Raw genomic sequence first — 113,040 nt, 5'->3', positions numbered from 1 at the left:
GACGAGGAATCGCTGGTGGTGGTTCAATGAAATACCCCCGAATTTTGCACTATCCCGGAAGCAAATGGAGCATGGCGGACTGGATTATCGAACACATGCCGGAACATGATGTCTACCTGGAACCGTTCTTCGGCAGCGGAGCTGTTCTGTTCAACAAACCACGGTCACCTCTTGAAACAGTAAACGACCTTGACGATGACGTTATTAATCTGTTCAAGGTTATTCGGGATCGTAAAGAGGAACTGGCTGAAAAGATCAGGTGGACACCATACTCCCGAGAAGAATACAACCTCTCCTATGAGAAAACCGACGACGAACTGGAAGATGCCCGGCGGTTCCTGGTGCGCTGCTGGCAAGCAATCGGGGCGAAAACAAGTGATCGGACCGGATGGAGAAGCAATATCCAATTAGATAAAGCACCACACAAAACATGGCCTAAACAGTGGTCAGAACTACCGAATGAAATCCTTGTGGTTTCAGAACGGCTTAAAGAGGTCCAGATCGAAAACCAGCCGGCAATCAAAATCATCGAGAGATACAGATATCCGGGAGTGTTTATCTATGCCGATCCGCCTTATGTACTCTCTACAAGAAGCAATCGAATGTACCGGTATGAAATGACGGACGACGACCACATGGAATTACTCGAGATCCTGGACAAACATCCTGGTCCGGTCATGTTATCAGGTTACGCGAATCCGCTGTATGACGAACGACTTAAACATTGGAGGAGAGAAGAAATCAAAGGATTTGCGGACCGGGGGAAACCGCGTACAGAGGTTGTCTGGATAAACCCGGTGGCAGCGGATCAAGTCGGCCAGCAAACGATCTTCTCGCTGCCGGGGGTGCAGCTAGGGTAATAAAGGTCGGGATCAAATGGTGAAGTGCCACGCTTGCGATGGAAAGGGCTATTTTGACCAGAATGAAATTTGCTTATATTGCGAAGGCAGCGGAATACAAGAAATGAGGGAGGAAAGAACGATGGAAAACAAAGGTCTGTATGTGAAGTACGAGGTTCGTAAGAAGGAGAACGGGGAGCTGGTGGAAGGTTGCTTTGTTCTCCGGCCAGATAAAGACCGGGCGGCATTCGCAGCACTGAGAGCATATGCGGAGCAAACGACCAACGAAGAGCTGAGAAAAGACATAAATCAATGGCTTGATTCCATTCTGGCTGAAAAGACCAAGGATTTAAAAGCTTTCGCCATCGGACCCGATCGATATGAGGTAGTCGTGGGTTATGACCGGGATTCCGTCGTTGAGTGGTACAAGCAACAAACAGGCATCAGTGAGGAAGAGTTTGCAGAGTATGATGTGGACGACTATCCGATGGACAAACCGACCCAAGTGGAGTCACCCAGTGGCGTTGGTTATATCACAACCACTGTACGTGAATGGGTACAGGACGTTAAGGAGTTTCCATGCATTGCATGGTGGACGGAGTAGGGCGGAATCGGGAGCAGTCTACCACGGCTGCTCCTGGATACACACCGCTAAGGGAGGAAACCACATGCGCACAGAAGCATTGAACGGGTTAAAAGTTGGCGATTATGTCCGGCACAGGAAGAGCAGTGGCAATAATCTCTGGTACCGGCAGTTGACCAGGGGAGAGATCACCGGCATATCCAAATCCGGGAAAAGTGTCTACGTCCGTTGGGTGGACGAGAAGGGGAACATAATCCACTGGGCAAATTACAGCTGCGACGTGCTTGTGAAGATCTAACAATGCGGGAGGACGGTAGCGGTGAAGGTAGGGACATGGACCATTTGGTCTGACGTGGATCTGCGGCGATGGATGATCGGCGGTTATTTCAACCGGAGATGCGGCTGGTACCACGTTTATTTGGGGCCAATCACCATCCACGTCTACTCCGACGATGCCATTCCGTTTTGATCACACGATGTGATAAATGGGGTGAAGTTTGTGAAACCGATGAAGCCAATCAAAGTATGCCTGCATAAAAAGGGCGCGCACATGCTGGAAAGAAACGAAGCTGGCAAATGGTTTTTAGACGGGAAGGAGATCGAAGAACAGCAGGCGATCGATGAGCTGGCAGAAGCTGTTCAGGATTTGGGATATTGGTGCCAGGTTGCTAAAGATGTGCTGCCAGATGAATATTTCGAAATGGTGCAAGAGTCGTACTCTTACCAAGTATAAAGCATTAACAAACCATTACGTGTGAACCCAAGGAGGAGAGAGCATGGTTGAAGTCCTGAAAATGCCGAAGTATCCATGCTCATTCTGTAAAAAGAAAGAGGCTACACAGTTTTGTGATTTCGTAATCGGATATGCTTGGACATCGGCAAAAGAAAAAGGGAAGATGATCGGCGGCTATCATGTGACATGTGACAACGAGATATGTAAGGATTGTGCAACCACAGCACCAGGTGGATTCGACTTTTGCCCGTCTTGCAACGAGCTGAGAAGGATGATCGAAGAAAAGCACGACAAACGACCAGGAAAATTGATGGCTGCTATTGCGTTCGGCAGCCACGAAGACTCTTAACTCAGTGGATACTGTGTAAAAAGAAAAGCCCCCTGCCCGGGAGCACGAAAGTGTATTCGTCAGCATTATTATACTACGGGCAGCGAGGGGGAAGGAAGATGAGCGCACGAGCAAAGGAACTGAAAATCGATATAAAGACAATGACGATCACGGTCCCAGTGGGAAAAGAGCCGGCCATGATCCTGGTGGATCCGAAACAAGGAAAAGCCAAGCTGGTCCCACTGGTAGAGCACGGCGAAACCGTGGTAAAATCAAGTCAGGGAAAGATTGCCAAGGTGGATTACCGCGAAAGCGAATTATTTTAATAACAGCCTGATACCGAGATACGGGAGGGCGTCAGAATCTTCACCCAACAAGGGTGTTGTTCTGGCGCCCTTTTTATTTTGCCGGATAGGAGGACAAGCCGTGGTAAAGATACACGACATTATGGAGTACAAGCGGAGGAAAGAGAAAGAGCCGATCAGTTTTGCTGAGCACCTGGAGCGTGCAAGGGAACGACTGAAGAAACAACCGCCGCAGGCACGCGGGAAGCCGGCAGATGTGTTTACGTTCGACGAGCTACAGCGCCTTATGGGCGACGTGGGGCTGCGGCGGTTTCTCAAAGATCGGGGTAACAGACGCAAATAGACGCATTGGGGAGGGGTTCTCATGCAGGATTTGCTTCGGGAATATAAAGAGACTAGACGGGTACTGAAACGCGCCTACGAGGCCCGCAGAGAAGGCGAAAAGGTGCTGGACGATAGAACACTGGCCGAGCGGCAGATTCTGTCCGAGATGATCGGTGACGTTGAATTCGTTATCGAGTGGTTGGAAACTGGGCGTCGACCGGGGAATCGGCGGGGAGTTGAACGGCTGGCTGCGTATCAGCGGGAGAAGCCCATGGATCCGATCCGTATGCAGGCTTTTGTGGCAAACAGCACGGCCGGAAGTCCGGCAAACCTGACGGAGTGGCAACGGCAGCAGATCGAAGACGCGCTGTGCATTCTCAGCGAGAGGGAACGGGAGTGCTACGTGCTGGCGCATGGAGAATGCTTCACTCATTCACAGATTGCGGATATGCTCGGCATTACAAAGAGCAGCGTAGACACTCACATCAAACGCGCGCAACAAAAAATATCGGAACGGGTGATGAACAGCCTCTTCCTTGTTGGATGAGGCTGTTTTTTGTCGTGCGAATGCCACCTATAAGTGAAAGGAACACTTTTCTTTCACGAGAACCCCCTTCCTACCGCCTCGGAAACGGGGCGGGTTTTTACCCACAAATAGTAAAAAAGTAACAGGAAATCTTCCCCTTATGTCGAAAGATGCAGGAGGAAGGGAGGTGTTATGATGACAAAAGAGGAAGTTTTGCAAGCAACACTACGTTTTCTCAAGGATAATCCCAAAACACAGTTTGCTGCGATTCACGAAAATATCAAAAACATTTTGAAAGCGCGAGGAGAAATTGGTGCAATAACAACAGGTAATCAATACTATAGTACCACGCAGTATGTTGACATTTCCGATTCAGATGCAATGCTGGTGAATGAAGTGATTTATGATTTAATCATTGAAAGGGTCTTGACTCCAGGCGTTGATAAACACAACTTAAATTTCCCTTTTTTAACAGTAACTTCAATGGATAGATTGAACAGATTTTTAAGAGAGTAGTGACAAAGCACCCGCGTGGTGCTTTTTTCATGGAGGTGGGTGACGTGTAGTGCGCCAATTCGTCGACCCGGACACGGGGGAGGTTTTCTACGAGGAGCAAATCCTCCGGCGCCCGGACGAGATCGTTAAAGTATTCCGGCCTGTCGGCCGCAGCGCAAAATTCGTGAAGATCAAAGCCAGCCATAAGGCAAAGAGACGGCTCAGAAAGCTGTCACTCGCTGAGGCTGGTTTTTTCTTGAAGATCGCGCCGTATGCCAGTGAGGGTACCAATCTTCTCTTGGGGGACAACGAGCGCGGCCAGAAAGGCGTGCCGCTCACGATCAAGGAGCTGGCCCGGATTGCAGACTGCTCATATCCGCAGGCAAGAAAGATCGTCAAGTCATTCATCGAGCAGCGGATTCTCCGGCGGATCGACATTGGCGGCAGGGCAGCGTTGGCAATCAATCCTCTTTATTCGCTAAACGGGAAGGAGGCGGAAACAAGCTTGATGCAGTTGTTCAGGCAGGAGATCACAGAGGCCGGCGAAGACCCGAATTCTGAATAGGGGGTTGCCAGAAGCCAACAGGCCACGAAACCTTGTGGTTCTAAGGCTCAACCTCGTTTTTGGCAGTGATATGAAACATATACTTTTTGGGGTGAAAAGTGGTACGCTCGTAGCGCTCAAAAAAAGGCCTTCAATCCTTGCGGGGCAAGGGATTCAGCCGTTTTGGGGCTGGCAATATTCTTTATTCTTATATCTATCGCCACGGAGGTGCTCTTGTGCTGCAGCATATTTACCAACCGCCTGGATCAAGCCTGTGCGGACAGACGTGTGTAGCCATGCTTGCGGGGATTTCGTTAGAGGAATCCATTGCGGCGTTTGGTGGAATGCGAGGAGGGACCAGGACACGGGATGTTGTCCGTGCGCTCCGTGTCTTGGGGATTCGGTGCGGCGAAAAGTTGATACGGCTGAGACGCCAGCAAAAACCGGACGTGTGCATCGTGAAGCTGCATTTTGATGACAGCAAGGACACCCATTGGACCCTTTGGTACAAGAGCAGATTTTACGATCCGTCCATGTACGGACAGTATCTCCTCGACGTCGGAGGCGGTGAATATCCAGCGGGAGTGAGACAGACGTCTTATCTCCCGATTTTTATGGACTGAATTACGAAACCAATCACATAACGGAGGTGAGGTGACTTGACGTAATGGCACGCGCAAGGGACCCGAACCGGGATAATGCCTTTGAGATGTGGAAGCAGACTGGCGGCGAAATCAAACTGAAGGAGATCGCGGACCAGCTTGGCGTCTCAGAGGGAACGGTCCGTGGATGGAAAGCGAAAGATCGGTGGGACGAAAGATTAAACGGAACGCTCCAATCAACCGAACGGAACGCTCCAAAAAATACGGAACGCTCCAAACCGAAAAAGACAAAGGTCGAACTGCCCCGGCATACCGAAATCGAAAACGACCAGTTGACTGATAAGCAGCGACTATTCGTGATGGAATACTTGCGAGATTTCAACGCAACCAGGGCGGCAATGGCTGTCGGCTACAGCAAAAAGACGGCGTACTCCATTGGTTGGGAACTATTGAGAAAACCTGAAATTCAAGCTGAGATCAAGCGACAGACGGAAGCCATGGTTGACGACCTTGGAATGAGCGTGCAGCGCATCATTGCGGAGTACATGAAAATCGCATTTGCTGATATATCTGATGTGGTCGATTTTGGGAGAAAGAAGGTGCCGCTAAGGGACAAAAAGGGCAACATCGTTGAAGATCCTCACAGCGGTGAACCATTGACAATCAGCATGAACTATATAGACCTGAAGGATAGCGACCATATTGATACATCAGTTATCAGCGAGATCAAAGAGGGCAAAGACGGCATTAGCGTCAAGCTCCACGACAAGATGAAAGCACTGGCTGCACTTGAGAAGTATCTCGGCTATATGACCGAAGAGCAGCGTCTGCGAATTGAGAAGCTGAAGCTGGAGATTGGCAAGCTGCAGGGTTCCAGCGCCGAGGACAAGGGTATCGTCATCCAGATCAACTACGGAGATGGTCAGCCATGACAGCGGTAACGGTCGACTTTAACGCGCACTTCCGCGATGCCAACCAAACCCGCAAGCGTTACCGGGTGATGAAAGGTTCCGCCGGATCCGGCAAGTCAGTAAATGTGGCCCAGGACTACATCATCAAGCTGTCCGATCCGAGATACAAGGGCGCCAACCTGCTGTGTGTGCGGAAGGTCAACGAGACAAACAGACACAGCACGTTTGCCGAGCTGACGGCTGCGATCAACCGGATTTTCGGCGACCGGGCAAATGAGTTTTGGGAGATCCGGCAGTCGCCGCTTTCCCTGCGCTCCAAGATCACCGGCAACAGCGTCATATTCCGCGGCGTGAACGACGCGCGCGACCGAGAGAAGCTGAAGTCCATCAACTTTCCATACGGCAAACTGACGTGGATATGGGTGGAAGAGGCAACCGAGTTGCAGGAATCGGATGTCGATATCTTGGACGACCGTCTGCGCGGGCTGCTGCCGAATCCCAATCTGTATTATCAGATCACCTTCACGTTCAACCCGGTGTCCGCCAGCCACTGGATCAAGCGGAAATACTTTGATATCGAGCTTCCCGATATCTTCACGCATCACTCCACGTACCTGCAGAACCGGTTCATTGACGAGGCATACCACCGCCGCATGATGCTGCGGAAAGAGCAGGACCCGGACGGCTACCGGGTATACGGCCTTGGAGAGTGGGGCGAGTTGGGCGGCCTGATCCTGCACAATTATGTCGTACATGAGTTCGATACATCGTTTGAGCGATTCGACAGCATGAATTTCGGCCAGGACTTCGGCTTCAACCATGCCAATGCGATCCTGCTGCTTGGCTGGAAAGACGGAGAACTGTATGTCTGCGATGAAGTCTACGTCCATGAGAAGGACACAGAGGAGATCATCGCGCTGGCCGAGGAAAAAGGCTTTGATAAGCGCCTGGCCATGTGGTGTGACTCGGCTGAACCTGACCGGATCAAGACGTGGAAGAAGCGCGGGTTTAATGCGAAGCCGGTGAAAAAAGAACCCGGTAGCGTAAATGCCCAGATCGACTTCCTGAAGCGTCTGAAAATCCACATCCACCCGCGCTGCGTGAACACAATCAAAGAAATTCAGCAATGGAAGTGGAAGAAGGACCAAAAGACCGGCCTCTATGTGGATGAGCCGGTCGAAATCTTTGACGACGCCATGGCCGCGCTGCGGTATGGGATTGAGGATAAACGAATCGATAGACCGGTAATAAAGACCGAACGCCGCAGTGTCACCGAGCGGGTAAGCATCACGGAAAGGAGGTAGAGCATGGCAAACGAAATGACTGTCAGGATTTTTAAAGAGACGAGTATTTCAGCCGGCGAGACAAAACAGATTCCCGATAGCTTCCGCGGCGATTATGACGGTCTTGTGGAGCCGGATTATTCGCCAGCCCAGTTGAAGGCTGTCGTTAGTCAAAGCAATATCCTGCCGCAGTGCATCGAGGCATACGCGACGAACGCCGCAGATTTCGGTATTCAGATCGAGTATGACGAGCGTGTTAACGTCAACGACGAGAAACAGAAGAAGCTGGCCGATGAGGAATGGGCGCGGCTGGAAGAGTTTCTTGACGTGATGAACCCTTTGACGACGCCGCAGGAAATCGTCAAGCACGTCGTCCGCGAACTGGAGCAGACAGGCAGCGCATATTTGGAGGTGGCCTGGGCAGAAACATCCGATACCCCGACCATCTATCTCGCCGACAGCGAGTATATTCGGGCGGCGAAGGATACAGTCGAACAAACCGTCCGATTACCGTATCTCACGAAGACCGGGGAAATCAAGTTCATTGAAATGCCGGTGTGGACGAGGAAGTACGCTCAGAAGCGAACGATGAACAAAGTTTTTTTCGATCAGTTTCTGCCAATGAAACGACCAGGAATCTCTCAAATCCTTCACATCAAGCTGTTCGACGCCACAAGCATATACAGCGAGCCGCGATGGATCGGGAATATTCCGGGAATCCTTGGCACGCGCGCGGCCGAGGAGTTGAACCTGAAATACTTCAAGAAGGGCAAAAAGATCCCGGTAGCTGTCGTAGCCGAGGGAGGCACGGCCACCAAGGAGTCGGTCGAACAGATCAAAGCTGCGTCCAATCCGGAAAATGATGGATCGTGGATGCTGCTGGAGTTCATCGGTACTGAGGTCATGATGGGCGACGATATGAAAGTGACAAAGCCGACGGTCCGTTTTGAGAAGTTGCAGGATGTGCTGCAACAGGACGGCCTTTTTCAAGGGTACGACGATAAACAACGCGAAAAGGCCCTTTCGCAATTCCGCCTGCCACCGATTTACGTGGGATTGAGCCAGGACTATACCAGGGCCACAGCCGACACAGCCCGCCGCATTACAGAAGAGCAGGTTTTTATTCCATACAGAAGTTGGCTGGCCGACAAGATCTTCAACAAGGCGTTGCTGCCGGCAATCGGTATTCACCGGGTGAAAGTGAAACTACGGGGGCCGGAAATCACCGACCCAGAGGAGCGCACCGCTCTGCTGAACTACTTGGCCGACCGTGGTGTCCTGCTCGTACGTGACCTGATACCGATTGCGGAAAGCGTGTTGGGTGTTACCATCGAAGAATCGCGATACGAACCGGGGTACTTGGATACGCCTGTTGCCAAACTGTTGGCATCGATGCCGTCTGATGATCTTCTGGGCCTGGGTAATGACCCACAGGAGCAAGTTGCCACCATCGCCAAACGTCTGCTGCGCGAAACGAGGGAGCAGCACCATGTGTGACCAGTGCCTGTACCTTATCGCGAAAGCGGATGACGAAGACTTTCTGGACAGCCTAGACTTAAACCACGCCGAGCGTACGCTGATGGAAAAGCTGTATAAAGAAGGTGAAGGATCTATCGCTGATATCCTGGAGTTACAGGGGAAGGCCTTGGATGAGGCGATCCAGGAACTGAGCGACGAACTGGCCGTCGATGAAAAGGAGTTGTGGAAGGTCATTCTCCAGGTCCAGGCCGGCGAGTTCTTTCAAGAGAAGTTCGAACAGGCGGTGTACAACGCCTTCATGCCTCTGTTCCATCTTGCTGGGGAATCGGAGGCAGTCAGGATCAATGAGGATGTCAAGTGGGAGCAGAAAAACGAAGCGGCCGCCAAGTTTGCCAAAAAACTGAAAAAGCTGGTCCCGGCTATGAATGGCACGTCAGCGGATCATATGCTCCGCGCCTTCAAGCGTGCGATCGAACAAGGCAAGACGCCATCGGAACGTGCAGCACTCGTCAAAGAGGTCAGCAAGCAGGCAGCCAAAGGCGAGGAGGGGCCGTTCAGTATGAACCGGGCCGTCACCATCTCCAGAACGCTGACGACTGCTGCCGCCAATGGCGGGAAGCTGGAAGGCTGGAAGCAGTCCGGTTTGGTGAAAAAGAAGCGTTGGCGGGCAGCCAACAACAAGCGAACACGCAAGGATCACCGGGAGGCCAACGGCCAAACGGTTGATATCGACAAACCGTTTAGAGTGGGAGGCGAAAATCTTATGTACCCAGGCGATCCGGCGGGAAGCGCCAAGCAAATCGTAAAATGCCGCTGCACCATGCAGGCGGTTTTCTGATGGAAAGGAGGTGAATAAGCATATGCCGTTTGAATTGAAAGATGCGAAGATCACACACATCTCGCTGGTTGACAAAGGCGCCAACGGCCGGCCTTTCGCAATCATCAAGGAAGAGGGCAAGGAGCCGGTTCAGAAAAGCATTGTTATCGCCAAGACGGACAAAGCGAAGCAGATCGTCTACGGTGTGGTTTATGAGCCGGACGTCGTGGACGCACACGGCGACTTCATGACGGCCGAGGAGATCGAGAAAGCAGCCCACGCCTTCATGGAAAGCCAGCATACTCACAACATCGACAAGCAGCACGACTTGGAGGCCGACGAGGGTTACGTGGTCGAATCGTACATCGCCCCCATTGACATGCAGCTTGGTGACCAAGAGATCAAAAAAGGCTCCTGGGTGGCTGGCGTGAAGGTGACCAACGCCGAGACTTGGGCGGCCATCGAGAAAGGGGAGATCACCGGGTTCTCTATGTGGGGAATTGGCAAAAGGGTGAAAGTCGAAGGTGCCCCTTCAGATACCGGCAGCGAATCGGTAGAGAAGGGGCTTTTGCATGCGATCAAAAAGGTGTTGCAGGAATTTTTCCCAGGAACGAAGCTTACGCCCATCGAAAAGGCTGTCCAGTCTTTTAAAAGCCGCATAGCGGCAAGGGACATTCGTGACAAGTGGTATGACGCCCAGTGGGCGTTTACCGATACCATGTGGGAAATTCTCAATGCCCCCGAGATCACCGACAAAGCGGAAGCGATCGGGGAAACCATCGACGAGTACAAGACGGTTGCCGTTGCATTGGCTGCTCAATGGCCGACGGAAGGGGAAGTCATTGGAAAGTCTGAGGACTTTCAGGAGAGAGTGGAAGCTGTGAGGAAGGCGGGCAAAGTGCTCTCATCAGCCAATTTGCAGGCTGTTGAAGATGCCATTGCTGCACTCACAGCATTACGTGACAAAGCCAAACCGAAGGAGGAAGACGACGTGAAAGCAGAAGACATCGAAAAAGCGGTATCCGCCGCATTGTCGCCAATCACAAAGCAACTGCAAGACCTGCAGACGGAAGTCGCAGAACTGAAGAAGGCAGAAGGTGCCGGGGATGGCGCAAACAATGGCGGCACCGATCCGGCTGCCGAAGCAGTGACTCAAGCCGTACAAAAGGCTCTGGAACCGATTGTCAAGCAGGTGGAGAACCTGTCTGCTGACGTGCAGCTGATGAAAAACGCTCGAGCTGCAAGCCAGCAGCCTGGCGATACCACGATCACCAAGTCGAACGAGCCGTCCTACATGAGGCTCTTTCGCGGACAATAAGGAGGGGTAACAGATGACTGCAAATGCTACATTGCTGAACGATTTTGAAACGACAATCGCCAAGTCGGTGGACCTGATTTTGCCGCAAAACGACGCCGAACAGTTTTTGGTGGATACCTTGAAAAAGGCAACTACTCTCCCGAAGCTGCCGGCCCAGTACAAAAAGACTCCATCAGGCAAACTCGATAAATTGACAGTGCAAAGCCGGAAAATCCGCCTTCATACTGGTTCCGAAAATCCGACTGGTACCGGTGGTGTTGGTCAAGAACAGGTCGATTACAACGTAAAAAAGGTCTTCTGGGACGAGTGGATCAAAAACGATGATGTTTGGTATAGCGATCAGTCCCGGGGAGAGAACACGGAGGCCAAAATCATCAACCTGGTACAAGAGCAGTTCGGGGTTGACCTGCAAGACCTCCTGTTCAACGGCGATACTGCCGCAAAGCTCCCGGATGGTACGACACCTGATCCGTTCCTGTCGATTCTGGACGGATTCGTGAAAAAGATGAAGGCATCTACGTTGAAGACGGACCTGGCTGACAACGAGCCGACCATCGACGACTTTGTGAATCACACGCTGCTGCTTGACGAAAAATATTTGAACCAGCCGGACTTGACCTGGTTCATGCCGCGGCGCACGTATCAGAAGCTGGTTGGATTGATCCAGAAGCGACAAACGGCGCTTGGTGATGTGACGCTGGTCAACGGGAAACTCACGGAGATCGCAGGCTACCCAATCGAGGTGGTTCAGGCACTGCAAACCGGTTTCGTAGCCCTCACGCCCATGAGAAACCTTGTTCCGGTATTCACCCGCGATCTGCGCTACAAGCGGACGGCCGAGGGTGCAACGGCTGCGGTGAAAGACTCCACATACAACATCATTTTCGCCTATGCCGATGCGGTGGTGTTGGAAACGGAAGCTGTTGCCTGGATGACGGGCGACAAACTGTAAAGAAAGGTGAAATGAACGATGGCAAAAATCAAATACAAGCACAAGAAAGGCGCTCTCCACATTGGTGGCGGGCGCTTTTTCCATGCCGGCGAAACTTACGAAGTAACCGACGAAGAGGCCAAACGATTCACTGAGACCTATGGCGACCTCGAAATCGTCGAGGAAAAGAAGGCTGGCCGAGGGGGCGGGCGCCATGCTGACGCCGGAGAAGGTAAAGCAGCAGAGTAGTACCCGAGCCGTTCAGGACATGACGCCCGAGCGGCTTTCTTATCTAATCGACGAGGCCAAAATCCGTATAGAACTGTTCACAGCCAGGCCGTTCGTAGACGATGACAGTCGCCTGGAGGTGGCCCATTTCCGGCTGGTAGAGGCCATGGCCCTGACAGACAACGACGAAACGCTGGGCGCAGAAGCCCGCGGTATTACCTCCGAGTCCGATCAGGGCTACTCTTGGTCGATTGAGCGGGCGACGATCACAACCGGTAGCTCGCTGGTTGATTCTCTGCTGCGCCAGTGGATGGCCTTCACGACCGAGGCCAGCGACAGCGGAAACATTCGGGCGATGCTGCTATGATCCATCGGATGAATGATCAGATCGTTCTGAAACGAACGGGAACGGCGCTGGATGAGCGAAACAGGGTGGTTCCAGTGGAATTACCCTCCCGGACAGTATTGGGGTGCGTACGGGCCGTAGAATCGTCCTGGGAACGCCCCGCGAATGCCGACCCGGTGACATGGGGATACAAGGCGTCCATTGGCTTTCGTTTGGGTGAGGATGTACGGAAGGATGATGTTCTGGAGATACCCGGTCGCGGGGACTTTGTGGTAGTCGACGTAACCCCCGGACGGCGCTTTCTGTCCGTGATTGCCATTCAGCAGAAACGGGGGGCGGAGTAGTGGATTTCCGGGAGTTTCAAAAACGGATGGAAAAACTGCACAGGGAAGCCCCTCAGGCTCTTGAAAGGATCATCTACCAGCTTGGTGAGGAGCTTTTGAATCACGTCATAGACGAGCTTGGACACCAGGACTTGATTGACACAGGTACTCTTTGGAACTCGTTTTCACAGGGGGACCAAAACAATGTCTGGGAGTTTGATGCGGATCGCGACACCTTAACGCTAGAGGTCGGATCAAACCTGACCTATGCAGAGTACCTCAACGACGGGTATACGATCGAAAAGTCGTACTTTGTCCCAGGCTACTGGAACGGAGTAGGCAAGTTCATCTATGACCCTGACGCGGAGGGTGGTTTTATGGTTCGGCCGCGCTCCTTCATCGGCCGCAAATACTTCGACATCGCGCTGAAAAACTTCCAGGGAGGCATGAAGGCTTTGCTGGAAAAATTGCTGCAGGCTGAGCTGGAAAGGATGGTGAGATAAGTGGACCGAGCGTTGTCGTGCATCATCGATCTGGTAAACGAAGCATACCCAACCCTCGCCATCCTGGACAGCTTGGACGTGTGGCTGGCTGGCAAATTTCAACCGCCTGTCGCCTTCATCCAGACGCAGGAAGTAACGGAAAAGGGCAACACTCTGACGTCGTACAAAGTCGTCTCCGACGCCGGGATTGTGTTGCACCATCCAAAGGTGAAGGTCGGAGGTCAAGAGGCTTACGAGCCGATTTCAACAGAGCCTTTGCGTCAACTTCTTCGCAGGGAAAGGTACAGCTTCCGCGGGAATACGGACGGTCTGTTCATCAACATCGACAACACGACGTTCCGTGTCCGGTCTGACAAGAAGGACAGAACGGAGATTACCTTTCGATTCGAGTACACTGTCCCGATTCCGATGCCGGCCGTCGAGAAGATCAACACATTTGAAATCGAGGAGGATTGGTCCTAGTGGCGACACGGAAAGACCAAATCAGCGAAGCACCTGAGATCAAGCGAACGAAACAGGAGTGGATCGAGAGCGCAGCATACCTGAGAGCCGAAAGGTTCGAGGTTGCCGGCGCTCTTTTTGATATGAAGGACAATCAACCGGTGGCCGAGAGTGAGGTCAAACAACGGCTGATGAAATTCAAAGGCGGTGATAAACGATGACGATTCAACGTGACAGACCTGGATTAACTCTGGAGATGATCGCCAAGGCAAAGGAACGCGTGCTGACGAAAACCGGGGTAGCGTTGGTGCCGTATGTAGCCGAGTGGGGTGCTCCCGACACTTTGGTCAAGATGACCGGATATGACGAACGGATCGCGGAGACGTTCGGAGAGGTGGACGTCATTGAGCTGGCGGCAGAGGGCGGCGCTACTATCCTGGGTTACCGAATTACGAACGGAAGCGCTGTAGCGGCCTACTATTCCCAAGCAGACGCCATCAAAATCGAAGCGCGTTACCCAGGGCTGCGCGGAAATGACTTGAAGGTGTCCATTGCACCGTCCACGGCTGAGCCCGGCAAAAAAGAACTACAGGTTAAGGGGCCGATCAAGACGGAGAAGTTTTCGTTTGCTGACGCCGACGAGTTGGTAAGCAAAACGAGTCAGTCGATCTATGTACGCGTGTCAAAGCTTGGTGATGCCGCCATCACTGATCTTGCAGAGACTAATCTTCAGAACGGAACCTCCGGAACTCCGGCAACCCTGTCTTCCGCTGATGCTATTAAGCTGTTTACGGCAGTATCGGGTGCTGATTTCGACTCAATGTATCTGCCCTTTGATGACCCTGCCATCCAAGCGGCTTTCAGGCAGTTCGTTTATGATCGCAGGAAGCTCTCCAAGAAGATGTCCACGGGGGTCATTGGCGGAAAAGCAGAGGAAGACGAGATCATGGAAAAGCATACTGAGCGTTCTGTCGCTATGAATGCACGTTACATGGTCAACTGCGCGATTGCCGGAACACACAACAACGGCAAGGAATACGACAGCTTGCAGTGGGCAGCATGGGCGGCCGGGATAATTGCCGCCACGCCGGCTCATGAGTCTTTGACGGCTGTGGTTGTGCCGATGAAGAAGGCGAAGAAGGACTGGGGTCATACCGAAATTCTGAATGCACTGAGCACCGGTACCCTGATTGCCACACGCGACGGAGACGTTTATACCATCGAGAGTGCTGTCAACACACTTTCTACGTTGGGTCCCGGAGAACGTGAAGACTTTGGGAAAATCCGAGTATCGATGACGCTTGATCAAATTTACAATGACATCGCTGCCCCTGTAAAAAAGTACAAAGGGAAGCTGGATAACAACGATATTGGCGGCGGGGTGTTTGTAGGCGCTGTGAAGGCATACATGGAAATCCGGGAAGAGCAGGGAGCAATTGCATCTGGTTGGACCTTCACAGATAAGAAAAATGGTGTTGGCGACCGCCGAGGCTTTAAGCTTTCAGCGCAGCCGTTAGACGCTATTGAATACTTTGACGTCGAGTGGGAGGTGTTGTAGTAGATGCAACGTGACATTAAGCTGAAAAACTGCCAAGTTTACGATGACACCGGCGATCCGATCGAAGGGACATTGGAAGGCCGATTTGTCCTCCGGACCAATTACGGCGAGGTTTACCGCTTGCAAAAAGGGGCGGTGCAAACCGTAAACGACTGGTACGTAGAGGTTACGCTGCGCCTTACTGCCGCCAACGCAGCCCTCAAATACTTCTGCGTCGAGCAACTGACCAAAGGCAAAACGCCGATCCTGCCTATGCTGATCGGAGAAACGTTGGACAAAGAGGCCGACAATTCCGAACTGGTTCGTATCTCGGACATCTACCTCAACCCTGAAGAGTTAACGTTGTGGGAAGCCAAAGCGGAAGGCAATGATAATGCAACATACGAGATTAGAGGACGCAGCAACAAGGTACCCGACTTCTTGGAAAAACTGCCTGAATACGTCGAATAGGAGGAAAGATAAATCATGAGCAAACTGGAGAAGTACTTGGTAAAAGCGCAGGAACCGGTACAGCGCCGTACCGGAACCGTAACCATCGACGGCGAAGAATGGTCGGTGAGGGAACTGACGATGATCGAAAATCGTCAGGCCTACAAACTGGCTGAGGATGCCAACGGCAGATTCGACGTGTTTCGGTACAATGACATCCGCATTGTAAAAGCAACGGAACACGACTTCCCCTGGAACAACCAGGAACTGCTGAAAGCGTACAATGCAAAGGATAAGTTCGACTTGCCGGTGAAACTGTTCGAACGAAATCCTGAAGGGTACCAAGCGCTGCTGGACAAGGTGAACGAAGTGAACGCAAGGGTGAAAAGCGAGCAGGAGGTGGTGGATGAATTAAAAAACTCATCCGAACCGACGGAGAAGCAAGCCACCTCTGTCGAGCGTTCCTCAACGGACGAGGCCGACCTGCCGACCTCTTAGAGTACGAAGTGGATCCATACATGCAGAAGCTGTTCATCATCGCGTGCCAAGAGGTAGAGCAGGAAGAGATGGAGAAGGCGCAACAGTAGCTTTCTCCCTTCTCCCGAGCGGGTGACGGCTGGGGAGAAGTCGAATTGTGTCGTTTGTTCCCGAATTGTTTGCACTGACTCGAAAAAGTGAGGTGGGGTAGAATGGTGGGCGAGGGGGAATAGATTATGCCAACGTTTTTGTACTGGACAATTTATATTTTACTAATATTGTTTATCGCTAGTGGAATTGTCGGCATTATAAAACCAAGCTGGGTTAATAGACCAGGACAAAAACTCCAAACAAGAAAGTCAATAATCTTGAAAACGGCAATTTTGTTGATAATTTTCGTAGTGTTTTCCACTGTTGTTACGCCAGAAAGAAAAAGCGACGACCCGGTAGGCACTATGGCAGTTGCGTCCATAACAGATGATGAGTTGGCCAGATTTTCCAAATATGCTCATGATATTAAAGGTGGCCCATTTGTTAAAAGTGCTGAAATTACCGGAAATGAGGCAAGAATTACCTACTACTCTGACTCTGAATTTGAAGATTACAAGAAAGCCAACCCTAATAGTGTTGTGACAAAAGAGGAAATGATAGGTTATTGGACCTCAGGAGATGCAATAAACAAGAATTTTATGAGCGAACCCGTAAGGCTCTTAAGGGAATTTCCTTGGCTGACCAAAGTTAGTATGACTCTGACTCTACAGGGCAAAACATACTCGGTAGAAATGGATCGTGAGACGGTATCAGACTACTTTGGAATCGATCTTGAAGAATTAAATGCAGATAGAAGTTTTGAACTTTGGAACAAAAAATTCGTTGATCCATTTGTCTATACAAAAGAAGAACGTCAAAAATTTGCTGACAAATTTATAAAAGTTCAAAAATAAAAGTGGCACCTACAAGGGGTGCCATTTAGTTTTTTGGTAAAGGGTGAGAACATGGCTTCAGTTGTAGGGATAACCGCGCATTTGCAAGCCAAGAATCAAATATCTCCGCAACTTCACGACGTAGTTAAAATGACCAGGAATGCAGCCAAAGAAATGCTACAACTCGATGATGCGACACAAGAGATGATAAAGGAAATGCGCAAAATCAAACAGGCTGCTGAACAATCCGAACGTGGGTTTAAACGTGAGGTAGATCAGATGCAGCGAGAAATCCAAGACCTAAGACGTCAATTGGGTATCTTGGACTCGACTCGCGCTCATCCGAAGGTAAGCGTAGATGATCAAGCGCGACGAGAAATAGCGGCTATCAGGCAGGAAATTAAAGCGCTTGACGGAGCAAAAGCAAAGGTGCAAGTGGAAGCGGCACAGGCTGGCGGTGGAGGAGAACTTGCTGCAGGCGGGGTCATAGGTGGAATGACAGCATACGTAGGTGCAGGCTACATAGATCAGCTAACCATGGAGACACAAGCTAACGCCAGACGCGCGTTGCTTGGGGATACACCAGAAGAGTTGCTCCAATTCCAGCGACAAGCTCAAGATTTGTCCATGATAAACACGAATGTGGATCGAACCTACATCAAAGACTTGATGACACAAGCGACTAGATTTGATCCAGAGAACGGCGCAGAGATCACCAAACAGGCGCTGCAACTCAATGCGATTCGACCGGATCTTGGTGGGGTCGAGGAGTATCAAAAGACAATCATTGCTATGAGGCAAGCTTGGAAGGATGTAACCGACATCAGTCGTTTCGGTGACACTCTCGCAGAGATCGCGAACACCACAACGGACATTCGCGGTGAGGCTTTGGACTCCATTGTGGAGTACTCAACTCAAGTGACCAAGTTTCTTGACACACCGGAAAAGCTTGCTGCCCTCGTGAAAGAGATGAACAACCTATGGTCGATTGACAAAGGATTCGACGCATTGAAAGAGGCCACGATTAAACTGGATAACCAAGGGGATATGGTCAACGTTTTGAAAACAGCTTATGAGGCTCAAGGGATGGATTCAGAAACTGCCCAGAAAAAGGCTCAACAGGAATCCAAAACGATCGCCCAAGCTATTCACTCTGACAGTGTGGCTGAAAATCAGTTTGCTGTTGCTGCGTTGCTCCAGACCTTTGGAGGGATACAAGACCAGAAAGTTAGACAGGAGTTGTTGAATGAATTGGGCGCTGGTCCTGGCGAAGATATTGCCAAAGCGTTCGCCCCACTGCTGCAGGCTGCTGGTCGCATCGGGATGGCTGACGGCAGCCAATATAACTATCGAGGCAAATTGGAACAGTCATACAAAACGTATCAAGAGAGCGATCCGCTACGAGGCTTCATTGAAGCGAAAACCATGTTTGCAAATGAACTGATAGGACTAGGAACTGTAATTGCACAAGAGGTTAGTCCGGTAATTAAAGGCTTAGGAATAGTTGTTAAAGGTACAAAGGAAGCTTTTGACGCACTGCCGACATGGTTAGCATTACCCGCGTTAGGCACCGCTTTAGGATTAGCCACAGTCGCCCTTTGGAAGTTTAAAGTGGCACTATCAGCTGCAACTGAAGCAGCGGTACGACGGCGTCTTGGCGGCGACATTCCTGACATCGACATTCCTGACAAGGATAACAAGAATGAGAGAAGTGGAAGAAAAGGGCGCGGCGGTAAACGAAGTTTGTGGAATCCACTTAGCTGGGGCAGGAAAGAAGAGATTCCTGAGCGCAAATGGTTAACATCCGCAGAGGCCGCCAAAAAGGCGTTAGGTGGTTCTTTACCTGAAGAAGTAGCAAAAGTATCCAAAAGCGGAGTGTTTGAACGTCTCAAAGGGCTAGGGGGCATGCTGCCCAAAGGAGATACCGTTGTTTCTGGGCTGAAAAGTGCTTGGGCAGGCGTGAAGTCATTGAGCGGTGGTCTCGCAAAAAGAATCCCTCTCATCGGAACAGCCATAGGAGCCGCAGAAATCCTTACATCAGACAATAAACTTGAAGCTGCCGGCAGGGTCGGTTCTGAGGCTCTCGGTGCGTGGGGAGGAGCTGCAGCGGGTGCGGCCATCGGTTCTGTTGTTCCTATAATCGGAACGACAGTAGGCGGCATCGTCGGCGGTATTGCCGGGGCGCTTGGAGGCGGTGCGTTGTTTGATAAGGTGAAAGCCTGGTGGAGTGACGCTCCGGCCACGCCGCCAACCCCAACCCATCCCGGAATGATAAAACCGGAAGAACTGAACAAATTACGGCCGGCGCCGCCCGTAGCGGGACCGCCCATTCCTCCTGTTTCTCCGGTTGGAAAGGCTGCGGAGAAGCCGAAGCTTGTATCTGTGACTGTCTCGTCGATACCCATCACCTTGAAGGCGGAAGGGGTTCTACAAGACGTGGCCGGCATGCTCCGTTTGCTCCGTGACCCTTCCGTAAGTAACGAGGTGAAGCGGATCGTCGAGAAAGCATTGATCGACGCGCTTGAGACCAGTGGCGGCGTCGCCAGCGGAGGTGTTCCATCATGATTCGCCTGCAAGGAAAATATCTCCTGACATTCCCCGTCACCCCGGGAGAAATCGAGTTTCGCGGGTACGGGAACGACATCGAGAGCACAACCTCGATCAATCTCCTGACGAATAACCGGATTTCGGGCCGCCGGCCGAAGTCTATCGCATTCGAGTTTATCCTGCCTGGCGACATCGAGGAGCCTTACATCGAAGTAGAAGGATATCAGGGGCCGCGGGCCTGGCTGCAGGGGTTGGACCGTCTGACAGGAGCAGAGGCGCTGCTCACGATCGATGAATTGAACCTCGCCTGGAACGTCCTCGTCGGCCCATGCGACGGCCGGTTCGTCGGGAAAAAAGTGGACTACCACGGCACGATTGAACTACCTCTCTTTGTCAAAGAAGAATTCGTGGAGTGGTCCAACCAAAAGCAGCTATTGAGTCCCGCGAAGGTTATCGCCAAGCAGCAGAAGGCGCGGCCGAACACATCAGGAAAGACGGCAAAAAAGAGCAAGTCTTTGGTGGAACCAGCGATCCAGGCAATTCAACGCGACCGAATCGAGCGGAAGCTGGCCAGCGTTTACCGCACCATCGGAGCGTAGGGGCATAGTGGGGTGGTACTGTGCAAGCCATCTACGGCATAGAATCGAAGCGCATCAATTTGACACCGGCCGTCCTGGACCTATCGTGGTCTTCATCCCGGGGCCAGATCGCCCAAAGCTGCGACATCCGTATCAAAAATTCCCCGCCGTTACAATCGGCGGGTTTTTTGATGCTGTTTTCCGGCTACGAACTAAAAGAGTCCCAGCAGTTTTTTCACGGCCCAATCATCAATCCGTTACGCGACGACAAGACCAGCGATCTGACGGCTACGGCTTACGAGTTGGCCTGGTATCTGCAGAAGAACGAAACGTCTCGCATCAAGCTAGACGGAGATGCCGGCAAGGAACTGGAGCGTGTCATCCGGACCACCGGGATTAACTTCTCCTGCCCGGCGTTCGGGTTCACCGTGAAAGATCGCTTCTCCTCTCAGTCCTTCGCTGCTCTGTACACGACACTGACTGAACAGGCATACGAGAAGACCGGAAAGCGGTACTTCATCCAGCCGCAGCGTGACAAACTAATCATTCTGCCAGAAGGCGGGAATACGCTGGTTCCCATGTTCCGGGCGTCGTTGATCGAGTCAAGTTCAACGGGTGAGAGCATCGAAGAAGTGTACACGGTCGTCACCGTTGAGCGGTACAAAGATGACAAGGTGGCTCAGAGCGTTACAGAAGAGAACGCCAGCCTTATCAAACAAATTGGACGCATGCAAAAAGTGATTGATGCCGGGGAGGAGACCGGCGTCTCCTCACTGGCGACCCGGCAGCTGGCCGAACTATCTAAAATCCCTCGAACGCGGTCCATTACCGTCCATCACCAGGATGGAAATGCAGCAAAGATCCGCGCCGGCTGGTTGGTCAAAATCATGGAGAAAGACAACAAGACCATTACCGATTGGATCGTGACCAGTTGCAACGCCAGATGGAAAGGCGGCTGGTACACCATGGATCTGCAGCTGGAAAGGAGATGATGACCGTTGCATGGCGCTCTTCAGCGGATTTTTAAGAAGGCGAGGGAAGGCATGATAGACACCCAGGTCGAGTTTGGGACGCTCATAAAACATGTGCCGGTTGTGATCAAGCTGGATCAGGATCCGACCCCCTTGGAGCAGGAACAAAACGAGATTGTTCTCTTTAAAGACACGGTTTTTACTTCCGAGGATATCGGTACGCGTTTGGCGCTGATTCGCTGCACCAACGGGCAGTATTTGGTGCTCGGGGAGGTGTAAGCGATGTTCCCAACCCTGGAAGGTGACGAAAGTCAGCTGATACAGTCACCGGACGATCCCATCCCTTGGACATATCGATTCGACTGGCAGAACAAGCAGCTCATGCAGGGGCCGGATGGTCGGTACGTTCGCACGCAATCCTACGCGGAGTACCTGGAGGAAGTGACGAAGAAAATCCTCAACACCAAGCGGTTCCGATATGCCATCTACTCGGAAAACTACGGAGTGGACTTCCTGACAGACATCGGGAAGATGCGTTCGGTTGTGTCTCTGCCCGTGATCAAGACCCAGGCGGAGGAAGCATTAGAAGCGCACAGCGAGATCGAGCGGGCGGAAGTGATCGACATCCGGTATGAGGATAACCGCGTCATTTTCTCACTTGAAATCGAAGGAGTACGGGGCCGAACAAGAACGGAGGTGGATGTATGGCAACGGTAACGAAACCAGAGATGCCGATTTTGCGTGAGACTCCGGATCAAATATACCAACGAATCGTGAACCGAATGTACGCCTTGGCTCAAGAGCGGGGATACACGCCGCCTGCCACGGAAGAGGGAGAGCTTTTCTACGACCTGTTATATCCCCTCGCTGAAGAGATCAGCGAGCAGCAGCAGCTTTTCGAATACGGCTTCCTGCAAAGGTTTCTCCCCTGGGCTGACGGCGAATTTCTTGATGCAATTGGCGCTTTTTTTGGTCTTCCGCGTAATGAGGACGAGCCTGATGATCCCTATCGTGACCGCTTAATCAATCGAGCGCAGACGGAAGAAGGGGCCGGGCGCCGCCAGGACTATGAACGCTGGGCACTCGACATTGACGGCGTGGGAGGCGCTGTGGCTCTTGAAAAAGTGCGGCACGACCTTTCGATCGATGTGTACATCACCGATATGAACGGCCAACCAGCCACTGCCGAATTTGCCCAGCAGGTTCGTGACAAGCTGGAGGAAAAGCGGATTGCGCTCCACGATCTGAGTGTACTGCCGGCAGTTGTGTTCCCGGTAAATGTCTCCGTCAAATTGATCCTCCGAACAGGGGCTGTTTTGGAAACCGTCACAGCGGATATCACAAACAGCATAAAAACCTATCTAAAGGGGCGTTCCCAGATCGTGTACGAAAAAGTCGGGGCGCTTTTTTTCGTTGATGGCGTGGAAGACTTCACTGATTACCTGCTCAATGGTGGAGAGGTCAATTTGACGGTTCCGGCCAACGCCGTCGCGACCTTAAATCTGGTGGTGACAACATGATTCCGGAACGATATCGAAAAAAGCTCCCTCCATACTGGTATGAGAACAAGGTTGCCGAATACCACTTCGAGGGGGCGGGCGCCGCGATCGATGCGTTGAATGCCCAAAGGGAAGATGTCGAAGCGCAAATGTCCCCCTGGTCGGCCACCTGGGGATTGGTCATATGGGACTGGATTTATTTTGGTATAAAACAGTCAGGCAGCATCGAGGAACGGCGCAAGAATATCCAGCGAAAACACTGGGCCTTTTTGGGGTTTACACCAGGGGTTCTACGGGCGATTGCCCTTAGTGCTTCTACGCTGAAAAGGGTAGACATGGTCGAAGAATTTGGCACCAAGATGATCCGGTATGTGTTTCCCGATGAGGATACCTTTGATTCAAAGCATGCTGTTTCCTCGGTTGAAAAGATCCGCCCCGTCCACTGCAATGGTGTGGTGCTTGAGCCGGTATCCAGGTTGTCCATCGAGCTGCAGGACACTCTTGTCGTGGAAGTGAAAGAGTACCATAGGGTCAATGAGTTTCGCGTGGGCATGACGCCGATCAAAACGCGACAGGAGGTGGTTGTATGATCGAGCAAAGCTATCTGGAGACGGTACGAGATGATCTGCAGGCGCGGGTGACTGGCGGGACGCTCCTCCTAAACGAATCGATCTCCGTACCGGTTCAAGCAGCCGCGATTTCTTCCCATCCGATTACTGGTCTCTCGGATGCCATCGCGCTGCAGGTACAGGCCAATAATATCGCCGGCCTTCCGGTGTTAACCAAGGTGGAGCTGCGTGACTCGGACGGAAAATTCATCGCCCGGAAGTCGGTCAACATCGATCCAGGCGGCGCGCAGTTTCTTTCCTTCTCATTCATCATTGAGGCGAAAGGTGGGGGCTCATGATGCCGTACAATGCAAAACTAGATTGGAAATACGACGATCCCGTCACCGAAATAGATATTAACCGCTGGGAAAATGGCATCAATGATGCTCATATCCAACTTGCGCAGCTGACAGCTGACGTCTCTAACCTGAAAACCCGCATGAACACGATGGAAAGCGTGCTGCCGGAGAACTTTCTGTACAACAAGTTTGACGACGACCTGGCAACAGTAAACTCGATCATAGTGATTCGTGGTTACTACAACGAGGCGATGAGTCGGCTGGAGGTGTGAAGATGCACGATTCCAAAATGTGGAAACCTTCGGATAACGGCCATTTTGAGAAGGAAGGGGGAGGGAAATGTCAAGAACAATCAAAATACCGATAAGCAAGGACGCGCAAGTTTATAGTGCGATCTCATCAGCCAACACTAATTTCGGAACTAGTGCTTATCCGACAATGAACGTGGGCAAGGACTATGCAAGTAATATATATCGCGCGTTTATTGCGACAGAACATATTGGCAAAATTATACCGAAAGGCGCGACAATAACATCCGCGATTTTGCGTTTGTACCAAAACTCAACCGCCGTTGGTTCGGAAGATATTCGTGTTTATAGAGTAACGTCAGATTGGCAAGAAACGGGAATCACTTGGAATAACCAGCCCGGATATGATAGTTCTGCCCCGTTTCCAAGCACATCAAATGTCCTTGGGACACCAGTTGGAAGCGTTTCTATCGACATTACAAGTTTAGTTAGTGCTTGGTTCAATGGCATATATCCAAACTATGGGTTGGTGATAAAATCCTATCAAGAGGCAGTAGCGGACAGGGTTCATAGTTTTGGAACTAGGGAATCAACAACACCAACTTGGGTTCCTTACATTGAGGTGACATACCAAGAGGCGGCAAATTCAGAGGTTCCATACATTGAAAGCGTATTTCAACAGTATGCGCAAAACTCCACAAGCCTTACATTTAACACAGGTTCCATCACGGCAGGAGATTTGATGTTGGTGGCGCTTGCGGTTTCTGTGGCTGGCCTTAATGTCACACCTCCTTCCGGGTGGACTTCAATTGGCAGAACGGATTTCGGAGGTTCGTATGGCGTCCACTATTTCTGGAAAATTGCAGGGGCGAGTGAGCCGACAAGCCATCAATTTACCCGAGGTAGTGGCACAAATACATGGGTTGGGCAATTTATTCGCATTAAAAGGACAAATAGTAATACTCCGATAAAATTGACGGATATTACAACTGCCACAGCATTGCAAATAAATACACCGGTATTAAGCGGAGTTCCAGCCAAAGCACTAATTTTGGATTCAGTTGTAATTGCTAATGGCATTCCCGGTTTCAGAAATGATGGCGTAAACCCGACGGATATGACCTTTTTCACAGAGGCAACAGATGGTAGTTCTTTAGATATGGGCCTCTACACTCAGTATGATTTGGATGGCGGAAGCAACGGGGCGCGAACGTATTACATTAACGGATCAACAAACAAACCGTTGGCGGCGCGAGTTTTTGCCATTGATGTGCCGAACAAACCACCAACGCTTTCGCTTACGTCACCTGCCGATAATCAAACATTATCCGAAGGTAACACGCTGCCGGTCCAGGGGACGGCCGGCGACACAGACAACGGCAATGTGGTCACAGTAAAGTACAAAATCAATAACGGACCAGTCAGGGCGATTGCCTCCGGGGTAAGCGACGGAAGCACGCCTATTTCTTTTGCCAAGTCGTTGACCTTCAACAACAAGCGGCTGTGGGATGGCAGCACAGATGTCGCCGGTGCCGATCTGGCCGAGGGCGTTGACCACATCCTGACCGTCTGGACGGAGGACGACCAAGGCGGCAAGAGCGTGGAAGAGACCCGGAAATTTCGCGTCGTCTGGAACCGGCCGCCGGTGATCAGTGGGACCAACGAAAATTTGGGCACCATTATGGCGCCTCCGAGCAAAACCTACACGGTTATAGAGCCAGAGGGCAACCCTTTCACCATCACGGAGAAGATCAACGGGACGGTGATTCGGACGTTCCCTGGAGTCGCAGGCCAGGAGGAAACCGTAACGATTCCGCACAACCTTTGGATCCGGCTGGACCTGGACACTCCGCACTCCCTGACAGTGGAGGCCACAGATAGCAACGGGCTGACATCGACCAGAACGTACACTTTTATCCGTACGGAAACACACATCGAATTCATGCTGGACTTTGACAACCCCGATGTGGAAGCTCACTTCACCCTGGACGGAATGCCAAAACGTGTACTCGTCACGCTGGAACGGTATCTGCCGCCGGGCTCGTCGATCGAGTTTGTGAGAGTGTGCAACAATGCCCTCGATGCTGAACCGACCTGGGAGGATATGACCGCGGCGGTCGTTGCAGGCCGGGGGTACTTGTTTACAAATCAGGTGAAAACGGCAGAAAACTGGCGCATCAACATCTGGGTTTGCATTGCCAAAGGCACCGCGACAGAGCGTGTAAGACTCGATGGATTCGGAGGTGCGTTTGATTGATGAAGTTCCAAAACGTGAAACCAATCACGGAAATTCGACGAGAAAGTGCCAATACTGCTGATGAATGGTACCGATCGCTCATCGAGAGTGACGCCGACCTCGAAGAACTGAAAGCAGCGAAACTGGCTCAACTTAACGAAGCGTGCGGCGTGGCGATCACCGGCTACTTCACAGCGGAAGTGCGCGGAGAAACGTACGAATTTAGTTACGACGCGGAAGCGCAGGACAATTTCCAAGACACGCGATTCGCGTTTGCAGATGGCGCGGTTCAAACTGTTCGCTGGACTGCTCACAAAGACGGTCAAGTTGTCAGGATTGACATGAACGCCAATGAATTCAACCAGGTATATTATGCTGGGCTGGCCCACAAGCAGGCGCAGATCAGTCGATTCCGCGACGAGCTGCAGCCGATTGTTGAGGCGGCCACCACAAAAGAAGAAGTCGATGCTGTGAACTGGTGAGGAGGTGAGGCGTGTGGAACTCAGACGCTTCGACCTCCTTTTTGTACGGGGGCGTTCGCTGATCGGTCGGCTGATCGAGGCAGTCACGCAGTCGCCCTACAGCCATGTTGCAATCGTGCTGGACCAGTGGCATGTGGTAGAGACGGACTGGAAGTATCCGTTGAAAGTACGGCATCTGACGTACCCGGCTGGTACTTTTGACGTGTACCGGTACCGAGGGGAGTTGTCTGCTGCGCAGGTGGCCACTATGGAGCGGTTCCTGCATGAGAAACTGACCACTTCGTATGACTATTTGCAGACGATCACGAACGGGCTGTATCTGCTCGTCGGCATGCCGATCCGGGACGCCCCCGGCAGGATGAATTGCTCCGAGACCGTGGACCGGATGTTCGCGGCGGCCGGCGTCGATCTCTGCCCGGCTGTGCTGGGCCGCGTGACGCCGGCGGATCTGGCCCGATCGGAGCAACTGGTAAGAATGGCATAGGGGAGCTGCGGCTCCCCATCACTTTTGAAAGAGAGCTGGTGGAAAAATGGAACTTACTATGATGACAGCGATCATATCCGTCATCGCAGCACTAAGCGGTATCATACTCGGTTGGACAGGACGATCAAGGACAATTCGTCAGGACATCGCCCAGCAAGCCAGCGCAGACGCAATCCAGCGAGTCGACATTGACTACATCAAACGAGGTATTGATGACATCCGTGTAGAGCAAAAAAATCAAGTAAAGCGGATCGACGAGCTCGCCGAGCGGGTAACACGCGTTGAAGAATCGGCCAAGCAGGCCCATAAGCGGATCGACAGATTGGACGGTGACGGATGATGTTCGATCGCGTAATATTCGAGCGTAGCCAACGGAAAAAGCGGAAGAAGAGAGAGTTTTCTAAGGTGGTCTTGGCGCTCGTCATGGCCACCTATTTTTTTGGAGTGGCTTTCGTATCAGCGATTATTTTGCTGGCTGTGAGGCGCGGAATGGCGGATATCGGCACGCTCGTTACAGCGCTTCTGACTTTTACGGCGCGCCTACCGCCACAGCGCTCGGCTGGTACTACTGGAAAGCGAAGAACGAAAACATGCAGAAGTTTGCGCAGCCAGTTCATGATGATGAGGGAGGAGAGGCGCCGTGATGAATCCGTTTGAAGCATATCGCGTGACAAGCACGTACGGCCCGCGTATAAGCCCGATCACCGGGAAGACAGAAAAACACACAGGCATCGATCTGGTCAAGCGTACAGGTGGAAAGAACGCACCCATCGAAGCGTTTGTATCAGGAACCGTCATCCGTGCCGAAGAAGTGCCCGAGGGGGTCAGAGGCACCGGGTATGGAGGCTTTGGATTGGTTGTGGCCATTAAGGACAAGTACGGCGTGCAGCATATGTACGCCCACTTGTCGAAAGCGCATGTTAAAGTAGGCGACTGCGTAAAAGCTGGGCAGGTGATCGGTCTGCAAGGGCGCACCGGTAAGTCTACCGGGGAGCATCTACACTACGAAGTACGTCTCAAATGCAGCCCTTCCGGGGGATTCGGCAGCGATACCGAACCAACGAAGTACCTGCAGGATTACTTTTCCAAGGAGGAGGAAGAGGACATGAAACCATTCCTGTGCACGGAGAAAGCTAACCAGTACATTGCCTGGCTGAAGGAAGAGTATTACGAAGAACCTGAAGAAAAGCGGAAAATGATCGGTGAGATCGCCGACATACTGCGGATCGCATCCGGTCAACCACCGCAAAATACGAAGTAAAGGAGTGGCAAGCGGATGATCGACTGGAAAACAAAACTCGCTTCTCGGAAGTTCTGGGCCCTGTTGGCCGGGGTGGCGACGAGCAGTATGGTGCTGTTTGGGACCGATGCGGGAACCGCCACCAAGGTTGTCGCGTTGATCGGTTCAGTCGGCAGCTGCGTCGGCTACATGCTGGCCGAAGCAAAAGTGGATGCTGCCAACAAACAGAAGTAACAACGATGCCCTCTGCCGTGAACGGTGGAGGGCTTTTTGGTTAGTAAAAAAATTATGAACAATTGTCGAATTTTTAAGATCAATGGAGGTTTTTTGTTACATGTGTGGTATTTATTACCTACAAACATTTGTAGGGGGGCTAACATGTACTTTCAAACTACTTTTGCACACATAGAAGGCAACCCAAATCTGAGGGAACCACAAATTCAAGCTTACCGAAAGGTTAAAGAATATTTTGAAGAAGGCAACACAGTACCAGCACTTGTTAACTTGCCAACAGGTGTAGGAAAAACAGGTTTAATGGCGATTCTTCCGTACGGTATTGCAAAAGAGCGGGTCTTGATCATTACTCCGAACACAACAATTCGAGGAACGGTTACAGACAGTCTTGACCCGAGATATGAACATAACTTCTGGTGGAATAGAAAGGTCATCAATATCCCCCAAAACCTTCCTGAGGTAATCGAGTACGAAGGCAACCCAAATGCTTTGAGTCACGCAAAAATTGTTATCACCAATATTCATCGACTTATGCAACACCACGGCAGTTCCTTGCTGAAAAAGGTTCCAAAAGACTTCTTCGATATGATCATTATTGATGAAGCGCACCATTCTCCGGCTAACTCCTGGGTTGAGGTGGAACAGTATTTTGACGAAGCGAAAATAGTAAAGATTACAGGGACTCCATTTCGATCGGATAGGAAAGAGATTGTTGCTCACGAAGTTTATTCCTATTCTTTGGGGCGAGCAATGGTCAAAGGGTATGTAAAAAATCTTGTGAAAAAGGAGTTTATTCCTGAAGAACTTACTTTTCGGGTAGATGGTATTGATAAGGAATTAACAGTTGATGAAGTATTGGCAATTAAAGATCAGGATTGGATTTCTCGAACTGTAGCGTACTCGCCTCATTGCAGTGCTTCCGTTGTAAAACGCAGCATAGAGATAATGCAGGAAAAAAGAAATGCCACTGGAGTACCTCATAAAATTATCGCTGTGGCATGTTCAATTGAGCATGCTAAAGAGATTAAACAGCTTTATGAGGAAAACGGTTGCCCTTGTTCAATTGTTCATTCGGGTATGGCACCGGATGAGATTGAAATGGCCCAATCTGATTACCATAATGATCGCACTCATGCAATTGTCAATGTCGGTATGCTAGGGGAAGGTTACGATCACCCTTATATTTCAATTGCTGCTATTTTCCGTCCATTCAGAAGTAAGTCTGCTTATGCTCAATTCGCAGGCCGTGCGCTCCGAGCCATTCCAGATGCGAAAGATCCTTCAATTGATAATGTTGCACATTTGGTTTACCACAGTGCTTTAGATCTCGAAGAGCTATGGGATTATTATAAAAAAGAACAGCAGAAGGCTGAGATTATTCAGGATTTAGAAAAGTCACCGTATAAATCGGAGGACGAGGAGGATGATGACGATAGGAAGGAAAGGGAACCTTCAAAAGTGGATATCGGCATAGCAGAACAATCAGAAGAATACCGCTTTTCGGTTGATACCTTCATTGATGACGAAAATATTCTTCGGGAGTATGAAAGAGCTCTTGAAGAGAGCAAAATAAAGACTGATGAGGCAGTGGAAAGCCTAAAAGAAAAAGGGATACCTATTACTGACGACCTCATAAAACTGTTACAAGGTTCAACATTTGAAAACATTACCAAGTCGAAACGGCCTGATCTTGAACTCAAAGAGCTTCGGAGAGAACTAACCGTGTTTGTTCAAGAGAGAGTTGCTGAAATCATTATGAACAAGGGATTAGACCCAAAGGCTCCTGCTGGAGAAATTGCAATTCGTTTTGGAAAACCTCGTGACAAGGAAATGAAACTAGACGGATTCTGTGTCAAATTCATAAATGATTATTTACGCCGCTATATCGGGTATCCACGGGAAAAATGGAGCATTGAAGATTATAGGAATGCACGTCCTGTTGCTGAAAAAAATCTAGATTATTTGGAACAAAGGATATAAAATTACTTAAAGTGAAAGGAGGGGATATGAAATGAATCAAAAAGCGAAGAAACTCCAAGAAGAGCTTGGTCGCTTGTTAGCCAATAAAGGCGTTCCTCCTTTTGTACTTGCAAACAACATATCATTGAAAAATTACGATGAGGTTTCACTATATAAGAGGGATGGCCTAATTATCGTTGACATGTATTGCAAAGATGAAGAAACTGGTGAACCACTCTTGTTTCGATTCAAATATGATATGAACGAAGTGTTGTTGCGTAAAGAAATGGTTATTGGTGGTCGGAATAGTGTAATTTGGGATCGTGAGACCGAGATCGGTAAACTCAAATTACAACTTGATCAGCTTAAAGAAAAAAATAAGCCGAATTGATGAAGGGGCCTCTCAAGGGAGGCTTCTTTTTGTGTTTGCATGTCCCCCACCTGATCACATAAAATAGGAACAAACGTTCCTTTTGGTGATCCCATGAACCCTCATGAGCTAGTCTATTCCTGGCTGATTTGGTGCCAGCTTGTGAATTACCTGCAGCATGACAAATCCCGGATCGAAACGGCCCCGGTGCGGTTCCCAGCCCAATACGCCAACCATCTTCACTCACTTGCCATGACCGCCAACGCACGGGCAAAAGAAGAGTACCGGCAGTTGGCGCGCGCCGGCGTCTCGATCCTGGGCGTTGTCATGGACCGAGGCGAGCACTTTGTCATGTGGCGGCAGCGCGGGGAAACCCATCTCTTCCGGATCCACGAAAACAAGCTGCGAGCGGAGGCCCAAAAGCGGCTGGATAGCATGGCAGATGATAGTGCATAATCCTGTAGTAGCATCCTCCCCATCACGACACCCTCGCTGCGGCGGGGGATTTATTTTTTGCCTTGCGCAGGGGTAAGATGGTTGTAGGAGGGATACCCATGTGCGGCCGTTTTTCACTTTTTGCAGATCCACTCATGTTTATGAGCGAGTTTCAGATCGACAGCCTCCCTTTCGACTGGCATCCGCGCTACAACATAGCGCCAGGCCAGATGATCCCGGCCATTATTGCTGACGGCGGCAAGCGAAGGGTCGGTCAACTCCGGTGGGGCCTGGTACCGTCATGGGCGAAAGACGAGAAAATCGGGTATTCGATGATCAACGCCCGCGCCGAAACACTGACGGCGAAACCGGCATTCCGGCGACTCTTTGAGAGGAAGAGGTGCCTGATCCCGGCAGATGGATTCTATGAGTGGAAGCAGATGGACCGAGGTAAACAGCCGATGAGAATTACCATGCGGAACGGAGAACCGTTTGGCTTCGCTGGCCTGTACGATACATGGATAGCTCCCGACGGTCGCAAGGTTAGCACCTGCACCATCATCACCACCCAGCCCAACGAGTTAGTGGCGGACATCCACGACCGTATGCCGGTGATTCTGCGGCGGGAAGATAGATCGCTATGGCTTGACAGGGACCACTTTGACGCGAATCTACTGAAATCCCTTTTGGCCCCTTATGACGCAAGCGAGATGAGAGCATACCCGGTCTCGGCCATTGTCGGCAACCCGAAGAACGATGTGCCGGAATGTATTCAAGAAGTAGCCTGGTAAGTAAAGAGCCCGTCTCTCAGAGGCGGGTTTCTATTTTTTTGTCGAATGTTGTCGCTAGGTTTCCCTTGTTGCCATTAAAATCATCCGATATCCTATTTTTGGGAAAATGGTGGTATTAGACACAGGAGGAAATTGAAGAATGTCAGGATCGACTGTAAAACTAACCGATGCACTTATGGATGTCCAAAACCATATAAGGGAAGCGGTTGGAGAACAATTAAAAACAAAAAAATACAGCTTTTGCGCTGAAGTGACACATATAAACCCAAAATTTTTCGGATCCAATCAGTATGTTGATGTAACTGATCCTGAAGGACTAAAGTTACAATTAATAGTACCTGTAACAGAAGCAAAAAGGTTGGAATTACATCATATGTACCAATTTGTTGGTTGTTTCGAAATAACCAACAAACCGAAATTTGGTTTTTATCAATTTCGTGTATCCTCATGTTCTGAGGTTGGAAAAACAGATTGGGTGTTGGAAAAAGAAAAAGTATGGAAAGAGATTCAAAACCGTGGATTTCTAAATCGATATCAATATGATTTCACCAAAATGAGTGGCAAAGCTTCATGCAGGATCGCTTTAGTTACCTCTGAAAAATCGCAGGTTATAAAGGATATTGAGATAGTTCTACAAGATCGACCAGGAATTAATCTTGAAGTTGTACCTGTGAGACTAAACGACAAAGTAAGTATTGCGAACGGAATTACGGAAGCGTCAAATAAATCTTACGATGTTATCATGTTAGTCCGTGGTGGTGGACAACCAAAAGAATTTGAGGTGTTTAACTCCATAGAGGTGGTAGAGGCAATTTATCATAGCAAGATACCGGTAATCGTAGCGCTGGGGCATACAGATAATAAAACATATGCAGATCTCGTTGCCGACAAGTCACTTCCGACTCCTACAAGTGCCGCGAAATTTCTTCACGATGTTATTGGAACGCCCATTAATCAGCAAAAAATGTACGAATTTCCTCAATATAAGAAACAGTATGTTCATGAATCCAGAAAAACATATCAGGCAAAGAAATCAAAGGGTTTGGGTTGCCTTGCAGCGCTGGTTTCTTTATTTGGCGCATTAATGGCAATACCATTGTTATTACTGATGTTTTTATGAATAAACGAAAACTCAAATTTAAGAGCTTGTTAAAGTGGACAGCCCAAACTAAACTGTGCAAATGGGATTGCGTAGGCGCAATAGCGATGAGGGAATACTACGGCCTCCTGCCTGAAAGGTTGGGAGGCCTTATTCTTTTCACCACCTTGTGCTGCGCGGCGGTGTGCTAAGCGGTATCACGTCGGTGGTGGATTCATGTGTGCCTTGAATACGATACGCTCATTTTTACCTACGCGGAGGCGGGTTTGATATTTCATGTCGGTTTCTGTCGAAACATCTCCCTTGATGCCAAAAGTCCTAGCCCTCTATTCTGGAAGAAGAAGGGGGAAGAAGGAAATGCAATATATCATCGGACTTATTCTCATTGGACTTGTCATTTACTTCATCATTACGTATTGGATGGGAATCCTTCTTTTCGGGCTCGTATGCATTCTAGGTTACCAAGCGTATCAGAAAGGGTTAAGAAACAAAACAGGGAAGTGGTTGGCCGGAGGGGCTGCGTTTTTTACCTTGGCTTTCTTTAGCTGGCTTGGTTCGGATGAGTCGACCAATTCGGTTCCGGACAAAACCACAGCAGTAAGCAGCACGAGTACAACGACGCAGGGGCCTACGAAGGCGGAGACGGTATCGACTGCCAGCACTAACGCTGTTCAGCCTGCTCCTGGTGCAGCAGTGGCAACCACATCAGCACCGGCAACCGCAGCACCCACTCAGCAGTCGAAGGTTGTGCCCGCGCGGGTCCAGGCCAAAGTGACCGAGGTAGTCGACGGTGATACCTTCAAAGTTACTATCAACGGCAAAGAGGAAACGGTTCGGATGTTGCTAATCGACACACCGGAGACTAAGCATCCAGAAAAACCGGTGCAGCCGTTCGGTCCCGAGGCAAGCAAGTTTACGAAGGAACTATTGACGGGGAAGACCGTTGAACTGGAGAAAGACGTTTCCGAACGGGACAAGTATGGCCGGCTGTTAGCTTACGTCTACGTCAACGGCCAGTCGGTGCAGGAAAAGCTGCTGGAGAAGGGACTAGCCCGTGTAGCAGTGTACCCGCCGGACGTAAAGAACGTTGATAAATACCGCGACATCCAGGCAAAAGCTCAGAAAACTGGTGTCGGAATCTGGTCGATCGAAAACTATGCTCAAGAAGACGGGTACCACGCTGAGGTTGTGAAGAAAAACGGACCAGGAGCGGACAAAAGTACTCCTTCTACACCTAAACCAAAACCGCAGACGGTAGCGCAACAACCATCACAAGCGGTACAACAGATTATGAATGATGTGTTCTATGCGAACTGCTCTGAAGCGAGAGCAGCCGGAGCGGCTCCAATTTATCGTGGGGAGCCAGGATACAGACCTAAGTTGGATCGAGATAACGACGGAGTTGCTTGTGAATAATCATTTTCCCATAATTCGGGATTATATAGAGTATATATCGTTTAGAAGTGGGAATAATGGTTATTTACGTATATATCATCAAGAGTTCAATCAGTACAACCGCCACAGCACGCTGATGTCCGCTTATCGGCACATCAAGGAGCCCAAGTTCATGCACTGCGTGATCCGGGAGAAGGGCGAGGTCTACAAAGCGCTGAAGACGTTTTTCGGGAAAAAGGAAGTGCAAGTATGAAGGCCGGGCGTGAGCTGCCCGGCTTTTCACATGATCAGGCAGTTTTTGATGGGCTTGCAGGCAGCTTGGTCTGTAGTTCTGCTCTGGCCAATGTCTCTCTCCTGTCCCATGGTGACATTTTCATAGAACAGTTACACAGTGACAATATCACAGAACAATAACACCCCACGTAAGGGAGCTTGACAGATGCTGAAAAGAATATTAATTTTAATAATATTGTTCTGCGTTTGCTACGGTTTGTGGAATATCTATACAACTTTATTTGGAACTTTTAAAGAGAAAAAATTAGCTAAACAATATGCTATTGAGTATATTTTGAACAAATATCAACTTACTAAGGATGATATAGAAATAAACGAAACATCCTATCTAGCAGGCTATGGATTCTATCAAAACATAGTAATTAATAAACGTAATAAGGATAAATATTATCTTAACATTAAGTTAGATAAAAATGGAAACCTTTATAGTATTTATGAAAGTGTAAAACATCCTTCTAGTTACTTTAAACAAAAATAATAATTTGTGCGTTGGCCGTTATCAGTGATAGCCTCGAGAAGTTTATATGTTAGGTAAGGGAAGCGGAGGTATGAAGGCCGGGTGAGAGTTGCCCGGCTTTTCCCTTCTTCAGACAGTTCTTGATGGGCTGCCAGACCGCTTAGTACAATGAACCAACGACGTGCTGGACGAAGGCCGGAATGGCACAGGAGCAATATCCAACATGTCAGGAGTGGGGCGGAAGATGGACGTGTGCGGAGTGATTCTCGCGGGAGGGCGCAGCAGCCGGATGGGCGAGCGGAAAGAACTGCTGCCGTGGCGCGGCGAGACGCTGATCGGCTGGCTGGCCAAGAACATCAGAGCGGCCGGGATGCCCTGTCTGATCGTTTCCAACGAACCGGTGCTGCTGCCGGGAGAAGTGACAGAACTGCCGGAAGTGGAAGTGGTGAACGACCTGATTCCTTCTCACGGGCCGATCAGCGGCATTGTGACGGCGTTTCGGGTTCGGCGGGAAGAAGCGCTGCTCGTGCTTTCCTGCGATTTGCCGTTTGCCGAACGGGAGCAGCTGCTGCGCTTGCGCGGGTACGGCATGCAGACGGGCGGGTGGGATGCGTTGATCGCCCAATCCGACGGCCGTCTGCAGCCGCTGTTCGCGCTGTACCACCGCCGGACGCAGGCGGTCTGGGAAGAGGCGTTCCTGCGGGGAGAGCACCGGCTGATGGCGGCGCTGGACAGGATGCGGGTGGAGCCGACGCCGGAGGGGCTGCTTGACCGCTGGGCCACCTACAACGCCAATACGCCGCAGGAGTTTGCGGCAGCGTTGGAAGAAGCGAAAAAAAGGGGCTACGGCTGAGACGAAACCACACGGTCCGGCCGGGTGTAAACGTTCATCCGCCCCTGCCGGACAAAGCCGATGGCCGTGATGTTCAGCTCTTCCGCCAACTGCAGGGCAAGCTCGGTCGGAGCCGATTTGGAGATGATGACGCCCGCCCCGATTTTGGCCGCCTTCAACAGCACTTCCGACGAGATGCGGCCGCTGAAGACGAGCACCTTATCCTGGGTGGGAAGCGCTTCCCTCAGGCAGTACCCGAAAATCTTGTCAAGGGCGTTGTGCCGGCCGATGTCGGAGTAGGTGAGCACGACCTCCTGCGGCGTACAAAGCGCCGCGTTGTGCACGCCGCCCGTAGAGCGGTGTACCAGCGAAGAGGACTGCAGCTCGTCCATCAGCCGGAAAACCTGTTCCGGCGTGATGCGGACGTCGCTGGTTGCCGGCTTGGCGGTGCGGGCATCACTGAAAAAATAAAACGACTGCCTGCTTTTGCCGCAGCACGAGGTGATGCGCCGCTTGCTGTAGAACTGCTGGGAGAGAATCGTCTGTTGCTGCAGATCGACGTAGGCGAAGCCTCTGCTTTCGTCGATGGAAAGCTGCCTGATTTCCGCGTATTCGCGAATCGCTCCCTCGGAGGCAAGGAAGCCGATCACCATCTCCTCCAGGTCGGTCGGTGTGCAGACGATGGTGGCAAACTCTTCGTCGTTCAGAAAGATGGTCAAGGGGTATTCCGTGACGATTTCATCTTCTGCCCATTCGAACCGGTCGTTTTGCACCCGCAGGACGGGACGGTTTATCGTTGTGGTCAATTGGGACATCCGGCATCCTCCTAACGTTATGACACAAAGTGAAAATTTTGGCATAAATGTATTGTATGGAGAGCGCTTCCATGGTAGTATACTATGTGTAATCGCAATTGTCACAAAATTTTCGTTTTTTGGCAATGTCTTTTTACACAAAACGACACGGGATAGCGTTCCTGTCTCCGGTTCTTTTGTGTTTGCAGGGAAAGTGGAAAATCCGCCGTTGATGCTGAGGTAGCGATCCTGCCGATGATTAACTGCCGTGTTTTCACCCGCCCTCTCACAGGCGTCTTGTGCGCTTGGGGGAGGATGTCCGGGGTGAAAATGGGGCAGTTTTTCTTTTTACCAGGAGGATCTTCGAAAAGGCCGGAAATTGCTTTTCGAAATCCTTCTTAACATTATCCCAAAGGAGTTGAGACCATGGAGCAAAAACTGAAAAATCGCTGGCTGATTGCTGCGGCCGCCGTCGGCATTCACCTCTCGATCGGCTCGGTGTACGCCTGGAGCGTCTTTACCAAGCCGATCACCAGTCAATTCGGATGGGGATTGTCCGAAGTGCAGCTCACCTTCAGCATCGCTATTCTGTTCCTCGGCTTGTCCGCCGCTTTTCTCGGACACTATGTGGAAAAACACGGGCCGCGCAAATCGGGCACGCTGGCGGCCATCTTTTTCGGCGTAGGGATCGCCGGTTCCGGCCTGGCGATCAATCTGGAAAGCATCACCCTGTTGTACCTGTTTTACGGCGTGCTCGGCGGAATCGGTCTGGGCGTCGGCTACATCACGCCTGTTTCGACGCTGGTCAAGTGGTTCCCGGACCGCCGGGGTCTTGCAACCGGTTTGGCGATCATGGGCTTCGGCTTCGCTTCCCTGATTGCCGGCCCGGTGATGCAGCAGCTGATTGTCAGCATCGGCATAGCGAACACTTTTTACGTGTTGGGCCTGATTTATTTCCTCGTCATGTTCGCTTCTGCGCAGTACCTCTCCCCGCCGCCTCAAGGCTGGCTGCCGGCAGGCTTCTCGGCACAGGCGGAAGCGGGCAAAAAGCAGATCAAGGCAGACCTGTGCCAGCTGACCGCGAACGAAGCGGTGAAAACCCGCCGGTTTTACTGGCTGTGGCTGATGCTGTTCATCAACGTCACCTGCGGGATCGCCGTGATTTCCGTCGCCTCGCCGATTGCGCAGGAGATCGTCGGGTTGTCGGCTGCGGCAGCTGCGGCGGTGGTCGGGCTGAACGGCTTGTTTAACGGAGCCGGGCGGATTGCCTGGGCATCGCTCTCCGATTACATCGGCAGACCCAACACCTACACGGCGTTTTTCGCCATTCAGATCGTCCTGTTCTTCCTGCTCCCCAACCTGAGAGACGCGCTGCTGTTCCAGATCGCGCTCTACCTGATCATGACCTGCTATGGCGGCGGGTTCGCCTCGATCCCGGCGTACATCGGCGACTTGTTTGGAACGAAACAGCTCGGCGCCATCCACGGCTACATCCTGACGGCATGGGCGGCGGCGGGGCTGGCCGGCCCGATTTTCGCGGCTTGGGTGAAGGAGGCGACGGGCAGCTATACCGGCATATTGAACGTCTCTGTCGGCATGTTCGTGGTTGCCTTTATCATTTCGCTGCTGGTGCGCCTGGATATCAGGAAATTGCGCGAACAGGCAAAAAAGCAGGAATCTTCTGTTGAATTGGCAGGTTGATCAGTGGTAAAGTTTAAGTAGAGAATTTTGTTAAAGGTGACTTGCCTCGATGAATAAATACGAAGCAGAGTTCAGCAATTTGGTCAGGGCCTTCCGGAAGCGGCACATGGGCAAGGGACCCAGCAAGATCATTACGACCTTCTGCAAAAACTGGGCGATTTGCGAGATGGAAGGGAATCTCTCTCCGGTGGAAAAGTTCATCGCCACCGCGGATGAGGGGAAGCAGATGCTCCGCGCTGCCCGGACGGAAATGGTGAAGGAAATATACCGCAAAAATCGTCCGGTGGAAATGGAAGAACTGTTGGGGGCAAACTTCGTCGATTTATTCGTCGATATTGACATCGAACGCGATTTCGGCATGTCCATCTTCGTGTTCGACCAGGACATCGAAAAAAAATTCAAACACGAGTCGTAAGTCTAAACGTAGCAGCGTCCCTGTTCAGCGGTTAGACGAACGGCATCGCGGCAATACGCGTGCGTTGGCAGCTTGGTAGCGAACCTGCCGGAGAGCAACCACCGTGAATCCCCGCTCTTTTCCATGTGGAACAGGCGGTTCACGGTGGTTGTTTCTCTTTGGGGACAGGCGGTGCATGCCGCCAACCGGAGGCCAGACGTTTTGATGGAGAGGAGCGTTCAACATGGGAAAAACCAAACATACCGGCCCGATCAAGCTGGATACGTCCTGGAAGCCCTCCCTCTGGGCTTCGCTGATGCCGATGGGGCTGGGCAAGATCAAGCCGCATCACATCCGCGACACATTGAAAGTGGTGTATGAAAACAGGGACAACCTGGGCTACGCCTACCGCATCCTTACCCAGGGAGTGTGCGACGGTTGTGCGCTGGGGGTGTCGGGCCTGCAGGACCAGACCTTGACCGGCCCGCATCTCTGCACAACGCGTCTCAACGTGCTGCGGCTCAATACCATGCCGGCGATCGACCCGAAATGGCTGGACGACGTGGAAGCGATGCGCAGGCTGTCCAGCGCCGAACTGCGAAAACTGGGGCGCATCCCGTATCCGCTTTCCCGCAAACCGGGAGAAAACAAGTTTACGCGCATCAGCTGGGACGAGGCGCTGAACCGCATCGCGGCAAAAATCAGGGCGATCGATCCGAAACAGCTGGCGTTTTACCTGACGGCGCGCGGCATCACCAATGAAGTGTACTACACCGCGGCCAAAGTGGCCCGCTTTCTCGGCACGAACAACATCGACAACGCCTCCCGCATCTGTCATTCCCCGAGCAAGACGGCGCTGAAGCGTTCGCTCGGCATCGGCGCCTCCAGCTGCAACTACAAGGATTGGATCGGCACGGATGTGCTGGTGTTCTGGGGGTCGGTGGCGGCCAACAACCAGCCGGTCTCCACCAAGTACATGTATGCGGCGAAAAAGGCGGGCACGAAAATCATTCTGATCAACCCGCACCGGGAACCGGCGATGGAGAAGTACTGGATTCCCTCCATTCCGGACAGCGCCCTGTTTGGCACCAAGATTGTGGACGAATTCTTCCAGGTAAACATCGGCGGCGACATCGCGTTCATGAACGGCGTGATGAAGCACTGGTTCGAGATGGAGGAACAGGAGCCGGGGTCTGCGATCAACCATGCGTTTGTGCAGGCGCACACCAACGGCTACGAAGCGCTGAAAGCCCATGTGGTGAGCCAGGACTGGGAGCTGCTGGAGAAGTCTTCCGGCGTATCGCGTGAAAAGATGCTGGAGTTTGCCCGGCTGCTGGCACAGGCCAAGTCGGCCGTGTTCGTCTGGTGTATGGGTCTGACGCAGCACCGCTTCGGCACAGACAACATCTCCCAGGTGGCCAATCTCGCGCTGCTGCGCGGCTTTCTAGGCCGTCAGCACTGCGGCTTGATGCCGATTCGCGGCCACTCCGGCGTGCAGGGTTCCGGCGAAATGGGTGCCGATCCGTTCAGCCTGCCGGGCGGCGACTTCGATGAGAAAACCTGGACGCGGATCGAAAAAGTGTGGGGCTTTGAAATTCCCAAATGGCAGGGGGATATCGTCGGGGTCAGCCTGGAGAACGCGCTGCTGCCGGACGGGCACGAGCGGAAGACAAGGCTGTTCTACACCAGCGGCGGCAACTTCCTGGAGACGATGCCCGATCCCGACTTTATGAAAACGTGTCTGGAAAACGTGGAACTGCGCGTGCACCAGGACATCATTTTCAACACCTCGACGCTGGTGGACGCCAAGGAAGAAGTGATCGTCCTGCCGGCGATGACCCGCTACGAACAGCCCGGGGGCGGAACCTCCACCAGCACCGAGCGAATGGTCTACTTCAGTCCGGAAATCGAAGGGCCGCGCATCGGGGAAGCCCGCCCGGAATGGGAGATATACGTCGATCTGGCTGCCCGCGTCTATCCCGAGCGCAAACATCTGATCCACTTTGCTTCCGCCCAGCAGATCCGCGACGAGATCGCCGTCGCCAACCCGAACTACGACGGCATCCAGCATCTGAAAAACCGGGGGGACGTGTTCCAGTGGGGCGGCGCATGGCTGTGCGAAGACGGCATCTGCCCGACACCGGACGGGCGGGCCAACCTGATCCCGATCGTGGTGCCGGAGCTGCGCAAACCGGAGGGGCATTTTTACGTCACCACCCGCCGGGGCAAGCAGTTTAACTCGCTGATTTACAGCGAAACCGATCCGTTCAACAACGCAGATCGCCACGACGTGCTGATCCATCCGGATGACGCGGCGCAGCTGAACATCCGGGAGGGAGAGGCGGTCGTGGTATACAACGGATACGGAACCTACCACGGCCGGGCCAAGTACGCCGAAATCAAGCAGGGCAACATCCAGGTGTACTGGCCGGAAGGAAACGTGCTGATTCCCAAAGGCGTGTACGAGAAGTACGCCGGGATTCCGGAGTACAAAGCCGCCGCGATTGTGGAAAAAGCGGAAACGTACTTCGCCTTTAAGGATACGAAATACGTGGAAAAGCGGATTGAGGAGCTGGAGACGGAGGTCAGCTGATCGCCGCCATGACAAATGGGCGTACGGCATCAACAGAGGAGGACGGAACGATGAGCTTTCACCGACAAACCATCAGCGTGGACGAGGCGCTGAACAGGCTGCTCGCGGTGGTCACGCCCCTGCCGGAGGAATGGGTTGGCATTGGCGAGGCATACGGACGGACGCTCGCGCGGGAGCTGACCGCCACCTGCGATATGCCGCCGTTTGACCGCTCGGCGCTGGACGGGTTTGCCGTGAGAGCGGCGGATACGGCAGGAGCGACGGTGGAGAATCCGGTGCGCCTGGCGGTGACGGAGACGATCGCCGCCGGCCAGGTCCCCGGGCTGGAAGTAAAGCCGGGAACGGCCTGCCGGATCATGACGGGAGCGATGATGCCGCCGGGAGCGGATGCGGTGATCATGCTGGAGCAGACGGAGAAACCGGGAGAGGTGTCCGATACGGTCGGCGTGAAACGGGCGCTGAAACCGGGGGAAAACATCTCCCGCCGGGGGGAAGAGATGAAAAGCGGGGAGCGGATCGTCCGCGCCGGTGAGAGAATCAACGCGGGAACGCTGGCGCTGCTCGCCACATTCGGCTACGCCGCCGTCCCGGTTGTGCGCAGGCCGCGCGTCGGCCTCCTGGCGACCGGCAGCGAACTGCTCGATGTCGATCAGCCGCTCGTCCCCGGCAAAATCCGCAACAGCAATTCGGTGATGCTGTCGGCCTTGATTGGCGAGGCCGGCGGCATCCCCGTTTTGTTTCCGCGCCTCCCTGACGATCCGGCGCAAGCCAAGCGGGCGCTGGCCGCATGCACGGAGCAGGTGGATCTCCTCGTCACCAGCGGAGGGGTCTCGGTCGGCGACTTTGACGTGATCGCCGCGCTGACGGACGAGCCGGATGTGGAGCTGCTGTTCAACCGCGTGGCGATGCGGCCGGGCAGCCCGACCACCGCCGCCAGGTACGGCAGCAAGCTGCTTTGCGCCTTGTCGGGAAATCCGGCAGCCTGCTTTATCGGCTTCGAACTGTTCGTCCGGCCGGTACTGCGGCGGATGACAGGGCAGCAGCAGGCCGGATGGCGGAAGCTTCACGCACGGCTGGCGCAGGCGTACGACAAGCCCTGCCCCTTTCCCCGTTTTTTGCGCGGTCGTTTGGAGGAGCGGGACACGGTGTTATACGCCCATCCCGATTTCAACGACAAAGCCGGCAACCTGATCACGCTGAAGGAGAGCGAATGCTTCATCATCATTCCGGCCGGGGGCAAAGGCAGGCAGGCCGGGGAGATAGTGGAGGTGATTCCGCATGCGGCGGCAAGTTGGACGTTCCCGGGATGACGACAAGCAGAACCACCCGTTCGTGCTGCAGTTCGTCGGCTACTCCAACTCGGGCAAAACCACGCTGCTGACCGGGCTGATCGACCGCCTGGAGCGGCAGGGCATCCGCGTCGGGGTGATCAAGCACGACGGCGCGCACGACTTTGAGTGGGACCAGCCGGGGACGGACACCTGCCGGTTTCGCGAAGCGGGCGCTTCCTTCGTGGCCATCCAGTCGCGCACCAAAACGGCGATGCTCGAGCAAAGGGCCGTGCCGCTGCCGGTGCTGGTGGAACGGATGGCCGCCGCCGGCGCGGAGATCGTGCTGGTGGAAGGCTTCAAGCGGGAGGACTATCCGAAAGTGGTGGTTCTGCGGGAGGAAGCGGATCAGGAACTGCTCGGCCTGGTCACTCACCCCGTCGCCGTGGTCACCTGGCAGCCATTTTCCCACCCCGACCTGCCGGTGTTTGCCGTAGACGATTTGGATGGGGTGGAGCAGTTGATCATGGAAAGATGGAAGGGTTGACATGTACACGATGAAAATCGGAATCATGACCATCATAATTGGCCTTCTATTGGGCATCTCATCCAATCAGAATCAGGACTTCAAAGAACGATTAACAGCAGAAAATGATACGGATCAAGCAAACCATACATGCGTGAATAAAATCGACGAGTATGATCCTGCGGTATTATGGAACAACATCAGGTACAGCAAAAGCTATCATTCCGATACGAAAGGCTTGGTACGGGATGAAAAAATTGGTGAAGTTAAGTTCAAGATGAATGGGATGGTTTGCCCAGGATATATCATGAAAAATGGTGATGCAACGCAAGCGGAAATCGGCACACCGATCTATAAAGTGAAGGGGTACTCCGAAACGTTTCGAATTTTTGTTGGGGATGAATTATTTGAAGTGGATGACAATCCTTATGCAAAAGTGATTGGAGACTTGTATGACATTCAAGGAAAAGTAAGCAGGATCAGCATAGAAAGCACTGCAGACAACGCCCCTCTGATCGATTTCCCAGCAGATGCCGCCCAACAATTTATAGAGGAATACCTCCAGTTAACCTACGTCGGATTTCGAGAAATTTACAACAATAACAAGCTAAGCGGTGATAATTATTTCTTGAGAATATGGCTCCATGATCATTCCAGCTTCTTGATCACGTACTGGGCAGATGCTAACGTCCTTACACCAGGAGCGTATGCAAATGAAGCGATAAAAAAAATCATGAGGGGCCAGATTGAACGATTAAAGAATACATGACCCCAAAAAGGGGAGTTGAGGGATCAGTTCCAATTCGGACTGATCTTTTTTGTCCATTCTTTTTTTCGATTTCAATTATAATGACAAATAAGTGAAGCGGTTTCAATAGCCGCTGGCGATGCTGACCAGACTGACGAATGCCCAATCATTTCATGTGAGCCGGGAGAGTCACTCCTTCTGCTGTCAGTGTGCCCTGTATTTTGGCTTGGCAAAATAATTGCATTGGTTTTACGCAGCGGTACGTGGCACAGAAGGAAAGGGTGAGTCTATGGAAAGGCAAACGTCGATCCACCGGCCGTTTACAGCGGCATGCGTCCAGTTTAATCCGATCCTTGGGGAGAGTGACCGGAATATCGATGCGCTGCTTGAGGCCGTACAGGAAGCAGCGGAAAGCGGAGCCAGACTGATTGTTACACCGGAAATGGCGACGACCGGGTATCATTACGAGAGTAGAGAGGCCATCGCGCCTTTTGTCGATACGATTCCTGGATATACCACCAGCCGGTTTGAGGAATTGTGCCGCCGATACGCCGTGTATGTGGTTATCGGAATGCCGGAAGTTGATCCGGCAACCGGACTCTATTATAACGCTGCGGCGTTGATCGGACCGGACGGGTATATCGGGAAATACCGAAAAGTTCATTTGTGGGAGACGGAAGCGCACTGGGCCGCCTGGGGAGATTTGGGGGTTCCCGTGTTTGACACGGAGATCGGCAACATCGCCATCAACATCTGCATGGACTCGATCTTTTTTGAGTCGGCCCGTCTGGCGGCTGTGCAAGGTGCTGACATCCTTGTCTTTCCGACGAATTCAACGGCGCAATCCGTCTCGATGCTGCAAGCAAGGGCGGAAACAAACGGCCTTTATATTGTCAGCGCCAATCGGACAAATACCGAGCTGGGTTACCACATGATCGGGGCGAGCGCGGTCTGGTCACCCCATGGGGAAAAGCTGGCCGAATCCGCCTTCCTGCCGACATCGGAAGAGGACATGCACGAAACGACGATTCTCTATGCCCGGATCGATCCCGATCTCTACCGGAATGACGCCAAGGCGCGCCTCTCCGAAAGACGGCCGGAACTATACAAAGAGTTGATGCTGTATAAAGCACCGTGGGACTTTTCCAAGAGTCGCGAATCGAAAAATCTGACCGTCGCGGTTCTCCAGTACGAGCCGGTTATCGGCGACAAGCAGGCCAATCTCGCCAAAATTCAGCATCTGATCCGCTTAGCGTCGCAACAGGCGAAGGCGCAATCGGCGAAGCTTGACCTGCTTGTGTTGCCGGAACTATCGACGACCGGCCCGCTTGACGGCCTGTCCGTGGAAAAATGCTTCGAATTATCTGAAACATCCAGTGGAACTTCGGTCTCATTCATGGGACAATTAGCGGTAACGTATCAGGTTTCCATCGTGTTTGGCTTCGTCGAACGGGAAGAGGCACGTCTTTATAATACGGCCGTGCTGATCAACCCCGATGGAGAAGTGGAGGGAACATACAGGCAAACGCATCTGCGGCCCGACGATAAACGGTGGGCTGCTGCAGGCGATCGGATCAGTGTCTTCCCTTCCAAAACGCTTGGCCGAATCGGCCTGATGATCGGATACGATGCGCTGTTCCCGGAGGTGGCTGGCGTTCTGGCGGTGGGCAGAGCCGATGTGATCGCCATCCCGTCCAGCTGGAGCGGTCCATGTTTCAACGAGATGGCGATCAACCCGCATATCGCAGCGAATTCTTTTCCAGAAGGCGCGATCGCGCATTGGGCGACAACCGCCATCGGCGCACAAGCCTACACGATTGTGGCCAACTTCACGGGAACGAACCGTCATTTCGGGGGAAGAAGCGGAGTATATACATTGGACCCTCTGTATGGGTTGGATCAACCGGTGGTGGCGGCAGCGGAGCGGGAAGAGATTTTGCTGGCCCAGATTACCACCCTTCAGCATGATTGGTGGTTTAATCAGGAAAAATTAATCGCGTCGAGAAGAACCGAAGCGTACAAACGGCTTGTAACCCGTCCTGTCAATGAAATGGACTGTCCTTATCGAAAATAGGTGGTTGGACTATGCTGCATGTTTGGCAATCAAAAATCACCAAAAGATACCTGCTGCTCACATTGGTTGTCATTTTGTTTACCCTCACGCTGCTCTATGTTCTCACCGTGAGGGTCATGAATGCATCCGTGCAGGAACAGATCGAACACAGAGATGACCTGATCGCCCGCACACTGAGCAAGCGAATCGGGTTCCTGCTGGAAAAAATGGTGGACGACATGCGGGTCGCCTCCAACTATCTCACCAAAACTTCCAAGGAGGACAAGGCATTCTACTTGTCCGAAATGCAGCGGTTGGTCTCCCGAGACCCCCTGTACTTGTTTATCCAGGCGTTCGATCAAGAGGGCAGATTGCTGGAGCGGATTCCGAACGTCCCTTTCTCCTCTCCTAATGACATTGGGCCGATCTATACCCGGCTGAGCTGGAGCAAAACGTATTACATTTCCAACATGATCATCCTGCCTGATGGAAGAAAAACCATTGCCGTGGCATATCCCTCCCTTGACGGGGATGGCAGGTTTCTTGGCGGGACGATCGCCTACCTCAACCTGAACACCCTCTCCGATTATTTGAATGAACTGCGGATTGGACAAGAAGGGATCAATGCGGTCATTGATCGGGATGGTTGGGTACTTGCACATAGCGGCTATGAGGAGAGCACCGCCAGCACGATCGCCACGCATCCGGTCGGTGAGTTTCTGCGCAAGGAGCGGTACGGATTGTGGGAAGGGGAGTTGTTTGGGCAGCAGATGATCGTCGCTTATCGTCCGCTCTCGAAGGGAGGGCTCGGGCTGATCGTAGGGGAAACGCAGCATCAATCGATGGAACCCTCCTACCATGTGATGAGCGTGCTGTTGCAAGGTTTTCTGGTGGTCCTGCTGATTGCGGTCGGGCTTGGTCTGTTTGGCACGACCAGGATTGTCAAACCGATTCTGGATTTAACCACGCAAGTCAAAGAGTATAAAGAGAATAAACGGAAAAGGTTCCGCCCGATTCGCACGAACGACGAACTGCAGGAATTGTCATTGGTATTGGGGCAAATGGCGAAAGAACTTACCGATAAGGAAAGAAGATTGTTCTACATTCTTGAATCGATTCCCTACGGCATTATCACGACGGATAAAAACGGAAGAATCACCACGTTTAACAAGGGTGCGGAAGAGCTGACCCTGTTTACGCGAGAGGAAGCCATCGGCAAATACATCATCGACCTTCCCTTGAAAGAAAACAAGGAAGAGTATGTCGCGTGGAAGACGCTGCAGGAAGGGAAAGCATTTGATGAGATTGAGAGTTACATTCTCGACAAAGAAGGAAACAGGCACGAAGTAAGAATGTACTCTTCCCTGTTTCCGGGAGAAGAAAACGAGATTATCGGGGCGATTACGATCATCCGCGACGTCAGCGAGATGAAAAAACTGGAGGAGTATGCCAAGCAAAGCGAACGGTTGGCATCGCTGGGCCAACTCACGGCGGGCATTGCCCATGAAATCAAAAACCCGCTGAGCATTATCCTGGCTGCCGCGGAGGCCATCAAGCTGGAATGCACGGATCACCAATCGACAGGCATGTCGGTGGCGGAATTGACGGATGACATCCTGGACTCTGCCGAACGGATGAACAATCTGCTGGCCGATTTCCTCAAGCTGTCAAAGGATGAAACGGACAGCAACAAAGCGCCGGTCGATTTGGTAGAGCTGCTGAATGAACTGCTTCATCTGCTGCGGAAAAAGTGCAGCGATCAGGGCATACTCGTGCTTCGCCGATATGAAGCGGACAGCTGCATGGTTTACGGCGACAAGAATCGCCTGACGCAGGTTTTTCTGAACATTCTATTAAACAGCATACAGGCCATGGAGTCCGGCGGCAATCTTACGGTCAGGATCAGGGACATCGGCCAGAATTGGGAAGTGACGATCGAAGACAGCGGCAAAGGGATACCGGCTGCAAAACTGCCATGGATATTCAACCCGTTCTTTTCCACAAAACGGGAGGGCACCGGCTTGGGTTTGTCGATCGCGCATGAAATCGTTCTCCAGCACAATGGGAAAATATACGCCACCAGTGAAGAAGGGAAAGGAACCTGTCTCTATGTGCTAATCCCGAAAGCGGAGGTAGGAATGTAAATGACGAGCATCTTGTTTATCGATGACGAAGGGAAACTGTTGAGGATTTTACAGTCCGCCTTTGAAAAGAAGGGTTATCGCGTCTATACCGCAACCAACGGGAATGAAGCGAGAAAGCGCATCAGCGAACACCCGATTGATATCATCTTTCTGGATTTCATGCTCCCGGATACGACCGGATTGGAATTGTTGCAGGAATTTCTCCCGCTCTATCCGCAAAAAGCGTTTATTCTCATGACCGCCTACGGCAATGTGGAAAGCGCCGTAACCGCCATGAAAGCGGGAGCGTTTGATTATATTGTCAAGCCGGCAAAATTGGACGTGATCGAAATTGCCATCCAAAAAGCATGTGAATGGCTGGAGATGAAACAGGAAAACCAACTGCTGAAGGAAAGATTGAAAAATGCCGAATCATCCCAGGATATGATCGGCTTCAGCCCCGCCATGAAACGGATTTTGCAATTGGTGGAACGTGTGGCCAACACGGACGCAACCGTATTGTTGCAGGGGGAAAGCGGAACCGGGAAGAGTTTGTTGGCGCGAAAAATCCACAATCTCAGCGGAAGAAGCAGGGAGCCTTTTGTTTCCGTCAACTGTGCCGCCATTCCCGAACAACTCCTGGAAAGCGAACTGTTCGGGTATGAAAAGGGAGCATTTACCGGGGCGAATACCAGCCGCCAGGGCAAGTTTGAAGCGGCGAACGGCGGGACGATTTTTCTGGATGAAATCGGAGAGATAACGCCTTCCCTGCAGGCCAAACTGCTTCAGGTGACACAGGAAAAAACATTTATGCGGCTGGGCAGCAATGTGTCGAAGCAGGTGGACGTGCGGATAATTTCCGCGACGAATCGTGACTTGAAGAAGATGGTGGAGCAGGGGACGTTTCGGGAAGATTTGTACTACCGGTTAAACATTGTGGATATCTTTATTCCGCCGCTGCGCGAGAGGCGGGATGACATCCCGTTTTTTGTGGAACATTTTTTGGAGAAACACAGGCAGAGATACGGCAAGCACTTCGAACTCTCCCCCGAGCTGATGAAAGTGCTCATGGAATACGATTGGCCGGGAAATGTGCGGGAACTGGAAAACGCGTTGGAAAGGGCCGTTGTGCTGTGTACCGGTGAAAAACTCTCGATCGAAGATTTTCCGAGGGAAATTAAAGAGGTCAGGCATGAACCGGATGATCTGCGTGACATTCCCTGCATCCCTGGCAAATCGCTGCCGGATCAATTGGATGAGATCGAAAAAAGGTTGATCCAGCAGGCCCTGAAGGAAGCGCATGGTCAGGCGGCTTCCGCAGCCCGGAAACTGGGCATTTCCCGTCAAAGCCTTCTCTACAAGATGAACAAGTATTTCATTCAATGACAGGAGCTGATGAGGCTCCTTTTTCCGTTGTAAAAATTTCTTTACAAATTGTCAAAAGATTTTTTTACAAACGGATAGGCGACAGGCAAAGAGACAAGCCCAATTCGGTTGGCACGATCATTGCAATTTGCAAACAGGTACACAGGGGACAACGGGCAAAGGGGGGATCAGTTTGGAAGTAATCCTGTTTTTGCAAGACAATTGGCGCGAAATGCTGCAGCTGACATGGGAGCATCTCCAGCTTGTGGGATTGGCTGTCGGCGTTGCCATCCTGACAGGGGTACCATTCGGGATCTATATCGCGCAAAGGGAGAGTTTGGCCAACCTCGTCATGGCAGTGGCGGGCATTATCATGACGATACCAAGCATTGCGCTCTTTGGCATCATGATTCCGATCCTGTCTCTCATCGGGCAGGGCATCGGGTTTCTGCCTGCTTTTCTCGCGCTGGTACTCTACTCCCAGCTGCCGATTATCCGCAATACGTATATCGCCATCAAAAACGTGAACCCGGAGATGCGGGATGCAGCAATCGGAATGGGCATGACCGCATGGGAACGTCTGACGAAAGTGGAAATTCCGTTGGCTCTGCCGGTGATCATGGCAGGGGTGAGAACGGCGGTTGTGTTAACCATCGGGATCGGCGCGATTGCGGCTTATATCGGGGCCGGCGGGCTGGGGGAATACATCGCCAGGGGCATCTCCACCAGCTACACAACGATGGTGCAAGCGGGGGCGCTGGCCGTTTCCATCCTGGCGCTGGCCATCGATTTTCTACTGGGACGGATTCAGAAAAGATTGTCGTCGCAGACGGCAAAAACATCATGAAAGCAGGTGAGACGAGTTGATTCGATTTCAACAGGTTACCAAAATCTATGAAAGCGCAAACAAAACCGTAAAAGCCGTAAACAATATCACGTTCCAGGTAGAGGAAGGTCAGATCTGTGTCTTTCTGGGGCCGTCCGGATGCGGCAAAACGACCCTGCTGCGGATGGTAAACCGGTTGATTCCGATTACCAGCGGAACCATCGAAGTGAATGGAAAAGAGATTCATTCCCTCGATCCGATCGCGCTGCGGCGCTCAATCGGCTACGTGATCCAGCAAACGGGATTGTTTCCCAATATGACCATCGAGGAAAACATCTGCGTTGTCCCCAATTTGCTGGGTTGGGACCGGGTGAAAATGAAAAAGCGGTACAACGAATTAATGGAGATGATGGGGCTGAACCCCGATGAATACCGGAAACGTTATCCCTGGGAACTTTCCGGCGGACAGCAGCAGCGGATTGGCGTCGCCAGAGCGTTGGCAGCCGATCCTCCCGTGATGCTGATGGATGAGCCGTTTGGCGCGCTGGATCCGATCATTCGCGAGCGCATCCAGAATGAATTTTTGCGGATTCAGAAAGATGTGAAGAAAACGATCCTGTTTGTCAGTCACGATCTTGATGAAGCGATCAAACTGGGGGACACCATTGCCCTTTTCCGCTCAGGCGAACTGATGCAGCACGGGACCCCGGACGAGATCCTGTCCCAACCGAAAAACGAGTTTGTCGCGGAATTCGTGGGAAGCGAACGGGCTTTAAAACGTTTGAGCCTGTTCACGATGAGAGATCTGGTAAGCAGGCTGAACCCGGCAGATCGGAAAAGCGCCGGCAAACGCGATCTGCGTCATACGGTACACATGGATACCAATTTGCGCACAGCGCTCTCCGTTCTCCTTTCCTCACCGACAGGGGAAGCGGCGGTTGTCGATGATAACGGGCAGATATCCGGAGTGGTCAGTATCGCTGATTTTGAACGGCTGACAGGAATCCACCCCTCTGAACGGACATCGGCGGTTCAATAAGGAGGTGGCGGTGATGAGGGGCAAAATCGCAGAGAGATTGATCCGCGCCTGTCTGTTCCTGGTGGTTATCGCCTTTCTGGGGTGGGCATTTGCTACCGGTGCCTTTCAGTTTATGCTGGACAACCTGGATGATTTGCTGCATCTGCTGCAGCAGCATTTGAAGCTGGTCGGGCTTTCCTCCCTGCTTGCGGTCGTGGCCGCTGTACCGATCGGCATACTGGTGACGCGTCCCCGGTTTAAAAAATTCGATTGGCTTGCGGTCAACGCGGCCAACATCGGACAAACGGTGCCAAGTCTGGCGATTCTCGCGCTTGTCATGACCTATTTGGGAATCGGCTACGTTACCGCAGTCTTTGCGCTGTGGCTGTATTCCCTCTTGCCCATCCTGCGCAATACGATCGCCGGAATCGAGAGCATCAATCCCTCCATCATTGACGCCGGTCAAGGAATGGGGATGACGCCGTCACAAATCCTTTGGAAACTGGAGATTCCCAATGCGCTGTTCGCGATCCTGGCGGGCATCCGCACATCGATTGTGATCAATGTAGGAACAGCCGCTTTGGCATTTTTGATTGGAGGAGGTGGTTTGGGCGACTTGATCTTTACCGGGATCTCTTTGAACGATACAGGGATTATGTTGTCGGGGGCTCTGCCGGTCACCTTGCTGGCCATCCTGCTTGATGTTGTCTTGGGAAAAATGGAAAAATGGATCATTCCGAAAGGTTTGCAGCGACATCTCGAAACATAGTAGTCAAATCCAACAAGGGGGTATTCACAATGACAAGGAAGTTTGCGCCAAAAGCGATGATTTCGATTCTGCTCGCGCTCATGATGCTGGTGCTTGCTGCTTGCGGTCAGGAACAGGCGGGGTCCGACCAGCAAAATCAGTCCTCTGCAGGGAAAGGGACCGTTACGGTAGGCGGGAAAGACTTCACGGAGCAGCAGCTGCTGGCGAAGATCACCGCGATCTATTTGAAGGAAAAAGGGTACGACGTGAATGAAGCGAGCAATATGGGAAGCAGCGTCGTCCGCTCCGCTCTGGAAAACGGTCAGATCGATCTCTACTGGGAGTACACCGGCACCGCGCTCGTCGTCTATCAGAAACAGGCGGTGGAGACCGATCCGGAGAAAGCATTCGAAAAGGTGAAAGAAAAGGATAAGGAAAACAAGCTGGTATGGCTGAACAAAACCAAATTCAACAACACGTATGCGATCCTGATGCGTCAGGACAAAGCGGATGAGCTGGGAATCAAGAGCATTTCCGATCTTGCCAAATACGTCAATGCCAATCCGAAAGCGTTGAAATTCGCTTCCAACGCGGAATTTTACGCGCGCGAAGACGGTATCAAAGGGCTTGAGAAAAAGTATGGATTTAAGTTCCCGGCGGAAAACGTCGTGAAGATGGACTCGGGGCTGCTCTATAACGCCTTGAAGGAAAAGCAGGTGGACGTATCGGTAGGGTTTGCCACGGACGGCCGCATCAAAGGCTTCAATCTGGTTGCGCTGGACGACGACCAATTCTTCTTCCCGGCTTACAACTGCGCACCGGTGGCAAGACAAGAGGTTCTGGACAAGAATCCGCAGTTGGCCGATCTCCTGAACGATATTGCCGATAAGCTGGATACGGAAACGATGATGAAGCTGAACTACACGGTTGACGTTGAACACAAGGACGTCGCCGAAGTGGCGAGAGAGTGGCTCGTTTCCCAGCAGTTGATCCAGCAATAATCCGTATACCGGGAAGTGATGCAGGGTGCAAATACGGTCAGACGGAAATGATGGCATGATCCGCTACATCCTGGGCGAGTCGATCGAACGGTGCGACGAGTCGATTGTCCGGTCGCTCAAGGAAGCGCTTGCCGATGTGATCGCGTGTACGATAGCCGGATGCCAGACCGAGGTGGCCCGGATTGTCAAAACGTTCGCCGTGCAGCAGTGGGCGAGAGGAAAAAGCTCCCTTTTTCTGTCGACCCATGCCCTGCAGGCGGCTGGAGCAACATTCGTGAACGCGACCATGGCCAACGCGCTTGATCTTGATGACGGACATCGGTTGGTGAAGGGTCACCCCGGCGCGGTCGTGTTTCCCGCTGTACTGGCAGCGGCTGAGGAACGCGAAACAACGGGAAAAGCGTTCCTCACCGCCCTTCTCATCGCTTATGAAGTGGCGATTCGGGCGGGGATGCTGGCCCATCAACTGCGCCCGGAATACCACTGCACCGGCTCGTGGGGGGCGATCGGAGCCGCTGCGGGTGTTGGCAGAATCCTTGGATTATCAGTCGAACAACTCCGGCATGCGCTGGGAATTGCCGAGTATCATGCCACCTATTCCCCCATGATGAGATGCATTGACCACCCTTCCATGTTGAAAGACGGCATCGCTTGGGGAAGCATGACCGGCATAAGCTCCGCGTACCTTGCGCAGCAGGGCTTTACGGGCATTCCATCGCTCTTTGGCACCAAAGAGGCTGCCGAACTGGTGGAGGAGATGGGAATGCTCTATCGCATCCAGCAGTTGTACTTCAAGCCGCATGCATGCTGTCGCTGGGCGCAGCCCGCCGTGGAAGGAGCCAAGTATCTTGCCGAACGTCATCGGCTCTCACATCGGGAGATTGGGAAAATCGTCATCCGCACCTTCCGGGAGTCCGCCCGCTTGTCCAAAAAAGCGCCGGCCAATACCGAAGAGGCCCAGTACAATTTGTACTTTCCGGTTGCGGCTTACCTCGTCTTCGGGGAGGTTGGGCCCCGACAAGTGCTGCGCGAGCTGGCCAACGAAGAAATTCTCAGCCTGATGAGCCGCATGGAAACACAGATTGATTGCCAACTGGATGCAGCCTTCCCTGAGAAAGCGCTCAGCCAGGTGGAACTCTGCACGTATGATGGCCGTCGCTATCTCTCGCCGGTCATGCAGGCAAAAGGAGATTATGACTTTCCGCTAACCGGTGAGGAGAAGAAGGCGAAGTTTTTCCGGCTGACGGAACCTTTCCTGGGGAGAGCCGGGAGTGAGGAACTGTTCGAACGAATCCAACAGGTTGACCAGCTGGCCAACATCCGGCAGCTCACGGCAGCGATTGCAAGAAATCTCTCTGATTGAACAAACAGCAGAGAAAGATAAAGAGGGATCACCATGGTCTATGTTGCGATGGGCCTCATTCAAATTCTCTACGTGGCACTCAACTCGTTTCGCCTCGTGTTGATGATTAAAGGGAAAAAACTCCTGGCTTCCTGCATCAGTACCGTCGAGATTTTTGTCTATATCACCGGACTGGCGCTCGTGCTGCATCATTTGGAAACGCCGCTGGGAGTTGTCGTCTACAGCGCCTCATACGGGATCGGCATATTAATCGGGGTCTACATTGAACAAAAGATTGCCTTGGGATACATCACCCTGCAGGTGATCACGGAAAACGAGTTCGAAATGGCTTCCTCCCTGAGGGAAAAAGGGTATGGTGTCACGACTTGGATGGGGAACGGCGCAGCCGGACACAGAATGGTGCATCTCATACTCGCCAAGCGGAAGGAATACCATCACCTGCAGTCCATTATTCAAGAAATTGACCCCAAAGCGTTTATCATTTCGTACGAACCCATGCGGTTTGTGGGAGGGTTTTGGACGAAGAAGCTGGGAGCGGGATAACAGGTTGGTACAGAACTTGCAGATCAACTTGATTAACCGAAATCACTTAACCATTCATTAGGGGGACATTCAAGATGCAAATGCGCGCCATCCATTTTTACAGCGAAGGATTCAAACTGGACGGGACCATCTACCTGCCGGACGACTACAAACCGGGCGAGAAACGACCAGCCATCATCCCCAATTCGGGATACCAGGGATTTAATGAGTTTTACCCACGGTTATTCGCGAAAAATCTGACAGCAGCCGGATATGTCTGCCTGGGTTTTGACTATCGGGGTTTTGCCGAAAGCGAAGGAGAAAGAGGCAGAGTGATTCTGGATGAACAGGTGGAAGACATCAAAAATGCGATAACCTACCTGCAGATTCAGGAAGAGGTCGATCCCGACCGCATCGGCTTGATCGGATGGGGGATGGGGGCGTCCAACGTCGTTCGCGTCGCCGCCGCTGACAAGCGGGTAAAAGCTGTGGCCGCCCTGAATGGTTTCTTCAACGGCGAAAGATGGCTCCGCTCCATTCACTCTTATGTGGATTGGCACAATATTTTGAAGATGATCGAAGAGGACCGGATTCGCCGCGTGACAACCGGGAAATCCCAGCTCGCGGACCCGTTTATCCACTATCCGCTCGATCCGGCGACAGACGACTACGTGCAAAAAGAACTTGCCGTACTGGCTCCATTTGGCAAACAAACGCAGCTGCAATTTACCGAATCGATTGCGACGATGAACGCCGAAAAAGTGGTGGCCGACATCTCTCCTCGCCCGCTGTTTGTCGCCCACGGCAAAGACAATCTGCTCCATCCGCTGGACGAGTCGCTTTCCCTGTACGAAGCGGCGAAGGAGCCGAAGCAGTTTTACCTGATCGACGGCAAACACAATGACTTCATGTATCATGATCACCCGGTATTTCGGGATCTGGTGGCACAATTAACAGCATTCTTCCAGAAACATCTGGGATAAATAACAGGTAAGCAGCGGAAAAGGCTGCTTCAGTTTGCAGACAAAGTAGGTCATGTCATGGATGATGGTTCCTGCTCGCTCTCTTGACGACCAGCAAAGAAGTTGGCTTTTGTCCGCTCCGAAACGCGACGCGGGCGGGGGCTCAACATCTGGGTGTTTCAGCGATGTGAGACTCACGCCCCCTTTGCTCCCGCGTCTTCGTTTCTTCGCTGAGCCGGTCGTCAAAGGAGCTCGCTCGGCCCCATCACGCCATGACTCTAACTGTTGTTTGTCATCAGTCTGAAGCAGCGGAAAACGCTGCTTATTTTTAAATTTGGTGTAAAAAAATTTTGCCTTGTTGTAAAAAAACTTTACCTGGATCGCATGCCGAGCCGTATGGAAGAGGAATGATACATGGATGAAAACCAGGCACTTTGGGTTGCGCAAGAAAATCGGAATCGTGTCGCTGATCATTTTTGCAGGCTTTGCGAGCGTTATTTCTCTGGTCATGTTCATGGTGCATCGCGTCTCCCTGATCGACGGTCAGATGGCCAGGCATAACGAGCTGATTCTGCAGGCCCAGGATGTGCAGAAACGAATGCTGGAAGCCCGAATAGACGAAGGCCATCTGTTGTGGGAAAAAAAGCCTGCATACAAAAAAGAGGCGGAACAGAAAATCGTCATGATTTCGCTCACATTGGACAAGTTGCGCCAATCGACCCAAGATGAAACCATTCTTGCCCATATCAAAAACATTAAAGAATTGTCCTTCGAATACACCTTAACATTAAACGAGGTCGCCGAGCAGTTGGAACAGCATCAAACCGTCACGTCCGAACAGGGCAATGCTGTCGAGGAATTCAGCCGGATATCGGCCAGCATCGAACAAGAAATCGCAGGAATTGTGACTGCCGTTGAGCAGTTGATGCAAAAGGGAACAAAGGAAAAAGAGAACATGCTTCACGAAATCAGTGTTGTGATTGGTTCCATTTCCGTCATTATCAGCGGACTCTCCATCGGGACCATGGTCGTGATCTTCAGGCGGTCGATCCTGACCCCTGTTCACAGGCTGCTTACGGTTGTCAACGCCATGGCGGTAGGCGACTTTACGCATCGTGTCACAAGAAAAAAGAAAAGGTTCCGGGATGAAATCGATGAGATGCTGGACACATTCGAACAGATGCAGCTCCATCTGGCGGAAATGTTACGAAACATTCACGCTTTTGCCAAGGAAGTGGCCGATTCTGCCGAACATTTGCTCATCAACGCCGGACAGGTAAGCCACTCCGCGGAAGAGATCGCAGCGTCCGGTTTGGACATCGCTTCGTCGATGGGGCAGCAAGCACGGATGATCGATCACAACGTGGCCAAAATCGAGGAGCTGTCCAAACGGATGGATGATATCGAAAGCGGCACGTCTGCCGTTTCCCGGGCTTCCCGACATGCGGTGCAAGCCGTCCATGAGGGAGAAGCCCAAATCCGGGACTTGACCGATCAGATGAAAAAGATTGAACAAACGATATTGGAAACGGTTCAAACGGTGGAATTGTTTCATCGTTCTTCCCAGGAGATTGAAGGAATCGTGCAGATCATGAGCGAGATGAGCGATCAGACACAGCTGCTCTCCCTGAATGCGGCGATTGAATCCGCAAGAGTCGGGGAGCAGGGGAAAGGCTTTGCCGTTGTTGCCGAGGAAATCCGCAAGCTGGCCGCAGGATCCAAGCAGTCCGCAGCAAAAATCAGTGACTTGATCGCGCACATCCGGCAAAATTCCATGCGGCTCTCCCAGCAGATGCATGTCAGCAAAGACGAAGTAATAAACGGCGTCGAGCGGGCCGAACAGACCGGAACCAATTTCCGGCAAATTATGGAAAGTTTCCATGATGTGTTTCAACAGATTCAGGCGATGGAAGACGCTGTGAAAAACAGCTTTGTGTTCAGCCAGGAGGTGTACCGCTCTTCCGAACAGATGTGGAAGGAACTGCAGGGAATCAACAAAGGCTTGGAGAGCATCTCCGCCGGCTCCGAGGAACAAACCGCTTCGACACAAGAGATAACCGCCTCGTTGGAAAAACTGACCGCCCAAGCGAAAGACTTGTACGCGTCGGTGCAGCGTTTCAGGCTGCAGTAATGGTTGCCTTTTCCGGTTGAAGGACAGGGGGGTGGAGCTTGTTCCTGGTTGGCACGGTTCGTGCTTATCAAAATTGTATCGTTATCAGATTGAGAGGGGAAAACCATGCGTCAATTCCATCCATTGCTGAAGGGAGCCATCGAACTTCACTGCCACAGCTATCCCAGTCTGTTCCCGCGCATACAAACCGATTGGGAACTGATTGAAGACGTGAAGGCGGCCGGTATGGCCGGGGTTGTCATCAAGGCGCATGAAGCGCAGACTGTCGATCGCGCCGCTCTGATCCGCATGAAGGAGCCCGATTTGCACGTCTACGGCGGACTTGTCTGCAACCACTTCACAGGCGGTCTGTCTCCAACAGCCGTCGATGCAGCCATTCGTCTGGGGGCAAAGATCATCTGGATGCCGACGTTCTCTTCGAAGGAGCACCAATGCCATTTTGGCAAAAAGAAAACGCGCTTTTTCAACAGCGAACGCCCGCTGAATCATCCGGAGCACGGTTTGGAAATCTGGGACGAAGATCGCAACATCCTGCCCAACGTGCATGAAATCCTGGCCCTTATCGGGGAAGCGAACATTATCCTGGCGACAGGCCACCTGCATGCCGATGAAGTAGTTGCCCTGGTGGAGGCGGCAAAGCAGCATAAAATCGAAAAAATCCTCATCCAGCACGCCGATTTGGGCATTGCCCCGATTCCGCTTGAACTGCAGCAAGCGCTTGCCGGAAAAGGCGCCATCATCGAAAAATGTTATCTGGCCTGCTCCCCCGATTTCCAGGATCTCACTGTGGAAGAGATGGCGACAAGCATTAAACGGCTTGGGGCGGACGCCTGCGTCCTGGTAACCGATTACGGGCAGGTTCACAACATTCCTCCCGTTGAAGCGCTGAGCGAGTTTGTTACGAAGATGCTGGCATGCGGCATTTCTGAATCCGAAATCGAAACCATGGTGGCAAGGAATCCGAAAGCGCTCCTGGGCATATAACGTCAGAACGAAGGAGGGGGACTGCATGCAACCACATGTCCTGGATGAAATACGGAAGATCATCCCGGAAGAGCGCATCCTGCTCGACTTGTCGGATCGATACTCATACAGCTACGACGCATCCTTTGGCCAGTATCTGCCTGATGTCGTGATTGAGCCCAACGATGCCCAGGAAATCAGCCGATTGGTCAAACTGGCCAATCAATACCGCATCCCGGTGTACCCGCGGGGCGCAGCCACATCCCTCAGCGGGGGGCCGCTACCGGTAGAAGGCGGCATGGTGCTGGACATGTCGCGGCTGAACAAGAAGCTGTTCATTGATCGGGAAAATTTGCTGGCGATCGTCTCCCCTGGCGTGAAAACGGCTGAGATCCACAAAAAGGCGGAGGAGGTCGGATTGTTTTATCCGCCTGATCCCAGCAGCTCCCATGTCTCCACGATCGGCGGCAACCTGATGGAGAATTCCAGCGGGCCCAAGGGGCTGAAGTACGGGACCACCAAAGAGTACGTGATTGGCCTGGAGGTCGTGACGCCAACGGGTGACATCATCCGTACGGGAGGCAAAACGGTCAAGAATGTCACCGGCTACGATCTGACCCGATTGATCGTTGGATCGGAAGGCACGCTGGGGATCATCACCGAGGCGATCCTGCGCCTGATACCGAAGCCGCAGGCGAGAAAAACCCTGTTGGCCACGTTTAACCGGTTGGAGGATTCCGGCCACGCGATTACCCGGATTTTGTCATCGGGCATTTTGCCTGCAGCGATGGAGTTGATGGACAACGCCTGCATCCGCTCGGTGGAAAATTACTCGCCCTGCGGTCTGCCCATTGATGCGGAGGCCCTGATCATCGTCGAAGTGGACGGCCATCCAAAGGCGGTTGAAGAAGAGATCGCCAAGTGCGCCGATCTCTGCCGGGAGCAGGGCGCGGTGAGCGTGCGGGTTGCCCGGAACGAAGCGGAACGCCAGGAGATCTGGAAGGCGCGAAAAATGGTGTCGCCGGCCATTACCCAGATGGGACCGACCAAAATATCCGAGGACGCGACGGTTCCGCGCAGTCAAATTCCGGCCATGATGAAGCGGCTGAAGGAGATACGGGACAAGTACCAGCTGAATCTGGTCGTTTTTGGACACGCCGGAGACGGCAACCTGCATCCCAATATCATTACCGACAAGCGGAACATTCAGGAGATGAAGCGGGTAGAGGACGCTGTCAGCGAAATTTTTGAGGCCGCCGTCTCCCTCGGCGGCACGCTTTCCGGCGAGCACGGCATCGGAACGATGAAGGCCCCCTACATGGAGATGGAGCTGGGCGAGATTGGCCTGCTGATGATGAAAAAAATCAAGCAGGCGTGGGACCCGAACAATATCCTGAATCCAGGCAAGATCTTTCCCAAACCGGGGCAGACAAAGGTGGTGCTGACCGAATGAGCCTGCCTGCTGCAACAAGGGAAACAACCGGCGCCCAAAAACTGTTTGATCTGGCGCATGACGCAACCAACCAATGCGTGCAATGCGGCTACTGTCTGCCAGCTTGTCCAACGTATGAATCGATGGGGAGAGAGGCCGCTTCCCCGCGCGGAAGAATCAACTTGGTAAAGATGGCGGCAGAAGGCAAAATCGACGTGCTGCAGGACTTGGCGAAGCCGATCGATTTGTGCCTGGGCTGCAGGGCCTGCGAGGTAGCTTGTCCCGTAGGCGTGCCATATGGGCACATCTTGGAAGCGGCGAAGGAAGTGATTGCCGATGCAGAATCCGTACAGCCCTCTGCAGGACGGGGCAGCAAACTGAAACAGATGGTTCTTTCCCATCTGTTCCCATATCCGCGGAGGCTGCGGGCACTTGGCAATCTCGTCTGGGTTTATCAGAAGCTTGGACTCGACAAACTCGTCCGGAAAACGGGATTGATCCGGCTGTTACCCCAGCCCATGGCAGCGTTTGAAAAGGTGCTTCCGCGTCTGGAGTCTCCTGCCAAACGAACCAGGCGGGGAACGGTCATTCCCGCCAAAGGCGTGAAGAAGGCGAGCGTAGCTTTTTTTGCGGGCTGTGTCATGGACGCGATGATGCACCGGACCAATCGCCTCTCGATAGAACTGCTCTCGCTGGTTGGCTGTGAAGTGATCATTCCGGCAGGGCAAAACTGCTGCGGGGCCCTGCACGCCCATCAGGGATTGGCCGACGAGGCGAGAGAATTGGCAAAGGCAAATATTGAAGCGTTTGAACAAACGGGCGCGGACTTCTACGTGAACAATGCCGGGGGCTGCGGAGCGATCCTGCGCGAATACGATCACCTGTTGGCCGGCGAAGGGGAATGGGCGGAGCGAGCCGACAGATTTGCCGCAAAATCAAGGGATATTACCGAGATTCTTGTTCAGTACGGGCCGCTTCCCTTCCAGCAGGAGTGGGAGGGTGTGATCACCTATCAGGACTCCTGCCACCTGCGCAATGTACAAGGCGTCGTGACGCCGCCGCGGCAGCTGCTGCAGTCCATTCCCGGCGCAACCTTCGTGGAACTGGAAGGCAGCGACAGCTGTTGTGCTTCCGGCGGGATCTACAATCTGCTGCATTTCGAGCACTCGATGAAAATACTTGACGCCAAAATGGAGAAGGTTAAGGACACAAACGCAGCGACCATCGTGACAACGAACCCGGGGTGTCTGCTGCAGATGAAGCTGGGGGTGGAACGGCAGGAACCCGCAGGGGAGATGAGAGCGCTTCATATCGTCGAAGTGCTGGCTGAGGCTTGTGGAATCGAATAAGCAACGTGATCAACCGGAAAAAGCCAACCGCAGGAGGAAGTTTCTTCTGCGGTTGGCTTTTTTGGTATATCGGAATGTTCAAGCCTTTTAAAGCGATAAAGCCAAGTAAGAAAGGTTGGGGCCCCCGTCGACACCAGCGTTAGCTCAAGGCGGCGGGGTTTTCTTAACCAGGAATTATCCGGAGCGAGGAGAATTTTTCTGCGAAAATGATTGAAAACAATTCTCAACTGTGTTATTTTCTATTGAGAATAATTTTCGATATCAATTCATCTCGGAGGAGTTGTGTTTCCCATGCAGACTCGCAATATGATTGCAGCAGCCGTTTTATGTTCGTCTTTCCTGTTTTCCGGTTGCAGCACGGAGTCCACAACGAATGTCCAGCCTGCTTCCGTACCTGCATCCGCGCCTGCGGCCCAACCCGACACCGGCGCGACGGCGGCGACAGCCAATGCGCCGTTAAAGGATGCCACGGAGCAGTACCGCAAATACGTCATTGAGCAGTGCGACGCTTTCGTGAAAGCGACGGAAGAGTTCGTAACTGCAGTCAAGTCGGGCGATTTGAAAAAGAGCCAAGAGTTGTACGCGCCGACCCGGATGTATTACGAACGGATCGAACCGATTGCCGAGGCCTTGGGCGATTTGGACCCGAATATCGATGCGCGCGAGGGAGATGTTGACGAAAAAGAGTGGCGCGGCTTCCACCGGATCGAGAAAGCGCTTTGGGTGGACAAAACCACGAAAGGGCAGGAAACCTACGCAGACCAGCTGCTCAACGACAGCAAGCTGCTCCGCGCCAAGGTGGAGACCATCGAGATCGACCCCGCGATGCTGCTGACCGGAGCGGTGGAACTGCTGAACGAAGTCTCCTCTTCCAAAGTGACCGGGGAAGAGGAACGCTACTCCCACACCGATCTGTACGATTTTGCGGCCAATGTGGAAGGAGCCTACAAAATCTTTGAAGTTCTCAAACCGGAGCTGGAAGCAAAGGATCCGGCGCTGGCCAAGACGATCGAAAGCCGCTTTGCGGAGATGACGAAGGCGCTGGAGCCGTACAAGAAGGGCGACGGCTACGTGCTCTACCAGGAACTGACGCAGGAGCAGACCAAGAAACTGAGCCAAGCGGTTGACGCGCTGGCTGAACCGTTGTCCAACATGGGGAAAACACTGGGGGTTTAACGAGCATGAATGAGCAGAACAACAAGCCTGCCGAAACGGAGGCCGTCACGCAGCCGAAAGAAAAAAGCGCTTCGACCATTTCGCGCCGCGATGTGCTGAAGATGGTTGGCGCGGGGAGCATCGGCCTGCTGTTCGGGATGGCCGGCATGGGAGGCGTGCTGGTAGGCGGTCGGTCGGCCACCGCTCCGGCCGGCGTCTCCCCCTCCCCGGCGCAGGAGCGGATTCCGTTCTACGGTGCGCATCAAGCCGGCATCCTAACCCCGGCGCAGAACTTTCTCTGCTTCGCTTCTTTTGATCTGACGACGCGCGATGTAGCGGAAGTGGTCAATCTGTTCCGGATCTGGACGGACGCTGCGGCGAAAATGACCGCAGGGGAGCCGGTGGGAACGGAATCCGGCAACCCGATCCTTCCGCCTGTCGATACGGGGGAAGCGGCAGGGCTGCATCCATCCCGCACAACCATTACCTTCGGGGTGGGCCCCTCGTTTTTTGACCAGCGGTTCGGCCTTTCCGCCAAACGTCCGGCGGCGCTTGTTGACTTGCCGAAGTTTGCGGGAGAGAACTTGCGGCCCGAATGGTGCGGAGGCGATATCGGCGTGCAGGTGTGCTCCGACGATCTCCAGGTGGCGTTCCATGCCGTGCGGAACCTGACGCGCCTTGCCCGGGGGGTGGCAGTTCTCAGGTGGGTGCAGGAAGGCTTCCAACGGACGAGTGCCGCCGGCTCCCCGAACGAGACTCCCCGCAATCTGATGGGATTTAAAGACGGGACGGGCAATCCGGACACAAAGGACAGCAAGCTCATGAATGAACTGGTCTGGGCGCAGTCCTCCGACGGGCCCGCATGGATGGCGGGAGGCAGTTATCTGGTTGCAAGGCGCATCCGCATGCGCATTGAGGTGTGGGACCGTTCCTCGCTGGCCGACCAGGAGGCTACCTTCGGACGATACCGGAGCAGCGGTGCGCCGCTTGGGGCCAAGAACGAGTTCGATCCGCTACCGCTGGACGCGAAAGGACCGGACGGACAGCCGGTCATTCCCATGAATGCCCATGTTCGGCTGGCCCATTCGGACGGGAAGGAAAAGATCCTCCGCCGTTCCTATTCCTACTCCAGCGGGATCGATCCCCAAACGGGACAGCTGGATGCCGGACTCTTTTTCATCTGTTACCAGCGCGACATCCGGACACAATTTATCCCGATCCAGCAGCGGCTTGCCAGAGAGGATAAGCTGAACGAATATATCAGTCACGTGGGCAGCGCCGTGTTTGCCTGTTTCCCCGGTGTCCGGGAAGGCGGCTATCTCGGGCAGGCGTTGTTCGAAGGATAAGAGGCGGAGAGGAGATTGCCAAGGATGCGTAACGACAGAGGGTACTTTCCCCCCAGATGGGGATGGCTGCTGCTTGCGGCCCTGCTGTTCCTGACGGTTGGCGGGAGAAGCTGGGCTGCGGAGAGTCAGCCTGATCAGGCGGTGAAGCAGTTGATGCCGATGGCCGGCGGTGCCCTGGTGCATGCGGGGCAGAAGGACTGGACGCAGGCCGCCAGGGATCTGGAGCAGTTCGAAGCGCATTGGAAAGCATTGAACGCCCCGGCTTCCGCGCTCGCTGACGGCGTGAACGCGGCTCTAGCCGAAGCCAAACAAGCGCTGCCCAATGCAGAAAGCAGCCCCGATCTGGCGTATCAGGCGTTTTCCAACCTGACCAAGGCCACCGACGCCTATGTGGCTGCCCAGGAATCGCCGGGAAGCAAGGCGGATGGCAAGGCGGCGGCATCATCCCTGCTGCCCGTACTGCAGCAGTGTCTGGACGCCGTTCATCAGGAGCAGTTCCCCAAGGCCCGGAGTGCGTTCAAGCGGTTCGACAGCCAGTGGTCCAAGGTCGAGGCGGCCATCCGCTCGGATAACACCGGGGTGTACGGCGATATCGAAACGAAGATGAGCCTGGCGCGGATCGCACTGCAGGCGGAGCCGCCCAAGGCCGAGGCCGCCGCGGCGGGCATCACCGACTTAATGAAAACCATCGAGGACTACGCCAAGGGCAAGGTGCATCAACCGAGCCAGGATGCCGGGCAGCATACGATAAATGACGCCCTGCTGCTGCTGCAGAAGGCGCAGGAGGCAGTCCGTGCCGGGCAGCATGCGGCTGCGGCGGAACAGATGCAGGCGTTTATCCGGCTGTGGCCGTCCGTGGAAGGAGCCGTCCAAACGCGTGCGCCGGACGTGTATACCCGCATCGAGACCCAGATGACCGAAGCGGCGGCCGACCTGCAGTCCAGTCCGCCGAAGGGCGAGGCTGCTTCCGCCGTCATCGCGGCCATGCAGGCAGAGCTGGAGCCGTTCCGCAACGCAGCCGGTTACAGTGCCTGGGATGCCGCCCTGATTTTGCTGCGCGAAGGCATGGAAGCCCTGCTGGTATTGGCGGCGCTGCTCGCTTTTCTCCATCGTTCAAACAACGCCTCCAAGCAAAAATGGGTATGGAGCGGAGCGGCGGCCGGTCTCGCCGCGAGCGGAGCGCTGGCGATTCTCTTGACCTACCTGATTGCGGGCGTGGCTGCCGGCAGCACCCGCGAACTGCTGGAAGGCATCACCGGTCTGGCTTCGGTGGTTATGATGCTGACGGTGGGGGTATGGCTTCACGGCAAATCGCAAATGGCGGCCTGGAATCAATACATTCATCAGCAGGTGGGCGTGGCGCTGGCCAGCGGCAATTTGTGGTCGCTGTTCCTGGTCGCGGGCCTGGCGATCCTGCGGGAAGGGGCGGAGACCACGATCTTTTACATCGGGATCGCTCCATCCATCGAGCCGGTGCAGCTCGTCATCGGCATCGCCGGCGCCATGGCGGTGCTGGTTCTGGTCGGTTACGCGATGGTGAAGGGAAGCGTTCGTCTGCCGGTCCGGCAATTTTTCCTGCTGGCCACCTTGCTGATTTACTACCTGGTCTTCAAGTTTCTGGGGCAAAGTGTTCACGCCCTGCAGGTGGCCGGAAGCCTGTCGGCCCATCCCGTTACCTATCTCCCGACCTGGAGCTGGCTCGGGGTATATCCGACCTGGGAATCGGCGGTACCGCAGCTGGTGGTGCTCGTCTTTATCGTGGTGCAAATGATCCGGACGGAACAGAAAGGCATGCGCGAGCAAAGGCAGAATGAGAGGCGCCTCCCTGCCCATCGGTAGGGAGGCAAAGCCTCGTACTGACGTATGATGAAGTATCACGGCGAAAATGAGCGAATGACAATGATAGATTACAAAATTGAATAAAAATGAAACAATACGATAAAAAATCATCAATACAACTTCTTGCATGCAGCTTGCCAACTTTTTACCATGGATATTGTTAGCACTCAACGTGATTGAGTGCTACTAAAAACAGTTGGATGCTGCCACCCAAAAGAAGCTTGTTCATAACTGAAATTTTTTACTCTCTCATTTCACGATGACAGGTAAAACATTTCTTTTATGTGCAACGCTTCTTTTTTTTCTTTGGGGAAAACGTGAGGAGCAAGGAGGATGATGACCATTGAAGGCGTTACTGCTGGCAGGAGGGCTTGGCACCCGGCTGCGGCCGCTGACCGAGAACATGGCGAAACCGATGGCGTTGGTAGGAAACCGCCCATGGCTTGAACATCTTGTCACTCACTTGAAACGGCAGGGCATTCATGATTTTGTCATCGCAGTGAAGCATTATCCGGAAATGATTCAGCAATATTTTGGCGATGGACAAGCTTGGGGCGTCAGCATTGAATACGCGGTGGAGAAGACGCTGTTGGGTACGGCGGGAGCGATCAAGAATGCGGAACGGCTGCTTGGCGACCGCTTTCTGGTGGTGAACGCCGACATCATTCACGAGGCGTCGCTGATTCCGCTGCTGGAGTTTCACATGCAGCACAAGGGAGCCGTCACCATCGGCCTGACCGAGGTGGAAGACCCATCCCAGTATGGCGTCGTGGAGCAGACCTGGTCGGGCGAGATCGTCCGTTTCGTGGAGAAGCCGGACAAAAGCCAGGCCCCGTCCCGCCTGATCAATGCCGGTATTTATGTGATGGATAAAGAAGTGCTGAAATGGATCCCGCAGGGCAGGGAAGTTTCCATCGAGCGGGAGACTTTCCCCCTGTTGATCGAGCAGGGCGTGGGGGTATACGGCAAGACGATCGATGGCTACTGGATGGACATGGGCACCAAAACCCGCTACCGACAGGTGCACTGGGATCTGCTGGACCGGACGCTCTCCCTCCCGTTTGCGCAGAAGGAGCAGAACAAAGGCATCTGGATCGGGGAGGAGACGGTGGTCGGACAAGGGGTGCTGTTCGTCCCGCCTGTGCTGATCGGCGACCGTGTCCGGATCGGGGAGCGCAGCGTGATCGGCCCGTATGCCGTGATCGGCGACGACTGCGAGCTGGGCAAAAACGTCCGCTGCCAGGAAACGATCATGTGGCATGGCTGCAAAGTCCACGACGCCGCTCAGCTGAAAAACTGCATTTTCGGCTACGGGCTGGAACTGGGGGCCAGCCACATCTTGCATGAAGCGGTGATGAACCGGATGGCGGGAGGTAGTCAAGCATGACGCAGGCAGCGTATGTCAGCACCTATGTGCCCAGAAGGTGCGGCCTGGCCACCTATACCTATCATCTGCGGCAGCATGTGAAACGGGCGAAGCTGTGGAGCAATCCGGACCCGGTGATCGTGCTGACCGACGGAGGGGAGCATGCGGACGGCCGAAACCCGGCCCTGTGGCCCCTGCCAAAAAACGAGCGGGAAGCGTATGCGCAGATGGCGCGCCGCCTGAACGACAGCAGCGTCACCGTGGTCTCCCTGCAGCATGAATTCGGCATTTTCGGCGGGGAAGCGGGGGCGTATGTGCTCGATTTCGTACGGGCGCTGCAAAAGCCGCTGGTCACCACCTTCCATACCGTGTTTGCCGAGCCGGAGGAGCCGTACCGCTCGATTCAGCAGGAGATTGCGGACAGGAGCGACCGGATCATCGTGATGAACCGCAAGGCGATCGGTTTTCTGCACCGCGCGTTCGGCGTGCCGGAGGAGAAGATCGTCTTTATTCCCCACGGCACGCCGATCCCCGATCCCAAGCAGAGAGAGGCTTTTCGCCAGCAGATGGACTGGCAGGACCGGCGCGTCATGATGACGTTCGGCCTGCTGGGCAGGGGCAAGGGGCTGGAGATGATCCTGGAGGCGCTGCCGCAGGTGGTGGAAGCGGTCCCTAATATCCTTTACGCGATTGTGGGCCAGACCCATCCCGAAGTGAAAAAGCGGGAAGGGGAGGCGTACCGCCGCGAACTGCAGGCCTTGATCAGCCGCAATCGGCTGGAGAACCACGTGGTGATGATCGACCGGTACGTCGAGGAGGATGAACTGGTCAAGTTTCTTTCCGCATGCGATCTGTACGTGACGCCCTATCCCGGCATGCAGCAGATTACCAGCGGTACGCTGGCGTATGCCGTGGGGCTGGGACGGCCGGTGCTGAGCACGCCGTACTGCTATGCCGAGGATCTGCTCGCGGGCTGCGAGGAGCTGCTGATCCCGTATGGCGATACCGCGCAGTGGGCGGAAAAAATCGCCGCGCTGCTGCAGCATGACGAGACGCGCCGGGGCTGGGAACAAAAAATCGGGAGCATCGGCGCCGCCATGCATTGGCCGCTCGTCGGCAAGCGGCATGCCCAGCTGTTTGCCCAATTGTCATCCCGCATGAGCGCCCAGGCAGCGGGGGGGACGGCCGTTGCGTCACGGTCCCGTTAGCTTGCGCCATCTCGAGCGCATGACGGATGATACCGGTCTGTTGGAGCACTGCCTGGGAAACATTCCGCGCCGCCGGGAAGGGTATACCACCGACGACAATGCGCGAGCGCTGTGGGCATGCGCGGAGTGGCTGGAGCTGGCCGTGCTGGACGGAAACCGTCATCTTGCCGAGAGAGCGGACCGCCTGATCGACCGCTATCTCGCGTTTCTGCTGTGGGCGCAGCGGGAGGATGGGAGCTTTCACAACAACATCTCCTATGACCGCAGGCCGGAAGCGGAAGAAGCCTCGGACGACTGTCTTGGCCGGGCCCTGTGGGCAAGCGCGGTCGCGTCGGTGAAGCTGCCGGACCGGGAGCGGCGGTTTGTCGCCTCCCGCCTGTTTGACAACGGCCTGCCCCGCACCGGCAGGATGACCTATCCGCGCGGGTGGGCTTTTGCGCTGGCCGCCTGCAGTTTTCTGGTCCTCAGCCAGTCCGACGATACGCTTTTGCCGTACGTCGAACGCTTTGAGTCACAGCTGCTCCGCCTCTACCGGCAATCGGCCCAACCGGGCTGGAGCTGGTTTGAACCGGAGATGACCTATGGAAACGGCGTCCTGCCGTGGGCCCTGTTCTGGGCCTGGCAGGTGACGAAGAGAGACGAAACGCTGGCTGCCGCCCAGGCGAGCCTCGATTGTCTGATCGGCAATATGACGGGGCCAGCCGGGCATATCCGGCCGATCGGGTGCCACGGGTGGTGCTCGCCCCGGCACCGGAGCGACTGGGATCAGCAGCCGCTGGATGTGATGAAACTGGCCTTGGCCTGTGCCAAAGCCTGCGCGATCCTCGGGGAGAACCGGTACAGGCAGACCCTCGACAAATGCAGGGCATGGTTTTACGGCGAGAACGACATGCAGGTTGCCATGGTGAATGAGGAGGAAGGAAGCTGTTATGACGGCTTGACGCCCCATGGGGTGAATCTCAACCAAGGGGCGGAATCCACATTGTCCTATTTGCTCATGGAAGCGATCTATCGGAACACGGAGTTGGAGGTAGATGCGTATGTCGGTAGCAGCAATCCATGACAAAGTTCCCGCCCATGTTTTCCGGGAGTACGATATCCGGGGGAAGGCGGGCGAAGAGATCAGCCCGGCGTTTGCCTATCTGTTGGGGAGGGCGTTTGGCGAAAAGCTGAAAGCCGCCGGGTTGGAGCGGGCGGTGGTGGGCCGGGACAACCGGAAGTCATCGCCTGAACTGGCGAATGCGTTGATCGCCGGTCTGCAGTGGACAGGCTGCCGGGTGGCCGACATCGGCGAAGTGACAACGCCGATGTTTTATTACAGCCTGCATCACTTGAACATCCCCGGCGGCTTGATGGTGACGGCAAGCCATAACCCGGGCGATGAGAACGGCTTCAAGATCGCCATGGACCGCACCACCATCTATGGAGAAGAGATCCAGCGCCTGTACAGGCGGATGAGCGAAATCAATGCGGCGGAGAAAACGGCCGATGTGCCGCCCGTTCTCTCCTCCCATGTGGAGCGGATCGACATCGAACAGCCATATCTGGCGATGCTGGCGGACAAAATCGTCCTCGGGCCGCGCAAGCTGAAGGTGGTGGCGGACTGCGGCAACGGCACCCCGTCGCCGTTCGTCCCGAAGGCGCTGGCGCAGTGGGGCTGCGACGTGGTGCCGCTCTATTGCGAGTCGGATCCAAGCTTCCCCCATCATCATCCCGATCCGGTCGATCCGAAGAATCTGCAGGATTTGATCCGGAAGGTGCGGGAGGAGAAGGCGGATCTGGGCGTGGCCTTTGACGGGGACGGCGACCGGTTGGGCGTGGTGGACGACCAGGGCAACATCCTGTGGGGCGACCAGCTGATGATCCTGTTCTGGCGGGAGATCCTGCCCAAATATCCCGGCTGCCAGGCGCTGGTTGAAGTGAAATGCTCCCTGGCGCTGGTGGAAGAAATCAACAAGCTTGGCGGCAAGCCCGTCTTCCATCGCACCGGCCATTCCCACATCAAGGCGTCGATGAAACGGCTGGATACGCCGTTTACGGGGGAGATGTCCGGCCATCTGTTCTTCAAGGATGAATATTTCGGCTTTGACGACGCCCTGTACGCGGCGGGCCGCCTGCTGCGCATTCTCACCAACAGCGAAAAACGCCTGTCCGAACTGTTTGCCGATCTTCCGCGCTATGTCGCGACGCCCGAGACCAGAGTCCCCTGCGAGGAGAAGGCGAAACCTACCATTCTGCAAAAGGTGAAGCAGTATTTCGCCAAGACACGCGAGATCATCGAAGTGGACGGCGCCAGAGTGCTGTTTGACAACGGCTGGGGATTGGTACGGGCGTCCAATACGCAGCCGATTCTGGTGCTGCGGGCCGAAGCGGACTCGGAGAGCGGACTGAAACTGATCAAATCGGAGATGGAGAAGGCGCTGGCCTTCGCCGATCCGAACCTTACCGTCGGATGGTGATGCGGCATGAACGCGTATCCGTTGCTGTTTACGCCGTCGTACCATCAGCGTATATGGGGCGGCACGCGTCTGCGCACATTGTTCGGCTATCCGATTCCCGACAAACAGACGGGGGAGGCGTGGGTCATCTCCGATCATCCCCACGGCAGAAGCGCCATTCAGAACGGCGTCTACCGGGGAAAGACGATACACGATCTGCTGCGGCTCCATCCCGACTGGTTTGCCCCCCGGCGGCTGGAGCGGTTTCCCCTGCTGGTGAAGCTGCTGGACGCCCATGACCATCTGTCGGTTCAGGTGCACCCGGATGATCGCTACGCCTACGAACATGAAGGAGAATGGGGCAAGGCGGAATGCTGGTACGTGATTCACGCCGAGCCCGGGGCGGAGATCGTGTGCGGGCATACGGCCCAGACGCGGCAGGAACTGGCGGAACGGATGGCAGCCGGGGAGTGGGACAAGCTGTTGGTTCGCACCCCTGTGCGAGCGGGCGATTTTTTCTACATCCCGCACGGCACCCTGCATGCCTTGGGAAAAGGCATCGTCGTGCTGGAAATTCAGCAGAACTCCGATGCTACGTACCGCGCCTATGATTACGGCCGCGTGGATGCGGCGGGGAAAAAGCGGGAGCTGCATGTCGAGAAGGTGCTGCAGGTGACCAATGTGCCGGATGTGCCTGCAAAGGTGGAGCCCGTGACGCGGGAAAGCGATTATCTGCTGGTGACGCATTATCTGAGCTGCCCCTACTTCACGGTGGAAAAATGGAGGCTGAGCGGAACCCGGGACGAGCGTTCCAGGGAGTGTTTCCTCCTGATGTCCGTCCTCTCCGGCTCGGCCCGTCTGGAATGGGGCGGCGGAGAACTTGCTTTGCGGGCGGGCGACCATCTGCTGCTCCCGCGAAAACTGGGCAGCTACCGGCTGTCCGGCGAGCTGGAAGCCATCGTCTCCTACCCGCCGAACCAGGCGGCCAGCATGCAAAAAGCCGGCTGACCGCCCGCTTCAGGCTGATGATAAACCTGTCAGAGGCATGGCGTGATGGGGCCAAGCGAGCTCCTTTGACGACCGACACAGCGAAGAAACAAAGACGCGGGGGACCAGGGGGCGTGAGTCTCACATCGCTGAGAACACCCAGATGTTGAGCCCCCTGCCCGCGTCGCGTTTCGGAGCGGACACGACCAACTTCTTCGCTGGTCGTCAAGAGAGCGAGCAGGAACCATCATCCATGACATGTGGACATTGTCTGCACACTGTAGCGGGCACCCAACCGGGGGTGCCCGCTTGCTGTGGGCGAATCCACGGGGGAGTGCCTTTGCGCTGCTTGGGCGATCAGGAAGCTATTTCGACACGGGCACCTGATGCAAATATTCCTCCAGGGTGATCTTCTGCCCCATGATCTCCTCGGCGATCTTCTTCCCCACGTAACGAATATGCCACGGCTCGTACTGATAGCCGGTGATCGCTTCTTTTCCAAGAGGATAGCGGATGATGAAGCCGTATTCCGCCGCGTGCTGCTCCAGCCACTTGGCCTCCTTGGTGCCGGCAAAGCAGTCAGCTGCCGCGCATTTCCGGTCGGTTCCGGACACGTCGATGGCCAGGCCGGTCTGATGCTCGCTGGTGCCCGGCACTGCGCTGTAGGTGCGGGCCTTTTCTTCCCCATCCTGTTTGACGTAATAGTTGAACAGGACTTCCTGGGTGGTGTAGGAGCGGAAGGCGGATACCCCCATCAGGGTAATGCCGTCCTTTTTGGCCGCGGCAAACAGTTTTTCCAATGCTTGCGCCGCTTCCTTGCGCATCAGATGCTTCTCATTTTTTTTCGGGTCCAGAAACGGAACGGCCGGATAGATCAAATCCTGGGGCCGGTAATCTTTCGGCAGGGCAAAATGCTTGTTCAACAGCACGGTGATGCTGTCGGGATCGGCTACCACCGTCACGGCCTCCTCGCCACCCGTCTCTTCGCTGTCGGCAGGGGGGTTCTTCCCTTCGCCGCTGTCCGATTGGGTGCCGGCTGAAGAAGCATGCTGCGGCGGAAGGGAATCCTGGGCAGGGTTGTCCGCAGGTTTCTCCGGCTCCGGCGGCACGGTGTGCGGTACTGGTGCAGGTTCCGGTGCCGGTTCCTGTACGGAAGACGTGCCCGGCAGATGGATCGGATTGGTGCAGCCCGTGCAGAGCGAGAGCATGATAACGGCTAGCAGGGTATTGCATGAACGTTTGAACATATATTGTTTCTCCCTTGTTCCATAGCTTTTCTGCTGCATTTCGGCTGGCTGTCACAGCCTTTCCATCCATTATACAGGGGATTGGAGTGGATCGTTCCGTCAATCGACTGACAAGTTGTGGAAAAGAGGCTTCCTCGTTCCATGCCGTCGCAGGGCCGTAAGACGGCAAAGCGCCCCCGCCTCTTCTGTCATTCGGTCACCCGGTTGCCTTGCTTGTCGATGTAATACAGTTCGCTGTACCCGTCGGATGCGACCAGCGCCAATCCTTGACGGAAGGGATAGGCCTCCCGATACTGCGGTTTGATCGCCAGTCTTCCTGTTTTGTCCACATACCCGTCTTTCCCCTTCAGCCGCACCCGCGCGAGCCCGTCGGAGAAATCGTCCGCCCCGTCAAACTGCGGCGAGATGACCATTTTCCCCGTCTTGTCCAGATAGCCGAACCGATAGCCGACGCGGACCAGTGCCATGCCGTCGGAAAAGTCGGCCGCATAATCGTTTGTCTTGTTCCGGAAATCAATCGTCGGCGGGATCACCAGTTTTCCCGTTTTGTCGAGATAGCCGAATTTCCCGTCGACGGCGACAAGGGCCAATCCCTCATGGAAATCATGCGGCTGCGCCCCGCCGCTCATGGACGGGAGGTCGCCCAAGGAAAACCGGGGCGCAATCACGAATGTTCCGGTTTTGTCGATGTAGCCGTAATGACCGCTGCGCGCCACCGCGGCCAGCCCTTCATGAAAATCGTTGGCGATGTCGAATTGCGGACGGACGACCCATCTGCCGGCCTTGTCGATATATCCCCACAGGCTGCCCACCCGCACTGCCGCCAATCCTTCACTATACGGTTTCACCTGATCGTAACTGGCCGTAGCCACTTTTCCCGTTTTGTTGATGAAGGCGGACTTGCCGCCGGTCCGGATGACGGCCAGCCCGTCGCGAAAATCGGCGTTTTCGTCGTATTGCAGGGGACTGGCGTACGCTTCCAGCGAAAAGACGGGTGGAATCGCCCAGTTTCCTGTTTTGTCGATATAACCGTACTTGTAACCGACCCGCACGGCTGCCAGCCCTTCGTGAAAATCATTCACGGAATCAAACCGCAGCGGGATGGCGATTTCTCCGTTGGCATCGACAAATCCCCATTTCCCGTTGAAGTACACGGCCGCCATGCCTTCCCGAAACGGCCGGGCGTCGCTGAACTGCGGATCGACCCAAATCCGGCCTGACGCATCCATGTACCCCCATTTTCTGTTTTTCATGAACGGATACAGTTCCGCTTGCGGTGCGAGCAGGGGCGGAGAAGGCTGATCAGGCCGCTTTTTCAAGGCTGCGACTCCCTTGTCGGCCAGGCTTTTGATCAGCTGGACCGCTTCCGCCCGGGTAAGCCTGTCCTCCTTGCCAAATCCGCTCAGGCTGGGCGTACCGCTGCGCCCTTTCGCCACGCCCAGGTTGTACAGATACTGGACGGCGTTGTTCGTATCATAATGAAAGCCTTGGGACGCGGCGATCAGCTTCGCCGCTTTCCCGCGTGTGATCGGCACGTTTGCGTCCGTTGGGGATGCGGGCCAATGGTAGCTGGCGGCTGCCTGATAGTACGGCTTCGCCCAGTTGGCCCCGCCGGGTTTCAGCGCGATCGCCGCATGATCCGCGTAAAAGCGGAGCAGCATGGCCAAAAATTCGCTTTCCTTGACCGGTTGATCGGGCTTGAAGGTTTGATCGGGGTAGCCGGAAATCAGGTGATGTCCGATCCCCCAAGCTATGGCGTCGGCTGCCCAAAAGGAGGGGGGCACGTCGCGAAATGCTGGTTCCACAGAGGCCGCGCCGGTGACTCCTCCCGCATTCCATGCCAACACACAGGCAGCGGCAATGTTCAGGATGCGTTTCATCATTCTCCCCTCTTTCTCCATGAATCGTCCTTTTACATAGACGAAGAAACGGAGAAAAAGTTCCCCCAATCCGGAGGGAAAGGGAACCGTCCTAAGCGTTTTGTGCCGGTTCCCCCTCATCCTTCACCTCTTCATAGCGCAGGCTCTTGGTCGTCGAATCGCACTGTGGGCAGCGATAGATGATCTCCACATCGTGCCCGCATTCGGGATGAACGAGCCGGGCGTACCGTTTCTCCAGGTAGCGATTGCCCCAATCGGAGAGGGCGATCAGGACGTGGCGCAGTTCCCGGCCCTTCTCCGTCAAGGCGTATTCAAAGCGGGGCGGATGCTTGGAATAGAGGGTGGAAACAACAATCCCCTCCTGTTCCAGCATCTGCAGCCGATCTGAGAGGATGTTGGGAGCGATTCCTTCCAGCCCTTGCCTGATCTCGTTGAATTTCCTGTCCCCGCGCAGCAGCTGGCGAATGATGAGGAGCGTCCAGCGATCCCCGACGATATCCAGCGTCCCTGCGATATTGCAAGGTTGGTTGTACTTTTTGCCCATCGTCACGTACCTCATGTTCCGTATAAGTGTTGTTCCCATTATAACAAGGAAGCGGCGGAAATACATGCCATGACGAATGTTGTGAAAAGTTAGTTGTTTTTTAATACTGACTAGTTTATCATTACCATAACCAGATTGTGCCATAAGGAGGTCTTTGACATGATTTTGCAAAAGCTGCCGTGGGCGTGCATTCTGCTGCAAACCGAAAAAACGACACTGCTGATTGATCCGCTGGGCGAGACAACGTCTCCCGGGAATCCGGCAGGCGCTTGGATGGGGGCGCCCGGCGAACCGATCGTGCCATTGTCGGATGTTCCGGGCGTTGCCGGCGTGCTGATCACTCATGTTCATCCGGACCATTTCGACCCGGCCGCCATCCTGGGGGCATACGGTGCCGACATTCCCTTGCTGCTGCCGGAGGAGTCTGCGGACGTGGCGCGCAAAGCAGGGTTTCGCCATGTGCGGGGGATGAGTGTCGGAGGGGTGTATCGGATTGGGGAAGCCGCCATCACCGCCACCTATGCGGTGGATGGCTTCGGTACACCGCAGGTCGCGTGGATCGTGGAGGGGAATGGCAAAAAGGTGATCCATTGCGGAGATACCCTGTGGCATGGGTATTGGTGGAAAATCGCGCGGCTTTACGGCCCCTTCCATGCCGCCTGCCTGCCGGTGAACGGCCCGATTCTGGAGGTTCCCGGCCTGGCGAGGCAAAGCCGGGTGGAAGCCGCCATGTCTCCCGAACAGGCGGTAGAGGCCGCGTACCTGCTGGAAGCGGACAAAATGGTTCCCATGCACTACGGCACCTTCCACAACCCGCCCTGTTACAGGGAAACGGACAATGTGGTGGAACGCGTGTTGGCACGCGCGCAGGAACGCTCTCTGGACGTGCGGATCATGAAAACAGGAGAGAGGCTGATCCTGTGAGAACGGGAAGCTGGCTCGCAAGGCCCGGCCGCTTGGAGCGTCACCGACAGAGACGCCCCAAGCGGTTTTATGCTGAACGGCCTGCCTTTCTGCGTCGTTGGCTGGATCTCAGTCGAAGGAGCGGCGTGCGGGCCAGGAACCCTGCATTTTGCGGATCTGGACGATCTGGCCGGTGTGGTAGGCGGCATGCGTGAGGAGATTGAGCAAAGTCTCGCCCAGGGAACCGCCGGACAGCGGCCGGTCATACGCTTCTTCCGGCAGGGTGGCAAGCACGTCCCGCAGCCCTTGGTATACCTCTTCCACCCGTTTGACGGTGGCCTGCCATGCCGCTTCGTCATCGGGAGCCTCCACGGTGAACGTATCGTCGTTCGTGCTGGCCGGATAAGCGGGACTTCCCCCCTTGATCCGCTCCAAAAACCGTTCCTGGTAGTACAGGAGATGATTGACGTACTCCCAGATGGTATTGGCCGCCTCTCCCGGCGGGCGCCAGCTGGCCTGGGCGGCGGTCAGACCTTCCAGCACCGGCTGCAGCGGCGGATACCAGGCTTCGGTAAAATAGCTTTTTTCCACTTCTTTGCGCAGGATTTCCATCCGGCTCATGTTTGGTCGCCTCCTTCTGCTTGTAACTATCATTTTTGCGATTGTGCGTTATTATAGTATAGAAAAGAGAGAACAGAATGTAACTTGCTATTTCTCATATGATGGTTACAATCAATTTACCATATGCTGGATGATATGGTCAAGATGGCGCAGGAGTGAGAGACGGTGGAATTGTTGTGCATCGATTTTTTAAACAGTGACTGGCGCGACTGGCGCGGATCCGGACGGCGTGAAGACCGGCTGTTGAAGCCGGAATGGTGGGAGCGTTTTTGTGAGCAGTGGGGATTGGAGGCGCAGTACCCGCCGGATGCGGATACCCTGTCTGCCTTGCAGAACCTGCGGGCCCACATGCGGGCGGTGGTGGAGGCGGTCGCTGCCGAAAGACCGCCGGAGCGGAAGGATCTCGATGCGCTGAACCGTGCCTTGGAGCACGCGCTGTCCCATCCGCGGCTTGCGGTCACCGCAGACGGTTTCCGGCTGGAACAGGTGGTGTTCGCAAAGGGCTGGCCGGATGTGATCGGACGGATCGCGGAATCGTTCGCCAGGCTGCTGGCGGAAGAGGATCTGCGCCGGTTGAAGATCTGTGACAATGACGACTGCCGCTGGGTGTTTTTCGATGAAAGCCGCAACCGGGTCCGCCGGTGGTGCGATGACAAAATGTGCGGCAATCTGCTGAAAGTGCGCCGCTTTCGGGAGCGGCAAAAAGCAAAAGGGACGTCCGTGTAGGGCGTCCCTGATTTCATGTGTATAACGGAAAGTTTAAACTCTTTTAAGCGATAAAGCGACGTGAGAAAGGTTGGGGCCCCCGCCGACGCCAGAAGGGGCCCCACTCGGCACAGAGCGCGCCCCACTCGGCGCAGCGGTAGCTATCGCCGATTGGGTGGAGCGTTCGCTCAAGTCGGCGGGGTGGATGTCTGCATGCTCCGCTCTGTATCCATGGGCGTCTTTTTTGGTAAAATGGGCTCAACGAAGTCGAAGAAAAAAGGAGAAGAGCAGAATGAAGCTATTGACGTTTCGGACGGAAAGCGGCCTGCAGCTCGGGGTGAAAACGGATCGGGGCGTGCTGGACATCCTGGAATCTGCCGGCGCGGACTCGGCCGTCCCACAATCCGTCTCACAATTGCTAAAAGGCGGAAAATTGGCATTTCAAGCGTTGGCCGCTCATGTGCAGCGCCTGGTGGAAACGGGGGACGACCAGCTTTTCCTGGACGAAGATGCGCTGCAGTTCGGCCCCTGTGTACCCGGCACGGGCAAGATCATCTGCATCGGTCTCAACTACCGCAAACACGCTGCGGAATCAAACATGCCGGTGCCCGAATATCCCATCCTGTTCAACAAATTTGCCAATGCGGTTGCGGCACACGGGGAGGAGATCGTGCTGCCCCGCGAGTCGCAGCAGGTGGATTACGAGGCGGAGCTGGCAATCGTGATAGGGCAGAGAGCGAAGCGGGTGGCAAGGGAAGAAGCCTTGTCCTATGTGGCGGGCTACTGCAATGCAAACGATCTGTCCGCCCGCGACCTGCAGTTCCGCACCCACCAATGGCTGCTGGGAAAAAGCTGCGACGGCTTCTGTCCGCTGGGGCCTTATCTCGTCACGGCAGACGAAGTGGGCAACCCGAACGACCTTGCGATCAAAGCGTACGTCAACGGGGAGATACGGCAGCACTCCCATACGTCGGACATGGTATTCCCCTGCGACGAACTGATCAGCTACATCTCTCACCATCTGACGCTGGAACCGGGGGACATCATCCTGACGGGGACGCCCGCCGGCGTGATCATGGGCTATCCGAAGGAGAAACAGGTGTGGCTGCAGGATGGGGATGACGTGATCGTCGAGATCGAGAAGCTGGGCCAACTGCGCAACCGCATGTGGAGAGAGACCGAGTAGGCGCATCCGCATCATTGCATCCGTCTTGTCGTACATGATAAGGTAGAGGAGGTTTTTGCCCTATCGCTGTATTGACGAAATGGAGACGGTTTGAATGGGATGGAGCATCCTTGTTTTCCTGGGAGCCTGCAGCTACGGGGTTCTCTCCACGATCGTGAAGTTTGCCTACGATGCCGGGTTTACGGTCGATGAGGTGGCGGGCTGCCAGCTGCTGTTTGGCACGGCGATCTCCTGGCTGCTCGCGTGGGGAGCGGGCGGAGTAAAGGCGGGGCGGAAAGACTGGCCGCCGCTGCTTGCCGTTGGCATGTGCGCCGGCTTGACCGGGGTCTTTTACTATTCCGCTCTGCAGTATGTCACGGCTTCGTTTGCCATCATCCTGCTGTTCCAATTCACGTGGATCGGGATGCTGCTGGAAGCCGTGCGGACGGGAAAAAAGCCGGAGGGCGTGAAGCTGGCGGCGCTCGGGCTGCTGCTGGTCGGCACGCTGTTTGCCTCCGGTGTGACCGAGACCGCGCAGCGGTTCTCCTGGTGGGGCATCGTCCTGGGACTGTTGGCGGCGGTCTCCTATGCGCTGTTCATCACGGCAAGCGGCCGGGTGGCGCTGCATGCAAGCGCCTGGTCCCGCAACGCGGTTTCGATGACAGGGTCGCTCCTGACGACGTTTCTCCTGTTTCCCCCGCGTTTTCTGGTCAACGGCGCATTGGGAAACGGGCTGTGGATCTATGGCCTCCTGCTGGCCGTTTTTGTGGTGATCTCGATTCTTTGCTTCACCTTCGGCACCCCGCGCATCGGGGCGACGCTCGCCATCATTCTCGGTTCGGCGGAGCTGCCCACAGCCGTCTTCATGTCGCGCTTTGTGCTGAGGGAGCATGTCAGCCTGCTGCAGTGGGCGGGGGTGGCCGTTATTCTCGCCGGCATCGCCCTGCCGGAGCTGGCGAAGAGGCGGGAACGCGGGGTGTGACACTCCCGCACCCCAGGGACCGGACGCCATGTCCGGTCTTTTTCCTGTATTCCCGATGGGGTACAATGGGCCTGGGGAGGGATATCATGGAAAAACAGTTGCCGCAAACCTGGGATCTGGATGTATTTTTCGCCGGAGGAAGCACGTCGCCAGCTTTCGCCGCCTATCTGGATCAATTGGAAAAGGATATTGCCAAGCTGCGCGAAGGGATCGCGCAGGGGAAAACAGACCTCGACACGCAGAGCGCCTTGATCGCCGAGATTCAGCACATCGCGGTTCGCCTGAAGCAGGCGGGATCGTTTGCGTCATGTCTGTCCGCCCAAAACGTGAAGGATGAAAATGCCGTACTTGCCAGCGGCCGGGTGAAAACGATCGGGGCGGCCTTTCATTCCGCGCTGACCAAGTGGGAAGAGCAGCTGCTGCGGATTCCCGACGCGGAATGGCAGGCGCTGTTGCAGAGGGATGCGCATGTGCCGATCGCCTTTCCGCTGGAGGAACGCCGCAGACGGGCCAAGGAAAAGCTGCCGCCCGATGTGGAGGTGCTGGCCAACGATTTGGCCGTGGACGGGTATCACGGCTGGCAGGATCTGTACAATGTGGTGGTTGGACGCATCACGGTGGAAGTGGAGCATGACGGCAAGGTTCAGCAGCTGTCGGTCGGGCAGGCGGCCAACCTGATGCATCATCCTGACCGTGACGTGCGGGCGCGCGTGTTTGCCAAATGGACGGAAGCATGGGCGAAGGAAGCGGATCTGTGCGCCCAGGCGCTTAATCATCTCGGAGGATACCGCCTGCAGTTGTACCGTCACCGCGGTTGGGAGTCGGTGATCAGGGAGCCGTTGGATCTGAACCGGATGACCGAACAGACCCTGAATGCCATGTGGGAAGCGATCGATCGGCGCAAGGACCGGCTGGTCGCCTATTTGCAGCGGAAAGCGAAGCTCCTGGGCGTGGAGAAGCTCAGCTGGTTTGATGTCGCCGCGCCCATCGGCAGCGTGAGCAGACACATCCCTTATGAGGAAGCGGCGGCCTTTATCCTGGAGCACTTCGGCCGCTTCAGTCCGAAGCTGCGCGAACTGGCAGCCACGGCATTCGCCGAAGGCTGGGTGGAAGCGGAGGATCGCCCCGGCAAACGTCCCGGCGGCTTCTGCACCAGTTTTCCTGTGAGCGGGCAGTCGCGCATTTTCATGACATATGCGGGCAATGCCTCCAATGTATCCACGCTGGCTCATGAGCTGGGCCACGCCTTCCACCAGCATGTGATGAGCGGCCTGCCGCCGATGGCCCAGAACTATGCGATGAACGTGGCGGAGACGGCCTCCACCTTTGCCGAGATGATCGTGGCGGACGCCTCGGTCAAGCAGGCGGCCACTCGGGAGGAACGGATCGCCCTGCTGGAAGACAAGGTGCAGCAGACCGTCGCGTACTTCATGAACATTCAGGCCCGTTATCTCTTCGAGCGCCGCTTCTACGAGGAACGCAAAAACGGGCTGGTCGCCGTCGCCCGCCTGAACCAGTTGATGGAAGAGGCCCAAAGGACCGCGTTTTGCGATGCGCTGGCCGCCTATGAACCGCACTTCTGGGCATCCAAGCTCCATTTCTACATCACAAGTTATCCGTTTTACAACTTTCCGTATACATTCGGCTATCTGTTCAGCCTGAGTCTGTATGCCCGCAGCCTGGAGGAAGGGGCGGCTTTCGAGGAAAAATACGTGGCGCTCCTGCGCGACACGGGTCGGCTGACGGTGGAAGAATTGGCCAAACGCCATTTGGGAGTGGATATCGCCAAGACGGAGTTCTGGCAGTCGGCGGTCGATCTGGCCGTGGCAGACATTGAGGAATTCCTGCGCTTGACGGCATCGTAAGAGAGGGGTTTTCGGCGCATCTTCTTCCCCTTGTCCGCATACGGTACTACTAAAGGACAAGGAGGGGGTTGTCATGCGCCGAATGGTTGCTGTTCTGATCCTGCGAAATGTGCTCGGCCTGATTTTTTTCGCCCATGGCGCGGCCAAATGGCGGACGGGTCTGGAGCAGGTGGCCGAGCATTTTCAGCACCTGGGCCTTCCCGGGGTGCTCGCCTATGCGGTGGCCGGTGTTGAACTCATCGGCGGGATCGCGATGATGGTCGGGTGGGGCGTCCGCTACGTGGCGGCTGCCTTTGCGGTGATTATGGCGGGGGCCATCGTGAAGGTGAAGTTTGCCTTCGGACTGTTGGGAAACGGGGAAACGGCCGGCTACGAATTTGACCTCATCCTGCTGGCCGTCTCCACCTACCTTGCCTTGACAGAAGAGCGTCAGAACGTAATCCCGAAACCGGTTCTCTCCAAGACGATCAAAAAAATGTAAACGCGCCTTCCTTTTCGGGGTTCATTTCTTCTCGTCGGCAAAAATATCCGTCCCTAATGACGCCAGCACCTCCACTGCTTCCCGTACCGGCAGCAGCGGCAGCCCAAACTCATCCGCCAGAACGCCTTCGATTTCTTCGATGCTCTGCAGGGTTTGCTTGTGCTCCTCCCCATCTGCCGTACGAATCGTCAGCATGTTGTTCACAAGGGAGATCGACCGGTTGTATTGGGTTTGCCAGAGCTGGCAGCGCAGGCTGGACATGAAGAAGGTGCCCGGCCGGTTTGATTCCTCAATGATGGGTTCAAATTCGGCGAACGACCGCCCCTGGTCGGGAGAAAACGTCCATTCCTGGCTGACAATCTCGCCCCTCCGATAGCGGATGAACCGGTATTGTCCCGGTTCCTCTTGGTCGGGAACAATCCGCACTTCATCTGTGCCGAACGCGGCCACATCAGCTTCCTCCCGTTCGAACCGTACCGGCCGGAAAAAGGGGGCCGCTGCTCCGCAATCCACATAGAGCCTTTCGCCGGGGAACTCCGGCACTTCAACGACGATCCCCATATGGTCTTTCCCCAGCTTCACCAGCCGGGCGTCGAATCCCAGCGCCGCCAGCAGCTGATGCAGGCGGGAGTTCAGCGTAAAGCAGGTGCCGCCGAAGTGATGACGGGCACGCTGCTCCACAAATACCTCCACAGGCGGGATCACGAAGCCGTTTTGCTGCCGGTCCCGATAATACAGCAGCTTGCTGATGTTTTCAAAAGCGAACGTGTGCAGATGGGCACGACATATGGCCGACAGGAAGGCATAGGTGGCTGGTTGGGCGGTCAACCCCATCAGTTCCAGATAACCGTGTGCCCATGCAGGTATCTCTTTCAATGCGACCCCTCCCGTTACATGCGTTTTCCCTTTCTTTGATTCCAACCCTTCTCCGCCTTGCCTCGCTACGATACCTGTGTCCAGGCGTGGTAGGCCAGCAGCAGCCACCCCGCGAGGAACAGAACGCCGCCGATCGGCGTGATCGCGCCCAGCACCTTGATCCCGGTCAGGGCGAGGGCATACAGACTGCCCGAAAAGAACAGGATTCCCGCAAAAAAGCACCAACCGGCCCAATGGAGGGCGGAGCCGGCAGGGGTCACCTTCAGCAGAATGGCTGCAAGAATCAGGGCAATCGCGTGAATCGCCTGATAGTGAACGCCGGTTTGGAAGATGGAGAGCTGGTATTCGGAAAGCCTGGGCTTCAGCCCGTGAGCCGCAAATGCGCCGAGCGCCACAGAAAGGAATCCGCTCAGGCTGCCTAACAGCAACAAGACACGCACGGCAATAACCTCCTTTTCCTTGAGTCCAAGTATGTACGCTCCTATTGTAACCGATCTGTTCGTTCATCGAAACAAGCCGATATGCATATCGCCTGCCCCGGGTTGCCGAAAGAAGAGCGGCAGCTTTTTTTCATGCAATCGTATCAATGGGGGAAGGGAAGAAGTAAAATTTTGCAGAAAACGGAACCAAGCGCCAATGAACGGCATAGTACAGGTGAAATGGGAACAGGGAGGAGTTGAAATCGCGCACATCCTGGCGATTCCCAAAGGAACCGTCAAATCAAGGTTAGCCCGCGGGAGGGAAAAGCTGAAACGTCTGATTGGGAGGGATGAACATGGAGAAGCTGCTGCAGAATGGAAAGCATCTATTTAAGGAGCCGCCCTTTGAACGACAACAATTTAAAGAGAAAATGCGCATCAGGCTGGAAGAAGAAACGATCCTGTCACAGAACGTACCTGCCTCGCGAACATTTCCCCAACGAAACATCCTTGCACTCGCCATGGTGGCCTTGATGGTGATTGTCGGTTCTGTTGGCAGTTATGTCTCCCCTACGTTTGCGGCGTGGATCTCGTCTTTTTGCCGATCCCAACAGGCTGATGCTCAGCTATTACGTCGAAAGGGAAGATGGCACAAGATCGGCGGACTATCTTCACGGAAAAATGTATGTGACCGATGCTCAAGGACAAAAGCTGGCGGAATGGCCGTATCGATTCTACAAGGGGGATGAATACGGGTATTACCAATTTGTCTTATCCAAGGCAGCAGAGCAGGCAATCGTCCATTTTGAGATTTCCGCCATCTCATCCGTGAACCATCCGGCAAAACAGGGGAAATGGCATGTAACGGTTCCCGTCGATATGCAGAAGGCAATGGCCGCCACGAAGCAGTTGCCGATCGGTCAACAATTTACAGCCGAAAAAGGTCTGTCGTTTGATTTGGTGAAAATTTCCTATTCACCCAGCGCTATTCGATTAACGATTGGAACTGACTGGAAAAAGGAAGCGGAGACGCGCATCCAAAATCTGATCAGGCAGATGAAAGGAACAAACGATGATCGGAAACTTCTCCTGGGGAACTATGCCTTCTCTTATCGGATATTGGATCAGGCAGGCAACGTCGTGGTCCAAAAAGAGGGAGTTGATGATTGGCTGAATGTGATCTCTTCCTATTCGACCACAGACCCGGTGGATGGAGGGAGGAAGGAGTTCCAGGAGACATTCGTCCCGATACATCGAGAGAACCTGCGATTTGTGCTGGATGGACTCACGATTGTCGAGCCGGCAGATTTGCAGATGAGTTTGTCCGGGTTATTGAAACAAGGGTCAGTTACCCAAGAGTATGAAGGGGATACCTTCACCGCTGCTCATCTGCAGATGAAGCAGGTCGGAAAGGACCGCATGGCGACACTGGAAATCACGGGTAAGATAAAGGAACCTCATGTTTACCAATGGCGATTGGTTGATTCGCAGGGGCGTGTCTACGAATCTGTGATTCAACATCAGGAAGATGAGGAAATCTCCAGGTTAAATGACAACAAGCTGTGGGAATTGCGCCAAACGCTCAGCTTCCCGGATTTGAACAACCTCTCAGGTACTTATACGCTTCAGCTGAAAAGCATCCCAAGGTGGTACCCCACTCATTGGGAGGTTTCGCTTCCAAAGATTCCGTAGACAACTTCCCCGATTCTGCATCATGCCCGTGTTGTGCTGTCCCTAAGCGAACGCGGCAAAATTTTTGCGCCAAGTACAGTGCCCAGGCCATCCTCCCGTCTATGGGCGAGGAACGTGAGAATCCCTGTCGTCTTTTTTTCCCCCGGCCATATACATGGATAGTAAGAGACTCGATACACGGTCCACGCTATTGATCGGGGGGAAGCCTTCATGAAACACGACGAGCAAGCGCAGTTGGAGCGCGCCATTGACGAGATCACCGAGATTGCCAAAGGGTTCGGCCTTGATTTTTACCCCATGCGCTATGAGATCTGCCCGGCCGACATCATTTACACGTTCGGCGCCTACGGCATGCCGACGCGTTTCTCCCACTGGAGCTTTGGCAAATCCTTCTACCGCATGAAGCTGTCGTATGACCTGAATTTAAGCAAAATCTACGAGCTGGTGATCAACTCCAATCCCTGCTACGCCTTTCTGTTGGACGGCAACAGCCTGATCCAGAACAAGCTGATCGTCGCCCATGTCCTAGCCCACTGCGATTTTTTCAAAAACAATGTCCGGTTCGCCAATACCAACCGGGACATGGTGGAGAGCATGGCGGCCAGCTCGGAGCGAATCAGGCAGTATGAGATCAAACACGGCAAGGAGGAGGTAGAGAACTTCCTGGATGCGTGCCTGTCTATTCAGGAGCATATCGACCCGAGCCTCCTGCGGCCGAAGCTGCACGGGAAGCGGGAAGAGGAAGAAAAGCCGGTGAAGGCGAAGAGACGGACACCTTACGACGACCTGTGGCGGCTGGAAGACACCCGGGATGAAACGGAGAACGGGCAGAGCAAGGCGCCCCGCCGCTTTCCGTCGGAGCCGGTCAAGGATCTGCTGTTGTTCATCCAGGAGCATGCCACCGGATTGGAGGAATGGCAGCGCGATATTCTGACGATCATTCGCGACGAGATGCTCTACTTCTGGCCGCAGTTGGAGACCAAGATCATGAACGAAGGCTGGGCGTCGTATTGGCACTGCCGCATCTTGCGCGAAATGGAACTGACGGAAGACGAGACGATCGAGTTCGCCAAGCTGCACGCCTCCGTCATCCAGCCCTCCCCCACCAGCATCAATCCATACTACCTGGGGTTGAAAATTTTCGAAGACATCGAACAGCGGTGGGACAATCCGACGAAGGAAGAACGGGAACGATTCGGCCGCCAGCCCGGCCAGGGCAGAGCCAAGATATTTGAGGTGCGCGAGCTGGACTCGGACACCAGTTTCATCCGCAATTACCTGACCGAGGATCTGGTCAACAAGCTGGATCTCTACATGTTCGGCAAGCAGGGAGCCGACTGGGTGGTGACCGACAAAGCCTGGGAGCAGGTGCGCGACGGGCTGGTACAATCGCGGATCAACGGCGGTTTCCCGTATTTTACCGTCCAGGACGGCGATTACCTGCGTGCCGGAGAGCTGTATCTGAAGCATCATTACGATGGGCTGGAGCTGGACGTGAAGTATGTGGAGAAGACAATGCCGTACGTGTACACCCTGTGGGGCAAATCCGTCCATCTGGAGACGATCGTGGAAGATCGGCCGGTATTGTTCACCTATGACGGGAAGAAGGTGCATCGGAGGTTTTTGTGACGGATGCAAGCCCGCAAGAAAAGAGACAAGGCGATAACCCTTGTCTCTTTTCACGTTATGCGGTTCCTTTCCGGATTCTTAAACAGAATGGATATGCTACAAGGAATTAATGTTAAATGGGGGATCTTCGATGCGTAAATTTCGGGTTTGGGACATAAAAGACAATCAAATGTGGGATGAAGCGAACCAATTGACGTATAAAAAGCCGGTGAATGCAAACAGATTGGTCAGCACATGAGACACGGTGGACGGAAGAATGGTCTTGTAGCGGTGGGAATACCATCCCCAGACTAGACCCATAAAATAAGCACCGCCTACAAAGCCAAGAATGCCCCCATCCATCCCGGACTCTTTGGCCAAAGCGGGAGCCAGATGCCATGCTCCGAAACAAAATGTGGGGTACAAAAAGCCGAGCCAAAAGCTTTTTGGAAAAACAGATGGAAATACACCACGCCAAAAAAGTTCCTCTATTGGAGCATTGATCATAGCAAAAAACAATGCAAGCAGAACGACCTCCCAGCCGGCAGAAGGTGCATAACGAGGGAATACGGCCAGTCCGGTTGCTAATGCTGGCAGGGCTACTAAGGAGGCGGAGATCCAATGTGTTTTATTGTATATGCCCTTGGGTAAGCGACACAGTCGTAAAAGGTTTTTTTTGAGGAATATAAGGGATACGGGTATGCACCAAATTAACCAGTAGACGACATAACCGAGTAAATATCCCCAAGTATCCCCAAAAAAATGGACCAAAAATTGAAAGATGACAATTTGTGAAAGTACCAGAGCAGGAGCGATTGCAGCGAGTGTTTTTTGTTTTAGGGACCATGAATTCATGAAGTAGATACCTCTCATTATTATGATTTTTTAAATATACCATATTTTTCCGTGAAATCTAGGAAGGAAAGAACGGTGTGTGAAAAATTAATGACCTATACACCACATATTCCTGCTGGAACCGGCCCGATCTCAACCGATCCTGCAGACGCGCTAAGGGAAATATTGATGGACTTTGATAACCAATGCGCGCGCAGCGAAGACCTGACCAGCGAATGATCGGCGGATACATGAGACTTGTGACAACGAAATATGCAAAGATTGCGCAACTACAGTTCCAGGGGGATTCGATTTTTGCCCGTCGTGCAACGAACTGCGGAAGAAGTCGGCTTAACAATGGAAAAAAGGCGAGGGAGTTCCCGCCTTAGTCAATGGTAAGTCTTCGAATCCTTCTACCAATCGCTTTAAGTTGGCGCATTGTCTCATTATGGCGTATCTCTTCCTCAAGAAGATTCAATGCTTCTTTAAGATTATCAGCTCGTTTGTTTACTAAATACATTTTTAGACGATCTAACATGTCTGGATGCCAATAATCTAGCGGAATAACTGAGTGTAAGGTTAATTCAACAATCAATTTTTCGCGTTCAGCTGGAATGCTCTTCAACTTATCCATTTTCAAGGTTTTCTTTATGAAGATGAAGTATCGATTCAAAAGAAAGATAATAATCATGTATGCAAAGATGAAGATTATAAGAGCATACTCGTTTTCATAAACAAATTTCGTTATCTCCGGAAAAATAAGGGATAGTTCACAAATACCCATCAAGAAAATAGTAAACAAGACATAGTGACCAAAACATCCTAGATTTATCGGCTTTTTATTAACCTTGTACTCTACATTTTCAAGCTCAACAAGTTTTCTAACTTTTGCTTCACTCCATTCAATATTCTTTATTAGTTCTTGTATATCGTCTCTCTCAGAGGGAAACCTGTTCATGCTATCCTCCCGGTGAAAAATATTACTAGATAAGAAAAATATACCACTTCTGCGAGGGGGAAGGAAGATGAGCGCTGTTGCGTCCCCGCGCCCGTTTCTTTTTTCGGTTGACTACTGTACCGTCCAGACGGTATAGTAAAATTGTCAATAACTAGAAATGAGGTTAACGCCATGACCACACGCAAACAAACACCCACTCGTGAAGTACTGTTGGATGCAGCGTGCCGGCTGGTCCGGCGCCAAGGGGTCGCTGAGCTGACGCTCGACGCCGTGGCTGCCGCTGCTGGGATGAGCAAGGGTGGGCTGTTGTATCACTTTCCTTCCAAGGAGGCGCTGATCCAGGGAATGGTAGAGCACCTGCTGGATGATTACAGCAACCGAATCGCCAGGGAGACGTCCCAGGAAACCGACCCGCCCGGAAAATGGGTACGCGCCTACGTGCGGACCACCTTTGACTCCAGCCAGCAGGAACGGGAGATGAGCGCCGGATTGCTCGCGGCCATCGCCACCAATCCCGATCTTTTGGAACCGCTTCGTTCCCGCTACCAGGAATGGCAGGCGAGCGTGGAGGACGATGGGATCGATCCCGCGCTGGCATCGGTGGTCCGCCTTGCTGCCGACGGTCTGTGGTTTGCCGAGCTGTTTGATCTGGCTCCGCCCGATCAAGAGCTTCGGACGAAGATTTTTCACACACTGCTCAAGCTTTCTGGGGAGTGATGATGGTGAAGACGTTTTTGCTGCTGTTGCTGGCCATCGCGGCGGAAGTTACGGGAACCACCGCGCTGAAAATGTCGGAGGGGTTCAGCAGACTGTGGCCGAGCCTGTTCGTGGTCGTCGGCTACGCCTCTTCCTTTTACCTATTATCCCTCGCCTTGAAGCACATCCCGCTCGGCATCGCATACGCCATCTGGTCAGGCCTGGGCACTGCCGTCACGGTGGCCATCGGGATCTGGCTGTGGAACGAGTCGCTCACGGCGGCCCGGGTCGTCGGCATTCTCTTGATCATTGCCGGCACCGTCGTGCTGCAGCTCTTCAAAAGTCCGGCGGCGTGAAGGGAGGGAGGAGGACTTGGGCAGCCTCAAATACTTCTTCTGGATCACGGATGCGGGGTTTCTGATTTACTGGTTCGTAACGTTTTTTCAGCTGATTCCCGTTGAGTACTTGTATCAGGATTATACGAACCCGATTTTGGTCTCCTGGAACTGGTCGTTTTTCCCCTTGGACCTGATCATCTCCCTGACCGGATTCGCCAGCCTCTGGCTGCACGCCAACAACCGTTCCCTCTGGCGCGACGTCGCCCTGATCTCCCTGGTGCTGACGTTCGTTTCCGGTTTGCAGGCAATCGCGTTTTGGGCCATCCGGTGTGACATCGATCTCGTCTGGTGGATTCCCAACGGGTTCCTGTTGATTTACCCCTTGTATTTCATTCCCCGGCTGCTGCAGAAGCGAACCCCTCGCGTGCATTAGGCGGCCGGCGGCAAGCCGCGCTTCCGTTCTTAGCCGTTCCGCTGCTCGTTCAAGTGAAATCCTCGGATTTTGGGTTTGTGATCGATTCTTCGAGTGGAAAGCGACGGCCAAAGGAAAGCAGCCCATGCGGGTCATACTCAAGAGCGGTGACCGGCTTGTACGACTCGTGGACGGTTCCCAACGGTCGCAAGGTAAGCACCTGCACCATCATCACCACGCAACCAACGAAATTGTGGCGGACATCCATGACCACATGCCCGTTATCCTGCGGCGGGAAATATAAAGAAACAGTACCCATGGAGATATAATCTACAAGGGTGCATATAAACTGTTTACTTATTAAAAACCAAGAGCTTTTTTTAATACATTTGTCCAAGTTTCAGGGATATCTTCATAGCAAGTCCATTTAGAAGTTTCAACATATGTTCGATAAGGTTTGTTCGATGTTGGTGCCTCGTAGCCGAGACAATTTTCTAAACATTCCTCCAGAACGGAAATTTTCTCTGGATCTCCAACTGCGGCCAAGATCGGCTGATTAAAACGTTCGGCTCCTTCAGTTCCACTATCTTTATCATGGATAACATGGAAAGGGATTTGTAAGGTTTTTAGGTACTTAACAACAGGGATAATGGCCGCTTTTCCTCGTGCTTTGACGATCTGGACCTTAGATAGTATTTCTTTCCTTACTTCTGGATTCAGCCATTTTAAAGCATTTTTTATTGCAATTACTTCTGAATCACCTTCCACAACTACGCATTTTTCCGCGAAGAAAATTCTTGACAATTCATCATCAAACGTTTTTATCATGTTTAAATATTCACGTTCATCTGCTTGTAAATCACGCGTTGCTTCGGAAAGGCCGTAATTGATAGCATTTGTAAAGTTTTCACTGTTCAGATAAAGCTTCGTTAGTGATTGCCAATCCTTGGACAAATCAATCATCCAAGGCGAATGGGTTGTACAAATTATTTGATCCGACTCACCTAAGGAATAGATCGTATCCCGAAGCAAATTAGCCGCTGAAGGATGCAGATAAATTTCTGGTTCTTCAAAAGCGACAAGCAACGGTCGGGAGCTTAGACTTTCCGCCAATTTCAAGTGAGAGTGGTACCTTAACATTGCGAATATTCCTGTTCTTACTAATCCAGTTCCTTGTCTTTCTGCATCCGTATTTACATTTGAATACATTTCGACAGTGTATTGCGGTTTTAATACGCTTGATAACTCTTTTAATGAAGGGGAAATTTTTATTCCACAATTTGGGAATACTTCATTAATCACGTTGTTCACTTGTTGACAAAGGTCGAAGATCATTGATCCCTCGGTTTCTAATGACATTTCTTTCTGAAGTAACTCCAGATTACTTTGGATCCCTGCGGCCAGTTCACTTTGACTTAATAAATCATCAAATAAGATCCCCAAACACTCTCCCAACAATGTTTTGCTGTCTGCTTTTCCAATATCGCTGACGTTTGTATAGGAGGGAATGTGAATTAAACGTGGCAACTTTGAAGCCACAATTTGCGGAATTCCTCCTGGATTTTTAACCTCTTTGGGGTCAGAGTCAAAATCCCATTCGACTGCTCCATCAATTTTCAGCTCCCAGCCACTTGGTAGCGTGTCATTTCTCGGCCTTGAGGTTTCCAATATTTCCTTTAGGTCCTGTTCGGAATATCCCAGATCAATAAGATGGCTCCATTTAGTAACATGTTTAAATTTATCAGAAATTTTGTAGTCGTATTGAACAGTACTTATTTCAGGATTACTGGAAAGAATACTAAATGTCTTTTTGTAAATGTATGTTCCGTCAATGACTCTTCCCTTAAAACCCCTACTATTAGCGGTAGCTGGATCAATTCCTGTAAAATAACCACAGATTTCAATCGTATCTGTCCGATTTCCATCAGGGAGGATCCGATAATCTTCGGGTTTTACCTTGTCATTACTAAGTGACAGTAACGCGTCGATGGCCTTAATTATCGTTGTTTTTCCGATATTGTTCGGCCCAATGATGAAAGTGGTTGGTGATAGGTGAATATCAGCGAATTCAATCCTTCTAAAGTTCTTAATGGTAATCCTACTTAATTTCATCTCCATTACACATCCTTTTATCCGTTTTTTAAGATTTCTGATAAAATTCTACAAATATTACCAAAAACCTCCATGTCGTTGAATTAAATAATAAGCACCTTTGCGAAACGAAGGCTGGGCTTCCTATTGGCACTGCTGCATCTTGCGCGAAATGGAACTGACGGAAGACGAGACGATCGAGTTCGCCAAGCTGCACGCTTCCGTAATCCAGCCCTCCCCCACCAGCATCAATCCCTACCACCTGGGGTTGAAAATTTTTTTGAAGACATCGAACAGCGGTGGGACAATCCGACGAAGGAAGAACGGGAACGCTTCGGCCACCAGCCCGGCCAGGGCAGAGCCAAGATATTTGAGGTGCGCGAGTTGGACTCGGACACCAGTTTCATCGGCAATTACCTGACCGAGATGGTGCATCGGAGGTTTTTGTGACGGGATGATCGGTTTAGAACCCCAAGCAGAGTCAAATCTGTTTGGGGTTTTTTACGTTGATTTGGCTTACGATGTCCATTTATTCAAATGAATATTTGACTGAATGAAAAACAGGCTGTAAGATTATAATCAAATGGATGTTTGAATATAGGGGTGGGAACCATGAAAGAGAAAGATACATGTGAGATTTATTGTTATGACGAATCAAAGGTACGCCGTGTGCAGCATGCGCTTCAACAACAGGACATACAAACCATGGCGAAGATGTTTAAGGCTCTCGCGGACGATACCCGAATGAAGATCGCATACGCATTGTGCCAAGAGCATGAACTCTGCGTATGTGATGTGGCCAACATCATCGGGTCTTCGATCGCAACGGCTTCACACCATCTGCGGATGTTGAAACAACTGGGACTAGCAAGATACCGCAAAGAAGGGAAACTGGTTTTCTACTCGTTGGAAGATGATCATGTGCGTCAACTGATCGAGTTGGCTTCCACCCATAGCCGGGAGGTTGTTATCCATGACAGGTAATGCCGAGCAGAAAAACGTATATCGAGTTCAAGGGTTTAGCTGCACCAGTTGTGCAGCTAGGTTTGAAAAAAACGTCAAAAACCTGCCAGGGGTTAAAGATGCACGCGTCAATTTTGGCGCGTCAAAGGTTACCGTTTATGGAGAAGCAACCATTGAGGAACTGGAAAAGGCAGGTGCTTTTGAAAATCTGAAGATCACCCCCGAAAACGAACGCGTGGAAGCCAGGAAGGAACCGTTCTGGAAAACGCACGGGAAAGCGGTCCTTTCAGCGATCCTATTGCTCGCTGGATACCTGTTGGGTCAGCGATTCGGGGAAGAACACACGCTTACCGCCATCGTCTATGCCGCCTCGATTCTCATTGGCGGCTACGGGCTTTTCAACAAAGGGATGAAAAACCTGATCCGTCTTCAATTTGATATGAACACCCTCATGACCGTCGCCGTCTTGGGGGCTGCTGCGATAGGCGAATGGGGGGAAGGGGCAACGGTGGTGATCCTGTTTGCCATCAGCGAAGGGTTGGAGCGTTACTCCATGGAAAAGGCGCGGCAGTCCATTCGCTCCTTGATGGACATCGCCCCGAAAGAAGCGCTGATTCGTCGCGGCAACGAAGAGCTGATGGTACATGTGGACGACATTCAGGTTGGCGACATGATGATCGTCAAACCAGGACAGAAACTTGCGATGGATGGGGTTGTGATTAAAGGAACATCCACCGTCAATCAAGCTGCTGTTACAGGGGAATCTGTACCTGTCGCAAAAACCGTAGGTGATGAAGTGTTTGCAGGTACCCTGAACGAAGAGGGTCTTCTTGAAGTCAAAGTAACAAAACGGGTTGAGGATACGACGATCTCCAAGATCATTCATCTGGTAGAAGAAGCGCAGGCGGAACGCGCGCCGTCCCAAGCGTTTGTTGACAGGTTTGCGAAGTATTACACGCCAGCCATTATGATCTTGGCGCTTGGCATTGCCGTTGTTCCTCCGCTTCTCTTGGGGGGAAACTGGGGGGAATGGATTTACAGGGGACTGGCGTTACTCGTCGTTGGATGCCCGTGCGCGTTGGTGATCTCCACTCCTGTATCGATCGTAACGGCAATCGGAAATGCAGCAAGGAACGGCGTCCTGATCAAGGGGGGGATTCATCTGGAGGAGGCAGGGCGGTTGTCTGCTGTCGCCTTTGATAAGACGGGAACATTGACAAAAGGGGTTCCTGCGGTTACGGATTTCATTCCCCTTGGAGAAAAAGACCCCAAAGAATTGCTAGGTATCGCAGGCGTTATCGAAAAGGGATCCCAGCATCCACTGGCTTCGGCAATCGTTCGCAAGGCAGAAAAGGAAAACGTTGACTTGTCACTAGAAGTAGAAGAGTTCCAGGCCATTACAGGCAAAGGGGTAAAAGCCAAAGTCAAAGGGGAGCTGTACTACATCGGCAGTCCCAAATTGTTTGCCGAATTGAATGTGTCGAACCTAAGCCAAGAGATGATGAACAAGATCGAAGAATGGCAAAAGCAAGGAAAAACCGTCATGGTCCTTGGAACGAACAAAGAAATTCTTGCCCTGATCGCGGTTGCTGATGAAGTGCGTGATTCCAGTCAAGACGTGATTCAAAAACTGCATGACCTTGGTATCAAAAAAACGATCATGCTTACAGGCGATAACCGTGCGACCGCTGAAGCCATCGGACGTAGGCTGGGTGTTGCCGAAGTAAAAGCGGAATTGCTGCCAGAAGACAAACTGGATTACATCAAAAAGCTTCGTAACGATTATGGCAGCGTCGCGATGGTCGGAGACGGAATAAATGACGCTCCTGCTCTTGCTGCCGCCACAGTTGGTATCGCCATGGGAGGAGCGGGGACGGACACGGCGCTTGAAACGGCTGACATTGCCTTAATGGCGGATGATTTGGGCAAACTTTCTTACACGATCAAATTGAGCCGAAAAACGCTGGCAATCATCAAGCAGAACCTCTCATTCTCACTGGGCATCAAACTACTTGCCCTCCTTTTGATCGTTCCTGGCTGGCTCACCTTGTGGCTTGCGATTTTAGCCGATATGGGTGCAACCTTGATCGTCACACTGAACAGCCTCAGGCTCCTGAGAGTGAAAGGGTGAAAACAAAGCCCTCCTGGATCACAGCATCCGTGGGAGGGCATTTTTTATTCAGCGACGTGTATTCCACTCAAAACATATGAGGGCTATAGTGCTGCCAGCACCCCGTTCCACAATTCGATGCGGGCGCGCAGCGACTGTTCAGCGGTGCGCGCTGCCTCAGCCTGTTTCTCGGGGGAGTCTTCGCACAGAGCCGTGAGCAGCCTTTCCGCCAGCGGGCCGTGTTCGTCACCATCCAGTTCGATATGCCGCTGCAGGTAGTAGACCAGCCGGTCTGTCGATTGGCCGCTTCTGTTCAGTTCGTCGACGAGCACCTGGAACATGTCCGGAATGATGTCTTCCCGTCCGAAGAAGAAGGCGGCGCATACTTCATGAGTCCCGCCATTTTGCGCCAGCTCCAGCGTCTGGCGGACGAAGCGAATGACCGATTCCGGCACTTCTGCGGCTCGCAGCGCCGTGAGGGGGTCGCGCCCGGCCTGCAGATCGGCCAGGAAGCGCTCGATGGGAACCGTATCCGCTCCGCACTCTTTCATCGCTTCCAGGTAGAGTTCGAAGTGGCTGGCATAGCCGCCCCGACCGTCTTCATCGGTCTCCTCGCCCAGCACGATCTCGTTGATGAAGCGGGCGTACTGTGCGTGCCGGCCGGGAACCCAGGGCACGTCCGTGCAGGTCAGGTCGCGCTGCAGCCGTTTCAAAAGGCTCATAAAGTCCCACACAGCAAACACGTGGTGCTGCATAAAGATGCGGACGCGCTCGGGCGTGTTGACCGTCCGGTAAACAGGGTGCTGCAACAGTTCTTCGCGAATCCTGCGTATGTTGTTCATCATGTTCATTTCCTTTCCTGGCGGATGGACCCCGCGAAGTATCGTTCCTATTATGGCACAGAGAGCGAAGCGGCGTCCATATTGACGGCGGGAGAAAAACGGAGGCGCTTCGCTATTTCAAACTAACAAGATCGGTCGGTTGATGTGGAACAAAATCCTCCGTTTGGGATCTGATCTAGTGGAGAAATGCCAAAGGAGGAAAAGTTTTACCCATGGATGAAACGTTAGCGTTAGCTCTCACCAAAGAAGCTAGGCTGGAGATATACATGAGAGAATATGGGGAGAAGATCCTCCACATGGTCTATCTGATGACAAAAGACCGCGTTACAGCGGAAGACATAACCCAGGAGACTTTTGTTAAAGTCTACCGGAATATGGGTTCTTTTCGTGGAGAAAGTCAGATTCATACATGGATTTATCGAATCGCAGTGAATGAAGCCAAAAAGCATCTGCGGAAACAGGCGGCTACATAGGGACTTGGCCGGTTACGATCGGTTATGTCCGCAAGACCCCCGTATCGACGACCATCCAACTGAAAGGCAAGGATCTTCCCGTGAATGACCATGAGATTGTCGGTATGGATCAGCAAGGACAGGTATTGGATGGGATGGATGTCCTGCAGCAGGTGAACCCGCTGGAAATGCAGCAACAGCAGAAAGTGTTTGAACTCAGATTTGCAACGTCACCGAATATCTCGTCCCTACAATTATTTCCAAGATTTTACTTTGAAGACGCGTCGCCAAGTAAGCGGGTGCAGATCCCACTTCCAAAGCAGCCGATTGCGTTTACAGGTAAGCATGGAAAAGTGAAGATATCAAAGATTGACATACAAGCTAGTGGCATCTTCGTTCATTATGAGGTAGAAAATCCGTTAGACCAACTGCAAAACTTCATTATCCTGGATGATAGCGGACGGCAGCATGCGAGAATCGACGTTCCTGTACGTGCAAGCATTGACAGATATGCCTACATTGCTCAATTTCCAAAAGTTCCAGTAAGTCAAAAAGGGGAGCTTGTTTATACACATTACCCGGCTCCCCCGCACAAGACTGAAGAAAAAGAGCCGTTGGTTATTCCCATTCCATAGTATCAGCGTTTCTTGCGCGAAAGAGACAAATGGAGGCAGACATCCTTGTGATGCCTGCCTTCAGCGTTTCTCCCGGTATCCAGCTTAAGGTGATGAAGATTTTATCATTACCCCATATTCTGATTTCAGGATGGAATAATTGGCCATATCACGAAACTTTCCTTTGATAAAGTATTTTTGTCTGGAAATTCCTTCTAATCTCATTCCCAATTTTTGCAGAACCCTTTGCGATTGAACATTCTCAACCATACAAGATGCTTCGATTTTGTTTAAGTCCATTTTTTCAAAGCCAAATTGAATAACCTTAGTGGCTGCTTCTACCATCAAACCCATACCCCAATACTCACTTGATAGAATAAAGCCTATTTCTGCCCGAAAATGATGAGGAAACCACGCCACAAAATCAATTGAGCCGATTACTTTCTTATTCTGTTTTAACTCAATTGCCCAAGGAGCTAACTTTCCCTCATCATATTGCTTTAGGATAGCGTTGATAAAATGATATGAGTCTTCCATGGATTGATGTGTTTCCCAAGGTACAAACCTTGATACGACTGGTACGGAAGCATAATGATACACATCTCGCGCATCATCAAGGGTAAATTTACGAAGGGTAAGCCTTTCCGTTTCGAGTGTGGGCAAATTGTGATAGATATCCTCCATTTTCATCTTCGCACATCCCCCAAGAGCCTATTTACTTGTCGTTTTCTGCCTTTTGGTATTATCTTCCTTCTTTAACTAAACTGCCCGCTAGCAACGGATGCGGCTAAATAGAATGGGAATGGGGCGAACGGGACGTTCTTGGCTGATTGATAGGGATCGTAACGGTAAAGGTGCTGCCTTTTCCTGGCGTGCTGGAGACCTGAATTGATCCATGATGGGCTTCTGCAATCCATTTGGCGATGGCGAGGCCCAGCCCTGTCCCTCCCATATCCCTGGATCTGTTTTTATCGACCCGGTAAAACCGGTCAAAGATGCGGTCCTGCTCCTCCGGTGGGATGCCGATCCCTGTGTCCTGAACGACGATGCGCAGACAGGGGTGTTTGTCAGCCGATTCAACGGCAAGGGACAGCTTCACTTCCCCTCCGTTTGGCGTGTACTTAATGGCGTTATCCAGCAAGATATAGAGCAACTGCTTGAAGCGTTCAGGGTCGCCCTGCATCACCGCCTTGGCGGGTGCCTGCATGTTGAGGACGATCTCCTTCGCTTGGGCCAGGGTTTGCATCGAACGAACCATCTGCTCCACGGATGGAATCACATCAAAGCTTTCCATCTGCAGATCCGGGGTTCCTGAATCCGAACGGGCCAGCGTCAATAAATCGCTCACCAGCTTGGTCATCCGCCTCACTTCATCCTTCATCGTAACCAAGACATTGCGGGAAAATGCCGAGAGCTTTTCCCCTTCTTCCATCTCCAGAACATCCAGCGAGGAGTGCAAAATGCTGAGGGGAGTCCTCAACTCGTGGGACGCATCCGCCGCAAACTCTCTTTGCCGCTGGAAGGAGCGCCGGATGGGAATCATGGCCCGCTTGGACATGTAAAAGCTGAGCAGCATGGCGATGCCCAGAAACAGAATGCCCAACACAACCAGCACGATCAGCAGATTGTGCGTGAGTTCAAAGGTAAACGACACATCCCTTCCTGTATAAAAAAACCCTGCCAGCTGATCTCCCTGGAAAATGGCTCTTCCCGTCATCATCAGCACCAACTCGCGCCCTCCCGGCGGCGGGCGGTGTCCCCCTACCCGGGGAGGAGGGGTCACCAAGCTTTCATACCGGATCTCGCGAATGCCCGGGTTCCACCCCTTTACCAGCTGCAAGAACTGGGGCCGCAAGCGGTGAAAGAATTCATCCCCGAACAGCAGCTGCCCGTCCGGCTTCACCATATAGTAGAAATACGGTTTCCCGCTTTCCTGTGTGGTGGACAGGTAATCCAGTTCCTGCTTGGTAATCGCGTGGTCGCGCAGGGATTCGGTGATCACCATGGCGGCCAGGTCGGCGTTGGATTGCAGCTGTCTTTCCTGTTCAAAGGAAACCATCGCATCCACCAGCAGATACACAATCGTGATAAACAGCGTGAGAAAGATCATCAGCAGGACGCTGTACTGCAAGGCCAGCCGATTTTGCGTGAGGACAAACATATCGGTTTTCCAGGTGCGAATGCGTGATATCCACTCATCAAATTTCAAGTTTGTATCCCACCCCGCGGACGCTTTGAATGATGTCATTCTCGCTGTTCCCGTGCAGCTTCTTGCGCAGCAATTTCACCGTCGCGTCGATCGTCTTCATCGACACATCGGCATCCAACCCCCAGATGCGGTCGTAGATAACCTCCCGCGACAGCACTTGTCCCCTGTTGCGAATCAGCAGTTCCAGCAATTGATATTCCCGCGGGGTGAGCTGGATTTCCTGCTCACCGTGAAAGACGGTGCGGTTGGTCAGGTTGATCGCAATGTTGTGGATCACCACGATTTGCTCCTGAATGGGAGCAAAATTGCGGCGTGTCAGCGCGCGTATCCGGGCCAGGAGCTCATCAACCTCAAACGGCTTCACCAGGTAATCATCGGCCCCTGCATCCAATCCCATGACCCGGTCTTGCAGGGCGTCTTTTGCCGTTAACATGAGAATCGCTCCGGCATAGCCCTCTTTGCGCAGACGGCTGGCTATGCTGACGCCATCTTCCCCCGGCAGCATCCAATCCAGGATCAGCAGGTCATAATGGCCCTGCATCGCATAATCGAACACGTCGTCCCCCCTGGTCAACCACTCGACTTGATGCCCCCCTTTTTTCTTCAACAGATGAACGACCAGCTCACCGAGCCGAACATCATCTTCCGCCAGCAGCAGATTCACGGGCCACACTCCTTTTCCACACGTTCTCGGTTCTCCCATGATACACGCGTTTGGTGAAAAAGAAATGAAAGATGTCTCCGATTGATTTTCATCGTTTTTTCATCATTCATGCCTACAGTATAAGTCGTTCCAGACATCACCCACAAGCAAAGGAAGGTTGGCAATGAAAAAGGCTCGTCAATTGCATCTATGGATCGGATTATTCTGCTCCGTCATCATCCTGGTGGAAGCCATCACGGGCTTGCTGTTGTCGGAGCCGTGGCTGATGGGCATGGAAGGGAAAAGGGAGATGAGGGCTCCACAGACGGTTGCCGCCACCGAAGGCTTCGCCGGTGACGACCGCGCCGCTTCGGGAGCGGAGAACGGGCGGCCGATGATGAGAGGGGCACAAGGAGCGAACGGTCTCATGGGCATCGTGCACCAGCTGCATGAAGGCCGCATCGGCGGCATGGATCTGACATGGCTGGCCGATCTGTCCGCCATCGCCATGATCATCCTGACATCGACCGGCATCTATCTTTCCATCCAAACGCTGCGGGCCCAACGCATCCGCAGACAGCGGGGGGCTTGAATCCTCCTCCCCCGTCCCCGATTTTCACCGTATTTTCACCATTCCCAGATACTGTAGGTACCAGCAAGCAAACGAATCGTAGGAGGAAGCGCAATATGCTTGAGGTGGAAAAGGACAGTCGCATCCCTTTCATCAATCGGAAAAACAAGAAGAGGATCATGATCATCGCACTGAGTGGTCTCCTCCTTGCAGGCTCGGGGGTATGGGCGTACCAGACATGGTTCACTTCCCCGAGCGCAGCCGCGATGGTGCGGGTTCAAACCGTCAAGCGGGGCGATGTGACCGAAACGGTATCGGCATCGGGGACGGTGCAGGCCTCCAAGCGGGTCTCTCTCGCCGCTCCCAGCGGCGGGGAAGCGATCACCGCGCTCTATGTCAAAGTGGGAGACCACGTCAAGGCAGGTCAGGTGCTGGCCACGCTGGACGATACAAAGGCCAAAGTCCAGCTGAAGGAGGCGGAAGCCAATCTCGCTTCCGCCCGGGCGAAGTTGGCCGAGGCGACAAAGAAGAAGACCGCGGCGGAAATGAAAACGCTCGAAGCAAACGTGAATCAGGCGAAGGCAGCGTTGGAGACGGCGAAAAGCGGATACGACACCCAAAAGGCGCGCAACGATTTGGAAAAGGCCAAAGCGGCGCTGCAAACGGCTCAAAAAACCTACAACACCCAGAAAACCCTCTATGAACAGGGGTTTATCTCCAAAAATGAATTTGATCAAGCCAAAGCGAGCCTGGACGATGCCCAGATCGCCTATGACAACGCCGTGCTGCAGCACAATCAGGCACAGGGGCAAGCCGGCAGCACGGTGGAGCAGGCGCAGGCAGCCTATGAGACGGCTGTGCAGGCACTGAATGACGCAAAAGCGGGCCCGGACGCCGCAACCGTCCAGTCGGCCCAGGCATCCGTGGTGCAGGCCGAAGCCCAGCTGATGTCCGCGCAAAAGGCGTTGCAGGAGTTAACCGTCAAGGCGCCCATGGATGGCGTGATTGTTACCGTAAACGGCAATGTGGGGGAAGTCCCTTCCAGCCCGTTTATCGAAATGGATAATTCCGACTCCGGCAATCTGGAGGTGCTGGCGGACATCAGTGAAAGCGATATCGGGAAAGTAAAAGAAGGCCTATCGGCTACCTTCACCTCGAACTCTTACAGCGACAAGGAATTTACCGGAAAGGTGACGCTCGTATATCCGGAGGCAAAGACGGAGTCAGGCGTCACGACGTACCAGGTTCTTCTGTCGGTTGACAACAAGGAGAATCTGCTCAAAACCGGCATGACCGTCAATATCACCATTGAGGTGGGAACCCATCGCAATGTGCTGGTTGTTCCACCGGCGGCTTTAAAGACCCAGAACGGCAGGGACGGCGTGTATGTAGCGGTTAATGGCTCTTCCGATTCAGCGGCGGCGGGAGAAGGAAAAAATGCGCTCCCCTATCGCTTCCAGCCGGTCACGATCGGTTACTACGCTTCCGACAAGGTGGAAATCACCTCCGGATTAAACGAAGGGGATCAGATTGTCATGATGTTGAATCCCTCTTCGTCAACGTCTTCCAACCGGGGACAGACAAACGGGATGGGCGGATTCCCGGGTTTTGGCGGTCAGGGGATGGGAGGACCGGTTATGGGTGTGCAAGGCGGCGGGTCGAGAAGGGGGAGATAGCATGAAAACCGTCATTGCGATGGAGAACGTCACCAAAATCTACCGGATCGGCGATCAGGAGATACAGGCGCTCCGCGGTGTCAATCTGGCCATTGAAGAAGGAGACTTTGTGGCCATCATGGGGCCATCCGGCTCCGGCAAATCCACCATGATGAATGTGATCGGGTGCCTGGACAAACCCACTTCCGGAGAATTTTACCTGGATGGTCATCCCGTATCGGAAGCAGATGATGATGAACTGGCGATCATCCGGAACAGAAAGATCGGTTTTGTCTTTCAGAATTTCAATCTGCTGCCGAGAACGAGCGCGGTGGAGAATGTGGAGCTTCCCCTTCTCTATGCGGGGGTACCCGCGAAGGAACGACGGGAGAGGGCCATTCAGGCGCTGGAGAGCGTGGGATTGGGCGATCGCCTTGCCAACAAGCCCAATGAGCTGTCGGGCGGACAGCAGCAGCGGGTATCCATTGCCCGGGCGCTGGTCAATCATCCGGTGCTGCTGTTGGCCGACGAACCGACCGGTGCGCTGGATACGAAAACCAGCATGGAGATCATGCATATTTTTCAACAGCTGAACGAGGCAGGCAAGACCATCATTCTGGTTACCCACGAGCCGGATATTGCGGAATATGCGAAACGCATCGTCCGTTTTCGGGATGGGCAGGTGGTTTCCAACGAATTGGTCACCGCCAGAAGATGGGCCACTCTTCAGGAAGCGGAAGTGATGGCATGAATTTTTGGGAAAGCGTACGCGTCTCATTGCGCAGCATCCAAACCAACAAGCTGCGCTCGTTCCTGACGATGCTGGGCATCATCATCGGGGTTTCCGCCGTGATCGCCATGGTGGCCATCGGGGAAGGGGCTTCCGCCAATGTCGCCTCGCAAATCAACGGGCTGGGAAGCAACCTGTTGATCGTCTCCCCGGGGCAGGCGAGACAAGGGCAGATCAGCCTGGGCGCGGGGTCGCTGAACACGTTGACGCTGGCGGATGCGGAGGCCATTGCGCAAAATGAATCCGTTGCCGGGGTGGCTCCCAGCATCAACGGCAGGGCGCAACTCGTCTGGCGCAACAAGAACTACTCGACCTCGCTCGAAGGCACCAGCGAATCCTATCTGCAGGTGCGCAACACGGACGTGCAGCAGGGGAGATTTTTCAACCATCTGGAAGTGAAGGAACGGGCCAATGTGGCCGTCGTCGGAACGGAAGTGGTCAGCAATCTGTTTGGCGACGCCGGGGCAAATCCCGTCGGCCAAACCATTCAAATCAACAAGATTCCGTTCGAAATCATCGGTGTCCTGCAAAGCAAGGGAAGCTCGGGGATGACGAATAATGACGACAAAGTGATTATCCCTGTTACGACGGCCATGGACAGGATAACAGGGGGGAAAAACGTCGGCACGATTTATGTATCCGCAGTCTCTGCGGAGCAGATGGCCCTGGCCCAGGCGGATGTCCAAGCGACGCTGAGAGCCCGGCACCATCTGAAGCCGAAGGATAGCGATGACTTCCAGATTCGCTCCCAAACGGACATTCTGAGTACGGCGCAGAGTGTGACCAGCGTGATGACCGCCCTGTTGTCGGGCATCGCGGCCATCTCGCTGGTTGTGGGCGGGATTGGCATCATGAATATCATGCTGGTCTCGGTGACGGAACGGACGCGCGAAATCGGCATCCGCAAGGCGATCGGGGCGACCCGCTGGGACATCCAGCGCCAGTTCTTGATCGAATCCGTGACCTTAAGCCTGCTCGGGGGGATCGCGGGGATTCTGGTGGGAATCGGGGGCGTGTTGTTGATCGGCAAACTCGCCGGTTTGCCCACGTCCATCAGCCTGCCTCCGATGCTGTATGCATTTTTGTCCTCGATGCTGGTCGGGGTGATCTTCGGCGTCTATCCGGCGCGGAAAGCGTCTCAGTTGAAACCGATCGATGCGCTGCGGTACGAATAATCACGGGAGAATGGAGGAGCACAGATGAGACGACCCCACGCGCAAAAAAGATGGGCAGCCCTTGCGCTGGCCGCTGCCTGCCTGCTGCCAACCGCTCCGATCCTGGCGGGGAGCGCAGCCGCGGATCCAGGCACGCTTTCGGCACCGGCATCCTCTGCGTCACAGAGCCAGTCACAGAGCCCGGAAACGTTGACGCTGGCCAAGGCCATTGAGATCGCGCTTGCCTCCAATCATGACCTGGCCATGCTGCGGATTGATATGGATACGGCAGATACGAATGGCAGATTGGTCAGGGCGCAGGTGAAAGAGATCGATGGGGATGACATCGAATCGGTGGATGCGGCCAAACAGAAATACTACAATGAGGCACAAATCGAGGCAACCAAGAAAATCAACCAGCTCTCGTTAAAAGCAGCAGAGAGCGCGGCCAAGCTCGAGGTGCAAAAACGTTACTATGCATGCATCAACGCCCAAAAGGAAGTGGAGCTGCAGGAACAAAGCCTGCAGCGCGCGGAGACCAATCTCTCCATGGTGAAGGCAAAGTTGGAAGCCGGAGCAGCCGCGAAGACGGACGTTACCCAAGCGGAAGTGAGCGTCCAGAATGCGAAAGCCTCGCTGGAGAGCGCGCAAAACGGTTTGAAAGCGGCCTGGTTGAATCTGAACCACTACCTGGGCGTGGATCTGACGAAATCGTGGAAGCTGGAGGATTCCACGCAGCTGCTGAAGCCGGACATCACGAGTTTGGAGCAGGCGCTTGACTTGGCGCTCAAACAGCGCTATGAAATTCAGCAAAGTCAGGAAGAAGAGAAACTTGCAGAACTCACTGTCGAGCTTTACAGCAAGTATTCGATCCTCTCCAGTTACCAGGGAAAAATCGCGCGCAACCAGCTGGAAAAGGCGAAGGCCAATGTGGAAGAAACCAAGCGCGGCATCATGGTTGAAGTGATGCAGGCCTTTGATAACCTGCAGTCTTCGAAAACCAATATGGAGACGTACGAGAAGGCGAAAGAACTGGCCGCCGAAAACTACCGGGCGATGAAAATCCGTTATGAAAACGGCTTGGCCACCTCTTATGAAGTCGTCGAAGTGGAAGAGGCATACACCAAGAGCGAGAATCAATATAACGAAGCCGTCAAAAACTACAATATCGCCGTCCTTACGCTGCAAAACGCGGTCGGGGAATAGCCTTTTCCCGTCGCGAAGATGGCGAAACGCAGAAGAACCCGTTCGTCACGGTCACGAACGGGTTCTTTGTGTGAACAGCCGGTTGGGCATCGCATGGCTGCCTTATGCACTCACCACAGGCGCATTCTCCCTCTCCGCCGCATCGGCCGGATGGAACTCGTTTTCCGACTTGGCTATGACGACGGTAGCCACACCATTACCGATCAGGTTGGTAATGGCCCGCGCCTCCGACATGAAGCGGTCAACCCCCAGCAGGAGCGCAATCCCTTCCACGGGAATCATCGGGAAGGCAGCCAGCGTGGCGGCCAGGGTGATAAATCCGGAACCGGTAACGCCGGCAGCCCCTTTGGAGGTGAGCATCAGGATCCCCAGAAGCGTCAGCTCCTGCCAGATCGTCAAATCGATGCCGTATGCCTGGGCAATGAAGATGGCCGCCATGGAGAGATAGATCGCCGTACCGTCCAGGTTGAACGAGTAGCCTGTCGGAATCACCAACCCCACCACGGACTTGGAACAGCCGTATTTCTCCAGACGCTCCATCATCCTCGGCAGGGCGGACTCGGAGGAGGAGGTACCCAGCACGAGCATGATTTCCTCGCGAATATATTTGATAAACGAGAAAATGTTGAACTGATAGTAGCGGGCGATCAGCCCAAGGACGCCAATGATGAACAGGAACATCGTCAGGTATACCGATGCCATCAGCTTGGCAAGGTTGGACAGGGAATCGATGCCGAAATTGCCGATGGTGTAGGACATGGCGCCGAATGCGGCGATCGGGGAGACCTTCATGATCATGTTTACGATGCCGAAAAAGCCGTGGGTCAATTTGTCAAACAGCTGGATGACCGCATCGGCCTTGGAGCCCATCGCTGCCAGCGAAAGGCCAAACAGCAGGGCGAAGAAGAGAATGGGCAGCAAATCCCCTTTCGCCATCGCGGCCACAAAGTTGTCCGGGATGATGCTGACGATAAAGTCCACGAAGCCGTGGCTCGTTTCTTCCGCCGCTTTGGTGTACTTGCTGATGTCCTGGCTGCCGGCGGTACTCATATCGATGCCAACGCCGGGTTTTACCAGATTGACCACCACAATCCCGATGGCGAGGGCGATGGTGGTAACGATCTCAAAATAGATCAGGGCTTTTCCCCCGATTTTCCCCACCTTCTTCATGTCGCCCATGCCGGCGATTCCGGTCACGATCGTAAAGAAGACGATGGGAGGAATCACCATCTTGATCAGTTTGACGAAGATGTCGGCAAGCACTTTCAGCTCTGCCCCGAATTTCGGGAAAAAGTGGCCGACCAACACACCGAGGATAATTGCAATGAGTACCTGTACCGTCAAATTCCGAAAATTGATCCGCATCGTTTCACATCCTTTCCGCAATGTAAGCGCTTTAACGACGGGATCATTGTAAAAGATTTGGGAACGCTTGGGAAGAATACGGTCATATTGTTCGTTTTGGTCGCGTTTTGGTCACAAAAAAAGAGCAGCGCGTTACCTCTGCTTCCGCAACTGCTCGAGGCTGGTCATCAGCTCTTTTCCGATGGCTTCCGCATGCGCCGCATAGACGGGCTGCAGCGCCTGCTGCCATTGGGCTTTTTCTTCCGGTGTGAGCACATGGATCTGCAAATCGGTCCGCTCTTTCAACAGCTTCAGCTGGCTGTCGTTCATGGCCAACGCCGTTTGATAGTTCCAGGCGGTCGTCTCCTCCATCGCCTCCATGATCTTCGCCTGAATATCAGGGGGCAGCTTGTTCCAAAAGGATTCGTTCATGATGACGGCGTAGCCCAGATACCCGTGATTGCTGATCGTCATGTATTTCTGCACCTGGTATAACCGTTTGGAGTAGATATTGGAAATGGTATTTTCCCCGCCATCCGCCAGCCCCTTCTCCAGATTGGGAAACACCTCGTTAAAGGGCATGCTGACAGGGGTGGCGTGCAGGGTCCTGAACTGCGTTTCCAGCACCTTGCTTTGCATGATGCGAAAGCGCTGGCCGGCAAAATCATCCAGGGTGCGGATCGGCTTGCGGCTTGTCATCTGCTTGAACCCGTTGCGCCAAAAGGCCAGCCCTTTCATGTTCCGGGACTCCAGGGTCTGAAACAGCTTCTTGCCGATCTCGCCCTGAAAGGCTTTCTCCACATCCTGCTGGTCGCGGAACGCATAGGGCAGATCCATGACCGACCAGGCGGGAATCACGTTGGACAGCATGGAGAAGGCGGGAGCGATCATCTGGATCTCTCCGTCCAGCAGGGCGGGAATCTCCGTTGTATCGGAATAGAGGATGCCGTTCGGAAACACCTGTACCTCCACCCTGCCGTTCGTTTTTTCCCGAACCAGCTTGGCGAACCGCTCGGCGGCCAGCCCTTTGGGCGTATTTTCCGCGACGACATGGCTGAATTTGATCACGATCCGCTGCTTCAGTCCTTCCTGCTCCTCGTCGTATCCCCTGGATCCGAACAGCAGGTCGGTCCGGAACCCGGTCAGGACAGCGGCAAGCAGCCCGACGATAACGATCAAGCCGATGCTGACAAATGGCCTCATCTATGCTCCACCCTGCTTCTCTGGTTGATTTGCGAAACGGGATGTCCCAAAATATATCCTAACAGGTATTTGAGGAAGAAAGGAAGTACGCCACTGGTCAAAGGACTCAAGATCCAATGGAAAATCATGCTGCTCTCCGCAGGGATCGCGTTGTTTTCGCTTTTGATCGGCGCCATCATTCTGGTCGGCAGCCTGATCCGGACCCAGGAAACGGAGCTGGGGCAGCGCTTGCTGACGACCGCCCGGACGGTTGCGGAATTCCCGCTGATCCAGCAGGCGATCACGCAGCCCGAGGGGTGGAAGAGCATCAACCCGGCGGTCAACAGGATCCGAATCGTCAATCAGGTCACATATATCGTGGTGCTGGACATGAACCACATCCGTTTCGCCGATCCCCTGGAGGAGCGCCTGGGGACAGTCCTTCACAGCAAGGACGCGGAGCCGGCGTTTGCCGAACATACCTATCTGCAGAAGGTGAAGGGGGAGATGGGGGTAGCCCTCCGTGCCTACGTGCCCATTATGAACAGCGAGCATCAGCAGGTGGGGGTCGTCATGGCGGGCCATGTGCTGCCAAGCCTGCCGCAGATGGTGGTAAATCAGCGCGAAAGCATTGCGATCACCTTCCTGCTGTCCATCCTGTTCGGCATGTGGGGCTCCTACCAGCTGGCCAAGCATCTGAAAAAGCAGATGCTGAATCTGGAGCCGCAGGAGATCGCGAGGAGGCTGATGGAGCGGACCGCCACGTTTCATGCCATGCATGAAGGGGTAATCGCCATCGACAACGAAGAACGGATTACGATTTTCAACGATCGGGCCAAGGAGATCTTCGAGATTGAAGGGGATCCGCTGGGACGCCCGATCCGGGAGGTTATCCCGGATACGCGCCTGCCGGAAGTATTGGAGAAGCAGCGCTCGATCTATCATCAGGAGCTGCATGTGAAAAACAAGCTGATCTGGTCCAACCGGTTCCTGATCAAGGTCAACGAGAAGACGGTGGGGGCGATTGCCATTTTCCAGGACCGGACGGAGGTGGCCCGCATGGCGGAGGAATTGACAGGCGTGCGGGCCTTCGTCGATGCCCTGCGGGTGCAGAACCACGAACACCGGAACAAGCTCCACACCATCGCCGGGCTGCTGCAGCTGAACCAGACCGAAAAAGCCCTGCAGTACCTGCTGGAGGTTAACGAAAAGCAGGAGGAGCTGACCTCCTTCCTGTCACACCGCATCATGGACCAGAGTGTTTCGGGCCTCTTGCTCGGCAAGGTAAGCCGCGGGAAAGAACTGGGCATCGAGGTGCACATCGACAGGCGAAGCACGCTGAAGCGTTTTCCGCCATTGCTGGATCACCACGATTTCGTGCTGATTCTGGGCAATCTGGTCGAGAATGCGTTTGATGCCCTGGAGCAGGCGGACCGGGAGAAAAAAGAGATCATGATCAGCATTGAACAAAACGACGAGGTTTGCTCGATCCTGGTGGAAGACAACGGCATCGGCATGAGCGAAGAGACGCGAATGCGCATGCTGGAGCAGGGATTTACCACGAAAGAGTCCGCCGACAGGGGCATCGGCCTCTACCTCGTCGCGCAGCTGGTGCAAAAGGGAAACGGCGAAATTACTTGCGAATCGGAGCCGGGGGTGGGCACAAGCTTTTTGATTTCGTTCCCGATGAAGAAGGAGGAGCCCAAGTGACCAAGCAGACGTTCCGCGTGGTCATCATCGAGGATGACCCCATGGTGCAAGAGGTGAACCGGCAGTTCATCGAGAAGGTGCCGTATTTTTCGGTCGCAGGCGTCGCGGGGAACGGGGCGGATGGGGTCGAGATGGTGAAACGGCTGAAACCGGATCTGGTGATCATGGATATTTTCATGCCGGTCTCCGATGGGATCAAAACCATCCGGCGGCTGCGCGCCGAGAACCAGGCCGTGGACGTGATTGTGATCACAGCCGCCAAGGACAGCGAAACCATCCATGCGATGCTGCGCCACGGTGCGGTGGATTACATCATCAAGCCGTTTACGTTCGAGCGGATCAGGCAGGCGCTCGAAAACTACCGGCGTTTCCGCCTGCAGCTGCAGGCGGAAGGGGAGATGTCCCAGGCCCATCTGGATCAGCTGCTGCACCGCAGAGAGGGGGGCAGCGCGTTTGCGTTGGAAGACCTGCCGAAGGGATTAAATCCCGTGACGCTTCAGCAGATCATCGATTATTTGTCGCGGCAATCCGCTCCCCTGTCTGCGGAAGAAGTGGCCGAACACGTGGGGATCGCCCGGGTGACCGCCCGCCGCTATCTGGATTATCTGGAAAAGAACGGCCGTGTGCGCAGGGCGGTGGAATACGGGGGCATCGGCAGGCCTACCCATCGCTATGTGATGTGCAGCCGGCCGTGACGTGCTGGCAGCAGGTTTACGGAGAACGAAGGCGGCGATGTTCATTGCCCAAATCCACAAAATCCAGGTTCATGGAAGCGATATGCTGTCTGGTTTCCTCCGTGCCCAGCCGGTAAATCATGGCGTAGATCTCCTGCAGGCTCTTGTCGTGGGCGTCGTTTTCCGTGTCGATGTGGTAGGGAATGACGGGAATGTGGGAACGCCAGAACGAGTCGACATCATACGAGTCCTTTTGGGCGAACAAGCGACCAAGGACTTCCACATCGTCGGGAGTTGCCTCGATTTCGAATTCATAGGCCGCGTCTCCCTGATGTTCCATCACCGTACCCGCCTGCACCGACACGTAGTATCTTTTTTTCTCCATGTGGAAAAAGCCTCCTTACGTCTGAAATACAGCCATCACCAGGAGCGCCAGCAAAACCAGCATGGCCAGCCCCATCGCGATCAGCGTGGGATTGGCCAACAGCTGATGCCTGGCCAGCGTCTGGCTGATATCCTTGTCCAGTTCGCGTTTTTCCTGCCTCCTGATCACGCGGATGGCATACAGAAAACCTGCCAGCATGAGAAGGAAGGCGATGCCCAGAAGAAGTATGTACACAAAGCATGTCTCCTTTGCCTGAAGGAATACGGGTACTTCTAGTTTGCAAAAAATCAGGAATATTATCCCTCGCGTTTGCCCGTTGGTCTGCCATGGGGATGGTTGTAACCGGTTTCGACGGGGGAGTTTGGATCGGGGAGGTTAGGGATGGAACATATCCAGCCATTTGTTGAAAACATGCGAAAGATGCAGTTCCAGATGAGACGCATCATCGATTTCGTCAGCGCGAAGGAAGCGTTGACCCCGCCGATGATCTTTCTGCTGTTTCATCTCGCGCACCGCGGGCCGCTCAAGGTTACCGATATTGCCGATCTGTTTGCGATCACATCCGGCGCCGCGACCGGCTTTTCGGACAAAATGGAGCAGCTTGGGCTGGTGCAGAAGACAAGGAGCGACGAAGACCGGCGCGTCGTCTGTGTAACCTTGACCGGCAAGGGAGAGGAAAAAGTGCGGCAGATGAAAGAGCGGCTGCTGGAGATGTACGGCGAGGTTTTCCGCGAGGTGGAAGCGGAGGAACTCAACCGGATGACGCAGACGTTGGAAAGGATTTCCGATCTGCTGGAACAGTTCATGGATCATCAGGAAAGGAAGCGATGAGGACGCAGCGGCTATGCTGCACGGCCACCCTGCCACAGCGGCGGGGCGGCTTTTTTTTGTAGCGATTGCCGAGTGGGTAGAGCGATCCCTTAAGTCGGCGGGGGCAAAAGCGCAGGCAAGGTTGGGCGGACGCCTAACACGTTTTGGGTATTTGCCTCATAGAGTGATTGCGGATAGTCAATAACCCATTTGAGGAGGGGTGCGATTGGATTCGCAATGGAGATTTTACAAACCGTATGTCAGTCCATTTGATCCCTGTCGGCCGCAAACCGTCAAAAGATATGTAGTGGCGCCCAATCAGTTTCTGGTGTTTCAGCCGCCCAATCTGCCCCAGTTCCCCCCGATGAAGGCGCTGCGAAAGGGGACCTTGTGGCCGGCCTTGTTCAGTCCGTATGACGGTCAAGGTGAGCAGAGAGCGGGTGATTCTTGTGAGTGACAGCGCGAGACAGATGGACGAACGGTACTATCATCTGCTGCATCAACTCCAGGCGATTGATTTTGTGCTGATCGAGCTGAACCTGTTCCTGGATACCCATCCCAACGATGTCGAGGCGCTTCAACAGTTCAATCATCATGTGCAGGAGCGCTGGAGGATCGCCCATGAACTGGAGAGACAATACGGACCGTTGATGAACTACGGTCACAGTTTTTCAGGATTCCCCTGGCAGTGGGTCGACGCGCCCTGGCCATGGCAGGTGTAACGGAAGGAGAAGCGCGACATGTGGATCTACGAGAAAAAGCTGCAATATCCGGTGCGGGTAGGCAAATGCGATTTGAAAATGGCCAAATTTCTGATGGAACAGTATGGAGGCGCCGACGGCGAGCTTGCGGCCGCGCTGCGCTATCTGAACCAGCGTTACTCCAT

124 protein-coding genes and 3 pseudogenes (2 of these 127 running past the window's edge) are annotated in these 113,040 nt (G+C 53.7%); 108 read left to right on the top strand and 19 right to left on the bottom strand.

The features are described from left to right. From G3578_RS07525 to mobA, 53 genes and pseudogenes are all read left to right on the top strand, one after another. Positions 1–30 carry the end of a DNA cytosine methyltransferase gene (locus G3578_RS07525; RefSeq protein ID WP_165210876.1) on the top strand. The gene continues 1,857 nt to the left of window position 1, outside the view, so the window shows 30 of its 1,887 coding nt (coding positions 1,858–1,887); its start codon lies beyond the left edge, outside the window; the stop codon is at positions 28–30. Continuing rightward, positions 27–860: a DNA adenine methylase gene (locus G3578_RS07520; protein WP_165210873.1), complete on the top strand. Its 834-nt coding sequence runs from the start codon at positions 27–29 to the stop codon at positions 858–860. The genes G3578_RS07525 and G3578_RS07520 overlap by 4 nt, the downstream gene beginning before the upstream one ends. Positions 861–981: 121 nt before the next feature. Beyond that, positions 982–1,443, top strand: coding sequence for a hypothetical protein (locus G3578_RS20700; RefSeq protein WP_206529547.1), 462 nt, complete (start codon positions 982–984; stop codon positions 1,441–1,443). A gap of 64 nt (positions 1,444–1,507) precedes the next feature. Next, complete coding sequence (locus tag G3578_RS07510) at positions 1,508–1,720, top strand: hypothetical protein (protein ID WP_165210870.1); 213 nt, start codon at positions 1,508–1,510, stop codon at positions 1,718–1,720. A 21-nt stretch (positions 1,721–1,741) separates the two neighbouring features. Beyond that, the gene (locus G3578_RS07505; RefSeq protein ID WP_165210867.1) at positions 1,742–1,891 is read left to right on the top strand and encodes a hypothetical protein; all 150 of its coding nucleotides are present in this window, start codon (positions 1,742–1,744) and stop codon (positions 1,889–1,891) included. Between the two features lie 39 nt (positions 1,892–1,930). Further along, the gene (locus G3578_RS07500; protein WP_165211036.1) at positions 1,931–2,155 is read left to right on the top strand and encodes a hypothetical protein; all 225 of its coding nucleotides are present in this window, start codon (positions 1,931–1,933) and stop codon (positions 2,153–2,155) included. A 43-nt stretch (positions 2,156–2,198) separates the two neighbouring features. Beyond that, a complete protein-coding gene (locus G3578_RS07495) occupies positions 2,199–2,504 on the top strand; it encodes a hypothetical protein (RefSeq protein WP_165210864.1) in 306 nt (101 codons plus the stop codon). A gap of 98 nt (positions 2,505–2,602) precedes the next feature. Then, positions 2,603–2,809 (top strand): XtrA/YqaO family protein, encoded by a 207-nt coding sequence (locus tag G3578_RS07490; protein WP_165210861.1) that lies wholly within the window; start codon positions 2,603–2,605, stop codon positions 2,807–2,809. A 100-nt stretch (positions 2,810–2,909) separates the two neighbouring features. Beyond that, entirely contained in the window at positions 2,910–3,131 is a 222-nt protein-coding gene (locus G3578_RS07485) for a hypothetical protein (protein ID WP_165210858.1), read from the top strand. 21 nt (positions 3,132–3,152) lie between these two features. Continuing rightward, the gene (locus G3578_RS07480) at positions 3,153–3,659 is read left to right on the top strand and encodes a sigma-70 family RNA polymerase sigma factor (RefSeq protein WP_165210855.1); all 507 of its coding nucleotides are present in this window, start codon (positions 3,153–3,155) and stop codon (positions 3,657–3,659) included. A gap of 174 nt (positions 3,660–3,833) precedes the next feature. Then, positions 3,834–4,154, top strand: coding sequence for a hypothetical protein (locus tag G3578_RS07475; protein WP_165210852.1), 321 nt, complete (start codon positions 3,834–3,836; stop codon positions 4,152–4,154). Between the two features lie 49 nt (positions 4,155–4,203). Next, on the top strand, positions 4,204–4,698 hold the full coding sequence (locus G3578_RS20885; RefSeq protein WP_165210849.1) for a hypothetical protein: 495 nt from the start codon (positions 4,204–4,206) through the stop codon (positions 4,696–4,698). A gap of 646 nt (positions 4,699–5,344) precedes the next feature. After that, complete coding sequence (locus G3578_RS07465) at positions 5,345–6,211, top strand: terminase small subunit (protein WP_165210846.1); 867 nt, start codon at positions 5,345–5,347, stop codon at positions 6,209–6,211. Further along, positions 6,208–7,494, top strand: a complete 1,287-nt coding sequence (locus G3578_RS07460; protein WP_165210843.1) for a PBSX family phage terminase large subunit — start codon at positions 6,208–6,210, stop codon at positions 7,492–7,494. The genes G3578_RS07465 and G3578_RS07460 overlap by 4 nt, the downstream gene beginning before the upstream one ends. A gap of 3 nt (positions 7,495–7,497) precedes the next feature. Beyond that, positions 7,498–8,970, top strand: coding sequence for a phage portal family protein (locus tag G3578_RS07455; RefSeq protein ID WP_165210840.1), 1,473 nt, complete (start codon positions 7,498–7,500; stop codon positions 8,968–8,970). After that, positions 8,963–9,790, top strand: a complete 828-nt coding sequence (locus tag G3578_RS07450; protein WP_165210837.1) for a phage head morphogenesis protein — start codon at positions 8,963–8,965, stop codon at positions 9,788–9,790. Before G3578_RS07455 ends, G3578_RS07450 begins: the two co-directional genes overlap by 8 nt. Before the next feature lie 22 nt (positions 9,791–9,812). Then, positions 9,813–11,087 carry an XkdF-like putative serine protease domain-containing protein gene (locus G3578_RS07445; RefSeq protein ID WP_165210834.1) on the top strand — a complete coding sequence of 425 codons (1,275 nt, stop codon included), beginning with the start codon at positions 9,813–9,815 and terminating at the stop codon, positions 11,085–11,087. Between the two features lie 13 nt (positions 11,088–11,100). Next, positions 11,101–12,039, top strand: a complete 939-nt coding sequence (locus tag G3578_RS07440) for a phage major capsid protein (protein WP_165210831.1) — start codon at positions 11,101–11,103, stop codon at positions 12,037–12,039. 18 nt (positions 12,040–12,057) lie between these two features. Then, a complete protein-coding gene (locus G3578_RS07435) occupies positions 12,058–12,267 on the top strand; it encodes a hypothetical protein (RefSeq protein WP_165210828.1) in 210 nt (69 codons plus the stop codon). Beyond that, on the top strand, positions 12,233–12,613 hold the full coding sequence (locus G3578_RS07430; protein WP_165210825.1) for a head-tail connector protein: 381 nt from the start codon (positions 12,233–12,235) through the stop codon (positions 12,611–12,613). Before G3578_RS07435 ends, G3578_RS07430 begins: the two co-directional genes overlap by 35 nt. 8 nt (positions 12,614–12,621) lie before the next feature. Next, a complete protein-coding gene (locus G3578_RS07425) occupies positions 12,622–12,936 on the top strand; it encodes a hypothetical protein (protein WP_241254514.1) in 315 nt (104 codons plus the stop codon). Next, a complete protein-coding gene (locus G3578_RS07420) occupies positions 12,936–13,418 on the top strand; it encodes an HK97 gp10 family phage protein (RefSeq protein ID WP_346773975.1) in 483 nt (160 codons plus the stop codon). The genes G3578_RS07425 and G3578_RS07420 overlap by 1 nt, the downstream gene beginning before the upstream one ends. Next, positions 13,419–13,880: a hypothetical protein gene (locus tag G3578_RS07415; protein ID WP_165210816.1), complete on the top strand. Its 462-nt coding sequence runs from the start codon at positions 13,419–13,421 to the stop codon at positions 13,878–13,880. Further along, positions 13,880–14,080: a hypothetical protein gene (locus G3578_RS07410; protein ID WP_165210813.1), complete on the top strand. Its 201-nt coding sequence runs from the start codon at positions 13,880–13,882 to the stop codon at positions 14,078–14,080. Before G3578_RS07415 ends, G3578_RS07410 begins: the two co-directional genes overlap by 1 nt. Then, a complete protein-coding gene (locus G3578_RS07405; protein ID WP_165210810.1) occupies positions 14,077–15,417 on the top strand; it encodes a phage tail sheath subtilisin-like domain-containing protein in 1,341 nt (446 codons plus the stop codon). Before G3578_RS07410 ends, G3578_RS07405 begins: the two co-directional genes overlap by 4 nt. Before the next feature lie 3 nt (positions 15,418–15,420). Continuing rightward, complete coding sequence (locus tag G3578_RS07400) at positions 15,421–15,867, top strand: hypothetical protein (protein ID WP_165210807.1); 447 nt, start codon at positions 15,421–15,423, stop codon at positions 15,865–15,867. A gap of 15 nt (positions 15,868–15,882) precedes the next feature. Beyond that, positions 15,883–16,344, top strand: coding sequence for a phage tail assembly chaperone (locus tag G3578_RS07395; protein WP_165210804.1), 462 nt, complete (start codon positions 15,883–15,885; stop codon positions 16,342–16,344). Positions 16,345–16,559: 215 nt separating this feature from the next. After that, entirely contained in the window at positions 16,560–17,267 is a 708-nt protein-coding gene (locus G3578_RS07390) for a hypothetical protein (protein WP_165210801.1), read from the top strand. Between the two features lie 51 nt (positions 17,268–17,318). Continuing rightward, complete coding sequence (locus G3578_RS07385; protein WP_165210798.1) at positions 17,319–19,811, top strand: YlbF/YmcA family competence regulator; 2,493 nt, start codon at positions 17,319–17,321, stop codon at positions 19,809–19,811. Beyond that, complete coding sequence (locus tag G3578_RS07380; protein ID WP_165210795.1) at positions 19,808–20,392, top strand: hypothetical protein; 585 nt, start codon at positions 19,808–19,810, stop codon at positions 20,390–20,392. The genes G3578_RS07385 and G3578_RS07380 overlap by 4 nt, the downstream gene beginning before the upstream one ends. Positions 20,393–20,412: 20 nt before the next feature. Further along, positions 20,413–21,363, top strand: coding sequence for an XkdQ/YqbQ family protein (locus G3578_RS07375; protein WP_165210792.1), 951 nt, complete (start codon positions 20,413–20,415; stop codon positions 21,361–21,363). A 51-nt stretch (positions 21,364–21,414) separates the two neighbouring features. Next, positions 21,415–21,621: a hypothetical protein gene (locus tag G3578_RS07370; RefSeq protein WP_241254513.1), complete on the top strand. Its 207-nt coding sequence runs from the start codon at positions 21,415–21,417 to the stop codon at positions 21,619–21,621. A 3-nt stretch (positions 21,622–21,624) separates the two neighbouring features. After that, a complete protein-coding gene (locus tag G3578_RS07365; RefSeq protein ID WP_165210786.1) occupies positions 21,625–22,059 on the top strand; it encodes a DUF2634 domain-containing protein in 435 nt (144 codons plus the stop codon). Further along, positions 22,047–22,862, top strand: a complete 816-nt coding sequence (locus G3578_RS07360) for a baseplate J/gp47 family protein (protein ID WP_165210783.1) — start codon at positions 22,047–22,049, stop codon at positions 22,860–22,862. Before G3578_RS07365 ends, G3578_RS07360 begins: the two co-directional genes overlap by 13 nt. Continuing rightward, the gene (locus G3578_RS07355; protein WP_165210780.1) at positions 22,859–23,431 is read left to right on the top strand and encodes a DUF2313 domain-containing protein; all 573 of its coding nucleotides are present in this window, start codon (positions 22,859–22,861) and stop codon (positions 23,429–23,431) included. Before G3578_RS07360 ends, G3578_RS07355 begins: the two co-directional genes overlap by 4 nt. Next, the gene (locus G3578_RS07350; RefSeq protein ID WP_165210777.1) at positions 23,428–23,748 is read left to right on the top strand and encodes a hypothetical protein; all 321 of its coding nucleotides are present in this window, start codon (positions 23,428–23,430) and stop codon (positions 23,746–23,748) included. The genes G3578_RS07355 and G3578_RS07350 overlap by 4 nt, the downstream gene beginning before the upstream one ends. After that, positions 23,745–24,020 carry a hypothetical protein gene (locus G3578_RS07345; protein WP_241254512.1) on the top strand — a complete coding sequence of 92 codons (276 nt, stop codon included), beginning with the start codon at positions 23,745–23,747 and terminating at the stop codon, positions 24,018–24,020. The genes G3578_RS07350 and G3578_RS07345 overlap by 4 nt, the downstream gene beginning before the upstream one ends. A gap of 67 nt (positions 24,021–24,087) precedes the next feature. Next, complete coding sequence (locus tag G3578_RS07340) at positions 24,088–26,253, top strand: DNRLRE domain-containing protein (protein ID WP_165210774.1); 2,166 nt, start codon at positions 24,088–24,090, stop codon at positions 26,251–26,253. Continuing rightward, positions 26,253–26,714, top strand: a complete 462-nt coding sequence (locus G3578_RS07335) for a DUF4376 domain-containing protein (protein ID WP_481752727.1) — start codon at positions 26,253–26,255, stop codon at positions 26,712–26,714. The genes G3578_RS07340 and G3578_RS07335 overlap by 1 nt, the downstream gene beginning before the upstream one ends. A 13-nt stretch (positions 26,715–26,727) precedes the next feature. Continuing rightward, a complete protein-coding gene (locus tag G3578_RS07330; protein ID WP_165210768.1) occupies positions 26,728–27,198 on the top strand; it encodes a C40 family peptidase in 471 nt (156 codons plus the stop codon). A gap of 61 nt (positions 27,199–27,259) precedes the next feature. Continuing rightward, positions 27,260–27,538, top strand: coding sequence for a hypothetical protein (locus tag G3578_RS07325; RefSeq protein ID WP_241254511.1), 279 nt, complete (start codon positions 27,260–27,262; stop codon positions 27,536–27,538). Next, positions 27,535–27,855: a hypothetical protein gene (locus G3578_RS07320; protein WP_165210762.1), complete on the top strand. Its 321-nt coding sequence runs from the start codon at positions 27,535–27,537 to the stop codon at positions 27,853–27,855. The genes G3578_RS07325 and G3578_RS07320 overlap by 4 nt, the downstream gene beginning before the upstream one ends. After that, positions 27,842–28,459: a M23 family metallopeptidase gene (locus tag G3578_RS07315; protein ID WP_165210759.1), complete on the top strand. Its 618-nt coding sequence runs from the start codon at positions 27,842–27,844 to the stop codon at positions 28,457–28,459. Before G3578_RS07320 ends, G3578_RS07315 begins: the two co-directional genes overlap by 14 nt. A 15-nt stretch (positions 28,460–28,474) precedes the next feature. Next, the gene (locus G3578_RS07310; protein ID WP_165210756.1) at positions 28,475–28,672 is read left to right on the top strand and encodes a hypothetical protein; all 198 of its coding nucleotides are present in this window, start codon (positions 28,475–28,477) and stop codon (positions 28,670–28,672) included. A 144-nt stretch (positions 28,673–28,816) separates the two neighbouring features. Then, complete coding sequence (locus G3578_RS07305) at positions 28,817–30,652, top strand: DEAD/DEAH box helicase (protein WP_165210753.1); 1,836 nt, start codon at positions 28,817–28,819, stop codon at positions 30,650–30,652. A 31-nt stretch (positions 30,653–30,683) separates the two neighbouring features. Next, complete coding sequence (locus G3578_RS07300; protein ID WP_165210751.1) at positions 30,684–31,022, top strand: hypothetical protein; 339 nt, start codon at positions 30,684–30,686, stop codon at positions 31,020–31,022. 93 nt (positions 31,023–31,115) lie between these two features. Further along, a complete protein-coding gene (locus tag G3578_RS07295) occupies positions 31,116–31,457 on the top strand; it encodes a YhjD family protein (protein WP_481752725.1) in 342 nt (113 codons plus the stop codon). A 98-nt stretch (positions 31,458–31,555) separates the two neighbouring features. Beyond that, entirely contained in the window at positions 31,556–32,227 is a 672-nt protein-coding gene (locus G3578_RS07290; protein WP_165210745.1) for an SOS response-associated peptidase, read from the top strand. Positions 32,228–32,366: 139 nt separating this feature from the next. Next, the gene (locus G3578_RS07285; RefSeq protein WP_165210742.1) at positions 32,367–33,347 is read left to right on the top strand and encodes an exodeoxyribonuclease VII large subunit; all 981 of its coding nucleotides are present in this window, start codon (positions 32,367–32,369) and stop codon (positions 33,345–33,347) included. Positions 33,348–33,683: 336 nt separating this feature from the next. Beyond that, complete coding sequence (locus tag G3578_RS07280) at positions 33,684–34,742, top strand: thermonuclease family protein (RefSeq protein ID WP_241254510.1); 1,059 nt, start codon at positions 33,684–33,686, stop codon at positions 34,740–34,742. A gap of 82 nt (positions 34,743–34,824) precedes the next feature. After that, a pseudogene (locus G3578_RS20880) lies at positions 34,825–34,974 on the top strand (sporulation protein YhbH); the annotation flags it as partial. A 186-nt stretch (positions 34,975–35,160) separates the two neighbouring features. After that, a complete protein-coding gene (locus G3578_RS07270) occupies positions 35,161–35,493 on the top strand; it encodes a hypothetical protein (RefSeq protein ID WP_165210739.1) in 333 nt (110 codons plus the stop codon). Positions 35,494–35,716: 223 nt separating this feature from the next. After that, the gene (gene mobA / locus G3578_RS07265; protein WP_241254509.1) at positions 35,717–36,325 is read left to right on the top strand and encodes a molybdenum cofactor guanylyltransferase; all 609 of its coding nucleotides are present in this window, start codon (positions 35,717–35,719) and stop codon (positions 36,323–36,325) included. On the opposite strand, the gene fdhD is transcribed toward mobA, so the two are convergent. After that, on the bottom strand, positions 36,316–37,119 hold the full coding sequence (gene fdhD / locus G3578_RS07260; RefSeq protein WP_165210733.1) for a formate dehydrogenase accessory sulfurtransferase FdhD: 804 nt from the start codon (positions 37,117–37,119) through the stop codon (positions 36,316–36,318). The two genes, mobA and fdhD, sit on opposite strands and share 10 nt — an antisense overlap. Before the next feature lie 405 nt (positions 37,120–37,524). On the opposite strand from fdhD, the gene G3578_RS07255 reads away from it, so the two are divergent. From G3578_RS07255 to manA, 28 genes are all read left to right on the top strand, one after another. Next, positions 37,525–38,799 carry an L-lactate MFS transporter gene (locus G3578_RS07255; RefSeq protein ID WP_165210730.1) on the top strand — a complete coding sequence of 425 codons (1,275 nt, stop codon included), beginning with the start codon at positions 37,525–37,527 and terminating at the stop codon, positions 38,797–38,799. A gap of 49 nt (positions 38,800–38,848) precedes the next feature. Next, on the top strand, positions 38,849–39,214 hold the full coding sequence (locus tag G3578_RS07250) for a Na-translocating system protein MpsC family protein (protein ID WP_165210727.1): 366 nt from the start codon (positions 38,849–38,851) through the stop codon (positions 39,212–39,214). A 223-nt stretch (positions 39,215–39,437) separates the two neighbouring features. Next, positions 39,438–41,786 carry an FdhF/YdeP family oxidoreductase gene (locus tag G3578_RS07245; protein ID WP_165210724.1) on the top strand — a complete coding sequence of 783 codons (2,349 nt, stop codon included), beginning with the start codon at positions 39,438–39,440 and terminating at the stop codon, positions 41,784–41,786. Between the two features lie 50 nt (positions 41,787–41,836). Further along, on the top strand, positions 41,837–43,096 hold the full coding sequence (locus G3578_RS07240) for a molybdopterin molybdotransferase MoeA (RefSeq protein ID WP_165210721.1): 1,260 nt from the start codon (positions 41,837–41,839) through the stop codon (positions 43,094–43,096). Beyond that, positions 43,065–43,601 (top strand): molybdopterin-guanine dinucleotide biosynthesis protein B, encoded by a 537-nt coding sequence (gene mobB / locus G3578_RS07235; protein ID WP_165210718.1) that lies wholly within the window; start codon positions 43,065–43,067, stop codon positions 43,599–43,601. The genes G3578_RS07240 and mobB overlap by 32 nt, the downstream gene beginning before the upstream one ends. Position 43,602: 1 nt before the next feature. Then, complete coding sequence (locus tag G3578_RS07230; RefSeq protein WP_165210715.1) at positions 43,603–44,349, top strand: hypothetical protein; 747 nt, start codon at positions 43,603–43,605, stop codon at positions 44,347–44,349. Positions 44,350–44,617: 268 nt separating this feature from the next. Next, positions 44,618–46,402 carry a nitrilase-related carbon-nitrogen hydrolase gene (locus G3578_RS07225; RefSeq protein ID WP_165210712.1) on the top strand — a complete coding sequence of 595 codons (1,785 nt, stop codon included), beginning with the start codon at positions 44,618–44,620 and terminating at the stop codon, positions 46,400–46,402. 11 nt (positions 46,403–46,413) lie between these two features. Next, complete coding sequence (locus tag G3578_RS07220; protein WP_165210709.1) at positions 46,414–48,525, top strand: PAS domain-containing sensor histidine kinase; 2,112 nt, start codon at positions 46,414–46,416, stop codon at positions 48,523–48,525. Beyond that, a complete protein-coding gene (locus tag G3578_RS07215) occupies positions 48,526–49,890 on the top strand; it encodes a sigma-54-dependent transcriptional regulator (RefSeq protein ID WP_165210706.1) in 1,365 nt (454 codons plus the stop codon). A gap of 172 nt (positions 49,891–50,062) precedes the next feature. Then, entirely contained in the window at positions 50,063–50,716 is a 654-nt protein-coding gene (locus tag G3578_RS07210; protein ID WP_165210703.1) for an ABC transporter permease, read from the top strand. A 16-nt stretch (positions 50,717–50,732) separates the two neighbouring features. Beyond that, positions 50,733–51,734: an ABC transporter ATP-binding protein gene (locus tag G3578_RS07205; RefSeq protein WP_165210700.1), complete on the top strand. Its 1,002-nt coding sequence runs from the start codon at positions 50,733–50,735 to the stop codon at positions 51,732–51,734. 13 nt (positions 51,735–51,747) lie between these two features. Further along, positions 51,748–52,482: an ABC transporter permease gene (locus G3578_RS07200; RefSeq protein WP_165210697.1), complete on the top strand. Its 735-nt coding sequence runs from the start codon at positions 51,748–51,750 to the stop codon at positions 52,480–52,482. Between the two features lie 29 nt (positions 52,483–52,511). Continuing rightward, on the top strand, positions 52,512–53,462 hold the full coding sequence (locus G3578_RS07195; RefSeq protein ID WP_241254508.1) for a glycine betaine ABC transporter substrate-binding protein: 951 nt from the start codon (positions 52,512–52,514) through the stop codon (positions 53,460–53,462). A gap of 55 nt (positions 53,463–53,517) precedes the next feature. Continuing rightward, positions 53,518–54,825 (top strand): MmgE/PrpD family protein, encoded by a 1,308-nt coding sequence (locus tag G3578_RS07190; protein ID WP_165210694.1) that lies wholly within the window; start codon positions 53,518–53,520, stop codon positions 54,823–54,825. Positions 54,826–54,858: 33 nt separating this feature from the next. Continuing rightward, the gene (locus G3578_RS07185) at positions 54,859–55,368 is read left to right on the top strand and encodes a DUF2179 domain-containing protein (RefSeq protein WP_206529545.1); all 510 of its coding nucleotides are present in this window, start codon (positions 54,859–54,861) and stop codon (positions 55,366–55,368) included. A 56-nt stretch (positions 55,369–55,424) separates the two neighbouring features. Continuing rightward, positions 55,425–56,330, top strand: a complete 906-nt coding sequence (locus tag G3578_RS07180) for an alpha/beta hydrolase (protein WP_481752726.1) — start codon at positions 55,425–55,427, stop codon at positions 56,328–56,330. 397 nt (positions 56,331–56,727) lie between these two features. Further along, positions 56,728–58,440 carry a methyl-accepting chemotaxis protein gene (locus G3578_RS07175; RefSeq protein WP_165210688.1) on the top strand — a complete coding sequence of 571 codons (1,713 nt, stop codon included), beginning with the start codon at positions 56,728–56,730 and terminating at the stop codon, positions 58,438–58,440. A gap of 105 nt (positions 58,441–58,545) precedes the next feature. Next, positions 58,546–59,424: a DUF6282 family protein gene (locus tag G3578_RS07170; RefSeq protein ID WP_165210685.1), complete on the top strand. Its 879-nt coding sequence runs from the start codon at positions 58,546–58,548 to the stop codon at positions 59,422–59,424. 25 nt (positions 59,425–59,449) lie between these two features. Next, positions 59,450–60,856 (top strand): FAD-binding oxidoreductase, encoded by a 1,407-nt coding sequence (locus tag G3578_RS07165; protein WP_165210682.1) that lies wholly within the window; start codon positions 59,450–59,452, stop codon positions 60,854–60,856. Next, positions 60,853–62,184 carry a (Fe-S)-binding protein gene (locus G3578_RS07160; protein WP_165210679.1) on the top strand — a complete coding sequence of 444 codons (1,332 nt, stop codon included), beginning with the start codon at positions 60,853–60,855 and terminating at the stop codon, positions 62,182–62,184. Before G3578_RS07165 ends, G3578_RS07160 begins: the two co-directional genes overlap by 4 nt. A gap of 291 nt (positions 62,185–62,475) precedes the next feature. After that, positions 62,476–63,360 (top strand): iron uptake system protein EfeO, encoded by an 885-nt coding sequence (efeO, locus tag G3578_RS07155; protein WP_165210676.1) that lies wholly within the window; start codon positions 62,476–62,478, stop codon positions 63,358–63,360. A gap of 5 nt (positions 63,361–63,365) precedes the next feature. Continuing rightward, entirely contained in the window at positions 63,366–64,685 is a 1,320-nt protein-coding gene (gene efeB, locus G3578_RS07150; RefSeq protein ID WP_165210673.1) for an iron uptake transporter deferrochelatase/peroxidase subunit, read from the top strand. A gap of 24 nt (positions 64,686–64,709) precedes the next feature. Next, positions 64,710–66,524, top strand: a complete 1,815-nt coding sequence (locus tag G3578_RS07145) for an FTR1 family iron permease (RefSeq protein WP_165210670.1) — start codon at positions 64,710–64,712, stop codon at positions 66,522–66,524. 343 nt (positions 66,525–66,867) lie between these two features. Further along, on the top strand, positions 66,868–67,911 hold the full coding sequence (locus G3578_RS07140) for a nucleotidyltransferase family protein (RefSeq protein ID WP_165210667.1): 1,044 nt from the start codon (positions 66,868–66,870) through the stop codon (positions 67,909–67,911). Next, a complete protein-coding gene (locus G3578_RS07135) occupies positions 67,908–69,098 on the top strand; it encodes a glycosyltransferase family 4 protein (protein WP_165210664.1) in 1,191 nt (396 codons plus the stop codon). Before G3578_RS07140 ends, G3578_RS07135 begins: the two co-directional genes overlap by 4 nt. After that, positions 69,079–70,161, top strand: coding sequence for a prenyltransferase/squalene oxidase repeat-containing protein (locus tag G3578_RS07130; protein ID WP_481752724.1), 1,083 nt, complete (start codon positions 69,079–69,081; stop codon positions 70,159–70,161). The genes G3578_RS07135 and G3578_RS07130 overlap by 20 nt, the downstream gene beginning before the upstream one ends. Beyond that, positions 70,133–71,557, top strand: coding sequence for a phosphomannomutase/phosphoglucomutase (locus tag G3578_RS07125; protein ID WP_481752723.1), 1,425 nt, complete (start codon positions 70,133–70,135; stop codon positions 71,555–71,557). The genes G3578_RS07130 and G3578_RS07125 overlap by 29 nt, the downstream gene beginning before the upstream one ends. A gap of 6 nt (positions 71,558–71,563) precedes the next feature. Continuing rightward, positions 71,564–72,544 carry a mannose-6-phosphate isomerase, class I gene (gene manA / locus G3578_RS07120; RefSeq protein ID WP_165210658.1) on the top strand — a complete coding sequence of 327 codons (981 nt, stop codon included), beginning with the start codon at positions 71,564–71,566 and terminating at the stop codon, positions 72,542–72,544. 344 nt (positions 72,545–72,888) lie between these two features. On the opposite strand, the gene G3578_RS07115 is transcribed toward manA, so the two are convergent. The 3 genes from G3578_RS07115 to G3578_RS07105 form a co-directional block, all read right to left on the bottom strand. Then, complete coding sequence (locus G3578_RS07115; RefSeq protein WP_165210655.1) at positions 72,889–73,770, bottom strand: M15 family metallopeptidase; 882 nt, start codon at positions 73,768–73,770, stop codon at positions 72,889–72,891. A 188-nt stretch (positions 73,771–73,958) separates the two neighbouring features. Further along, positions 73,959–75,653 (bottom strand): WG repeat-containing protein, encoded by a 1,695-nt coding sequence (locus tag G3578_RS07110; protein WP_165210652.1) that lies wholly within the window; start codon positions 75,651–75,653, stop codon positions 73,959–73,961. An 88-nt stretch (positions 75,654–75,741) separates the two neighbouring features. Beyond that, entirely contained in the window at positions 75,742–76,194 is a 453-nt protein-coding gene (locus tag G3578_RS07105; protein ID WP_165210649.1) for a winged helix-turn-helix transcriptional regulator, read from the bottom strand. Positions 76,195–76,353: 159 nt separating this feature from the next. On the opposite strand from G3578_RS07105, the gene G3578_RS07100 reads away from it, so the two are divergent. Beyond that, a complete protein-coding gene (locus G3578_RS07100; RefSeq protein ID WP_165210646.1) occupies positions 76,354–77,118 on the top strand; it encodes an MBL fold metallo-hydrolase in 765 nt (254 codons plus the stop codon). Positions 77,119–77,226: 108 nt separating this feature from the next. On the opposite strand, the gene G3578_RS07095 is transcribed toward G3578_RS07100, so the two are convergent. Continuing rightward, positions 77,227–77,718, bottom strand: coding sequence for a DinB family protein (locus G3578_RS07095; RefSeq protein WP_165210643.1), 492 nt, complete (start codon positions 77,716–77,718; stop codon positions 77,227–77,229). Between the two features lie 165 nt (positions 77,719–77,883). Here G3578_RS07095 and G3578_RS07090 point away from each other — a divergent pair, with 165 nt between their 5' ends. From G3578_RS07090 to G3578_RS07070, 5 genes are all read left to right on the top strand, one after another. Continuing rightward, the gene (locus G3578_RS07090) at positions 77,884–78,444 is read left to right on the top strand and encodes an ABATE domain-containing protein (RefSeq protein ID WP_165210640.1); all 561 of its coding nucleotides are present in this window, start codon (positions 77,884–77,886) and stop codon (positions 78,442–78,444) included. Positions 78,445–78,715: 271 nt separating this feature from the next. After that, positions 78,716–79,609, top strand: coding sequence for a fumarylacetoacetate hydrolase family protein (locus tag G3578_RS07085; protein WP_165210637.1), 894 nt, complete (start codon positions 78,716–78,718; stop codon positions 79,607–79,609). 94 nt (positions 79,610–79,703) lie between these two features. Then, positions 79,704–80,570, top strand: coding sequence for an EamA family transporter (locus tag G3578_RS07080; protein WP_165210634.1), 867 nt, complete (start codon positions 79,704–79,706; stop codon positions 80,568–80,570). Positions 80,571–80,656: 86 nt separating this feature from the next. After that, complete coding sequence (locus tag G3578_RS07075; protein ID WP_165210631.1) at positions 80,657–82,435, top strand: M3 family oligoendopeptidase; 1,779 nt, start codon at positions 80,657–80,659, stop codon at positions 82,433–82,435. Positions 82,436–82,508: 73 nt separating this feature from the next. Continuing rightward, positions 82,509–82,916 carry a DoxX family protein gene (locus G3578_RS07070; RefSeq protein ID WP_165210628.1) on the top strand — a complete coding sequence of 136 codons (408 nt, stop codon included), beginning with the start codon at positions 82,509–82,511 and terminating at the stop codon, positions 82,914–82,916. A gap of 21 nt (positions 82,917–82,937) precedes the next feature. Here G3578_RS07070 and G3578_RS07065 read toward each other — a convergent pair whose 3' ends face one another. Together G3578_RS07065 and G3578_RS07060 are read right to left on the bottom strand one after the other, a co-directional pair. Beyond that, complete coding sequence (locus G3578_RS07065) at positions 82,938–83,792, bottom strand: arylamine N-acetyltransferase (protein WP_241254507.1); 855 nt, start codon at positions 83,790–83,792, stop codon at positions 82,938–82,940. Positions 83,793–83,857: 65 nt separating this feature from the next. Further along, a complete protein-coding gene (locus G3578_RS07060) occupies positions 83,858–84,232 on the bottom strand; it encodes a DUF423 domain-containing protein (RefSeq protein WP_165210625.1) in 375 nt (124 codons plus the stop codon). Between the two features lie 519 nt (positions 84,233–84,751). On the opposite strand from G3578_RS07060, the gene G3578_RS07055 reads away from it, so the two are divergent. Together G3578_RS07055 and G3578_RS07050 are read left to right on the top strand one after the other, a co-directional pair. Further along, entirely contained in the window at positions 84,752–85,903 is a 1,152-nt protein-coding gene (locus tag G3578_RS07055) for a hypothetical protein (protein ID WP_165210622.1), read from the top strand. 210 nt (positions 85,904–86,113) lie between these two features. Beyond that, a complete protein-coding gene (locus tag G3578_RS07050) occupies positions 86,114–87,532 on the top strand; it encodes a SpoVR family protein (protein ID WP_165210619.1) in 1,419 nt (472 codons plus the stop codon). Positions 87,533–87,697: 165 nt separating this feature from the next. Here the strand turns inward: G3578_RS07050 and G3578_RS07045 are convergent, their stop codons facing one another. Continuing rightward, positions 87,698–88,366: a CPBP family intramembrane glutamic endopeptidase gene (locus tag G3578_RS07045; RefSeq protein WP_165210616.1), complete on the bottom strand. Its 669-nt coding sequence runs from the start codon at positions 88,364–88,366 to the stop codon at positions 87,698–87,700. 364 nt (positions 88,367–88,730) lie between these two features. Beyond that, positions 88,731–89,303, bottom strand: a complete 573-nt coding sequence (locus G3578_RS07040; protein WP_165210613.1) for a hypothetical protein — start codon at positions 89,301–89,303, stop codon at positions 88,731–88,733. 171 nt (positions 89,304–89,474) lie between these two features. On the opposite strand from G3578_RS07040, the gene G3578_RS07035 reads away from it, so the two are divergent. Genes G3578_RS07035 through G3578_RS07025 form a run of 3 tightly spaced genes read left to right on the top strand, consistent with a single transcriptional unit; the run spans position 89,475 to position 90,770 of the window. Then, the gene (locus G3578_RS07035; RefSeq protein ID WP_165210610.1) at positions 89,475–90,020 is read left to right on the top strand and encodes a TetR/AcrR family transcriptional regulator; all 546 of its coding nucleotides are present in this window, start codon (positions 89,475–89,477) and stop codon (positions 90,018–90,020) included. A gap of 5 nt (positions 90,021–90,025) precedes the next feature. After that, on the top strand, positions 90,026–90,355 hold the full coding sequence (locus G3578_RS07030; RefSeq protein WP_346773974.1) for a DMT family transporter: 330 nt from the start codon (positions 90,026–90,028) through the stop codon (positions 90,353–90,355). A 16-nt stretch (positions 90,356–90,371) separates the two neighbouring features. Continuing rightward, on the top strand, positions 90,372–90,770 hold the full coding sequence (locus tag G3578_RS07025) for a YvaD family protein (protein ID WP_165210604.1): 399 nt from the start codon (positions 90,372–90,374) through the stop codon (positions 90,768–90,770). Positions 90,771–90,819: 49 nt separating this feature from the next. Here G3578_RS07025 and G3578_RS21280 read toward each other — a convergent pair whose 3' ends face one another. Both G3578_RS21280 and G3578_RS07015 read right to left on the bottom strand, forming a co-directional pair. Further along, complete coding sequence (locus tag G3578_RS21280) at positions 90,820–91,023, bottom strand: hypothetical protein (protein WP_165210601.1); 204 nt, start codon at positions 91,021–91,023, stop codon at positions 90,820–90,822. Between the two features lie 86 nt (positions 91,024–91,109). Next, positions 91,110–92,861 (bottom strand): ATP-dependent nuclease, encoded by a 1,752-nt coding sequence (locus G3578_RS07015; protein ID WP_165210598.1) that lies wholly within the window; start codon positions 92,859–92,861, stop codon positions 91,110–91,112. Positions 92,862–92,961: 100 nt separating this feature from the next. Here G3578_RS07015 and G3578_RS07010 point away from each other — a divergent pair. The 3 genes and pseudogenes from G3578_RS07010 to G3578_RS07000 all read left to right on the top strand — a co-directional run. Next, positions 92,962–93,266, top strand: a pseudogene (locus G3578_RS07010) (SpoVR family protein); the annotation flags it as partial. 186 nt (positions 93,267–93,452) lie between these two features. Beyond that, entirely contained in the window at positions 93,453–93,824 is a 372-nt protein-coding gene (locus tag G3578_RS07005) for an ArsR/SmtB family transcription factor (RefSeq protein WP_165210595.1), read from the top strand. Further along, positions 93,814–95,934: a heavy metal translocating P-type ATPase gene (locus G3578_RS07000; RefSeq protein ID WP_165210592.1), complete on the top strand. Its 2,121-nt coding sequence runs from the start codon at positions 93,814–93,816 to the stop codon at positions 95,932–95,934. The genes G3578_RS07005 and G3578_RS07000 overlap by 11 nt, the downstream gene beginning before the upstream one ends. 83 nt (positions 95,935–96,017) lie before the next feature. Here the strand turns inward: G3578_RS07000 and G3578_RS06995 are convergent, their stop codons facing one another. Next, entirely contained in the window at positions 96,018–96,758 is a 741-nt protein-coding gene (locus tag G3578_RS06995) for a DUF3050 domain-containing protein (RefSeq protein ID WP_241254506.1), read from the bottom strand. 209 nt (positions 96,759–96,967) lie between these two features. Here G3578_RS06995 and G3578_RS06990 point away from each other — a divergent pair. Together G3578_RS06990 and G3578_RS06985 are read left to right on the top strand one after the other, a co-directional pair. Beyond that, a pseudogene (locus G3578_RS06990) lies at positions 96,968–97,210 on the top strand (sigma-70 family RNA polymerase sigma factor); the annotation flags it as partial. A 122-nt stretch (positions 97,211–97,332) separates the two neighbouring features. After that, a complete protein-coding gene (locus tag G3578_RS06985; protein ID WP_165210583.1) occupies positions 97,333–97,842 on the top strand; it encodes a hypothetical protein in 510 nt (169 codons plus the stop codon). Positions 97,843–97,926: 84 nt separating this feature from the next. On the opposite strand, the gene G3578_RS06980 is transcribed toward G3578_RS06985, so the two are convergent. The 3 genes from G3578_RS06980 to G3578_RS06970 form a co-directional block, all read right to left on the bottom strand. Then, positions 97,927–98,511: a GNAT family N-acetyltransferase gene (locus G3578_RS06980; protein WP_165210580.1), complete on the bottom strand. Its 585-nt coding sequence runs from the start codon at positions 98,509–98,511 to the stop codon at positions 97,927–97,929. Positions 98,512–98,608: 97 nt separating this feature from the next. After that, positions 98,609–100,030 carry an ATP-binding protein gene (locus G3578_RS06975; RefSeq protein ID WP_241254505.1) on the bottom strand — a complete coding sequence of 474 codons (1,422 nt, stop codon included), beginning with the start codon at positions 100,028–100,030 and terminating at the stop codon, positions 98,609–98,611. After that, positions 100,020–100,694 (bottom strand): winged helix-turn-helix domain-containing protein, encoded by a 675-nt coding sequence (locus tag G3578_RS06970; protein ID WP_165210577.1) that lies wholly within the window; start codon positions 100,692–100,694, stop codon positions 100,020–100,022. Before G3578_RS06970 ends, G3578_RS06975 begins: the two co-directional genes overlap by 11 nt. 163 nt (positions 100,695–100,857) lie before the next feature. Here G3578_RS06970 and G3578_RS06965 point away from each other — a divergent pair, with 163 nt between their 5' ends. The 5 genes from G3578_RS06965 (at position 100,858) to G3578_RS06945 (ending at position 106,049) form a co-directional block, all read left to right on the top strand. Further along, complete coding sequence (locus G3578_RS06965) at positions 100,858–101,265, top strand: PepSY-associated TM helix domain-containing protein (protein ID WP_165210574.1); 408 nt, start codon at positions 100,858–100,860, stop codon at positions 101,263–101,265. A 95-nt stretch (positions 101,266–101,360) separates the two neighbouring features. Continuing rightward, positions 101,361–102,920: an efflux RND transporter periplasmic adaptor subunit gene (locus tag G3578_RS06960; RefSeq protein ID WP_165210571.1), complete on the top strand. Its 1,560-nt coding sequence runs from the start codon at positions 101,361–101,363 to the stop codon at positions 102,918–102,920. A 1-nt stretch (position 102,921) separates the two neighbouring features. Then, positions 102,922–103,650 carry an ABC transporter ATP-binding protein gene (locus G3578_RS06955; RefSeq protein ID WP_165210569.1) on the top strand — a complete coding sequence of 243 codons (729 nt, stop codon included), beginning with the start codon at positions 102,922–102,924 and terminating at the stop codon, positions 103,648–103,650. After that, positions 103,647–104,864, top strand: coding sequence for an ABC transporter permease (locus tag G3578_RS06950; protein ID WP_165210566.1), 1,218 nt, complete (start codon positions 103,647–103,649; stop codon positions 104,862–104,864). Before G3578_RS06955 ends, G3578_RS06950 begins: the two co-directional genes overlap by 4 nt. Positions 104,865–104,888: 24 nt before the next feature. Next, positions 104,889–106,049, top strand: a complete 1,161-nt coding sequence (locus tag G3578_RS06945) for a TolC family protein (protein ID WP_165210562.1) — start codon at positions 104,889–104,891, stop codon at positions 106,047–106,049. A 102-nt stretch (positions 106,050–106,151) separates the two neighbouring features. Here G3578_RS06945 and G3578_RS06940 read toward each other — a convergent pair whose 3' ends face one another. Next, a complete protein-coding gene (locus G3578_RS06940; protein WP_165210559.1) occupies positions 106,152–107,414 on the bottom strand; it encodes a dicarboxylate/amino acid:cation symporter in 1,263 nt (420 codons plus the stop codon). Between the two features lie 132 nt (positions 107,415–107,546). Beyond that, positions 107,547–108,596, bottom strand: a complete 1,050-nt coding sequence (locus G3578_RS06935) for a TRAP transporter substrate-binding protein (protein WP_165210556.1) — start codon at positions 108,594–108,596, stop codon at positions 107,547–107,549. Positions 108,597–108,722: 126 nt separating this feature from the next. Between G3578_RS06935 and G3578_RS06930 the strand changes: the two genes are divergently transcribed. After that, the gene (locus tag G3578_RS06930) at positions 108,723–110,285 is read left to right on the top strand and encodes an ATP-binding protein (protein WP_165210553.1); all 1,563 of its coding nucleotides are present in this window, start codon (positions 108,723–108,725) and stop codon (positions 110,283–110,285) included. Then, a complete protein-coding gene (locus tag G3578_RS06925; RefSeq protein ID WP_165210550.1) occupies positions 110,282–110,980 on the top strand; it encodes a response regulator in 699 nt (232 codons plus the stop codon). The genes G3578_RS06930 and G3578_RS06925 overlap by 4 nt, the downstream gene beginning before the upstream one ends. Before the next feature lie 16 nt (positions 110,981–110,996). Here the strand turns inward: G3578_RS06925 and G3578_RS06920 are convergent, their stop codons facing one another. Next, positions 110,997–111,344, bottom strand: a complete 348-nt coding sequence (locus G3578_RS06920; RefSeq protein WP_165210547.1) for a hypothetical protein — start codon at positions 111,342–111,344, stop codon at positions 110,997–110,999. Positions 111,345–111,359: 15 nt separating this feature from the next. After that, positions 111,360–111,578, bottom strand: a complete 219-nt coding sequence (locus G3578_RS06915; RefSeq protein WP_165210544.1) for a hypothetical protein — start codon at positions 111,576–111,578, stop codon at positions 111,360–111,362. A 147-nt stretch (positions 111,579–111,725) separates the two neighbouring features. Here G3578_RS06915 and G3578_RS06910 point away from each other — a divergent pair, with 147 nt between their 5' ends. From G3578_RS06910 to G3578_RS06895, 4 genes are all read left to right on the top strand, one after another. Then, positions 111,726–112,175 (top strand): MarR family winged helix-turn-helix transcriptional regulator, encoded by a 450-nt coding sequence (locus G3578_RS06910; RefSeq protein WP_165210541.1) that lies wholly within the window; start codon positions 111,726–111,728, stop codon positions 112,173–112,175. Positions 112,176–112,380: 205 nt separating this feature from the next. Next, positions 112,381–112,611 (top strand): spore coat associated protein CotJA, encoded by a 231-nt coding sequence (locus G3578_RS06905; RefSeq protein WP_165210538.1) that lies wholly within the window; start codon positions 112,381–112,383, stop codon positions 112,609–112,611. Positions 112,612–112,624: 13 nt separating this feature from the next. Continuing rightward, on the top strand, positions 112,625–112,876 hold the full coding sequence (locus G3578_RS06900) for a spore coat protein CotJB (RefSeq protein WP_165211012.1): 252 nt from the start codon (positions 112,625–112,627) through the stop codon (positions 112,874–112,876). Positions 112,877–112,894: 18 nt separating this feature from the next. Then, positions 112,895–113,040, top strand: the beginning of a protein-coding gene (locus G3578_RS06895; RefSeq protein WP_165210535.1) for a manganese catalase family protein. It continues 424 nt past the right edge of the window; only the first 146 of its 570 coding nucleotides appear in the window; the start codon lies at positions 112,895–112,897; its stop codon lies beyond the right edge, outside the window.

The sequence above is a fragment of the Brevibacillus sp. SYP-B805 genome (assembly GCF_011059135.1).
In the GTDB taxonomy this organism is placed as follows: domain Bacteria; phylum Bacillota; class Bacilli; order Brevibacillales; family Brevibacillaceae; genus Brevibacillus_F.
The sequence above is the reverse complement of the archived record's forward strand: the minus strand, read 5'-3'. Positions and strand labels throughout refer to the sequence as shown.

What these genes read in the sequence shown, in the direction of transcription:
- G3578_RS07520 (WP_165210873.1), top strand. Translation starts at nt 27, where the DNA reads ATGAAATACCCCCGAATTTTGCACTATCCCGGAAGCAAATGGAGCATG.
- G3578_RS20700 (WP_206529547.1), top strand. Translation starts at nt 982, where the DNA reads ATGGAAAACAAAGGTCTGTATGTGAAGTACGAGGTTCGTAAGAAGGAG.
- G3578_RS07510 (WP_165210870.1), top strand. Translation starts at nt 1,508, where the DNA reads ATGCGCACAGAAGCATTGAACGGGTTAAAAGTTGGCGATTATGTCCGG.
- G3578_RS07500 (WP_165211036.1), top strand. Translation starts at nt 1,931, where the DNA reads ATGAAGCCAATCAAAGTATGCCTGCATAAAAAGGGCGCGCACATGCTG.
- G3578_RS07495 (WP_165210864.1), top strand. Translation starts at nt 2,199, where the DNA reads ATGGTTGAAGTCCTGAAAATGCCGAAGTATCCATGCTCATTCTGTAAA.
- G3578_RS07490 (WP_165210861.1), top strand. Translation starts at nt 2,603, where the DNA reads ATGAGCGCACGAGCAAAGGAACTGAAAATCGATATAAAGACAATGACG.
- G3578_RS07480 (WP_165210855.1), top strand. Translation starts at nt 3,153, where the DNA reads ATGCAGGATTTGCTTCGGGAATATAAAGAGACTAGACGGGTACTGAAA.
- G3578_RS07475 (WP_165210852.1), top strand. Translation starts at nt 3,834, where the DNA reads ATGACAAAAGAGGAAGTTTTGCAAGCAACACTACGTTTTCTCAAGGAT.
- G3578_RS07465 (WP_165210846.1), top strand. Translation starts at nt 5,345, where the DNA reads ATGGCACGCGCAAGGGACCCGAACCGGGATAATGCCTTTGAGATGTGG.
- G3578_RS07460 (WP_165210843.1), top strand. Translation starts at nt 6,208, where the DNA reads ATGACAGCGGTAACGGTCGACTTTAACGCGCACTTCCGCGATGCCAAC.
- G3578_RS07455 (WP_165210840.1), top strand. Translation starts at nt 7,498, where the DNA reads ATGGCAAACGAAATGACTGTCAGGATTTTTAAAGAGACGAGTATTTCA.
- G3578_RS07450 (WP_165210837.1), top strand. Translation starts at nt 8,963, where the DNA reads ATGTGTGACCAGTGCCTGTACCTTATCGCGAAAGCGGATGACGAAGAC.
- G3578_RS07445 (WP_165210834.1), top strand. Translation starts at nt 9,813, where the DNA reads ATGCCGTTTGAATTGAAAGATGCGAAGATCACACACATCTCGCTGGTT.
- G3578_RS07440 (WP_165210831.1), top strand. Translation starts at nt 11,101, where the DNA reads ATGACTGCAAATGCTACATTGCTGAACGATTTTGAAACGACAATCGCC.
- G3578_RS07435 (WP_165210828.1), top strand. Translation starts at nt 12,058, where the DNA reads ATGGCAAAAATCAAATACAAGCACAAGAAAGGCGCTCTCCACATTGGT.
- G3578_RS07430 (WP_165210825.1), top strand. Translation starts at nt 12,233, where the DNA reads ATGCTGACGCCGGAGAAGGTAAAGCAGCAGAGTAGTACCCGAGCCGTT.
- G3578_RS07425 (WP_241254514.1), top strand. Translation starts at nt 12,622, where the DNA reads ATGAATGATCAGATCGTTCTGAAACGAACGGGAACGGCGCTGGATGAG.
- G3578_RS07405 (WP_165210810.1), top strand. Translation starts at nt 14,077, where the DNA reads ATGACGATTCAACGTGACAGACCTGGATTAACTCTGGAGATGATCGCC.
- G3578_RS07400 (WP_165210807.1), top strand. Translation starts at nt 15,421, where the DNA reads ATGCAACGTGACATTAAGCTGAAAAACTGCCAAGTTTACGATGACACC.
- G3578_RS07395 (WP_165210804.1), top strand. Translation starts at nt 15,883, where the DNA reads ATGAGCAAACTGGAGAAGTACTTGGTAAAAGCGCAGGAACCGGTACAG.
- G3578_RS07390 (WP_165210801.1), top strand. Translation starts at nt 16,560, where the DNA reads ATGCCAACGTTTTTGTACTGGACAATTTATATTTTACTAATATTGTTT.
- G3578_RS07385 (WP_165210798.1), top strand. Translation starts at nt 17,319, where the DNA reads ATGGCTTCAGTTGTAGGGATAACCGCGCATTTGCAAGCCAAGAATCAA.
- G3578_RS07380 (WP_165210795.1), top strand. Translation starts at nt 19,808, where the DNA reads ATGATTCGCCTGCAAGGAAAATATCTCCTGACATTCCCCGTCACCCCG.
- G3578_RS07370 (WP_241254513.1), top strand. Translation starts at nt 21,415, where the DNA reads ATGATAGACACCCAGGTCGAGTTTGGGACGCTCATAAAACATGTGCCG.
- G3578_RS07365 (WP_165210786.1), top strand. Translation starts at nt 21,625, where the DNA reads ATGTTCCCAACCCTGGAAGGTGACGAAAGTCAGCTGATACAGTCACCG.
- G3578_RS07360 (WP_165210783.1), top strand. Translation starts at nt 22,047, where the DNA reads ATGGCAACGGTAACGAAACCAGAGATGCCGATTTTGCGTGAGACTCCG.
- G3578_RS07355 (WP_165210780.1), top strand. Translation starts at nt 22,859, where the DNA reads ATGATTCCGGAACGATATCGAAAAAAGCTCCCTCCATACTGGTATGAG.
- G3578_RS07350 (WP_165210777.1), top strand. Translation starts at nt 23,428, where the DNA reads ATGATCGAGCAAAGCTATCTGGAGACGGTACGAGATGATCTGCAGGCG.
- G3578_RS07345 (WP_241254512.1), top strand. Translation starts at nt 23,745, where the DNA reads ATGATGCCGTACAATGCAAAACTAGATTGGAAATACGACGATCCCGTC.
- G3578_RS07340 (WP_165210774.1), top strand. Translation starts at nt 24,088, where the DNA reads ATGTCAAGAACAATCAAAATACCGATAAGCAAGGACGCGCAAGTTTAT.
- G3578_RS07335 (WP_481752727.1), top strand. Translation starts at nt 26,253, where the DNA reads ATGAAGTTCCAAAACGTGAAACCAATCACGGAAATTCGACGAGAAAGT.
- G3578_RS07325 (WP_241254511.1), top strand. Translation starts at nt 27,260, where the DNA reads ATGACAGCGATCATATCCGTCATCGCAGCACTAAGCGGTATCATACTC.
- G3578_RS07320 (WP_165210762.1), top strand. Translation starts at nt 27,535, where the DNA reads ATGATGTTCGATCGCGTAATATTCGAGCGTAGCCAACGGAAAAAGCGG.
- G3578_RS07315 (WP_165210759.1), top strand. Translation starts at nt 27,842, where the DNA reads ATGAATCCGTTTGAAGCATATCGCGTGACAAGCACGTACGGCCCGCGT.
- G3578_RS07310 (WP_165210756.1), top strand. Translation starts at nt 28,475, where the DNA reads ATGATCGACTGGAAAACAAAACTCGCTTCTCGGAAGTTCTGGGCCCTG.
- G3578_RS07305 (WP_165210753.1), top strand. Translation starts at nt 28,817, where the DNA reads ATGTACTTTCAAACTACTTTTGCACACATAGAAGGCAACCCAAATCTG.
- G3578_RS07300 (WP_165210751.1), top strand. Translation starts at nt 30,684, where the DNA reads ATGAATCAAAAAGCGAAGAAACTCCAAGAAGAGCTTGGTCGCTTGTTA.
- G3578_RS07295 (WP_481752725.1), top strand. Translation starts at nt 31,116, where the DNA reads ATGAACCCTCATGAGCTAGTCTATTCCTGGCTGATTTGGTGCCAGCTT.
- G3578_RS07290 (WP_165210745.1), top strand. Translation starts at nt 31,556, where the DNA reads ATGTGCGGCCGTTTTTCACTTTTTGCAGATCCACTCATGTTTATGAGC.
- G3578_RS07285 (WP_165210742.1), top strand. Translation starts at nt 32,367, where the DNA reads ATGTCAGGATCGACTGTAAAACTAACCGATGCACTTATGGATGTCCAA.
- G3578_RS07280 (WP_241254510.1), top strand. Translation starts at nt 33,684, where the DNA reads ATGCAATATATCATCGGACTTATTCTCATTGGACTTGTCATTTACTTC.
- G3578_RS07270 (WP_165210739.1), top strand. Translation starts at nt 35,161, where the DNA reads ATGCTGAAAAGAATATTAATTTTAATAATATTGTTCTGCGTTTGCTAC.
- mobA (WP_241254509.1), top strand. Translation starts at nt 35,717, where the DNA reads ATGGACGTGTGCGGAGTGATTCTCGCGGGAGGGCGCAGCAGCCGGATG.
- fdhD (WP_165210733.1), bottom strand. Translation starts at nt 37,119, where the DNA reads ATGTCCCAATTGACCACAACGATAAACCGTCCCGTCCTGCGGGTGCAA.
- G3578_RS07255 (WP_165210730.1), top strand. Translation starts at nt 37,525, where the DNA reads ATGGAGCAAAAACTGAAAAATCGCTGGCTGATTGCTGCGGCCGCCGTC.
- G3578_RS07250 (WP_165210727.1), top strand. Translation starts at nt 38,849, where the DNA reads ATGAATAAATACGAAGCAGAGTTCAGCAATTTGGTCAGGGCCTTCCGG.
- G3578_RS07245 (WP_165210724.1), top strand. Translation starts at nt 39,438, where the DNA reads ATGGGAAAAACCAAACATACCGGCCCGATCAAGCTGGATACGTCCTGG.
- G3578_RS07240 (WP_165210721.1), top strand. Translation starts at nt 41,837, where the DNA reads ATGAGCTTTCACCGACAAACCATCAGCGTGGACGAGGCGCTGAACAGG.
- mobB (WP_165210718.1), top strand. Translation starts at nt 43,065, where the DNA reads ATGCGGCGGCAAGTTGGACGTTCCCGGGATGACGACAAGCAGAACCAC.
- G3578_RS07230 (WP_165210715.1), top strand. Translation starts at nt 43,603, where the DNA reads ATGTACACGATGAAAATCGGAATCATGACCATCATAATTGGCCTTCTA.
- G3578_RS07225 (WP_165210712.1), top strand. Translation starts at nt 44,618, where the DNA reads ATGGAAAGGCAAACGTCGATCCACCGGCCGTTTACAGCGGCATGCGTC.
- G3578_RS07220 (WP_165210709.1), top strand. Translation starts at nt 46,414, where the DNA reads ATGCTGCATGTTTGGCAATCAAAAATCACCAAAAGATACCTGCTGCTC.
- G3578_RS07215 (WP_165210706.1), top strand. Translation starts at nt 48,526, where the DNA reads ATGACGAGCATCTTGTTTATCGATGACGAAGGGAAACTGTTGAGGATT.
- G3578_RS07200 (WP_165210697.1), top strand. Translation starts at nt 51,748, where the DNA reads ATGAGGGGCAAAATCGCAGAGAGATTGATCCGCGCCTGTCTGTTCCTG.
- G3578_RS07195 (WP_241254508.1), top strand. Translation starts at nt 52,512, where the DNA reads ATGACAAGGAAGTTTGCGCCAAAAGCGATGATTTCGATTCTGCTCGCG.
- G3578_RS07190 (WP_165210694.1), top strand. Translation starts at nt 53,518, where the DNA reads ATGATCCGCTACATCCTGGGCGAGTCGATCGAACGGTGCGACGAGTCG.
- G3578_RS07185 (WP_206529545.1), top strand. Translation starts at nt 54,859, where the DNA reads ATGGTCTATGTTGCGATGGGCCTCATTCAAATTCTCTACGTGGCACTC.
- G3578_RS07175 (WP_165210688.1), top strand. Translation starts at nt 56,728, where the DNA reads ATGAAAACCAGGCACTTTGGGTTGCGCAAGAAAATCGGAATCGTGTCG.
- G3578_RS07170 (WP_165210685.1), top strand. Translation starts at nt 58,546, where the DNA reads ATGCGTCAATTCCATCCATTGCTGAAGGGAGCCATCGAACTTCACTGC.
- G3578_RS07165 (WP_165210682.1), top strand. Translation starts at nt 59,450, where the DNA reads ATGCAACCACATGTCCTGGATGAAATACGGAAGATCATCCCGGAAGAG.
- G3578_RS07160 (WP_165210679.1), top strand. Translation starts at nt 60,853, where the DNA reads ATGAGCCTGCCTGCTGCAACAAGGGAAACAACCGGCGCCCAAAAACTG.
- efeO (WP_165210676.1), top strand. Translation starts at nt 62,476, where the DNA reads ATGCAGACTCGCAATATGATTGCAGCAGCCGTTTTATGTTCGTCTTTC.
- efeB (WP_165210673.1), top strand. Translation starts at nt 63,366, where the DNA reads ATGAATGAGCAGAACAACAAGCCTGCCGAAACGGAGGCCGTCACGCAG.
- G3578_RS07145 (WP_165210670.1), top strand. Translation starts at nt 64,710, where the DNA reads ATGCGTAACGACAGAGGGTACTTTCCCCCCAGATGGGGATGGCTGCTG.
- G3578_RS07135 (WP_165210664.1), top strand. Translation starts at nt 67,908, where the DNA reads ATGACGCAGGCAGCGTATGTCAGCACCTATGTGCCCAGAAGGTGCGGC.
- G3578_RS07125 (WP_481752723.1), top strand. Translation starts at nt 70,133, where the DNA reads ATGCGTATGTCGGTAGCAGCAATCCATGACAAAGTTCCCGCCCATGTT.
- manA (WP_165210658.1), top strand. Translation starts at nt 71,564, where the DNA reads ATGAACGCGTATCCGTTGCTGTTTACGCCGTCGTACCATCAGCGTATA.
- G3578_RS07115 (WP_165210655.1), bottom strand. Translation starts at nt 73,770, where the DNA reads ATGTTCAAACGTTCATGCAATACCCTGCTAGCCGTTATCATGCTCTCG.
- G3578_RS07110 (WP_165210652.1), bottom strand. Translation starts at nt 75,653, where the DNA reads ATGATGAAACGCATCCTGAACATTGCCGCTGCCTGTGTGTTGGCATGG.
- G3578_RS07105 (WP_165210649.1), bottom strand. Translation starts at nt 76,194, where the DNA reads ATGGGCAAAAAGTACAACCAACCTTGCAATATCGCAGGGACGCTGGAT.
- G3578_RS07100 (WP_165210646.1), top strand. Translation starts at nt 76,354, where the DNA reads ATGATTTTGCAAAAGCTGCCGTGGGCGTGCATTCTGCTGCAAACCGAA.
- G3578_RS07095 (WP_165210643.1), bottom strand. Translation starts at nt 77,718, where the DNA reads ATGAGCCGGATGGAAATCCTGCGCAAAGAAGTGGAAAAAAGCTATTTT.
- G3578_RS07085 (WP_165210637.1), top strand. Translation starts at nt 78,716, where the DNA reads ATGAAGCTATTGACGTTTCGGACGGAAAGCGGCCTGCAGCTCGGGGTG.
- G3578_RS07080 (WP_165210634.1), top strand. Translation starts at nt 79,704, where the DNA reads ATGGGATGGAGCATCCTTGTTTTCCTGGGAGCCTGCAGCTACGGGGTT.
- G3578_RS07075 (WP_165210631.1), top strand. Translation starts at nt 80,657, where the DNA reads ATGGAAAAACAGTTGCCGCAAACCTGGGATCTGGATGTATTTTTCGCC.
- G3578_RS07070 (WP_165210628.1), top strand. Translation starts at nt 82,509, where the DNA reads ATGCGCCGAATGGTTGCTGTTCTGATCCTGCGAAATGTGCTCGGCCTG.
- G3578_RS07050 (WP_165210619.1), top strand. Translation starts at nt 86,114, where the DNA reads ATGAAACACGACGAGCAAGCGCAGTTGGAGCGCGCCATTGACGAGATC.
- G3578_RS07045 (WP_165210616.1), bottom strand. Translation starts at nt 88,366, where the DNA reads ATGAATTCATGGTCCCTAAAACAAAAAACACTCGCTGCAATCGCTCCT.
- G3578_RS07040 (WP_165210613.1), bottom strand. Translation starts at nt 89,303, where the DNA reads ATGAACAGGTTTCCCTCTGAGAGAGACGATATACAAGAACTAATAAAG.
- G3578_RS07035 (WP_165210610.1), top strand. Translation starts at nt 89,475, where the DNA reads ATGACCACACGCAAACAAACACCCACTCGTGAAGTACTGTTGGATGCA.
- G3578_RS07015 (WP_165210598.1), bottom strand. Translation starts at nt 92,861, where the DNA reads ATGAAATTAAGTAGGATTACCATTAAGAACTTTAGAAGGATTGAATTC.
- G3578_RS07005 (WP_165210595.1), top strand. Translation starts at nt 93,453, where the DNA reads ATGAAAGAGAAAGATACATGTGAGATTTATTGTTATGACGAATCAAAG.
- G3578_RS07000 (WP_165210592.1), top strand. Translation starts at nt 93,814, where the DNA reads ATGACAGGTAATGCCGAGCAGAAAAACGTATATCGAGTTCAAGGGTTT.
- G3578_RS06995 (WP_241254506.1), bottom strand. Translation starts at nt 96,758, where the DNA reads ATGATGAACAACATACGCAGGATTCGCGAAGAACTGTTGCAGCACCCT.
- G3578_RS06985 (WP_165210583.1), top strand. Translation starts at nt 97,333, where the DNA reads ATGGATCAGCAAGGACAGGTATTGGATGGGATGGATGTCCTGCAGCAG.
- G3578_RS06980 (WP_165210580.1), bottom strand. Translation starts at nt 98,511, where the DNA reads ATGAAAATGGAGGATATCTATCACAATTTGCCCACACTCGAAACGGAA.
- G3578_RS06965 (WP_165210574.1), top strand. Translation starts at nt 100,858, where the DNA reads ATGAAAAAGGCTCGTCAATTGCATCTATGGATCGGATTATTCTGCTCC.
- G3578_RS06960 (WP_165210571.1), top strand. Translation starts at nt 101,361, where the DNA reads ATGCTTGAGGTGGAAAAGGACAGTCGCATCCCTTTCATCAATCGGAAA.
- G3578_RS06955 (WP_165210569.1), top strand. Translation starts at nt 102,922, where the DNA reads ATGAAAACCGTCATTGCGATGGAGAACGTCACCAAAATCTACCGGATC.
- G3578_RS06950 (WP_165210566.1), top strand. Translation starts at nt 103,647, where the DNA reads ATGAATTTTTGGGAAAGCGTACGCGTCTCATTGCGCAGCATCCAAACC.
- G3578_RS06945 (WP_165210562.1), top strand. Translation starts at nt 104,889, where the DNA reads ATGAGACGACCCCACGCGCAAAAAAGATGGGCAGCCCTTGCGCTGGCC.
- G3578_RS06940 (WP_165210559.1), bottom strand. Translation starts at nt 107,414, where the DNA reads ATGCGGATCAATTTTCGGAATTTGACGGTACAGGTACTCATTGCAATT.
- G3578_RS06935 (WP_165210556.1), bottom strand. Translation starts at nt 108,596, where the DNA reads ATGAGGCCATTTGTCAGCATCGGCTTGATCGTTATCGTCGGGCTGCTT.
- G3578_RS06930 (WP_165210553.1), top strand. Translation starts at nt 108,723, where the DNA reads ATGCTGCTCTCCGCAGGGATCGCGTTGTTTTCGCTTTTGATCGGCGCC.
- G3578_RS06920 (WP_165210547.1), bottom strand. Translation starts at nt 111,344, where the DNA reads ATGGAGAAAAAAAGATACTACGTGTCGGTGCAGGCGGGTACGGTGATG.
- G3578_RS06910 (WP_165210541.1), top strand. Translation starts at nt 111,726, where the DNA reads ATGGAACATATCCAGCCATTTGTTGAAAACATGCGAAAGATGCAGTTC.
- G3578_RS06900 (WP_165211012.1), top strand. Translation starts at nt 112,625, where the DNA reads ATGGACGAACGGTACTATCATCTGCTGCATCAACTCCAGGCGATTGAT.